This is a genomic window from Actinoplanes italicus, from assembly GCF_003001815.1.
In the GTDB taxonomy this organism is placed as follows: Bacteria; Actinomycetota; Actinomycetes; order Mycobacteriales; family Micromonosporaceae; genus Actinoplanes; species Actinoplanes italicus.
Genome location: NZ_PVMZ01000029.1, coordinates 1 through 103240 on the forward strand (window position 1 = coordinate 1; position 103240 = coordinate 103240).

The following is a 103240-nucleotide window of genomic DNA, read 5'->3' on the forward strand; positions in this document are numbered from 1 at the left end:
GCGCGAACGCCAGAAACGGAACTTCCTGGCTACGCTGCTGCTGAGCCAGGGCGTGCCGATGATCGCCCACGGTGACGAACTGGGCCGCACCCAGCGGGGCAACAACAACGTCTACTGCCAGGACAGCGAGATCGCCTGGGTCGACTGGGAGGGAGCGCGCCTCGAGGACGTGCTCACCGGTTTCACCCGTAAACTGCTGGCGCTACGGGCCAACCACCCGATCTTCCGGCGGCGGCGGTTCTTCACCGGCGAACCCGCCGGCGACTCGAAACTGCCGGACATCGCCTGGCTGCGCCGCGACGGCGAGGTGATGACCGAGGCCGACTGGAACACCCGCAGCGGCATGACCATGACGGTGTTCCTCAACGGCCACGGCATCCCGGAACGCGACGCCCTCGGCGAGGAGATCGTCGACGCGTCGTTCCTGCTGCTGTTCAACCCGCTCGACGAGGACGTGGCGTTCACCCTGCCGGACCGGGAGTACGGCCGGACCTGGGAGGTCGCCGCGAACACCGCCGACCCGCTGCTCGCCGCCAAGCGCAAGACCGCCCGTGCCGGGACCCAGTTCAAGGTCACCCGGCACAGTCTGGTCCTGCTGCGCTGCCGGTACTGAGGGCAGACCCCGGCGGTCAGTCCTCGACGCAGAAGACGTTGCCCTCCGGGTCCTCCATGACCGTCAGGTCCGGACCCGGGCTGACCACCGTGGCACCGAGCTTCTCCAGCCGCGCCACCTCGGCCTGCACGTCCCCGTTCGGGGCGCGCAGGTCGAAGTGGAGGCGGTTCTTCGCGGTCTTCGGCTCCGGCACCCGCTGGAACCACAGGTTGGGGCCGCCCCAGCCGGGCGCCTCCACGTACGCCTTGGCGCTAGTGCCGTCGGAGTCCAGCTCGCCGCCCAGGGCCGCGGCCCAGAACCGGGCCACCACCAGCGCGTCGGCGCAGTCGAAGGTCAGGCTCTTCACCCACGCGACGGTCATTGCGTCACCGACCTGTACCAGGCGATCTTCTCGCGTACCCGCCGCTGTTCCACCCGCAGCTGCTCCACCTTCGCGTCGATCTCGCGGTCGTGCTCCTCGAGCAGCGCGGTCCGCTGCTCGGCGCCCTCGTCGCCCTGCTGCAGCAGCTCGGCGAAGCGCCGCAGCCGCGCGATCGGCATTCCGGAGTCGCGCAGGCAGCGCAGCAGCCCGAGCCGGGACAGATCGTCGTCGGAGAAGACGCGACGGCCCGCCGATGTCCGCTGAATGCCGTTCAGCAGTCCGATCTTCTCGTAGTAGCGGATCGTGTCGATGCTGACGCCGAGCCGCTCGGCGGTTTCCCCCGGTGTGTATGGCACCGGGTCAGGTTAACCGCTCTCTCTCCGGCACGCGTTCCCACTGGTGCCGGATGCCGGTCGATGCCACGCTGAGGCATGGAACGCGAACCGCGGCCCCGGGTGCACTTCACCCCGCGTGCCGGCCACGTGGGCGAGCTGTTCGGCGTGCTCACCTCCGGCGGGACCTACCAGGTGTTCTACGAGTACCTGTCCGGACACGACCCGGCCTGGGGCTGCGCGGTCTCCGACGACCTGATCATCTGGACCGAGCAGGCGGCCGGCTCGCCACCCGTCGACGGCTCGGCCCGCTGCGGCACCGTCGTGGCCGGCCCGGACGGTCCCGTGCTGTTCCACACCCTCGACGGCGGCGGGGTCGGCCGGGCGGTCGCCCCCGCGGGTACGGCCACCGCGGTCTGGCACGCCGAACCCTCGGGCCCGCTGCTCGGCGGCCCGCCGTCCGGGTCCACCGAGATCCGCGACCCGTTCGTGTTCTGGGCCGGCAGCAACTGGCGGATGCTGCTCGGCGCGAGCCTGCACGGCGGCGGTGCCGGCGTGCTGCAGTACCACTCCGCCGACCTGCTGAACTGGTCCTACGACGGGGTGATCGTCTCCCGTGACGGGGCGTCGTGGGGCTGTCCCCGGCTGTTCCCGCTCAACGGCTCCTGGGTGCTGCTGCTCTCGAGTGGCTCGTCCGCCGAGCTGATCTACGGGATCGGCAACTACGACGGCATGCACTTCACGGCCCGCGCCTGGGGCGCGTTCGGGCACGGCCACTTCGGACCGGCCGTCACGTTCGTCGACACGGCGGGGCGTCGCTGCGCGCTGGCCCGGCTCGGTGAGGACGAGGCGGCTGCGGGGCAGGCGGGTCCGGGCCAGGCGGGCGCGGGGTCGGCGTGGGCGGGGTCGCTCAGCCTTCCCTGGGTTCTGTCGGTACGCGACGACCGGCTGATCGCCACACCGCATCCCAATCTCGACCCCTACCTGATCAGCGGTGCGGCAGGGCTGACGGCCGCCGGGGGAGAGGTACGCGACCACGGCGACCTGATCCTGACGATGCCCGCCGGTGGCGAGACGGTCCTGTTCGCCGACGCCGACATCGTCGAGGTCACCGTCGAGGGCGTCAGCGGGCTGGGCGTCGCCCGGCGTACCGGGCCCACCGCGCCCGGTGTCCGGTTCGCGCGCTTCGGTGGCGCCGCGCCCGGGTTTGCCGCACCCCGCCCCGGGCAACCCTGAGGACATGCCCGGACGCGACGAACTCCCCGAGACCCTCAAGCGCTCCCCGAAGAAGGCACAGGACACCTTCATCAAGACCCACGACTCGGCCGTCGACCAGTACGGCGAGGGCGAGCGCGCCCACCGCACCGCGTTCTCCGCGGTCAAGCACTCCTTCGAGAAGGTCGGCGACCACTGGGAGCCCAAGAAGAAGAAGGGACCCAGCGACGCCAAGGCCGCGGGCGGCCGCGACACCAGGGCCGAGACCGCCGGCGGCGTCGACGCCAACGCCAGCAAGGAGCACCTGCTCGGCATCGCCCGCAAGCTGGACGTCTCCGGTCGTTCCCGGATGACGAAACCGCAGCTGGTCGAGGCCATCCAGAAGGCCAACGACCGGGAGACCCGCCGCGCCCGCAACAGCGGCTGATCATCCGATCGGGAGAGGCGGCATCGGAACGGGGCCGCCTCCCGCCGGGCCCGTGTGACACTTCGCGTCGTCCGATCCCGCTGCCGAGGACCGTCCGATGCGCTGTCTTCCCGCCCTGGCGGCACTTGTCGCCGGCACTCTGCTCGCCCTGCCGGACCCGGCCGTGGCGACCCCCGCCCGGACGGCGACCGCGGCGATCGCCCGGACCGCGCAGGTCCAGGCCGTTCAGGCCGAGCTGGACCGGATCCTCGACGATCCGCGGCTGGCCGGGGCTACCGTCGCCGCCGATGTGCGCGACGCGGCCACCGGAGCCGTCGTCTACCAGCGCAATCCGCTGTTGCGGGTGCTCCCGGCGTCGAACCAGAAGCTGCTCACCGCAGCCGCCGCCCTCGAAGTCCTCGGGCCGGGCCATCGGTTCCGCACCACGGCCGCGACCGCCGGGCGCAGCCTCCACCTTCACGGACAGGGCGATCCCACGCTGACGTACGACCGGATCGACCGGCTCGCTGAGGCAGTCGCGCGCACCGGCGGCACACGGTACGACAGGCTGATCGCGGACGCCTCCTGGTTCGACCGCGTTCCGCTCGGGCTGGACTGGTCGTGGCAGGACGAGTCGTCCACGGCGCCCGTGTCGGCGCTGACGTTCGCGGCGAACGCGCGGTTCGACAACGCGGCCGTGGAGATCCGCTACGCCGGTGTGGGCGGGCGGCGGCCGGTCGTGCGGGTATGGCCGCCGGACACGGGTGTCCGGGTCGTCAACCGGGCGGTCACCGGCGGCAGCGGCGACACGGTGAGCGCGGTGCGGGAGCACGGAACCGCTACGGTCACGCTGCGTGGCTCGGTCGCGGCCGGACGCTCCGGGACCGCCTTGGCCACCGTTCCCGACCCGGCGGCGGTGACCACCCGGCTGTTCCGGGCCGCGTTGCTGCGGCACGGGGTGACGGTCGGTGGTCGTACAGCCGAGGGGGCCGCCCCCGCAGAGGCCCGGGAGCTCGCCGCCCAGGTCTCGCCACCGCTCGCCGAGATTCTGCGGCCGCTCCTCAAGCTCTCCAACAACGGCATCGCGGAGATCCTGGTTAAGGCCATGTCGCGGGCCGCCGAACCGGGGCGGCCGGGAAGCTGGCCGACCGGCCTGCCCTCCGCGACCGCCGCCCTCGGCCGCCTCGGCGTCGACACCCGCCTGCTCACCATGGGTGACGGATCCGGTCTGAGCCGCCGCAACTGGGTGACCGTGTCGCAGATCGCCACGCTGCTGCAGAAGGCGCAGCGGTGCACCTGGTTCCCGGCCTTCCGGGCGGCCCTGCCGATCGCCGGAGACCCGGACCCGATGGTCGGCGGCACGCTGCGGGAGCGGATGCGCGGCACTCCGGCGGCCGGCAACGTGCGCGCCAAGACCGGAACGCTGACCGGGGTCAACACACTCTCCGGCTACGTCACCGCAGCCGACGGCCGCCGACTGGTCTTCGCGCTGATCGTCAACGGCTCGCTCACCAGTGCCGCCCCCGTCCTGGACGAGGTCGTGGTGACACTCGCGGCCGCGCGCGGCCTGGAATACGTGCCCGCGATCCGCTGAACGACGGTGGTATGTTGCCCGTCAGGTCATGAGTGTCAGCGTCAAGCCCCGGCTCGCTGGCCGGCAACCCTCCGCGTCACGGGCGGGGTGCCCCGGGTGATGACCGGGTCCGGCGCGTCGCGTGCCGGGCAAGCCGCGACCCGAGGGGACCCTCATGGATCATCCTGTTCTGCACGGCCGCCTCGTACGCCTCGAGCCGCTCGACCGGCGGCACGTCCCCGGCCTGGCCGCGGCTGCCGCCGAGGACAGGAGCCGGTACGCGTGGACCTGGGTGCCGGACCCCGGTACCGCCGCCGCGTACGTCGACGAGCAACTCGCCACCGCGAGGACGGGACGGCTTCTCCCGTACGCCCAAATCTGTCTTTCGTCCCATCGTGTGGTGGGGGTGACCGCCTACTGGGACCCGCGCCCGTTTCCCAGCGGTGACCGGCTCGCCCAGATCGATGTGGGTTTCACCTGGCTGGCCGCCTCGGCGCAGGGTTCCGGGCTGAACCTGGAGGCGAAGTATCTGCTGTTCCGGCACGCCTTCGAAGCGTGGGAGGTGGTACGGGTGGGCCTGAGCACCGACGCCCGCAACGCCCGCTCGCGGGCCGCGATAGCCGGAACCGGCGCGCGGTTCGAGGGCGTGCTGCGCAACTGGTCCCGGTCGTGGGCGCCGGGCGAGAGCGGCCTGCGTGACTCGGCGCTGTACTCGGTGGTCGCCGAGGAATGGCCGGAGTGCCGCGCGTACCTCGAGCACCGGTTGTCCGAAACGGAACAGGGCGCCGCCGCAGCGGCGCCCCGCACCGTCAGCTGGAGCAGGTGTTGAGCATCGTCTGCAGCGACGTCTTCTCCGACGACTGCAGCTTCAGCGCGTAGTAGTACTTCACGGCGATCCACATCTTGGCGTACGTGCACCGGTACGACGAGATCGACGGCTGCCAGGTCGACGGGTCCTGGTCGCCCTTCGACTGGTTCACGTTGTCGGTCACGGCGATGAGCTGCGGCCGGGTCAGATCGTTGGCAAAGCTCTGCCGCCTGCTCGTGGTCCAGGCGCTCGCGCCGGAACGCCACGCCTCGGCCAGCGGAACCACGTGGTCGATGTCGACATCGGACGCCGCGCTCCAGGTGGCGCCGTCGTAGGGGGAGTACCAGCTGCCGGAGGTGGCGGCGCACGCCGAGCTGGTCACGACGTTGCTGCCGTCCCGCTTCAGCACGGTCTCGCGGGTGTTGCAGGTGCCCGAGATCGTGATCCAGTGCGGGAACAGCTCGCGGTCGTAGGTGCCCGCGTTCGCCTCGGCGGCGACGGTCAGCGCGTTGAGGTAGGTCTGTGCCGTCGACTTCGACGGGACGCCGGTCGGGGCGGCCTGGGCGGGGGAACCCAGCAGGCCGAGAGCGATCAGTCCGGCGGCGGCGCCGGCGATCAGGTGACGGGGGAGGGGCATGACGGCTCCTTCGTGTCGTCCGATTCGGACGACTCAGGTCTACGGGAGCCGGACGTCACCAGATCATGATGCCCGTGAATTTCTCGTGTCCGAACAATCAAGTTCAAACCCCACCCCGGAAACAAGAACGTAATATTTCGTACGGCTACGAGGAGGCACCCTGGCTCCGGGCGCGACGTCCGCGATCCCCCGGTCCCAAGGCGACTCACGGGCGTATGCGGTGGTCACCGGAGACCGCCGGCCGTGGCCCGATCGGATGCCAGAATGCCGGTGTGGCCATCGACAGGCGGTACTGGAACACGACCGGAGCGGCGAAGACCTTCACCCACCCGGTCCACCGTGAATGGCTGGCCGGTGTGGACCGGGACGCCCGGATCCTCGACTACGGCTGCGGCTACGGCCGGACGATGGCGGAACTCGCCGATCACGGCTTCACCGATCTGACCGGCGCCGACATCTCGGCCGCCCTGATCGCCCGCGGACGCGACCAGCACCCCGGCCTGCGGCTCACCGTCATCGAATACCCGCCGGTACTCGGCCTGCCGGCCGCCGGTTTCGACGTCATCCTGCTGTTCGCGGTGCTCACCTGCGTGCCCGCCGACGCGGACCAGCGTGCACTGGTGACCGAGTTGGATCGCCTGCTGGCACCCGGTGGCCTGCTCTGCGTCAGTGACGTGCTGTTGCAGCCCGACGAGCGCAACCGGCGCCGTTACACCGGCGACCCGTACGGTGTCTTCACCACCGGCGACGGCGCGACCTGCCGCCACCATTCCGCCGGCCATCTGCGCGGCCTGTTCCCGGAATACGACCTGGAGGCGGAGCGGCACATCGCGGTGCCGTCGATGAACGGTCACCCGACCGGCGCACTCCAGCTCCTGCTACGGAAACAGTGGTGACCGGATGCGGACCGGCCCGGCGAGCGTCGAACGCCGGGAGGACTGGCGCGCCGCCTCGATCCTGGACAGCGCTCCCGGCCTGATCACCGTGGAGTTCCTGGACTCGCTCGGCCAGCCGGCGCGGAGCCGGACCGACATCACGCTCAGGGCTTTCGGCTGGGAGGTCGCCCCGACGCCCGACGGCCCCACCTTCCGTTCCACTCCCTGAAACCATTTGTGGCGGTGCCACAGTGCTGGGCATGCACGGGGCCGTGGTCGGCCCGGGCCGGCCGACGGATGCGTGTGGTGACCGGCGGCGTGGGGTGGGGCGGCGGGGAGCGCCGCGCCGGTCGCCCGGTGGGGAAGGATCCGGGGACCGGCGCGGACGGGCGAGTGGTGGTCAGCGGCGGCGGAACTCGTTCAGGTAGAGGTAGACGCTGGTCTTGGCGCCCACGACGGCTCCGGCGGTGTCGGCCGAGCGGAAGTGGATGCCGCCCCACACGCGGGCGTTGATCAGTTCCTCGAGGGCGCCCGAGAAGCTGGTGTAGTAGCGGGTCGTTCCGGTGGCCTCGCTGGTGGCGTGGAACGCGATGTCGTCGCGGCCGAAGAACAACCGCAGGATCGTCATGTTGGAGCCGGTCGCGCAGGCGTGGCCTGAGGTGTAGTCGGGGCTGCCCGGCGTGATGAGCAGCGGCATCCACGACGGGTCGGCGGTGGTGTCCGGGTTGCCGTCGGTGTCGGCGAGCTGGACCGCGGTGACCGGCCGCCAGAAGCCCCAGTGCCGCTTCTCGTTGAAGCAGGCGGTGTTGGCGTCCGACGCGGCGACGTTGACCATGGCGAGCAGGCGGGCCGACTGCAGGACGCTGAGCCGCTGTGTCTCGGCGAGCTGCCGGTTGATCTCCCACTGGCCGAGCTTGCGGTCGTGCCACCAGCGGGCCGCGTCGGTCTGGTCGGCGGTACGCAGCGTGCTGGTCGCGCCGCCGATCGCCTTGATCTCGTTGAGGTCGCGGGTGTAGGCGGCGCTGGTGAGGGCGGGCGGCCCGGCCGTGCGGAAGATGTCGTTGCGCGGCAGCACGAACGCCTTCAGATCGGCTGACCAGGCGCCGGAGTTGGCGAAGGTGGGCGGGGTGGGCCGCCACTGTCCGGGTGCGGTGCCGACCGGGAACTCCTCGACGCCGAAGGCGCCGTCGCCGGCGCGGGAGGCGAGCATGGCGGCGGCGGTCTGCTCACCGACCGTGACACCGCCGCGTTCGGCCCGGCCGTCCGGGATCCCGGCGAGGTATCCGTCGTACTGTGCCTTGAGCCGGTCGCTCTGCGCGGGGTACAGCGCGGTGAGGACCCGGTACGAGGCGGCGGCGACGGCGGCGTCGGTGGACTCGCGGCCGGTGGTCCTGGGGGCCGCGATGAACGGCTGGTACGGCTTGCCGGCGATGGCGTTGACGGCGTCGTAGACGGCGCCCTGCACCATGGCGAAGCTGCGACTCTGCACCCACGGGTTCTCGCGGGCGACGTCCCAGATCGCGGTCTGGGCGTTGAGGTTCCACGTTATGACGGAGTTGCCGGCCGGGGCGGCCGCGGCGGCGGCCGGGACCGCGAGCGGCGCCAGTACGGCGGCCATGATCAGTGCCAGTGCACGCTTCATGCGGCCCATCGCACCGGATCGATCTGGCAGAAACCTGTCACCGCATGTTGTACCAGTGGGATCTGTCGCGCCGGGCGGCCACACCGGCGGCCGCGAAGTGGGCGGCGACCCGGTCGCGGGCGACCTCGATGTCGAGGTCACCGGTCAGTTCGCCGGTGCGGACCAGCTCGCGGAGGTAGTGCACGAGGTCGTCCTCGAGATCGAGGCCCGGCGCCGGTGGCGGCCGCAACCCGGCCAGTGACGTGAAGTGGCCGACCAGATCGGGCAGCGCCGAGTGCTCCGTCGTGACCGAGTACGACCATTCGGCCCCGTCGTCGTCGCCGCGGGCGTAGTACTCGTGGTTCTCGAAGAACCGGATGCCCTGAGTGGGCCCGATCTCGATGTTCAGCGTGTAGTCACAGCCGGGGGCCGTGCGCCGGGCGTGCAGGATCTCGGCCTGGCGCAGCGGCCGGTACCGGCGGGACGGCACACCGCCGCCGATGACCAGGCCGGTGATCGCGCCCCAGTTCCCGAACCGGGGCATGTCCGGTTTCAATAGCCCGCGGCTGACCATCGTGGCGAAGGACCCGGCGATCCGCGGCTCGAGGAGTTCCCGCGTGATCACGGTCCCGAGGTGCTGTTCGAGGTGTTCGGCGAGGGCCGGCAGGTCGGCGAGGGCGATGTCGACGGTGGAGAAGGTGCTGCCCCATCCGCCGGACGGGCGGTAGTGCTCGCTGATGTGCAGCCCGGTTGCCCCGAAGCTGAGCGTGAGGGACAGCCGGTCGCTGTTCAAGAGGTCGTGGCGGGCCTTGCGGGGTGTCGACCGGTGGGGGACTCCCGCTTCGGCGCACCAGGCGACGATCCGGTCGCGGGCTTCGCCGGGTGCCAGGCCGGGGCCGATCTCACCGGCCGCGACCAGGCCGGTGAAGAACGCCTCGGCACGCCGGCACGGGTCGTCCGGCGGACGCGGGCCCGTCCGGGATTCGATCATGTCGGCGAGCACCGCGAACGCGGGGAGGCCGACCGTCACGTCGTGCGCCCGGAGGAGGTGCGGGCTGCCCGGGCACGCGAGACCCTCCACGAAGTGGACACCGCGGCCCGTCGGGCTCACACGTACCGATACGAGCCATTCCTCGCCCTGGTGGGTGGCCGTCCACAGTGGCACGTACGTCCGGGTGAGGTCCTGGCCCTTGTTGCCGATCCTGGTGAGGACGTGCCGTATCCCGGCCCGCCGGCAGTGTGTCGCCAGGCGTTCGGTGTTCTCCCAGTAGGCGGCCGCCGGCTCGCGCAGTTCGCCGCGTCCGATCAGGTTCGCGATCACGGCGGTGAGCCGTTCCTCGACGGTCGTCCCGGCGGCCGGTCCGTACCGTTCGTCGAAGTAGCCGGCGAGTCTCCGCAGGTCGTCGCGGGCCACCCGGACCGTCTCGGGCCGGCCGTGGAACTCGATCCGGCCGGAGAACACGGCGCCGTCGGCGGTGAACTGTGCCAGCATGCCGCCAACGTAACGATCGCGGGCAATCAGGCCGCGTCAGCCAGTTCGCCGGAGGCCGCAGGCGGTTCGAGGGACTCCTGCCAGATCGCCCAGCGGGTCTGGGGTCCGAGCGACTTCGCCTTGTCCATGGCCAGGCCGGCGCGGTGCACGATCCCGTCGTGGGTGAGCGTGCCGGGCGCGGCCACGGCCACGCCGATACCGGCGGCCAGCGTGACCAGGCGGCCGTCGATGAGGACCGGCCCGAGCGACGCGGCGATGCGACCGGCTGTCTCGTACGCCTCCCCGGGGTTCCTGATCTCCGGCAGCACCACCGCGAACTCGTCGCCGCCCAGCCGGGCCGGGAGCCCGGGGCCCTGCACGCAGCGCCGCAGCACTCCGGCGAACTCGACCAGCAGCCGGTCACCGGCTTCGTGGCCGAGGGTGTCGCTGATCTCCTTGAACCCGTTCATGCCGATCATCAGGACCGCCATGTGCCGGCCGGTACGCGCGCCGCGGTCGATCGCCCGGTGGGAGACCTGCCGGAACCGGCTGCGATTGCCGAGCCCGGTGAGCCTGTCGTGCTTGCGCAGCTGAGCCACCGCGATCGCGAGGAGCGGCAGCCGGCGCCCGATGCCGGGGGTGCGCCTTCGACCCGCAGTGTGCACGACGCCTCCTCCTTGTGGCTGGACGCCGCTGCAGATCGGTCCGGGTCGCGGTCACTTGAGGGTCGGCGGTTCATAGGATCTGGTGATGGCCGTACCCCAGACCCATGCCGAGGCGGTCACCACCGCCTGCCAGCTCGCCGAGTTCCTGATCCCGGGCGCGATCCAGCGCGACCGGGACGGCGCCGACACGGTCCCGCACGAGGCGGTCGCCGCCCTGGACTCCTCCGGTCTGCTCGGCATCACCGTGCCGGCCGCCGACGGCGGTCCCGGCCTCGGTCCGCGGACGCTCGCCGAGGTCACCCGGATCGTGGCGGCGGCCGACCCGTCGATCGCGCAGGTGCCGCAGGCGCACTTCCTGATGATCGACGTGCTGGCCGTGCACGCGGGCGCGGAGGCCCGCAAGCGGATCTACGGTGACGTGCTGGCCGGCCGGAGGCTCGGCAACGCGCTCGCCGAGCGGGGCGGCAAGCACGCCCAGGATCTCAAGACCCGGATCGCCGGCGGACGGCTCGACGGCGTCAAGTACTACACCACCGGTGCGCTGACCAGCGCCTGGATCGCGGTGAGCGCCCTCGACGAGAACGGCCGGCTGGTCCTGGCGCTGGTCCCGCGCGACGCCGGGGGCGTCACGGTCGACACCGACTGGGACATGATCGGCCAGCGGGCGACGATCAGCGGCACGGCCACGTTCCGGCAGGTCCCGGTCGAGCCGGGGCTGCGGATCGACTACGCGGGCGCCTACGAGGTGCCGCAGCAGCTCGGCGCGCGGGCCCAGCTCGTGCACGCGGCCATCGAGGTGGGCATCGCCGGTGCGGCGCTGCGCGACGCCCGTTCCTACCTGCGGGAGAAGGCGCGGCCGTCGACCGAGGCGGTCCGGCACGGTGCCACGGCCGCCACCGACGACCCGCACGTGCGGCACCGTTACGGGCGTCTGGCCGCCAGGGTCCGCGCCGCCGAGGCACTGCTGGAGTCGTCCGCCCGTACCCTCGAGGAAGTGGGTTTGATCCCGGCCGACGCCGAATCCGCGGCACGTGGCTCACTCGCGGTGGCGGCCGCGAAGGCGTTCGGCAGCGAGGTCGCGCTGGAGGCCGGCTCGGAGCTGTTCACCCTCTGCGGCACCAGCTCGGCCGCCGCGAAGTACGGTCTGGACCGGCACTGGCGCAACGCGCGCACCCACAGCGTCCATGACCCCCTGGACTGGAAGTACGCCCACATCGCCGCCTACGACCTCGCCGGCCAGCTGCCCCCCAACCACGGCCAGCTGTAAAGCCGGCTGGGTCACACCGCTGTCTCAGCTGGGCCGAGACAGCGGTGAGCCACAGCCGGTTCAGACCTTACGGAACGCCGCGAAGACGACGTCGGCGCTGTGGGTGAAGCCGAGGCGGCCGTACAGCCGGATCGCGTTCTCGTTGTCGTGCACGGCATGCAGGAACGGCAGCTCACCGCGGGCCAGGATGCCGGCCGCGACGGCGAGGGTGAGCCGCGCGCCCAGGCCCTTGCCGCGGAACGCGGGGTCCGTGCAGACGGCGCTGACCTCCGTCCAGCCGGGCATCCGGAAACGCTCGCCGCCCATCGCGATCAGCCGGCCGCCGTCGTCGCGGATGCCGAGGTAGCGGCCCAGGTCGATGGTCCGTTTCAGGAACGGGCCGGGCTGGGCGCGGGCGACCAGGTCGAGCATCTCGGGCACGTCCTTCTCGGTGAGGACGACCGCTTCGGGGTCCTCGACGCCGGACATGCTCTGGCCGATCATCTGGACGCCGGACGTCACCTCGACCTGCTCCCACCCCGCGTGCGGGGTGATCGAGCGGCCGACGAGTACGGCGTAGTCGGTGATCGTGGCCAGGTCGCGCCAGGCGGACGGGTCGGAGGTGTCGCTCAGCGCGGCGAACGGGGCGATCTCGGGCAGGAATCGGGCGGCGTTGCCCGCGGCCTCGGCGAAACACGCCTGCGGCCCGGTGAGGGCGGCCCACACGGGGTTGTCAATCACAACCCTGACCCTGCCCTCTACCGGGCCGCAGCGCCAGCAGATATCCGTCTAACCACCCATCAGACACGCTGCATGGCGGGGTGTTCCTGGTACTCGGCGGCCAGTCCGGGGATGTCGCCCGGCCACAGCGGCCTGGCGAAGTGGTAACCCTGGCCGTACTGGCAGCCCATGGCGTCCAGCGCGGCACGCTGGCCGGCCTCCTCGATTCCCTCGGCGACGACGGCGAGGTCGAGGTTGTGCGACAGGGTGACGATCGCGTCGACGAGCGCGTGCTGCTGACGGCTGTGCAGGATGTCGTCGATGAACGACTTGTCCAGCTTCAGCACATCCACCGGCATCTGACGCAGGTAGCTCAGCGACGAGTAACCCGTACCGAAATCGTCGATCGCGACGCGCACGCCCAGGGCCCGCAGCGCCTTGAGGTCGGCGATGACCTTGTCGGCGTCCTTGAGCACCAGGCTCTCGGTGATCTCCAGTAGCAGCCACTCGGGGCGTGCGCCGGTCTCCGCGAGGGCCTCGCGCACCCGGTCGGCGAAGTCCGCGGTACGGAACTGGCGCGCCGACACGTTCACGCTCACGTACCGCAGCGTGGTGTCCGGGTTCTCGTTCTTCCACTGCGAGAACTGCCGCAGCGCCTCCCGCAGCACCCAGGTGCCGATGCCGACGATCGCGCCGCTCTCCTCGGCCGCCTCCACGAAGTGGTACGGCCCGAGCAGCCCCTTCGCCGGATGCTGCCAGCGCACCAGCGCCTCCACGCCGCTGATCTTCTGGTCGACCAGCTCGACGATCGGCTGGAACTGGAGCACGAACTGCTCCTCCTCGATCGCCTCGTGCAGGGCCGTACGCATCTCGAGCCGCTGCATCATCGCGGTGTGCAGGTCGTTCTGGTACCGCTGCCAGCCGCCCTTGCCGTTGCCCTTGGCCAGGTACAGCGCCAGGTCGGCGTGCCGGAGCAGCTCGGTGGCGGTCTCGGCGTCCCGGTTGGTGGCGACGCCGACACTGCACTGGGCGCTGACCACGTGCGTGCCGCCGTTGTTGTCGGTCACCTCGACCGGGGTCGCCAGCGCCTCCAGCAGCTTCGCCGCCATCTGCTCGGCGGCGTCCACCGAGTCGCTCTGCTCGACCAGGACCGCGAACTCGTCGCCGCCCATCCGGGCCGCCGTGCTGCCGGTCCCGATGCTCGCCGAGATCCGCTCCGCCACGGCCAGCAGCAGCTGGTCGCCGGCCGCGTGCCCGAGGGTGTCGTTGACCTCCTTGAAGTCGTCGAGGTCGACGAAGAGCACGCCGAGGGTCGCGCCGTCGCGCTCGGCCACACAGAACGCCTGCTCCAGCCGGTCCCGGAACAGCACCCGGTTGGCGAGCCCGGTCAGGGCGTCGTGGAACGCCTGGTGGGTGAGGTCCTTCTCCAGGCCACGCCGCTCGGTCACGTCCCGCAGGGTCACCACGAGCCCGGCCACGGTCGGGTCGTTACGCAGGTCGCGCAGGTCGCACTCGATCTCCATGGGGCGGCCGCCCGCGCGTACCGCGGTCAGTTCGATGTCGTCGAGGTCGCCGACGCCGGACCGTACCCGGAACATGATCTCCCGCAGCGTGCCCTGCGAGTTCTCGGCGATCAGGCCGGACAGCGGGTCGCCGGTCGGGTCCTCGCCGAACAGCGCCTCGGCCGACGGGGTCGCGTACCGGATGGTGCCGTTGGCGTCCAGGATCAGGATGACGTCGGCCGCGCTCTGGATCAGCGTCCGGAACCAGGCCTCGCCCTCCCGGCGGCTCACCTCGGCGGTCAGCGAGATCCGTTCGAGCACCACGGCGATCTGCGAGCCGAGCGTCTCGAACGCCGGCAGCAGCAGGTGCAGCACCGGGTCGGACGCGCCGATGACCATCCGGCCGGTCCGGTGGCCGGACAGCGGCTGCGTCGCGTGCACGAGGTGCTTGAATCCGCCGGAGGAGAAGCCTTCGGGCAGGTCGGAGGCGGGCAGCAGGCGGACCAGGGTCTCGCCGGCGACGCCCTCGGCCGGGGGCAGGAACTGCAGGTGGTACGGCTGGTCGGCGGGCATCAGCGTGGCGACGGCCTCGCGGACCGCCGTCGTGACGTCCTCCTCGCTCGCCGCGGCGAACAGCAGCGTCCCCGCCTCGCGCAGCGCCCGTTCCCGGGCGCCGGCCTGCCGCTGTGCCCGGGCCAGGTCCGCGACCCGGGCCAGGACCAGCAGGAACATCGCCGCCGCGGCGGCCGCGATGATCGGGGCGTCGACGACGCCGCCGCGGGCGATCTCCGCCTCGCGTCCCTGCAGGTACTCCAGTGCCAGCACCGCGGGGGCGATCAGCGCCGCCGTGCTCAGCCAGAACAGCCGGTGGCTGCCCATGCCCGGGTTGGGGCGCTCGATCGGCTCGGACAGCGACCGCATGGACGGGCGCAGCGCCGAGTAGCCGATGGCCGAGTAGAAGACGATCCAGCCCAGGTCGACCGGCCCGCCCAGAGCCCACGCGCTGCTCAGCTGCGACTGGCCGTAGAACACGTCCGAGACCAGCAGGCCGAGCATGGCGACGCCGATGGTGGCCACCGAGTCCATCCGCTTGCCGGAGCCGGTGAACATCCGCAGGATGACCGACAGCACCAGCACGTCACCGAGCGGGTAGCCGATCGAGACGAGCTTCTCCAGCAGCGACAGGTGATCGGCGCGGGTGAACGGCGCGATCCAGTAGACCCAGGCCAGCAGGCCCAGGCCGACCGTGGGCACCAGGGCGTCCAGCAGTGCCGCCCGGTTGGCGTCCCCGCCGTTGCGGGCCCGGATCAGCATCAGCAGCCCGGCCGTCAGCAGCGGGTAGAACACCAGATAGAAGAAGTCGGCCAGGCCCGGGAAGGACGGCTCGTGGCCGAGAGCGAGAATCAGGTTGTAGGTGCTGTCGCCGGTCGTGAAACAGGCGATCGACATGCTGATCAGGTACCACGGCAGCTTCCGCCGCGGCTGGTGCATCCGGACGCCCAGCAGCACCGCGATCGCGCACGAGTAACCGAGCGCCGCCCAGCTGTACAGGTGGGCGTCCGGGAAGGCGTAGTAGACGCCGGTGATCACCAACGTCCAGGCGCCGAAGCACGCACGAGCCATTCGCGACGACAATGCGTACTCCGTTTCGTCGGGTGGCGATTTGCCGACCCGCCGAATCGGAGCCGCGACGCCTGACCTGAGGGCCCGGCCCCGCCCGCACCCGGACGGCAACCGTCAACCGGCCAGAGCGTCCACCAGCCGCCGCGCCGACCCGGCCAGGTTCCACCGCTCGGCGAGCGCGAGCAGCGCGTCCGGGTGGCGGGGCGACGCCGGGAGCGCCGGGTCGAACTCCGGCAGCGGTACGTCGGTGGCGACCTTGCAGACCGGCAGCGCCTTCGCGAGGTAGTCGCGCGAGGCGGCCAGTTTCGTCCGCACGCCCGGCGCGAAACCGGCGTCCGGGTCGTCCAGCGCGGCCACGATCTGCTCGACCCCGCCGTACCGCTCGATCAGCCGGGCCGCCGTCTTCTCGCCGACGCCGGCCACACCGGGCAGCCCGTCGCTCGGGTCGCCGCGCATCGCCGCGAAATCCGCGTACCAGCGCGCCTCGACGCCGTACTTCGCCATGACCAGCGCCTCGTCGGCGTCCTCGAGTTTCGCCACGCCCCGCCCGCAGTAGAGCAGCCGCGTCCCGCGCGCGTCGTCGACGAGCTGGAACAGGTCACGGTCGCCGGAGACCACCTCGACCGGCGCGGGCTGCCCGTGGGCCAGCGTGCCGAGCACGTCGTCGGCCTCGTAGTCCTTCACCCCGAACGCCGGGATCCCGATGGCGGCGAGGGTCTCCAGCAGGATCGGCACCTGCTTCTCCAGCGACGACGGCACCTCCTCGACGTCGCCATGGGCGACCCGGTGCTTCTTGTACGACGGCACGAGCTCCACCCGCCACGCCGGGCGCCAGTCCGCGTCCAGCGCGCAGACCAGCCGGTCCGGCTTACGGGTGCGGATCAGCTGGGCCAGCATGTCGAGGAACCCGCGGATCGCGTTGACCGGCTCGCCGGCCGCGGTCTGCGCCGCCTTCTCCGGGATCCCGTGGAACGCGCGGAAGTAGAGGCTGGGGGCGTCAACGGCCAATAGTGGTCGGCTCACCGCACCACCCTAATCGTCCCGGCCCTCCAAGGCGGCCGCCGCGTCGTCGCGATAGGTGCGCTGGCCGCGGAGGACGATCAGACTGCCAACGACCAAGGGCAACAGCACGACGGTGTACGCCCAGCGCAGCGACCCGGTGGTGTCGGAGGCGAGCCCGATCAGCCACGGTCCGAGCGCACCGCCGAGGGTGACCAGCATCTGCAGCACCGCGAAACCGAGACCGCGCCGGTGTGCCGCGACCACGTCGGCGTTGGCGGCGGTCAGGTTCGCGATGGCCCCCGCGAACCCGGCGTTGGCGAGGGTGAAGCAGATCGCCTGCGGCACGAGCACGGGCACGCTGACCGCCCCGGCCAGGAAGACCGTGCCGAACAGCAGTGACCAGCCGCCGATCGCGACCCGGTCGTGGTGCCGCCGATCGCCGAGCCAGCTGCCGGTCAGGATGCCGGCGACGATCCCGACCAGGCCGGCACCGCCGCCGACGGCCGCCGCGGACGCCTCGGCCAGCCCGAACTCGCGGGCGTAGAACGACGGCATCCAGAAGAAGAGCCCGCCCAGCCCGAAGAACAGGATGCTCAGGCCGATGATCACCGAGCGGAGGGTGCGGATGCGCAGCAGCGCCGCCAGCTGTGCCCGCATCGGGACCGTCGCGGCGGTGGCCCGCGGCTCGGCCGCCGGGGTGTCGTCGTACCAGCGGGAGAGCCGGTCGCCGACGCCGCGGACCGGTTCCCGGACGGTCAGCACGAGCAACGCGATCACGATGCCGGGCACCGCGACCAGGAAGAAGCCGGTGCGCCAGCCGACGGTCTGCGCCAGCGCGCCACCGGCGATCACGCCGATCGGCAGGCCCGCGAAGTAGGCCATCCGCTCGTAGCCGTAGGCCCGGGCCCGCCCCGGCCCGGGGTAGAGGTCGCCGAGCAGGCTGGACGACGGCGGGTTGTAGAGCTGACCGGCCGCCCCGAGCAGCACCCGCACCGCGAACAGTGTCGCGTAGGTGCCGGCCAGGCCGGTGCCGACGGTCAGCAGCGCCCACACTGCCACGATCGCGGAGATGATCCAGGTGCGCTTGCCGGTGTCGGCTAGCTTGCCGGCCGGCAGCAGCAGCACGATGGCGGCGATCGCCCCGGCGGTGGCGATGGCGCCGCCCTGGCTGTCGCTGAACCCGAACTCCCGCTGGATCGTCGGCAACGCCCCGGCCAGCAGGTTGTACTCGATGCGGTCGATGGCGGCGACCAGGGCGATGCAGATCGCCGGCCACCATCCGAACGGCGCTCCCGCGCCGCGCCGGACGGTGACCGGCGGTCGTCCCTCGTACGCCGTGACCTGTTTGATCCGCTCGGACTCCTCGGCGATCATGCGGGCACCTTACCTACGAGAAACGCTGTTCCGCTAGTGGAGACAGGGCTACTCGTTGTGCAGCACCCGCGCGATGCTCAGCCGGGCCGCCGACCGAGCCGGCAGCAGCGCCCCCACGATCGCGATCAGCACCCCGCTGACCACCATCAGCAGCAGCGTCACCGGATCCCAGATCTCCATCACGTAGTCCGGGAAGGTGACCTTCGCGGCCTCCGCGGCGAGCGGCACCACCAGCCGGTGCGCGGCCATCCCGAACGGTATGCCGATCAGCCCGCCGATCACGCCGAGCGCCGCCATCGAGGTGATCAGCATGGCGATCACCTGCCGTGGGGTCATCCCGATCGACTTGAGCATGCCCAGGTCACGGCGGCGGTCCTGGACGTTCAGCGCGACCGTGTTGAGCACCCCCAGCGCGGCGACCATGGCCAGCAGCACGGCCAGCACCGTGGAGAAACCCGTCACCACCACCGCGACATCCGTGGTGTCGCTGTTGTCCCAGACCGTCAGCCCCGGATCGGCCGCCCGCACCGCCGCCATGTACCCCTCGAGGTCCGCGCCCTCGGCCAGCTCGACCTGGTAGTAGAACTCGAACGGGTCGCCCTCGCCGAGGTCACGCCAGGAAGCGAACAGCCCGGCCCCGGGACCGGGCAGGCCCTGCACGGTCTCGCCGACGATCGTCACCGTCGTCCGGACCTCGGCGATCTCCAGGGTGAGCGTGTCGCCGACCTTCAGCCCACGCTTGTTGAGCAGCTCGGCGGAAGCCACCACCTCGTCCGCCCCGTCCAGCCAGCGGCCCTCCAGCAGCTGCTTCTGATAACCCATGGCAGCCGTGTCACCGCGGATGAAGTTGACGTGCACCGGTTCGCTCTGGCCGAGCGCCGGCACGGTGCGGCCGCGGGAGGCGCCGACCTTCGCGGCGCCCGGCGTGCTCCGCAGCAGCGCCTCCACCTCCTGGTCGGTACGGGTGGAGCTGGTCCGGTCGCGGTTCGGGCCCTCGAACCGCTCCGGGCGGACGCCGACGTCTCCGCCGGCCTCCGCGTCGATCCGGGACACCTCGAGCAGCGAGTCGGTCAGACCGGCCGTGAACGTCACCGTGGTCACGCCGAGCAGCAGCGACGCCAGGGTCAGTGCGGTCCGGCCGGGCCGGGCGAACGGCAGGCCCAGCCCGAGGCTGACCGAGCGCGGAAGTCGCGTACCGCCGAGGGCTCTCTGAACGCGCAGACCACGACCGCGTCGCGGCGCGCTGCCCGCGCTGATCGCCGCGGCGGCGGAGAGGCGGTGGGCCCGCAGCGCCGGAAGCAGCGCGGCCAGCAGGACCAGCGCGGGCACGCCCAGCAGCCCGGCCACCCACACCCACGGCTGCACGCCGGTGTCCTGGCCGTATCCCATGCCCTGGAACGTCTCGTTCAGCAGCGGATTCGCCCCCGCCACACCGAGTGCCGTGCCGAGCACCGCGCCGGCGGACGCCGGGACGGTGACCATGGTCAGGTAGACGGCGACCACCTGGCGCGGGGTGAACCCGAGCGACTTGAGCACCCCGATGTGCCGGAACCCGGAGATCACCGCACCGCTCACCACGTTGCCGACGATGATCACCGCGACCAGCAGCCCGAGGATCCCGAACGTGCCGAGGAACGGCAGGTAGACCCCGGCCGTCTCGGCGGCCTCCTCCTTGACCACGTGGTACGGCTGGGCGGCGAGCAGTGCCCCGCCGGGGAGCCCCGTGGCCACCCCGGTCAGCCGCTGCTGGACCGCCTCCCTGGTCGACACGTCCCCGGTGAACCGGTAGAGCATCTGAACGGCGGACGGTTTCAGGGCCACCGCCTGCTCCGGAGTCACCCAGCCGTCGGCGGTCGCGCTCACGCTGTACGCCCACCCGACGACGGTCAGCGGCACACCGTCCGCGGTGACGGTCCTGACCTCACTCATCGGGCCCAGCCGGAACGACGTCTCGTCCTCCGGGATCGCGGCCAGCACGATCTCGCCCGGAGCCGACACCCACCGGCCGCGCCACAGGTCGAGCCGGTCCACCTCGCCGCCCGGATCCGCCCGGCCGGTCAGGGCCAGCGGCCCCTGGAACATCGGGCCGTCCGTGCCGGTCCCCTCCACGGTCGCCTGCGCGAACGGCCCGGCCACCGCGGCCACACCGTCGCGCGCCGCGGTGAGCTGCGCGTCCGTCACCTTCGCCGGGTCGTACGCGGCGACCGCGTGCGGGCCACGCTGCTGCGCGAAGGCCCGATCGAACGGTGCCGACATGGCGTCCAGCAGGGCCAGCGACACCACCACGGTGGCCGTGCAGAACAACGCCACCAGCCCGATCACGAACGTCTGCAGCTTCCGCCGGCGCACCGCGGCCCGGGCGGTCGCCCACACGGCACTCATACCCGGTCCAGGGTCGACTCGCGGGCGATCCGGCCGTCGGCCAGCTCCACGAGACGGCTGGCGCAGCGGTGCGCGAGCCGCTCGTCGTGGGTCACGATCAGCAGCGTCTGCCCGATCTGGTTGAGGTCGATGAGCAGGTCCATCACCTGCTCGCCGGCCTTGCTGTCGAGCGCGCCGGTCGGCTCGTCGGCCAGCAGCAGGGCGGGCCGGTTCATCAGCGCGCGGGCCACCGCGACCCGCTGGCGCTCGCCGCCGGAGAGCGCGGCCGGATAGACGTCCCGCCGCCCCGCGATGCCCAGCTCGTCGAAGAGCTCCAGGGCCCGGCGCCGCGCGGTGGCCGCCGACGAACCGGTCAGCTGGGCGGCGAGGGCCACGTTGTCCAGGGCGGACAGATCGTCGAGCAGGTTGAAGAACTGGAAGATCATGCCGAGGTGGTGCCGGCGGAACAGCGCCAGCTTCGTCTCGTTCATCAGGTCCAGGCGCTCGCCGTGCACGTGCACCTCGCCGGCGGTGGGCCGGTCCAGGCCGGCGATCATGTTGAGCAGCGTGGACTTGCCGCACCCGGACGGGCCCATCACGGCGACCGCCTCACCCCGGCGGATCGTCAGCGACACCCCGTCCAGTGCGGCCGTCTCGCCGTACTCCTTGCGCACCTCGTCGAGCCGGACCACCGTCTCTGTCGTCATGGGACGGGACGCTACGGACCACCACCCGGGCGGGTCATCCACCTCCGGATCCCATCTCACCGCGGGGTCATCCCCGGGATGTACGCGGGACCCCGCCCCGGGTTGATGCGGCCCGGTGCGCCGCCGTGACAGGGTGTCGGACATGGAGACGGTGGCGCTCGTGGTGGCGGTCGCGGTCGCCGTGCCGCTCGCGGTCGCCGTCGCGCTCGCCGTGGCGCTGCGGCGGGCCCGGCTGCGCCACGAACGCGCGCTGGGGGAGCGCGGCTGGCTGCTGGAACGCGAGCGGGAGGCCGCCGCGCACGCGGCAGTCGGCGAGGAACGCGCACGGATCGCCCGCGAGCTGCACGACATCGTCAGCCACAACGTCAGCGTCATGATCGTCCAGGCGGGCGCGGCACGGGAGGTCCTGGCCACGATGCCCGACGAGGCGGGCGCGGCGCTCGCCGCGGTCGAGCGGGCCGGGCGCGACACGATGACCGAGCTGCGGCACCTGCTGGGCCTGCTGGCCCCGGCCGCCGACGGCGCCGACGCCGACGACCCGGCCGATCTGGCGCCTCAGCCGACCCTGGCGCGGCTCAGCCCGCTGGTCGACCGGATCGCGTTCGCCGGGCTGCCGGTCGAGGTGCGGATCTCCGGCGATCCGCGGCCGCTGCCGACCGGCATCGACGTCACGGCGTACCGGATCGTGCAGGAGGCGCTCACCAACGCCCTCAAGCACGGCTCCGGCGGCAAGGCCGAGGTCACCATCCGCTACGCCGAGCACGCCCTGCGGGTGGAGGTACTGACCACCGGCCCGAGCGTGCTCACCGGTGACGCCGTCCCGTCATCGCAGGCCGGTGACGGCGCCGGCCGCGGACTGGCCGGTCTGCGCGAGCGGGTCACCGTCTACGGCGGGGACCTGGACGCCCGCCGGCGCCTCGGCGGCGGTTACCGGGTGCGGGCCCGCCTGCCGCTGGACGCCTCATGACCGGCCCGCGTGTCCTGATCGTCGACGACCAGGAGCTGATCCGGACCGGGTTCCGGCTGATCCTGACGGCCCGTGGCATCGAGGTCGCCGGGGAGGCCGCCGACGGCGCGGCGGCGGTCGAGGCGGAGCGGCGCCTGCGCCCGGACGTGATCCTGATGGACATCCGGATGCCCGGCATGGACGGCATCGAGGCGGCCAAGCGGATCCTGGCCCGCTCCGCGGACTGCCGGATCCTGATGCTGACCACCTTCGACCTGGACCGGTACGTCTACGCCGCGCTCGCCGCCGGGGCCAGCGGCTTCCTGCTCAAGGACGTGACCGCCGACCACCTGGCCGCCGCGGTCCGGCTGGTCGGCACCGGTGACGCCCTGCTCGCCCCGTCGATCACCCGCCGGCTGGTGCAGCGGTTCGCCGCCGACGGCGGGACTCCGGCCGTGCACCGCGACCTGTCCGTCCTGACGCCGCGCGAGCTGGAGGTGCTCACCCTGATGGGCCGCGGCCTGTCCAACGCCGAGCTGGCCGGGTCGCTCACCCTCAGCGAGGCGACCGTGAAGACGCACGTGGCCCGGATCTTCTCGAAACTCGATCTGCGCGACCGCGCCCAGGCGGTCGTCGTGGCCTACGAGACCGGCCTTGTCACCCCCAGCGGTTAACGGGCGTTAAGCTGCCGGTATGACCGTGGATCGCATGCTTCCCACCCCTGAAGCGCACGACCTGCTCGACCTCACCACCGAGATCGCCACCCGCGAACTCGCCGGCAAGGCCGACGACTTCGAGGCGCGCGGCGAGTTCCCCCGCGAGGTCCTGCGGACCCTGGGCCGCTCCGGGCTGCTCGGACTGCCCTACCCCGAGGCCGACGGTGGCGCGGCCCAGCCGTACGAGGTGTATGTCCAGGTCCTGGAGATCCTGGCGGGGACCTGGCTGGGCATCGCCGAGGCGGTCAGCGTGCACACCCTGTCCTGTTTCCCGGTCGCCGGGTTCGGCACCGAGAAGCAGCGGGCCATGCTCCCGGACATGCTGGGCGGGGAACTGCTCGGGGCGTACGCCCTCTCCGAACCGCAGGGCGGCAGTGACGCGGCCGCCCTGACGACCCGCGCGGTCGCCGAAGGCGAGGAATACGTGGTGACCGGCACGAAGGCCTGGATCACCCACAGCGGCCACGCCGACTTCTACAACATCTTCTGCCGCACCGGCGGCCCGGGCGCCCGCGGCATCTCCTGCCTGCTCGTCGACGCCGACACCGTCGGCCTGCTGCCGCAGACGCCGGAGAAGCTGATGGGCCTGCGCTCGTCGGCGCCCGCCGCGCTCGTGCTGGACGGCGCCCGCGTCCCGCGCGAACGCCTGGTCGGCACCGAGAACGAGGGTTTCGCCATCGCCATGAAGGCGCTCGACTCGGGGCGGCTCGGCATCGCCGCGTGCGCGGTCGGGCTGGCCCAGGCCGCCGTCGACTACGCGACCGGTTACGCGAAGGAGCGCGAGCAGTTCGGCAAGCCGATCGCCCAGTTCCAGGGCATCGGCTTCATGCTGGCCGACATGGCCACCCAGGTGTCCGCTGCCCGCGCGCTGCTGCTGCACGCGGCCCGCCTCAAGGACGCCGGACGGCCGTTCTCCATCGAGGCCGCCAAGGCGAAACTGTTCGCCACCGACGTGGCCATGAAGGTCACCACCGACGCGGTGCAGGTTCTCGGCGGCGCCGGGTACGTCTCCGACCACCCGGTGGAGCGCTGGTTCCGCGAGGCGAAGGTGCTGCAGATCGTCGAGGGCACCAACCAGATCCAGCGACTGGTGATCGCGCGTTCCATGACCGCCTGATCGATCCCTATGATCACTGCCGACACGGGGGAGTGGTCATGGGGCAGCGCGGTCGGGTCATCGGGCCCGCGGAGATCGTCGGCATCGCGGTGGTCGCCGTCCTGGTGCTGGTGGCCGTCGGTCACCGCACCGGATGGACGTGGCCGGGAACGACCGGTGAAGCCGCCACGGCCTCGGAACCGGTGACCGCGGCGGTCTGGCTGCGCGGCACGCCGGCCGAGGCCTATCCGCTGGGCGCGGCGGGCATCACCCTGCCCGCCGCGACGGCCGTTCCCGGTTTCAGCGCCGCCGAGGTGGGGTCCGCGCTCGGCAAGGTCCGCGCCGCGATGATCGCCGGCCGGCTGGACCAGCGGATGCTCACCGGCCACGACATGACGGGGTTCCTCGGACTGCTGGCCCCGGCCGCCCGCGACCAGACCGCGAAGCACTTCACCGCCCAGCAGCTCACGTCGATCGCCACCAGGATCGACCCGGCCGCGAAGCTCGATCCGGCCGAACAACCGCGGGTCAGCGGTCGGATGACCGTCGCGGGCACCCGCAGCGACGGGGTCGACCGGCTCCAGATCACCACGAACTTCGTCTGGGTGTACGCGTTCAACGCCGGCAACCCGCCGGTCGCGGCCGTGCACGACGAGATCCTCTGGGAGGTGCCGAAGGCCGCGAACCTGCGCCCGGACGACCAGGGCCTCTGGGTGCGCCAGGCCGAGTCGTACTCCGCGTGGATGGACTGCGACGCGTACCGCAAGGGCCTGCTCGCACCGGGTGGCGCGACACCGGTCGCCGGGACGGGCGCGGACGGGGACCCGGAGGACGTGCTGCGCGCCGATCACGGGTTCGACAAGGTACGCGGCACGTGCTGACCGGTCCGCCGCTGGCCCGTACGTGACCGATCGGTAATGTGACGCCGTGGAAGAGATCGACCGGGCGATCATCTCGGCCCTGACCGCGGACGGCCGCTTGTCGTACACCGATCTGGCCGAACGGGTGGGCCTCAGCGTCTCCGCCGTGCACCAGCGTGTCCGGCGGCTCGAACAGCGTGGTGTGATCAACGGGTACACGGCCAAGGTGTCCTACGAGGCGCTGGACCTGCCGCTGACGGCGTTCGTGGCGATCCGCCCGTTCGACCCGTCCCAGCCCGACGACGCCCCGGACCGTCTGGCCCACCTGTCCGAGATCGACTCCTGCTATTCGGTGGCGGGCGAGGACTTCTACATGCTTCTGGTACGGGTGAAGAGCCCCGCCGATCTGGAACGGCTCCTGCAGGACATCCGTACGGCCGCGAACGTCACCACCCGGACCACGGTGGTGCTGTCCACGCCGTACGAGAATCGCCCGCCCCGCATCGGCTGACTTCTCGTCGTGGAGAGCCTGACCAAGAACCGTCAGACGCCGGCCACCCTGCGGGCGATGATCGAGCGCGCCTACGGCCCCGATGAGGTCCCCGGCCCGGCCACCGACTGGTGCACCGAGCTGGGCCACGGCTGGTTCAACGTCGCCTACCGGATCCGGCTGCGCTCCGGCGCCCTCGTCGTGCTGAAGATCGCCCCGCCGCCCGGCGTCGAGGTGATGACGTACGAGCGCGGCGCGATGGCCACCGAGCTGGCCGCGCTGGAGCTGATCCGCGCGCACACGACGGTCCCGGTTCCCGCCGTCGACTTCGCCGACCGCAGCCGTGAGTTGTGCGACGCCGACTGGTTCGCCATGCCGTTCATCGACGGTGACAACCTCGGCATGCTCCGCGACACCCTCACGGCGGCCGAGCGCGACGCCTACCAGGAGCAGCTCGGCGCGGCGACGGCCGAGCTGAACACCATCCGCGGGACTGCGTTCGGCCCGCTGACCGGCCCCGGCTCGGACAGCTGGCGAACGGTCTTCACCGCGATGATCGGCAGCGTCCTCGACGACGGCGAACGCCGCGGCGTCGGCCTCGGCCACTCGTATGCCGGGCTGCGGGCCCTGATCGAGAGCCGCGCGGACAGTCTCGACGAGGTGACCGAGCCGCGTTTCGTCGAATGGGACCTGTGGGACAACAACGCCATGGTCCGCGACGGCCGGATCGTCGCGATCATCGACCACGAGCGGGCCTTCTGGGGCGACCCGCTGATCGAGGCCGGGTTCACCGCCAGTGAGCTGCCCGCCTTCGGCGATTCAAAGGCCTTCATGCGTGGGTACGGCCACGCGCCCCTCACCCCCGTCGAGCAGATCAGGCGCCGCCTCTACGGCCTCTACCTGGCCCTGATCATGGTGATCGAGACCGAGTATCGCGTCATGACCGACCCTGGCCACCTGGCCTGGGTCCGCGCCCGCCTCGACGAGGCCGTCGCTCTCGTCACCGCCACCTGACCCGGCCGCCGGTTCCGTCGGACCGGCCGGGCCCCGGGCTCACGTCCGGCTGACCTGGTGCCGGCGACCTGACCGCGATTCCGGGCGGGGACCATGGCGATCGAGGTATTGAAATACACTCCCGCCCATGATCCACTTTGTTGGACGGCGGGCATGTCTCGCCGTCGTGACGGCGTTGTCTCTGACCGCCGTGGCAGTTCCCTTTCCCGCTGACGCGTTCGCGGCGCGAACCACCGCGCTGAACCCACTCGCCACTTTCACGGACACCGATCCGGAGACGGTGGCATCTCGGGAGGCCCGCCGGACCGGCCGGCCCGTGGAGGTCGAGGCGCTCGGCTCCGAGACGACGCGGGTGGTCGCGAACCCGGATGGCAGCTTCACCGCCGATGTTCACGTCGGTCCGTCCCGGTTCCGGGACGAGTCGGGCAACTGGCGGACCGTGGATCTCCGCCTGGAGAAGCGTGCCGACGGAACGGTGGCTCCCAAGGCACACCCGCGTGGCCTGGTCCTGGCGGGTGCGGCGGGCGAGGGCACGCACGACCTGGCCCGTGTCGCCTCCGGTCCGGCCGCGCTGTCTCTCGGCTGGGAGGGCACGCTGCCCGACCCGGATCTCGAGGGCACCAAGGCGACCTACGAGGAGGTGCGTCCCGGCATCGACCTCGTGCTCGAGGTGACCCGTACCGGCTTCGAGCAGTTTCTCGTGGTCAAGAACCGGGATGCGGCCGCCGGGGTCAAGAGTCTGGCCATGCCGTGGCGTACGGAGAATCTGACGCCGCACGCCACCAGCGGTGGCGGCCTGGAACTGCGGGACGCGCAGGGCCGCTACGTCGGTCACGTGCCGGCCGCCGAGATGTGGGACGCGTCTACGGGCGTGAAGTCGGGCGAGAACCTCCGGCGCGCGCCGGTGGGAATGAGCGTCCGCAAAGCGGAGCGGACGTCCGCCCTCTCGCTGTCGCCTCAGGAGTCCTTCCTGAACGACCCGAGGACGAAGTACCCGGTGACGATCGACCCGGCTCCCACCCTCAAGCCGGGCTTCGACGCCTTCGTGCAGAACAGCTTCAACAGCGACCAGTCGGCGTCCAAGGAGCTGAAGCTGGGCTACGTCGAGGAGGGTGGCGTCTTCAAGGCACGCTCCTTCCTGCGCTGGTCGACGAGCGTCCTGCGCGGCAAGCAGGTCACCGCCGCCACGATGTACCTCTGGAACCACTGGTCGTACTCGTGTGACGCCGCGAAGTGGCAGGTGTGGATCACCGGGGGCGTCGGCACCAGCACGAATTGGGACAACCAGCCCGCGTGGGGCGGCACCGGGAAACCCGTCGTGGAATCGACCATGACGAAGGGCTACGGAGTCGGCAACTGTGGCGACGGATATGTCACGGCCAACGTCCGGAGCACCTTCCAGTGGGCCGCCGAGAACAACGCCTCCACGCTGACGACCGGCATCCGGGCGTCCCAGGCGGACGAGGACAACGGCAACCAGAAGACCTGGAAGCGGTTCTCCTCGTCCGAGGGCGAGAAGGACCCCTACATCTCGATCACGTACAACTCGAAGCCGAACGTGCCCACCGAGTTGAGCGTCGGCGGCAAGCGATGCGAATCGGGCCAGCCTCAGGTCTTCGTCTCGCGTACGCCGTACTTCCCGAACGTTCAGGCGAAGGTGACCGACCCGGACGGTACCGAGCGGACCCTGCGAGCCCAGTTCTACCTCGCGGAGAAGGGCAAGGCCCTCCCCACCGCCCCGACCATGCAGGACGACGCCACGAACGGCACCTACGCCATCAAGCCCATTCCGAGCGGGTTCCCCCTGACGGAGAACGTCACCTATGTCATGCGGGTCGCGAACACCGACGGCCTCGACACCTCGGATCTGTCGGCGACCTGTGAGTTCACCGTGGACAGCGCAGGCCCCGCCAAGCCGCCGACGGTGACCTCCACGATCTATCCCGAGTGTGTTCCGGCGGTCTGCAACACCGGTGGCAGCGCGGGAAGCAGCGGTGAGTTCCAGTTCGGCCCCAACGGCGTCACCGATGTGAAGAGGTATCGCTACTGGTTCGACGGGGGCGCGAAGGTGGAGGTGACCGCGGCGACCGGAGGAGCGGTCACCAGCGTTCAGGTCGCCCCGCCGCTGGCGCAGAGTGGTCTGCACATCGACGACCTCGCCATCGGCGGCCAGCGCGTCCTCCACGTGGAGAGCGTCGACCAGGCCGGGCGTTCGAGCGCCGAGTACCGCAACGAGACGCAGCCCGACGAGGCCGCCGGTTACAGCATGCTCGTCGGCACCGCTCAGCCGGAGTTCGCCCGATGGAAGCTCGACGAGCCGGCGGGTTCGACGACGCTCGCGGACTCGGCCGGTAACGGCAGGACGCTGTCGGTGAGCGCCACCGGCATGTCCAAGTCGGCCATGGGATCCGGCGACGGTGGTTCCGCCTTCACCTTCGACGGGGTCAACGGTGTGGCCGAAGGTGCGATGATCTTCAATCCGGCCCAGAACGTGACCGTCGGAGCCAACGTCCGCCTGACGGCGAAGTCGGCGGACCGAGTGGTCTTCCAGCAGGCACGACGGCAGGGAGGCTTCGGCGAATTCCTGCCTTATGCGTACTTCACGCTCTTCTACGACTCCGCAGTCGACCGCTGGTGCGTGCAGACCTCCGAGTCCGCCTCGAAGGTGGTGGTCGACCAACCGAAGACCTGGATCAACAAGCGGACCGTGTGTTCCGTCGTCTCGCCGCAGCTGTCGGTATGGACAAGCCTGTACGCCACCCTCGACGCGGGCACCAAGAAGCTCGACCTGTACGTCGACGGCGTCCGGGTGGGAGTGGACAACACCGCGGGATCAGCACCCCTCCCGCCCATCAACAGCCAATCGCTGCAGTACACCCGGCTCGGCGCCGGCGGCTACAACGTCGGTGCCTTCAAAGGTGAGATCGACGAGGTTCGCCTGTGGAACCGTATGCTGCACCCGGACGAGGTCGCCGCGGCGGCGGTGTTCGAGTCCGGCCGGTGGGATCTGGACGGCAACGGATTCGACTCGGCGCCGACGCCGAGCCCCCGCGACCTGGAGAACCCGGCCGTGAACGAGGAGTGGTGGCTGGAGGTCGGCCACCAGGAGGGTGATGCGGGCTCCGTCCGGCTCGCCGACAAGCGGTTCCTGACCACGTCGGGGCCGGTGATCCGTACCGACCAGTCCTTCACCGCCTCGGCATGGGTGAACCTGTCGTCACCGGAACTCGCCACCAAGGCCGCCGTTTCGCAGGACGGTACCTACAAGGGCGGTTTCTTCCTGGGAGCGCGCGAGTTCGGTACCGGTGTCCGGTGGGCCTTCACCATGGCGGGCGCGGACGCGACCACGTCGGACCCGGTACTCCACGCGGAGAGCGCGTCGCCTCTGGTGGACGAGGACACCGGCACCTGGGTGCACCTGGTCGGCGTCTACGACGCACCCGCGCAGCAGATGCGGTTGTACGTCGACGGTCAGCTGATCAAGTCGACGGCCCGGACACCGCGCTGGAACGCCGGTGGCCCACTCGCCGTCGGCCGTTACCGCTGGCACGGCTCGAATCTGGGCGTGTACGACGCGGACTTCTGGACCGGTGGCATCGACGCGGTCCGCGTCTTTGCCGGGACGTTGAGCCCCACCCTTGTCGCTCGCCTTCACGCCACCACGGACGGCCGACTCTGATGAAAATGATCCTCGTTCGCCGGGTGGCGGCCGGACTGGCCGTCCTGATGGCGTGCACGTTCACCCCCGAGATCCCCGCGTGGGCCGCCGAACCGGACCGGCCCGAGCAGCACGTCCAGGACGTGTTCTCGGTGCCGGGCAGCCCGGCCGAGCCCCGTACCACCAGGCCCGCACCGGTGAAGCAGTTCACCCCGCCGAAGCCGGTGTGGCCGGCCGCCGCCTCGGCGGTCGTCGACCTGGGCGGCTCGGCGACGGCCCGGGCGACGGCTGCGGGTCGGATGGCCAAGGCCGGATCCCTGCCGGTCTCGGTCGCTGCCGCCCCCGGCGCGGCCTCGACGAGCCGGGCGGTGGCCGCCCCGCCCGGCAAGGTACGGGTCGAGATGCTCGATCGCGCGCGGGCACAGTCCTCCGGAGCCGCTCTGGCGGTCCGTCTCTCCGCGGCCGACGGTGCACCGGCGGCCGGCTCGGTCCGGGTCCGGATCGACCATACGGCCGTCGCCTCGGCGTACGGTGCCGGCTGGGCGGATCGTGCCCGGCTGGTCCGGCTCGACTGCGACCCGGCCGGTGACTGCCGTGCCGAGCCGCTGCCCACCGCGAAGGACGCGTCGGGTGTGTCGGCCGAGGTTCGGCTCGCCGCCGCTGGCACCGTCGTCGCGATGGCGGCGGGTGCAACGGGCAACTCCGGTGACTTCGCCGCGACCTCGCTGTCGCCTTCGTCCACGTGGTCGCACGGTGGATCCAGCGGCGGGTTCGCGTGGTCGTACGACGTGCGCACACCGCCCTCCCTGGGCGGCCCGCAGCCGAAGGTCGGCCTGAGCTACTCGTCGCAGTCGACGGACGGGCGGACCGTCTCCACCAACAACCAGTCGTCCTGGTTCGGTGAGGGCTTCGACTGGGCTCCCGGATACATCGAGCGGCGGTACGCCTCGTGCAGCGAGGACATGTCCGGCGAGAACAACAACACCACCAAGGTGTGGGACCAGTGCTGGAAGACCGACAACGCGACGATGCTGCTCAACGGGCGGTCCGCCGAGTTGATCTACAACAGCACCGACAAGCGGTGGCACTCCCGTAGCGAGGACGGTGCCTACATCGAGCGCAAGATCGGGGCAGTCAACGGCGACGACGGTGAGGCCGGTGCCGACGGTGACAAGGGTGAGCACTGGATCGTCACCACGAGCGACGGCACGAAGTACCACTTCGGCCTGAACCGGCTTCAGGGCTGGACCACGGACAAGGCCGAGACCAACTCGGTGCTCACCGCGCCGGTCTACGGCAACCACCCGAACGAGCCGTGCCGGAAGACCGCCTTCGCCGACTCCTCCTGCATGCAGGCCTACCGGTGGAGCCTCGACTACGTCGTCGACCCGCACGGCAACACCATGTCGTACTGGTACGGCAAGGACGAGAGCAAGTACGGGCGCAACAAGTCCGAGACCGATCTGGCGACGTACGATCGGGACGGCTACCTCAAGCGCATCGAGTACGGCACCCACCAGCGCGACAAGGTCGCCGGTGTCGCCACGGACACGGTCTTCACCGCGACCAAGGCTCCGATGCAGGTCGTGTTCACCCCGGCGGACCGGTGCGTGACGAACTGCACCGACAAGGCCAACTGGCAGGACACCCCTGCCGACCTGGAGTGCACCACCGGGAAGAAGTGCCTGAACTGGAGCCCGACCTTCTGGTCGAACCGCCGCCTGCAGAGCATCACGACCAAGGTCTGGAACGCCGCGGCCGGTGACTACCGGGACGTGGAACGGTGGACCCTCACCCACAGCTTCCCGGACAACGGCGACGGCACGCCGGGCAGCCTCTGGTTGTCGGAGATCGCGCACGAGGGACTCCTCGGGACCCGGACGACGGTGCCGAACATCGTCTTCACACCGGTCGCCATGGACAACCGGGTCGACACCGCGCTCCAGAACGGTCTGCGGCCGATGCGGCGGCCCCGCATCGACACGATCGTGACCGAGACCGGCGGCAAGATCGACGTCAACTACAAGCCCGCGGAGTGTGTCGCCGGCTCGCTTCCGACGCCGGAGACCAACACCAAACGGTGCTACCCCGTCCGGTGGGCGCCCGAGGACCTCGGTCAGGAGGCCGGCAAGGAGATCACCGACTGGTTCCACAAGTACGTGGTCGACAACGTCATCGAGAACGACGCGACGTCCCGTCCGACCGGGAGCCCGCTCGCGACGACGACCACGTATGCGTATCTGGAGGGCGCGGCCTGGCGCTACTCCGAGCTCGACGCGTTCACCAAGGCCAACCGCCGTACCTGGAACCAGTTCCGTGGCTATGGCGTCGTGCGCACCACCATCGGTGAGGCCGGCGAGCAGTCTGTCAGCGAGACCCGCTACTTCCGCGGCATGCACGGAGACCGTCTCAACTCCGACGGCGGGGCCAAGGTCGTCAGGATCACGGACTCGAAGAACCAGGCCGAGCTGGACGACCTCGACGAGTTCGCCGGCATGCGCCGGGAGGAGATCACATACAACGGCCTCGGCACCCCGATCTCCGGCGCGATGGACGTTCCGTGGATGAGTGCCCCGACCGCCTCGCGTACCACCGGCACCCAGACGATCCACGCCCGGTTCGTCTCGGTCGGAGAGACCCGTACCTGGACGGCGCTGGACGGTGGCCGGCCGGACCGGTGGACCCGGACGCAGCACGAGTTCGACGCCCACGGGGCACCGGCCAGAACCACCGACCACGGCGACGTCGCACGGACCGGTGACGAGCGATGCACGCTCACCGACTTCGCACGCAACACCGTGAAGTGGCTCACCTCGTATCCCTCCCGTGTCCGCCAGATCGCACTGACCTGCACCGAGGCGACCAGGACCGGACGGATCCTGACCGAGCAGGACGTGGTCGGCGACGTCCGGACGTCCTACGACGGTGAGGACTGGGGCGTCGCCCCCGTTCAGGGCGAGCCGACGCGGATCGAGGAACTGAAGAGCTGGGCGAACAACACCCCGCAGTACCTCGAGACCAAGACCATGGCGTACGACGACTACGGCCGCATCACCGACATGTGGGACGTCGCCGACCGGCGCACCGGGACCGCCTACACACCGTCGGCGGGTGGCCCGGTCACCAAGGTGGTCGTCACGAACCCGGCGCTGTGGACGGACACGACCGAGGTCGACCCGATGGGTAACGCGACCGCGGTCATCGACGTCAACAAGCGGACCACCACGAAGAAGTACGACGGACTCGGCCGGCTGACCCACGTCTGGCTGCCCGGCCGCAGCCTGAGCGCGACACCCAACTACGAACACGCCTACGGGATCAACAACACCGAGGCGAGCTGGGTCGAGACCAAGACACTCAACCCGGCCGGCGCGCAGACCACAACGATCGAGTTCTATGACGCGCTCCTGCGGGTACGGCAGCGCCAGTACACCTCGGCGACCGCCGGGCGCATCGTCTCCGACACCTTCTACGACTCGGCCGGTCGTGCCTACCTCAGCTGGGGGCCGTACCACGAGACGACGAAGCCGGTGGAACGCGCGGTCTGGCTCCCCTCGGACGGGCACGACCGGATCGACATCTGGAACCGGACGTTCTTCGACGGGGCCGGACGCGCCACCGAGCAGGTGCAGTACAGCCGCCTCACCGAGACCTGGCGCACCTCGACGCGGCACACCGGTGACCGGACGACGGTGATCCCGCCCAGGGGCGGCACCGCGACCGCGACGGTCGTGGACGCCGCCGGGAACACCGTTGAGCGCCGGCAGTACCACAACCGCGACCTGACCGGCGGATACGACCGCACGACCTACGAATACGACCGCAAGGGCAAGCAGACGGCGGTCCGGGTCAAGGCCACGGAAACCGCCGAGACGGTCTGGACGTTCGGCTACGACCTCCGCGGCCGGCAGACCTCCGCCGACGACCCGGACAAGGGCCTGACGACGACCAGGTTCGACGACGAGGGCCGGGTCACCACGGTCACCGACGCCGAGCAGCGCAGTCTCACCTACGCCTACAGCGACCTGCTGGGGCGCCGGACGGGGCTGTTCGACGGCACCGAGGCGACTCCCGCCAGGCAACTGGCGGCCTGGGGCTACGACGAGGTGCTCGACACCGCGGGCAACAGCATCTCGCGGGGTGTCGAGACCTCCAGCACCCGGTATGCCGGCGGAGCAACCGGAGCCGCGTACAAGAAGGCCGTCACCGCGCTGGACAGTGCCGGGCGGCCGACGAAGAACACGATCACCATCCCGTCCACCGAGGCCGGGCTGGCCGGCACCTACGAGTACCAGACGTCGTACAAGGCCGACGGCTCGACGGCGACCACCCGGATGCCCGCCATCGGCGGTACCGGCGGTCTCGGCGTCGAGACGCTCACCAACGGATACCAGCACACGGGTCTGCCCACGACCCTGGCCACCACGCTCGGTTCCAGCTACGTGGTCTCGACCGACTACACCGCGTTCGGTGAGGTCGGGCTGATGTCGCTGCGCAACGCGAGCGGCCGGGTGACCCAGATCGGCAACTACTACGAGGAGAAGACCCGGCGACTCAATCGGATCTGGACCACGAGGGAGGTCAACCCGGCGACGGTCTCGGACGTCTATTTCGGGTACGACGAGGCCGGTAACGTCACCTCGGCCGCAGAGTCGTCGGCCACCGCCGGTGCGGAGCGTCAGTGTTTCCGCTACGACCACCTGGCGCGGCTGACCGAGGCGTGGACCCCGAACGCCACCGACTGCGCCGCCGATCCCACGGTCGCGAACCTCACCGGACCCGCGCCGTACTGGACCTCGTGGCGTTTCGACGCCGCGGGCAACCGTGACACCCAGATCGAACACCGGACTTCGGCGGGCGAGCGTACGACGAAGTACACCTACCCGGCGCCGTCGGCCGACCTGCCGCACGCTCTGAGCAGCGTCGCGGTCACCGACTCCGGCGGCACCAAGACGTCGTCCTACGCCTACGACGACAACGGCAACACTCTCAGCCGGCCGGCGGCCACGGGGACGCAGTCCCTGGAGTGGAACACCGAGGGCAAGCTGATCAAGAGCACGGACTCCACCGGCGTCACCACGTACCTGTACGACGGTGCCGGCAACCGGCTCATCCGCAAGGATCCGGGCGGTTCGACGCTCTACCTGCCGGGCCAGGAACTGCGCGTCAACACGAGCGGCCAGCGGCAGAGCTGCACCCGCTACTACCAGCACGCCGGTCGTACCGTCGCCATGCGGACCCTGACCGGTGTCACGTGGCTGTCCGGCGATCACCAGGGCACCGCGAAGGTCGCGATCGAGGCCGCCAGTCAGGCGTTCTCACTGCGTCGCCAGGACCCGTACGGCAATGCTCGTGGCGCCACCACGGGCACCGCTTGGCCGGCCGCCATGGACAAGGGCCTGGTCGGCGGCACGCTCGACAACTCCGGCCTCACCCATCTGGGGGCCCGCCAGTACGACCCGGTCATCGGCCGTTTCGTCTCGGTGGATCCGGTCGTCGACTTCAACGACCCGGTTCAGATGCACGGCTACGGTTACGCCAACCACTCCCCGGTGACGCTGAGCGACCCGACCGGTCTCAAGCCCATCGGTGCCTACGACGAGGAGCTGCCGCCGAACAACACCGGCGGACAGCTGGACAGGAACAAGGACGGCCACAAGAAGAACCCTTGGTCGTCCGACGCTGAGGAACGCCGGGCCACCGCCAACAATGCCGAGAGGGACCGCATCCGCCAGCTCCGCAAGCGGCAGATCATGGAGGGGCAGTTCGGAATTCGCGCCCGGCTGGAGGAGCTGGTGGACGTCGACAAGAGCATGCGGTCCAGTGGTCAACGAGGTAATGGACTGCTGAGACTTCTCGGTGAGGTGGTCGAGGACTGGACCGAGGACAAGATGGTCGAGTACCTGGTCGACAAGGCTCTCGAGAACATCGATGAGGGTCGGCACGAGCCGGGCGAGGAGGCCAAGGGCAATGTCGCCTTCAATGACGTCGAGTTCAAGATCGCCTTCGAGCTGGCGATGCGTGGAAGCACCGTCGAGTCCCGCGATGAGAAGCTCATGACGATCACGAACCCGAACAACAGGGCTTTCGACGCCTACGTCGACGACGTTCGCTCGGAGTTCAAATCGGTCGATGTCCATGATCGCGACAACTACATGGATCACATCAGATCCGCCAACAAGCAGCATGCGGTTCGGGTGTACTTCTGGACGGACGAGGACGACGATGCCGGCTTGATCCAGAGCGCTATGGCGGGGTATATGGGCAATGCCGACAAGCGGAAATACAAGCCGCTACGTGAGATTCAAGTAATGGGGGCGGTGGATGCTCCGCTGCAGGAGCTCAGTGACGATCTTGACTGCACCGGCTTCGACTGGTTTGAGAGTTGCTAGTGCCAGAGCCTGAAATCGATGCGCTCGGCTTGGCCGGCATGCGCGAGGCTGTGCTGCCCTCGGGCGTCCGGTTGCTGAGCGGGAAAATCCCGCCGGGACAGCACGACGCGGTCTGGCGGAGGCTTCTGGACCATCATCCGGCGACGGGTTGGTATCCGGTGCTGGGCCAGGACGTCGAATCGGCTGCCGTACGGGCGGCTCAATTTCCGGCTGACGTTCAGGGACCGGAGGCGCTGGTCGCGGCTCGTGCGGCCGACCCGGTCGAGCGAATGCGGATACTCCACCAATCGGCTCTTGAGGAGACGACGGAGGAGTGCGACGAGGAGGAGGCGTCCGAGTGGTACGCCGCCTACGATCCGGCGACCGTCGTGGCGAGATTCGATGCTGTGAGCCCACCGGCTCGAGGTGTGCATCGGGAGACGGACGGCCACCCCCCGACTCAGGTGCTTCTGGTGGAGGCCGCTCAGGGGTACGAGGTGCCGGTTCTCGTGCCGGGGCTGATCCACCCGAACTGGTACGGCGGCCCGTCCTATCCGTCGCTGATCCCGGAGGACCATCTGGCGGTTCTACGACTCTGGCATGAGCGGCACGGCGCGGAGCTGTACTACGCGGGTGGGACGTCCCTGGAGCTCTCCGTGGCACGGCCGCCGACGACGAAGGCCGAGGTGGCACGCTGTGCGGTCGAGCAATCGGTCTACTGCCACGACCTGCTGGGCATCTTCGGTAAGCCGGCAGACGTGGCCGTCAAGCAGGTGAGCAATCACCACTGGTCCTTCTGGTGGGACTGACGGTTCCGCCCCGCCGCACCGCGAGGTGCGGCGGGGCGGAACCCCTGCATGAGACCGGCGGACGCTACTGGCGGTAGTTGGCCAGGAAGGAGCGGAGCCGCCCGATCGCGTCGTTCAGCACGTCTACCGGAGCGAGGTACACCACCCGTACATGATCCGGGGTGTCGATGTTGAATCCGGTCCCGTGGGAGAGCAGCAGGTGCTTCTGCTCCAGCAGGTCGATGATCAGGCGCTCGTCGTCGCGGATCTTGTGGACGGCCGGGTCGAGGCGGGCGAAGAGGTAGAGCGCGCCCTCCGGCTTGACGCAGTCGACGCCGGGGATCGTGGTCAGCGCCCGCCAGGCGTGTTCGCGCTGCTCGTAGAGGCGGCCGCCGGGCACGATGAGCGCGTTGATGCTCTGGTAGCCGCCGAGCGCGGTCTGGATCGCGTGCTGGGCCGGCACGTTCGGGCACAGGCGCATGTTGGCCAGCAGCTGAAGGCCCTCGAGGTAGTCGGTGTCGCGCCCGCTGAAGCCGGTGATCGCCAGCCACCCGGAGCGGAACCCGGCCGCCCGGTGCGTCTTCGACAACCCACCCATGCTGATCATCGGTACGTCCGGGGCCAGCGCCGCCGCGGTGTGGTGCACGGCGCCGTCGAAGACGATCTGGTCGTAGATCTCGTCGGTGAACACCAGCAGCCCGTGCCGTCGGGCCAGGTCGAGCATGCCCTCCAGGATCTCCCGTGAGTACACGGCGCCGGTCGGGTTGTTCGGGTTGATGATCACCATGGCGCGGGTGTTCGGGCCGATGCTGGCGGCGAGATGCTCCAGGTCGGGCTGCCAGCCGTTGCTCTCGTCGCAGCGGTAGTGCACGGCCCGGCCGCCGCACAGCGACACCGCGCCGGTCCACAGCGGGTAGTCGGGGCTCGGCACCAGCACCTCGTCGCCTGTGTCGAGCAGCGCCTGCAGGCACATCACGATCAGCTCGGAGACGCCGTTGCCGAGCATCACGTCTTCCGGCTGCACATCGGTGGCACCCTGGATCTGATACTTCTGGGCGACCGCGACCCGCGCCGAGTAGATGCCGCGGGCGTCGCTGTAACCCTGCGCGTTGCCGAGATTGTGGACCACGTCGGCGATGATCGGCTCGGGCGTCGCCAGACCCCACGGCGCGGGGTTGCCGATGTTCAGTTTGATGATCTTGTGACCGGCGTCCTCGAGCGCCTGGGCGCGGCGCAGCACCGGCCCGCGAATGTCGTACCGGACAGCCTTGAGCCGTTGCGCCTGCTTCACCCGGTCACTCTCCCACGTCGCCGACGGACCCCGCGACAGAGAACCTACCCGCCGAAGATCAGATCGAGCTGCGCGTCGAGCGCCGCCCGCGCCTCGTCGGGGGTGTACTGCCCACCGAGCAGGTAGACCCCAAGCCCCTCCATCTGGGCGAGCAGGCCACGGGCCGCGATCTCCTCATGTCGTACGGGCAGCAGGCTCCCGATGAAGCCGGCCATCTGCGCTGTCTCCTCCCGCAGCACCGCCGAAGCCGTCGGCCGCACCGCCGTGTAGGCCAGGAACGCCAGCGCCACCCGGCCGTCGGCCCGGCTCTCGTCGTCCAGTGGCAGCAGCGTCGTGATGATCGTGCGCAGCAGCTCGCGGGGCGCCGGAGTGTCGCCCAGCGCGGCGACCGCCTCGGTGACCCGCACCTGGTTGCGTTCGCGGACGACCTCCATCGCGAACGTCATCATCTCGTCCTTGGTGCGGAAGTAGTGCTGCACCATCCCGGCCGACACCCCGGCCTCGGCGGCCACGTGCCGCAGACTCACCGCTTCCAGCCCCTGCTCGGCGGCGACCCGCATCAGCGCGTCGGCGATCCGCGTGCGGCGCTCCAGCCGGTCCACCTTCTTGGGCATGGAGTACATGATGAGGCACGTGACATCGATGAATGCGGACGACCTCGACACCGCGGTCGCGGAGATGCTGGAGCTGCTGCTGCCGCTTCGACATCACGATTGGGATGTACGGGCCGGCGAGCTGGACTGGACCTGCCGCGAGACGGCGGCACACGTGGCACACGACCTGACCGCCTACGCCACCCAGCTGACCTCGCGCGCCGACGACGCGTACCTGCCCCTGGACCTGGAGGTCCACCCCGGCACCGCCCCGGGTGGGGTGCTGCGGATCGTCGCCGCCTGCGCCGGCCTGCTGGGCGCCGCGTTGCGTACCGCCGCCCCCGGCACGCGGGCCTGGCACTGGGGTCCGACCGATCCGTCCGGGTTCGCGGCCCTCGGCGTCAACGAGACCCTGATCCACACGTGGGACATCGCCCAGGGTCTGGGCCTGACCTGGACCCCGCCGCCGGACCTGTGCACCGCCGTGCTGGACCGCCTGTTCCCGGACGCCCCACCCGGCGACCCGGTCCAGGCCCTCCTCTGGTCCACCGGCCGGATCGCCCTCCCCGGCCGTCCCCGCCTGACCGGCTGGAAGCTGAAGGCCGCCCTGTCCTGACGCCTCACCGCCCCGAGGCCACCCCGCCGCCCGCTCGTTCGCCGCCCGCTCGTTCGCCGCCGCTCGCCGCCGCCCGCCGCTCGCTCGCCGCTGCCCGCCAGCCGCCCGCCGCCGCGCGCTTCAAATGTGGCGATGTGTGGCTGGGGGGTGGGCGTGGGTCACCACGCTGCTGGTCTGGCTGGGTTGTGTGGTGGGGTGTGGCTCGCGGGTGGGCGTGGGTCACCACGCCGGCGGTCGCACCGGTGATTGTCGGCTGGGTGAGGTGGGCAGGGTGGTCCAGGCGCACTCGGTGACGTAGGGCAACGCGAAGGTGTCACGGCCGAGCAGTGCCGGGTGGGTGGCCAGCAACTGGCGGACCTGGGCGAGTACGGCCGCCCGCTCGTCGGCCGGGAGCAGGATCATCGCGCTGCGGGAGCCGGCGAGGCCGAGCAGGCCGGTGGCGGTGAGCGTCTGGCTCCAGCGGAACCAGGTACGTGTCAACGGCCCGAACGGCGGTCCGAGCCGGGGTCCGGCGTCGGGGCCGGCGCCGCCGAGGATCTCGCCGAGGCGGGCCACCCAGTCGGCGCTCTCGTCACGGATGTTGCGGATCAGGCCGAGCCGTCCGCCGGGGGTCAGGACCCGGGCGATCTCGGGAAGGGCGCGGTGCGGGTGGGGCCACTGCCAGGCCTCGGCGATCAGGACGACGTCGGCCGAGGCGTCCGGCAGCGGGATCCGGTCGGTGTCGCCGCGGTGCACGGGAACCTCGGGGTGAGCGCGGCGCAGTTCGGAGAGCATCGCGCCGGACGGGTCGACGGCCACCACGTCGAGTCCGCGGGCCCGTAGCTGCCGGGTCAGGCGGCCGGTCCCGGCGCCGAGGTCGAGGACCCGCGGCGCACCGTCGGGGAGGAGCCAGTCGAGGGCCTCGGCCGGGTAGGTCGCCTGCCCGCTGCCGGGTGCACCGCCGAGATCCCGCACGCGATGATCATAACCAGCATTGTCCTAGGACGCCTTAGCGGGTGTGACGTGTTTCAGATGCCCGTGCAGCGGGCATCAGTTGATCAACGGCAACGAAGACGGCCAGGAGGGTTGACGCATGAGCTTCACCGACAAGGTCAAGAACAAGGCCGAGGAACTGACCGGCAAGGCGAAGCAGGGCATCGGTGAGGCGACCGACAACGAGCGCCTCTATGCCGAGGGCCAGGCGCAGGAGACGGCGGCGCACGCCAAGCAGGCCGGCGAGCACGTCAAGGACGCCGGTCGGGACGTTCGCGACGCCATCCGCTGAGCCGCGGAGCAGAAACCGACCGTTAGGCCGCGGAGCAGACACCGCGGGTCAGAACGAAGCAGGGGAAGCGCACCAGCGCTTCCCCTGCTTCGTGTCGTCGACGGGTCAGTCCGAGGCCTGCTGCTTGCGCCACCAGGCCTGGCCCGAGGCCGGGAGCGTGTCGATCGGGTCGTAGTAGGCGTACAGCTTGGAGAGAGCCTCGCTGTCGCCGGCCTCGATGGACGTGCGGTAGTTCTTGGTCCAGTAGGAGATGCCGTGCTCGCGGTCGTAGTCGGCGATCATGTGCACCCAGCGCTTGCCGACGAACGGCACGTCGCAGACGATCCGCGGGGTCGCGTATCCGGGCAGGTAGCCCATCAGGTCGTGCTGCAGCTGCTGGGCCTCGTGGACGGCGACGCGCCAGTGCTCGGCGTTGGGGATCATGTCGCACATGTAGAAGTAGTACGGCAGGATCCCGGCCTCGCCCTGCAGCGCGAAGCACAGGTCGAGCAGGTCGGGGGCGGTGGCGTTGACGCCGCGCATCAGGACGCCCTGGTTGCGGACGTCACGGACACCGACTTCGAGGAGGGTACGCACAGCGCGCGCCACCAGCGGTGTCAGTGAGTTCACGTGGTTGACGTGGGTGTGCACGGCCAGGTTGACGCCGCGCCGTTCGGCGGTGACGGCGACCCGGTGCATGCCCTCGACCACGTCGTCCTGCAGCCAGTGCTGGGGGAGTCCCATGAGCGCCTTGGTGGCGAGCCGGATGTCACGGACGGTCGGGACCGACAACAGCCCCATGAGGTACGCCTCGAGCTGTTTCCACGGCACGTTGGCCACGTCGCCGCCGGAGACGACGACGTCGCGCACGCCTGGGTGCTCTTTCAAATACCGCAGGTGGGCCTCGTAGCGGTCGACCGGCTTCTGGAGGAGCTTGAGTTTGGCGACCGTGGGGGTGCTGTTGCCGACCAGGTCCATCCGGGTGCAGTGCCCGCAGTACTGGGGGCAGGTGGAGAGCAGCTCGGCGAGCACCTTGGTGGGGTAGCGGTGGGTGAGGCCCTCGGCGACCCACATGTCGTGTTCGTGCAGGGAGTCTCGGGTGGCGTGCGGGTGTGACGGCCAGGCCGGGTGGCGGTCGCTGGCGACCGGGATCATGTAGTTGCGGACCGGGTCGGCGAGGAACGACGCGGTGTCCGGTGTCCGGCCGGGGACCATCGTGTTGATCATCTGGGGCGGGATGAGCATGGACATCGTCGCGTGCTGCTTCTGGTCGGTCTCGAGGTCGGTGTAGAAGCTCTCGTCGACGAGGTCGCCGAGGACCGTACGCAGCTGCTTGATGTTCTTGACGCAGTTGACCCGCTGCCATTGCGCGGACTGCCACTGTGCCGCCGTCACGTCGCGCCAGCCGGGGAACCGGGTCCAGTCCGGCTCGATCAGCTCGCGCCGCTGGTACTCGTACGGCTGGCCGGCCTCGTTGTCGGTCACCGGTTCCTCCCTCTTTCGGTTCGGATCAAGCTACCGGAGAATCTCCGGTCTAGTAACCATGTATACGCAGGATTTACGGTGAAGGCAGCTCTGTGAGAGTGTTTTTAACGCGTGGAGATCGTGAGGAGCTTGAGCATGGTGGGGTTGCGGCGGGTACTCGAACCGGTCGGCGTGCTGCCGCAGGCGGCGTGGAAGCTTGATGCGTCGCCGGAGATCGGGCCCGATGAGACGCGGATCCGGGTGCAGCGGCTCAACCTCGACGCCGCCAGTTATCGGCAGCTGGCCGAGAAGCATGCGCACAACGGGGACGCGATCCGCGCCGAGGTGCTCGACATCGTCGGCACGCGCGGCAAGATGCACAATCCGGTCACCGGTTCGGGCGGGATGCTGATCGGGATCGTCGAGCAGGTCGGGCCGGAGTCGCCGCTGCCCGTCAAGCCGGGCGACCGGGTGGCCACGCTGGTGTCGCTGACGCTGACGCCGCTGCGGATCACCGACGGGCTGGCCGCGTGGGACGGGCTCAGCGAGCAGGTGCCGGCCGAGGGGACGGCGATTCTCTTCGGGCGTTCGATCGTCGGGGTGCTGCCGGACGATCTGCCGCCTGAGCTGGCGCTCGCGGTCTACGACGTGTGCGGGGCGCCGGCGCTGACCGACCGGGTGGTGCGCGGGCATCACAAGTGGCGCGGGCAGGCGAGCGCGGAGGCCGGTGAGGACGCCGGGCGGGTGACCGTGGCGGTGCTCGGGGGCGCCGGGAAGAGCGGGTCCCTGACTCTTGCCGCCGCGAGGCGCGCGGGTGCCCGTACCAAGGCGGTCGTCGTCAACGAGGCCGAGCGGGACGCGCTGATCAAAGCCGGGCTTGCCGACGAGGTCGCGATTGCCGACGCCCGCGACCCGGTAGCGGTGAGTGAGGCCGTGGGGGAACCGGCCGACGTGACCGTCGTCTGCGTGGACGTGCCCGGATGCGAGCACGGCGCGATCCTGGCGACCGCCGGGGGCGGCACCGTGATCTTCTTCTCGATGGCGACGAGCTTCCCGGCCGCCGCGCTCGGCGCCGAGGGGCTGGCCGCCGACGTGACGATGCTCATCGGTAACGGGTACGTGCCTGGTCACGCCGATTTCGCGGTGGATCTGCTGCGTCAGGTTCCCGCGGTCCGGGAGTTGTTCGAGGCCCGGCTGGCGGCAGACTGACGGTCATGACGAACACTCCCTCGGTCCGCTACGTCAACGGCCGCTTCTACTCGGCTGCGGAACCCCGCGCCACCGCCATGGTCACCAGCGGCGACACGATCGCCTGGCTGGGAGACTCCGCCGACGCCCCGTCCGCCGACGTGACCGTCGACCTGGACGGCGCTCTGGTCACGCCCGCTTTCGTGGACGCGCATCTGCACGCCACCGACACGGGTCTGGCGTTCGACGGCCTGGATCTGTCGGTGGTGCGGTCGCCGGGTGAGCTGCTGGAGCGGGTGGCGGCGTTCGCGGCGACGCGGCCGGCCGACGGGGTGGTGCACGGGCACGGCTGGGACGAGTCGACGTGGTCGGATCAGACGCCGCCGAGCGCGGCTGAGCTGGAGCGGGCGGCGGCGGGCCGGCGGGTGTATCTGTCGCAGGCGTCGGTGCATTCGGCGCTGGCGTCGTCGTCGCTGCTGCCGGCGGCGCTCGGGGTGGACGGCTACGACGAGTCCGGGTGGGTGAAGGAGGCGGCCCACCATGCGGTACGCGCGGTCGCGCTGGGCTCGCTGACGGCGGCGCAGCGGACCACGGCGCAGACGACGGCGCTGCGCCGGGCGGCCGAGATGGGGATCGCGGCGGTGCACGAGTGCGCCGGTCCGGGCACGTCGAGCGAGGCGGACTTCGCGTCGGTGCTGGCGCTGTCCGGGCAGGGCCTGCCGCGGGTGTTCGGGTACTGGGGTGAGCTGGGCGGCGCCGAGCGGGCGCGCGAGCTGGGGGCGCACGGTGCGGCCGGTGACCTGTACGCCGACGGTGCGCTGGGTTCGCGGACGGCGTCGGTGCGGCATCCGTATCTCGACGGCGACCACGGGTGCGGTGAGGCGTTCCTGACCGCCGAGCAGGCCGCCGCGCACCTGCTGGACTGCATCAGGGTCGGGTTCCAGGGTGGTTTCCACGCCATCGGTGACGCCGCGATCGAGACGGTGCTGGAGGGGTTCGCGATCGCCGCGAAGAGCGTCGGGGTGGACCGGCTGCGGGAGGGTCATCACCGGATCGAGCACGTCGAGCTGATCGACAAGGCGATGATCGCGCGGATGGTGGAGTTCGGGGTGATCGCCTCGGTGCAGCCGGTCTTCGACGCGCTGTGGGGTGGTTCGGACCGGATGTACGCGCAGCGGCTCGGTGTGGAGCGGGCGCTGGCCAGCAACCCGATCGGGGCGATGCACGCGACCGGGGTGGCGCTGGCGTTCGGGTCGGATTCGCCGGTGACGCCGCTGGACCCGTGGGCGATGGTGGTGGCGGCCGCGGCCCCGCGTAATCCGCGGTTCCGGATGACGGTGCGGTCGGCGTTCGCGGCGAGCAGCCGGGGTGGCTGGCGTGCCGCGGCGGTCGGCGGCGTGGGGGCGCTCAAGCCGGGTTCGTCGGCGACGTTCGCGGCTTGGGAGACGCCGTCGGGAGTGGTGGACGGGCTGCCGGCGGTGCTGCCGGACGTCGACGGCGTGGAGCCGGTCCGGCCGGTGTGTGTGCGCACGGTGCTGCACGGCGACACGATTTTCGAGAGGTAACAGGAGGCGTTTTCGTTGGCCGGGAAGCTGGATCTGGATGCGGCCGTGGTCGCGCGGGCAAGGGAGCTCGCCGCACGGGCGGGGCGGCCGGTGGTCGACCTGGCGCGGTCGCACACCACCGTGTCGGTGGAGCGTGCGGTGCTGCGGCTGGCGGGGGTGACCGGCGCTGACCCGGATGGCATCCCGTGGGTGAACCGGCTGGTCGACGCGGTGCGTGCGGACGTCGGGCTCGGTCACGGGGTGGCCGTCCCGGTGTTCCACGCGATGGAGACGACCGGTGTGGAGGACGTGACGGTCCTGGCGCAGAAGGCGGCGGCCGGGTCGGTGCGGTTCTCCATGCCCTCCCGTCCCGCGAAGGCGCGGCAGCGGGCCAGGCGGGCCACCGCGGCCGGGCTGAGGACGATCGACCGGCGGCGGGCCGAGCGGGACCGGCTGATCAAGCGGTTCGGCGATCCGAAGCAGCGGCCGTGGATCTACCTGATCGTCGCGACGGGGGACATCTACGAGGACATCCCGCAGGCGCAGGCGGCGGCGCGGGCCGGGGCGGACGTGATCGCGGTGATCCGGTCGACGGGGCAGTCGCTGCTGGACTACGTGCCGGAGGGCCCGACGCGGGAGGGGTTCGCCGGCACGTACGCCACGCAGGAGAACTTCCGGCTGATGCGGGCCGCGCTGGACGAGACGTCGAAGGAGGTGGGCCGTTACGTGCGGCTCACCAATTACGCGTCCGGGCTGTGCATGCCGGAGATGGCGACGATGGCCGGGCTGGAGCGTCTGGACATGATGCTCAACGACTCGATGTACGGGATCCTGTTCCGTGACATCAACCCGATCCGTACGTTCGTGGACCAGCGGTTCTCGCGGCAGATCCACGCCCGGGCCGGAATCATCATCAACACCGGCGAGGACAACTACCTGACCACCGCGGACGCGGTCGACGCGGCGCACACCGTCACCGTTTCGCAGTTGATGAACGAGTACTTCGCCCACGAGGCGGGCCTGCAGGACTGGCAGTTGGGCCTGGGGCACGCGTTCGAGATCAACCCGGAACTGCCGGAGTCGTTCCGCATGGAGCTGGCGCACGCGCTGCTCGCCCGGGAGCTCTTCCCCGACGCGCCCCTGAAGTGGATGCCGCCGACCAAGCACATGACCGGCGACGTGTTCCGCGGCAACCTGCTCGACGGCTTCTTCAACCTGGCCGGCGCACTGACCGGCCAGGGGATCCTTCTCGTCGGCATGATGACCGAGGCGGTCGTCACCCCGTGGCTCTCCGATCGGGACATCGCCCTGCAGAACGTCCGATACGTCCTGAACGGTGCCGGGAACCTGCACGAGGACTTCACACCCGGCGAGTTCATCCGCGGGCGCGCGAACCAGGTCCTGAGTGAGGCGATCGACCTGCTGGAACGGATCGTGGACGACGGCATGCTCAACGCGATCGCCGACGGGACGTTCGGGATCATGAAGCGGCCCGCCGACCGGGGCAAGGGCCTCGACGGCGTCTCCAAGATCGACGAGGACTACTACAACCCGGTGGTGGAGTCATGATCATTCGCCCCTATGGCGACACCACGGGTGACGGCATGGTGCAGCTGTCCTTCACGCTGCCGATCCCGCACGACAAGCGGGCCGAGGGTGCCGCGCTGCAGCTGGCGAACAAGATGGGCATGGACCCCGCCATGCTGGTCCACGCCAAGCAGATGAGTGACGATTTCACGTTCTTCGTCGTCTACGGGAAGGTCAACCATCTCGTCGACACCGACAGGGTGCAGGTCGTCGAGCGCGACTATCCGCTGCTGAGCGCCAAGGAGGTCAACGCGGCGATCAAGCGGGGCCTGCGGCGGCGGCTCAACGTGGTCGGCGCCTGCATCGGCACCGACGCGCACACCGTCGGCATCGACGCGATCCTCAACCTCAAGGGCATCGCGGGGGAGAAGGGCCTGGAGTACTACTCGGAGCTGTCGGTCACCAACATGGGCGCGCAGGTGTCGGTGCCCGACCTGGTGGAGACGGCCCGGGAGAAGAAGGCCGACGCGGTGCTGGTCTCCCAGGTGGTGACCCAGCGCGACGCGCACCTGCAGAACACGCGGGCCATGTCGGCGGCGTTCCGGGAGGCGCTGCCGGCCGGGAAACGGCCGCTGCTGATCGTCGGCGGGCCGCGGTTCGACGAGCTGATGACCGGTGAGCTGGGCGTCGACCGGATCTTCAGCCGTGGCACCACGCCCCGCGAGGTCGCCTCCTATCTCGTCCACGCCCTCGTCGGGAGCTCGAAATGATCACTGTGACGCATCGCCGGTACGTGCCCTACTCGCACGCCCACTACGCCGGGAACCTGGTCGACGGGGCGTACTCGCTCGCGGCGTTCGGGGACGTGGCCACCGAGATCTGCATCCGGCTCGACGGCGACGAGGGGCTGTTCGCGTCCTACGACGACGTGCAGTTCAAGGCGCCGGTGCGGGCCGGGGACGTGCTGGAGATCAGCGGGACCGTGACGAGGACAGGCACGAGGTCCCGCAAAATCGCGTTCGAGGTGCGGGTGGTGTGCCGGGGCACGTCGGGTTCGGCGGCCGAGGTCCTGGCTGAGCCGATCGTGGCGACCACCGCGGTGGGCACGGTCGTGGTGCCGCCGAAGCCGATCGGTGAGGCCGCCGCGGAAGACGCGGCCGGGGTGCCGCCGAAGCCGTGACGACCGCCGTCTGTGTGGACGTCGGGTCGACGTACACGAAAGCCGCCCTGATCGATCTGGACGGTGCGGAACTGGTCCGCCGGGCGGAAGTGCCGACCACGTCCTCCACGGACGTCCTGGAAGGTCTGGACGCCGCCGTCACGGCCGTGGGTGGCGGCGACGAGCTTTACGTCTGTTCCTCGGCCGGCGGCGGTCTGCGTCTGGCGGTGATCGGCTACGAGCGTCTGGTCACCGCCGAGGCCGGGCACCGGGTGGGGTTGTCGGCCGGGGCACAGGTGGTGCACGTGGCCGCCGGGCCGATGACCGGTCCCGATCTGACCCGGCTGCGCGCCGCCCGGCCGGACGTGCTACTGCTGGCCGGCGGCACCGACGGCGGCGACGCCGAAACCCTTCTGCACAACGCGCGGCGGCTGTCCGCGGCCCGGATCCGCATTCCGGTGGTTCTGGCGGGCAATTCGGCTGTACGGGAGGACGCGCTCACACTTCTGCGGGGCAGGGGAGTGCCGGTTACGGCCGCGGCGAACGTGCTGCCGCGCATCGGCGTGCTCGACCCGCTGCCGGCCCGCGCCGCGATCCGTGACGTGTTCCTGCGGCACGTGATCGGCGGCAAACGCCTGTCGCGGGGCACCCGGTTCACCCGGCTGGTGCGTGCCGCCACCCCGGACGCCGTGCTGGCCGGGGTGGAGACGCTCGCCGACGCGACCGGGTACGGGATCCTGGTCGTCGACGTGGGCGGCGCGACCACCGACGTGTACTCGGCGCTCGTGCCGGACGCGGAGGCGGAGACCGGGCCGCGCCGTGACGTGGCCGGCACCCTGTGGCGGTCGCGGACCGTGGAGGGTGACCTCGGGGTGGCCGTCGGCGCCGACGGCACCCGGGCGGCCGCCGTGGCCGAGAAACTGCCCGCCCCGGACGGCGATCGGGAACTCGCGTCGGCGGCCGCCGTCGTGGCGATGCGGCGGCACGCGCGCGGCCGTCCCGGGCTACGTGACGTACGTCTCGTCATCGGATCCGGCGGGGTGTTGCGCCACGGCGGCGGCGAGCGGGTCCTGCAGGCGGTGCTCTCCGATGTGGGCGGTGGCTGGGCGCCCCCTGAGCAGGCCCGCGCCGTGGTTGATCAGCAGTACGTCCTCGCCGCCGCGGGTCTGCTCGCGGCCGATCATCCGGGCGTCGCGGCCCGGCTGCTGGGTAACTCGATCAGGTACTGACGATGACACGCCGATGAATGAGACACGCCGGGACACGGGACGCCCGGTTGACAGACGGCCGGGGGCGGGACGTACCGTCTTCAGGTCCTGTTCCACGTGTCCTCACCCACTGGCCCGCAGTCCCCGCAGGGGTCGCGCGTTCTGCCAGGTCCAGGGGGCGGGCGACACAGACGGCACGAGGCGGGCCACGCACGGGTGGCCCCTCCGGAGGCCGGGTCCATGACCAGTAGACAACGGCACGACGCGGGCAGCCGGCACGCGGCGGGTCGGTCCGAAGGTCATGGCGAGTCCGCCGGATCACACCGGCCGTGAAGAGGGCGGAAGCACTCGAGGGGCGTGGTCGAAACTGTGACCGCGCCCCTCCGTCGTCCCTGCTCACCGGCGGGTAGCCTGCCTGGCGTGGAAATGACTATGCCTCCGCCGGCGCTGTCCGAGCCGGGTCCCGCGGCGCAGACGCCCGGGCCCCCGCTGCGGCTGCCGGTGGCGGTGGCCCTCGCCGTCGCCGCGGGTGCGGCCCTGCTGCTGGCCCTGCCGCCGTACGACCTGTGGTGGCTGTCCCCGGCCGGGGTGGCGCTGCTCGCCGCGGCCGTGCACCGGCGGCGTCTGCGGGCCGGTCTCGGTCTCGGCTTCCTCGCCGGGCTGGCGCTGTTCGTGCCCCTGCTCGACTGGACCGCGATCGCCGCCGGCTGGCTGCCCTGGATGATCCTGTCCTTGTCGCAGGCCTTCTACGTGGGTCTGGCCGGGCTGGCGGGATCGTGGCTGTCGCCGGTCGCCGACCGGTGGCGGGCGTCGTGGCCGCTGCTGACCGGCCTGATCTGGACCACGCAGGAGTTCCTGCGCGACCGGACCCCCTTCGGCGGCTTCCCGTGGGGCAGGCTCGCGTTCAGCCAGGGCGACGCGCCGGTGCTGCGGCTGGCCGCGTGGGGCGGCGCCCCGCTGGTCACGTTCGTCGTGGCCGTCACCGGCGGCGCCCTCGTCGCGCTGGCCTGGCGGCGCTGGACGAGGGCCGGTCTGCTCGGCGCCGCCGGATTCGCGGCCGTGGCGGTCGTGCTGACCCTCGCCCCCGCGGCCGTGCCGCTGACCGCACCGGCCGGTGCGTCCACCACCGTCGCGATCGTGCAGGGCAACGTGCCGCGGCTCGGCCTGGACTTCAACGCCCAGCGGCGGGCCGTGCTCGACAACCACGTCAACGCCACCCTCGGCCTGGCCGCCGACGTAGCCGCCGGAAAGCAGAAGCAGCCCGGCCTGGTCGTCTGGCCGGAGAACTCCAGCGACATCGACCCGCTGCGCAACGACGACGCGGCCGCCCTGATCCAGTCCGCCGCCGACGCGATCAACGCGCCGATCCTGGTCGGCACCCTGCAGCGCACCGACGTGGACGGCGACTTCTACAACGTGGGCATCCTGTGGCGCCCCGGCGGCGCCGGCCCGGACCTGGACCAGCAGTACGCCAAACGCCACCCGGTGCCGTTCGCCGAGTACATGCCGCTGCGCCCGATCGCCCGGCTCGTCAGCGACAAGGTCGACCTGGTCCGCAACATGCTCGCCGGCGACCGGCCGGGCGTCGTCGACACCGGCGCGGCCGTGCTCGGCGACGTGATCTGCTTCGAGGTCGCCTACGACGACATCGTCCGCGACACGGTCGTCGGCGGCGCGCAGATCCTCGCCGTACAGACCAACAACGCCACCTTCAACGAGGCCGAGGCGCGCCAGCAGCTGGCCATGGTCCGGCTGCGTGCCGTCGAGCACGGCCGGGAGGCGCTCATGGTCTCCACGGTCGGTGTGTCCGGCTTTGTGGATGCCCAAGGTGCTGTATACGGTTCGACCGGTTTCAACACCGCTGCGGTGGTGGTGCGTGACATGCGACTGGACGGACCCAGTACGCTGGCGACTCGTTCGGGCATCTGGCCCGAGGTGTCGATCGTCTTTGGTACGGTCGTCGCCCTCCTAGTCGCGCTGCCCCTGCGCCGCCGGCGGGCGATAATCGACAGTGGCGACGTGACGGGTTCGGAGGAACGGTGAGCGAGGCGGAAGGTTACCCGGGAGTGGGACGGGTCCTCGTGATCATCCCCACGTACAACGAGGCGGACAACGTCCGGGTGATCACCGAGCGGGTGCGCAAGGCCACCCCTACCGTCGACATCCTGATCGCCGACGACAACTCCCCGGACGGCACCGGCGCCATCGCCGACGAGCTCGCCGAGGCCGACGGTCAGATCTTCGTCATGCACCGGGCCGGCAAGGAGGGCCTCGGCGAGGCCTACAAGGCCGGCTTCCAGTGGGCCAAGGAGAAGGGCTACGACGCGGTCGTCGAGATGGACGCGGACGGCTCGCACGCTCCCGAGGAGCTGCACCGCCTGCTCGACGCGCTCGCCGACCACGACGCCGTCATCGGCACCCGCTACATCCCCGGCGGCACCGTGCACAACTGGCCGCTGCGGCGGCTGCTGCTGTCGCGGTGCGGCAACCTGTACATCCGGATGGCGCTGGGCATGCCGTTCAAGGACGCCACCGCCGGCTACCGCGCCTACCGCATCGCCGTCCTCGACAAGATCGACGTCGCGACGATCGCGTCCACCGGCTACTCGTTCCAGGTCGAGATGACCTGGCGCTCGTACCGGCAGGGTTTCCGCATGATCGAGGTGCCGATCACGTTCACCGAGCGCGAAATCGGTGTCAGCAAGATGAGCGGCAACATCTTCAAGGAACAGCTGCTGCGGGTCACGCTGTGGGGCGTGCAGTCGCGCAAGGAGAGCCTGCTCACGCTGGTCGGCCGCAAGCCCCGCTGAGTACGCCTTCCGGCACGCCTCCTGTGTGTCTGCTGGGAACGTCTCCGGCTCTGGCTGAGAAGGCCCTCAGTCAGAGGTGTCATGCTTGACCGAGCCCGTCGTGAGGCGGGCTCGGGACACCCTCGGAGGATCACCCATGCGGCGTAGCAGACTGGCCTATCTACCTCTCGCGTTCCCGCTGCTCGCCTTCGCGGAGTTCCTGGCCTTCGTGTCCGTCGCGCACGCCATCGGCTTCCTCTGGGCGGCCGTGCTGCTCGCCGCGTCCAGCGCCGCCGGCATCGTGCTGCTGCGCCGCGAGGGCGTCCGCGGCTTCCGCGCCTTCCAGGAAGCCGCCCGCGCCGGCCGGCCCCCGGCCACCGAGGTGACCAACTCGCTCATCGGCCTCACCGGCGGCCTGCTGCTGGCCCTGCCCGGCTTCATCACCGGCGTCGTCGGTCTGATCGCCCTGCTGCCCCCCAGCCGGGTCCTGATCCGCCGCGGCGTCGAGCGGGCCGCCGAGCGCCGCCTCGGCGGAGCGGCCACCGGAGACCTGTTCGGCCCCCGCCGCGTCCGGGTCCACCAGAGCGACCCGGTCACCGTCGTGGTCGTCGACGAGCCGCGCGCCACCACGCCGGCCGCCGCCATCGAGGGCGAGATCGTCCGCTAGCGCGGCGGCTTCCCGCCCCGGTAGACGCCCCGCCTCGGCCACCCTGCTCAGCACCGTCTCCGGCTGGCACCGTCTCCGGTTGGCACCGTCTCCGGCCAGTACTGTCTCCGGTTGGCACCGTCTCCGGCCAGTACTGTCTCCGGTTGGCACCGTCTCCGGCCAGTACTGTCTCCGGTTGGCACCGTCTCCGGCCAGTACTGTCTCCGGTTGGCACCGTCTCCGGCCAGTACTGTCTCCGGTTGGCACCGTCTCCGGCCAGTACTGTCTCCGGTTGGCACCGTCTCCGGCCAGTACTGTCTCCGGTTGGCACCGTCTCCGGCCAGTACTGTCTCCGGCTGGCACCGTCTCCGGCCAGTACTGTCTCCGGCCGGCACCGTCTCCGGCTGGCACCGCCTTCGGCCGACGCTGACAGGAGTCGGCACCGCCACCGGCCGTTTGCCGTCAGCCTGCACGGTTGCGTCGAGCGCCTATCCGTCTCGGCGCCGCCGTCTCGCCTCACCGCTTCCGCCCTACCGCTCCCGCCCTACCGTCTCGCCTCACCGCTCTCGCCTCACCGTTTCCATGCTGGCGATCTTGTGAGGTTGTGGTCGCTCGAGCGGCGTAGTCGCACAAGATCGCCCGACGCTTCGTCGCTTCGCCTTCTTGGCGGCAGATCTTGTGAGGTTCAGGTCGAGATGGCGGCTGAACCTCACAAGATCTGCGCATCTGAAGGGCGTCGCGGGCGTCGCGGGCGTCGCGGGCGTCGCGGGCGTCCGGGGCGGGGCCTGCTCGGGGTGGCTGAGCCCTGCCTACTTCTGGCGGCCGGGGACCTTGTGCAGTCGTTACGGTTCGGCGTGAACCTGTGCGGCGATTACTGCCCCGGCGATAAGAGTTGTTCAACATCGGTTGGTCGCTGTGGACCTTGGATGCCGGTTGCGCGTGGGAGCCGCGTGGGTGGTGAGGCGTGCACGGGGCCGCGGCGGGCAGCGATGGGTGCACAGGGTCGGAGGCGGGCGGTGGCGGGTGTCCAAGCCCGGCGCGAGCCGGCTGGCCGTAGCGTGGCGCGTGGGGATTTGTGGTCTGGGGGCGGGTTTCGGGGGCCGTGCGAGTGGGATTCGGTTGAGTGTGGTGATCGGTGGTCCGGTTTGCGCACGGGTGGCCACGCAAGGTGACACGGCCGGGGCAGCCGCGTCGGCCGTTGACCGGTGGCGAGGGCGGCCGCTGACAGCGAAAAGCCGCCCCGGCAGAACCGGGGCGGCTTTCTCGTTGTCGTGCGGGTTACCTCAACGGCCGCGGCGGGTGCGGACCTCCTGCAGCCGCTCGTTGAGGATGTCCTCCAGCTCGGCGATCGAGCGCCGCTCCAGAAGCATGTCCCAGTGGGTGCGCGGCGGCTTGGCCTTCTTCTGCTCCGGCTCGCTGCCGTCGACCAGACGGGCGACGCTGCCGTCGAACTTGCACTCCCAGGTGGTCGGCACCTCGGCATCGACGGCGAACGGCACCTCGAACTGGTGACCCTTCGCGCACAGGAACTCGCGGGTCTGTCGGGGCGCCAGCTCGGTGTTACGGTCGGACTCGTAGCTGACTGCGCCAAGACGGCTGCCGCGCAGCATGCGTTCGCCCATGATCGGCTTTCCCCTCGCTCGTGGTGCTGCTTCCGTTGGTGTAACGAAAGGGACGGCCGCGGGATTCCTCCGCCGGAACCCCCGACGGCCGTCAAAGTCTGTTCGCACCGCTGGTATCAACAGTGTTAACGCTATGAGCGTAACCGGCCACTCACCCCAGCTCGCAAACCGAACCGGCGTCCGAATGGACCTTGGTCCACTTTATGATTGTTTGACGCTTCTTCGGTTGGTGCGATGTCGGTCACTCGTTCGGATTCACTCGTAATTCACGGCACCTTCGGTCACTCGGAGCTGCCCACACCGTAGTGATCGGCTATGACAGCCTGCGCTGAAGGCTTCCGCACACTCGCGAACCCCCACCGAACGTGAGAATGTTCACCACTCGGTCCTCCTCCCTTGATGCCTACCCCGGATCTCGGCGCACACACCCGTCAGCTGTTGCCGGAGGCGGTGGGCTGAGCGGGGGCCGGAGCGGAGGCGGCGGGCTGGGCGGACGCGGTGAGCTGGGCCGGGGCGGAGGCGGCGGGCTGGGCGGACGCGGTGAGCTGGGCCGGGGCGGCAGGCTGCGCGAAGGCCGGTGCCGGACCGGGGCGGCCGCTGCCCAGAGCGGCCAACGCCGCCGCCAGGTCACTGACCTGCGACGTCAGCTGGGCGACCCGCTCGTGCGCGGCGTCGGCGTCGGCGCGGGCGGACGTGAGGCGCCGTTCCAGGTCGGCCTGCTCCCGCACGGCCCGTTCGAGAGACCTTTCAAGATCTTCGTGGGTACGCCGGAAGCCGTCCCGTTCGGCCGTGACCGCGACCAGGCTCTCCTGTGCGGCGGTCGCCTCCGCCCGTGCCCGGCGGGCCTGTTCGGCGGCGTCGTCACGGTCGCGTCCGGCGGTGTCGGCGCGCTGACGGTCCGCGACGGCCGAGGCCGAGACCTGTTCCAGCTGCTCCCGGACGGCTGTCAGTTCCTCCTGCGCGTGGCGTTGCGCTGCTTCGGCCGTACCGCGGAAGTCCTTGAAATCTTGAATCGCCGTCTTCAGGTCACGTTCGGCGGTGTCGCGCTGCCCGCGGACCTCCTGCAGTTCACGCCGGGCGCCGCCGAGCTCGTCGGCCGCCGTGTCCCGCTCGGCCTCGGCCCGTTCCCGCAGCGCCACCGCGGTCGTGGCGGCGCGTACCGCCTCGTCGCGCGCCGTCAGCGCCTCCTGCGCCCGCCTGTCGGCCTCCTCGGCGGTGCGCTGGGCGTCGGTGGCCTGCTGCCGTGCCTCGTCACGTTCGGCCGTCGCCGCCGCTGCCAGCTGCTGCGCGGCGGCCGCCGCGGTGGTCGCCTGGTCGGCGTCGCGGCGGGCGTCGTCACGTTCCGCGTGTGCGGCCGCCACCTGTCCGGACGTCTCCGCCCGCACCTCGGCGACCTGCCGCTCGACACCGGCCGGCGACATCTCCGAATGCAGCGCCTCGGTCAGTGAACCGACGAGCTGATCGAGACGGTCCACCACCTCCCACGTCCGGGCCACCTGCCCGGCGAGCCCCGGCGACTGACGGTGCCGCATCCGAACATTGCGGGAGGCACGCTGACATTCACCGTCGTTGTCGCGGCAGTAGCGGAACGGCCGCCCGGCGGACGCACGCTGCGGCACGGGGCGCCCGCAGTGGGCGCAGGGACGGGTCTCGGTTTCGGAATCCTGCACAGTCATAACACCGCCAACCCTATGCGCGCCGACCCCGGCGGCCCGGCAACCACACCGGTACCCACCTACATGATCAGCCATCCGTCTCTCCCGGACCACGCCGTGCCGGGCGGAGCACGGGGCAGCAGTGGAGAGCCATGAACACCGGGTGGCGCCGCACGGCGTCGCGGGTGGTGGTTGTGTGGGCGTACCCGAGAGGCTTTAAGGTTCTCCGATGGGACGCACTGCGCTGGTGACCGGGGCCTCGTCGGGGATCGGGAAGGCTACCGCCGCGGCGCTCGCCGCTCGTGGGTTTCGCGTGCTCGGGACCAGCCGTGACCCGGAGTCGCTGAAGCCGGAGCAGCGGGCCGACGGTGTCGAGTATCTGCCGCTCGACCTCGGCGACGACGCGTCGATCGAGAGTCTCGCGCCGGCGCTGGCCGGGGTGGACGTGCTGATCAACAACGCCGGGGAGAGTCAGTCCGGGCCGATCGAGGAGCTGCCCGGTGAGGCGCTGCGGCGGATCTTTCAGGTCAACGTCCTGGGGCCGGTACGCCTGACGCAGCTGGCGTTGCCGGGGATGCGTGAGCGTGGCTACGGGCGGGTCGTGATGGTCGGGTCGATGCTGGCGTCGTTCCCGCTGGCGTACCGGTCGTCCTATGTCGCGTCGAAGGCGGCGATCAAGGGGTTCAGCAACGGGGCACGGCACGAGCTGACGCCGTTCGGGGTCTGGCTGACGACCGTGGAGCCGGGGTCGATCGCGACCGGGATCAGTGAGCGGCGCACGAAGTACATCGGGGCCGGCTCGCCGTACCGGGAGGACTTCGGGCGGATGCTCGCGGCTCTGGACCGTAACGAGCGGGCCGGGATCACGGCGGAGAAGGTGGCGGCGACGATCGTGTCGGCGGTCGAGGCGGCGCGGCCGAAGGCACGGTACGCCGTGGGCAGCAACGCTCCGGCGGTGTTCGCGCTGCGGCGGCTGCTGCCGGGCGGTGTCGTCGAGAGGATCGTGCACCGCAGGCACGATCTCAGCCGCTGACGCGCTGCCGGTGACGTAGCTCGCGCAGGGTGCCGATCGCCCGGGTCGCGGCGAGGGCCCACAGCACCAGCAGCGGCTGGAAGAACAGGCGGACGAACCGCTTCGTGTCGGTGTCCAGGCCGAAGCCGTCCTTGTGCTCGAGCCACTGGGCGATGTTGCCCGGGAAGATCACCACGAAGAACAGCGCCGCGATCGCGCCGACGATGCCGCGTGCCGGCTGTTTCCACACGGTCAGCAGCGCCACGCCGAGGGTGATCTCGACGACGCCGGACGCCAGGACCACGAAGTCGGCGTCGATCGGGAACCAGTCCGGCACCTGAGCCTGGAACTCGCTGCGGGCCACGGTCAGGTGGGTGATGCCGGCGAACGTCAGGACCGTGCCGAGGAGGGCCTGCCCGAACGCTCTCACGATGTTCATGGATGGCATCATAACTGATGATCTCATCAATTATGAGGTGGCATAAACTGGCCGCCATGACGGGGCGACTCGAACGGCGCAAGGCACAGACCCGCGCCGCGCTCATCGACGCCGCTCGTACGCTGCTGACCAGCCGTGACCCCGCCGGCGTCAGCATCCAGGAGATCACCGACGCGGCCGACGTCGGATTCGGCAGCTTCTACAACCACTTCCCGTCCAAGCAGGAGCTGTTCGACCTGGCCGTCGCCTCGGTCGCCGACGAGCACCGTGCCCTGATCACGGCGGCCACCGGCGGGCTCACCGACCCGGCCGAGGCGCTCGCCGTGGCGGTGCGGCTCACCGCCCGCCTCCCGCGCACCCACCCGTCGCTCGCCCGGGTCATCGACCGCGCCGGGCTGAGCTACCCGGGTGCCTGGCCGATCGGCGACCTACGGCACGCGCACGCGGTCGGGCGGCTCTGCTTCGACGACGCCGAGGTGGCGTTCGCGTGCGTCAACGGCTCTCTGCTCGGCGTGCTGCGGCTCAACCTGGCGGCCGACGACCCGGGCCTGGTCGATCAGGCCGCGGACCGGCTCGCGGTCAGCCTGTTGCGGATGTTCGGGCTGGTCGAGGGGGACGCGCGGAAGGTGGTGGCCCGTCCGCTGCCGGCCGGCCGGCGGTGAACCACGACAGGTCGACGGCGTCGGCGATCGCCTGGAACCCGTCGGCGGACGGGTGCAGGTGATCGCCGGAGTCGTGACGCGGCAGGAAGCGGGTGGGACGGGCGGGATCACGGGTCGCGGCGTCCTGGTCCAGGACCGCGTCGCAACCGCTGTCCGCGGAGCGCACGAACGCGTTGACCTGGGCCCGGCCCCGCTCGGCCCGCTCGTTGAAGTAACCCGCGCCCTCGAACGGTGTCAGGGTCGAGCAGATCACCCGCAGGCCCGCGGCGTGCGCCCGGGAGATCAGCTCCCGCAGCGCGGCCACGATCCGGTCCGCGGACGGCGGATCGGCGGCCCCGAGATCGTTCAGTGGATCGTCGGAGATTATCGCCCATCGGGCGCCCGGCTGCCGGAGCACGTCCCGTTCGAACCGGCTCATGCCGCTCGGGCCGCGGTCGTCGGCGAGCAGGCGATTCCCGCTGATCCCGGCGTTGAGCACCGCCACCGGCAGACCCGCCGCGCGCAGCCGGTCCGACAGCAGGTCCGGCCAGCGGCGGTTCGCGCCGGACGCCGAACCCAGCCCGTCGGTGATCGACGCGCCGAACGCCACCACCGCCCCGGCGTCCGACCGCACGTCCAGGCCGGCCAGGAAGAACCAGCTCGACTCGTTCTTCGGTGCGGTCAGCCGCCCGGCCGACGTCTGATCGCCGGCGGCGACCTGGTTGTGGCGCACCGCGATGGCGTGGCGGGTGCTCGGGCCGGTCGGTGACGGCAGGTACATGCTGACGGTCACGTCGCCGCCGGCGGGGACGTCGAACGGCACCTCGTCGCTGGTGGCGGTGCCACCCGCGGGGATCGTGACCGAGGCTGTGCCGCCGAAGGTCACCGGGACGGATCCGCCCAGCCGCACGGCGCCGACCATCAGCGGCCGGTCGCCGAACTCGTTGGTCAACCGGAGGCGGGCGATGTCACCGCCGATGCTGGTGTGCACGCTCTGACGCAGCGTGTGGCCGTCGAACGGGCGGCCACCTCCCTCGACAGCCGTGGCCCAGGTGCCGACCCAGGGCAGCGGCGCGGACGGTGACGGTGACGGCGGTTGTCCCGGCGGTGGCACGGGGGCGGGAGCCGTGCAGCCCGCGGCGAGCAGCAGCAGAAACACCGCCGCTCGCCGCATGACCTCATCCTGTCATCGGAACGCGGCTCAGATGCCGAGCTCGCCCGTGCCGGCGCCGGCCGTGACGATCGACTTCACGTTGGCCGCGGTGTCGAGCGTGCAGGCGTACGAGATGGCCTTGACCGTGCCGTTGACCTGGGGACGGCGGAGCTCAGAGGACGGGGGCGGGGGTGCCGGCCTCGGTGGCGGCGGGCAGTGCGGTGCGGGGTGTGCAGGGCAGGGAGAGCACGAACATCGCGCCGCGCGGCTGGTTGGGTCGGTACTCGATGGTGCCGCCGGAGGCTTGGGCCAGGCGGGCCACGAGGTAGAGGCCGAGACCGGTGCCCGGTTTGGTGGTGGCCACACCGGTGTCGGCCCGGGTGAAGCGCTCGAACAGGTGCGGGACGAACGCGGCCGGTACGCCCTCGCCGTGGTCACCGACCTTGACGAGGACCCGGTCGCGGTCGGGACGGACCGTCACGTTGATCGGCGGGGCTCCGTACTTGACCGCGTTGGCCAGCAGGTTGCCCAGCAGCAGCGCGAGGTGGACCGGGTCAGCGGTGGCCATCGCCTGGTCCGGGGCGGTGACGGTGACGCCCTGGGCGGTGTCGTAGCCCTGGGCGGTGACGGCCTGCCGGGCGGCGTGCGCGACGTCGAGCCGGACCGGGCGGGCGGTGAGGGCCCCGGCGTCCAGCTGGGCGAGCGTGAGGATCTCGCTGACCAGCTGTTCGGCCCGGTGGCCACCGGTGGTCATGCGGCGCAGGTAGTGCCGGCGGGTCTCGTCCGGCATGTCGGTCCAGTCGTCGAGCAGCATCTCCCCGGCCGAGACGATGGTGGTGAGCGGCTGGCGTACGTCGTGACTGAGCATGGCCATGAAGTCGGCCATCTGCTCGTTGGCGTGCTCGAGGCGTTCGGCGTGGCGGGCCAGTTCGGCGGCGTCCTCGCGGCGGGCGCGTTCCAGCATGCGGCGTTCGGTCACGTCGATGATCTGCGTGGCGAAGTACTGGTTGCGGCCCTCCTCGTCGCGCAGCAGACCCGCCGTGATCACCACCTCGACCGGATGGCCGTCGTCGTGGACGTAGCGTTTCTCCATGTCGAAGCCGTCGATCCGGCCGGACAGGCAGTCGCGGATGCACCGCTGGCAGGATTCCAGGTCGTCGGGGTGGGTGATCTCGGCGAAGTTGACGCCCACCAGCCTGGCCTCGGAACGGCCGAGCATGTTGCACAGGGCCGGGTTGACCCGCAGGAACCGGCCGTCGAGGTCGGCCACGGCCATGCCGATGCGCGAGTTGTCGAACAATTTGCGGAACCGCTGCTCGGTGGAGTGCAGCTCACGGCGGTTGCGGCGGGCCCGGGCGGTGGCCGCGACGACGAGCAGGCCGACGCCGGAGGCAGTGAACAGCGCGGCCCGTCCGGCGGCGCGGCTACCGGCGGTGTTGGCGAACAGCACGTCCTCGGGCACGGCGGCCGACAACCGCCACGGGGTGCCCTGCACATGTAGCGAGGTGTATCGCCACCACTGGTCGCCCGCCCGGTACCGGCCCTCGTCGGCGCCGCGCAGGGCGGCTGACAGGGTGGGCTCCTCGTTGGCCAGCAGGGCGACGTTCTCGGCACGGTCCTGGTTGGTGGCGACGATGGCGTCCGAGGTGTCCACCAGCTGCACCCGCACCTGGTCCAGGGTGATGGCGTTCTTGAGGTAACCGGCGATCGGGCCCTTGCCGACGGCCACCGCGCCGGAGAAGACGCGCAGGCCGTACGGCGTCTCGAACGGCACGGCGAACGCGACGACCGGCAGCCCGCGCGCGGCCGAGGCCACCACCGGGGAGACCGCGGGCCGGAGGTCGTGCACCGCGGTCCACAGATGCGGGTAACGGTCGGCGAGGGGTTCGCCCAGCAGAGCCGGGTTCGACGGGATGACCCGCAGAAGCCGGCCCTCGCTGTCGAGCAGCACGGCCGCCGGGTAGCCGAAGCCGCCGACCGAGCGGGTGAAGTCACGCTGGCTGACGACCTCGTCGGTGAGGAACGCCATGGCCTGGGTGCGTTCCCGCTCGATCAGGTCCTTGACGGTGCTCTCGACCAGGTTGGCGGTCAGGCCGACGCGGTCGTGGTAGCGGTCGATGACCCCCTGCTTGGTGGTGAGCTCGACCCAGAGGAGCGCGCCCGCGCCGAGGCAGGTCAGTACCAGCCACACCGCGAACGGCGCGGCCAGGAACCGCAAACCCGTCCGCATATTTCCGACTATGGCACTGCTTTGCCTAGGACCAGGTCAGGACCGTCAAAGGCAGCGTGCCGCACGGCGTCAGATCGACCCCGCCGGGCAGGGTGAGCGGTGTGTGCTCCAGCAGTGCGGTACGGATCTCGGCGTCCCGGATCAGGGAACCGGCCAGGTGCTGGGCGGTCGTGCCGGCGACCACCCGGCCGTGCGTGTTGACCAGCGCCGCCGGGCTGCCGACCGCGCGCAGGGCGGGGCGTACCGCGCGTTCGAAGTCGGCCACGAACACGTCCGCGCCGGCGATCCCGGCGAACCGGCCGTCCTCGATGATCGGGACGGTGAAGGTGAGCGCGTACTGCTCGGCGCAGACGTAGTCCACGTACGGGCCGGTCACGTGGCGGCGGCCGGTGTCGCGGGGGACGGCGAACCACGGCTGGCGGCCCAGGTCGACGAAGGTGTCGCTGGCCGGGTCGAGGTCCAGGACGAGCTGGGTGCGCTGGGCCGGGTCGGCGCCCATCCACCACTCCAGCTCCTGCGGGCGGCCCGCGGTGATCACCCCGGCGCCGCTGATCAGGCCGCCGAGCGCGGCGATCACGTGTGGCCGCAGGCCGGCCAGATCACGGTTTCCCTGAAAGCGGCGGCGCAGTTCGTCGGCGGTGGCGAAGGCGTGCTCGGCGATCTGTTCGGTCAGGGCTGCGGCTGCTGTTTCATGGGTGGTCGTACGTCCCATGGGACCCGCCTTCACTGCTCGATCAGCGTCAGGTGCAGGGTGACCAGGCGCTCGACGGCCTTCTCGATGTGTTCCTCGGTGAGCTGCCGGGCCAGGTCGCCGTCGCCCGCCGCGATGGCGGCCGTGATCGCCCTGTGGTCGGCGTGCGGATCATATGCGCGGTCGTCGCTCGGGAGAACCGGCGACCACAGCAGTGTTCCCAATTCGGTAGCGAAGCGCACCTCCTCGCGGGCCAGTCGTGCGGACTGTGCGACAGCTGCCACCTCGAGGTGGTACGCCCGCTCCATCCGGTGCAGCGGACCGGCGACGTCGGCGTCGACCTCCTCGATGCGCAGGATGTCGTCGGCGTCGGCCCGCTGGGCGGCCAGCCGTGCGGCGGCGCCCGCGATCGCCGCGTAGTGGTCGGTGGTGTCGCGCAGGTTGGGCAGGCTCAGCTCGGCGACGCGGGTGCGCAGCCCGCCGCCGGACGGGGCACGCACGAAACTGCCGCCGCCACGCCCGCGGCGGGTCTCCACCAGGTTCTTGTGCCGCAGGGCGACCAGGGCTTCGCGGACGGTCACCCGGGAGACGCCGAACTGCGCGGCCAGGTCGGCCTCGCTGGGCAGCTGTTCGGCGTCGGTGAGCAGCCCGAACGTGATGGCGTCGGTGAGCCGCCGGACCACGGTCTCGGCGCGGCTGTGCGGATCCAGCGGTGCGAACACCACGGATCGCCCGCTGGCTCGGCCCGTCTCCATGTCCTTGATTCTTCCGCACGGCTGTTTACGCGCTGGTTACCGGGCTGTCTTGACCTTTAAAGTCTGACGCCATACGTTTTCGGCACCGCTCTCAGGGACTTCTCAGAAGGTGCTCTCCACGTGACCGATTCCTCTGACCCGGCGATCCGGCTCACCGGGCTCCGCAAGTCGTTCGGCGCCGTCGACGCGGTGGCCGGCATCGACCTCGACATCGCCGACGGCGAGTTCTTCTCGATGCTCGGCCCGTCCGGCTCCGGCAAGACGACCGTGCTGCGGATGATCGCCGGATTCGAGCTGCCCACCGCCGGGACCGTCCATCTCGGAGGCCGGGACGTCACCCGGCTGGCGCCGTTCGAGCGCGACGTCAACACGGTCTTCCAGGACTACGCGCTGTTCCCGCACATGAGCGTGCTGGAGAACGTCGAGTACGGGCTGAAGGTTCGCGGCGTCAAACGGGCCGAACGCCGCAGGCGGGCCGAGGAGGCGCTGGCCGGCGTGCGGCTCGAGGGCTTCGGCGCACGCCGTCCGGCGGCGATGTCCGGCGGGCAGCGGCAACGCGTGGCCCTGGCCCGGGCGCTGGTCAACCGGCCCAAGGTGCTGCTGCTCGACGAACCGCTCGGCGCGCTCGACCTGAAACTGCGCGAGCAGATGCAGGTGGAGCTCAAGGCCATCCAGCGGGAGGTCGGCATCACCTTCGTCTTCGTCACCCACGACCAGGACGAGGCCCTCACCATGAGCGACCGGGTCGCGGTCTTCGAAACGGGGCGCATCGCGCAGGTCGGAACACCCGAGGAGGTGTACGAGCGTCCGGCGAGCTCCTTCGTCGCGGGCTTCGTCGGCACGTCCAACGTGTTCACCGGTGCCGCCGCCGCGGCACTCGTCGGACGGCAGGGCACTTTCTCCGTACGCCCGGAGAAGATCTTGATCTCTGACGACTCCGGTCCGGAAGGCACCGTCGCCGAGGTCGTCTACGCGGGACCCGTCACCAGGTACGTCGTCGACCTCGACGCGGGCAGTCGTGTCGTGGTCGTCGCCCAGAACCGCCACAGCGGCGCGCCGCTGGTCGCCCGTGGTCATCGCGTCCGCCTGTCCTGGCACGACGAGCACATCGTCGAGATCCCCTCTGCAACGAAGGAGACCGCGCATGCGTAGCGGAAGAATAGTCATGGCGGCGCTGGCCGCCGGGGTGCTCACCCTGGCCGGATGCGGCGATGGCGGATCGAGTGGGTCCACCGGCTCCGGTCCCGGCGGGCTGTCCGTCCCGAAGATCGACAAGCTGGCGTCGCTCGGTGCCGGTGAGGGCACCGTCAACGTCGTCTCCTGGGCCGGATACGTCGAGGACGGCAGCACCGACAAGGCCGTCGACTGGGTGACCGGCTTCGAGTCCGAGACCGGCTGCCAGGTCAACAACAAGATCGCCGGTACGTCCGACGAGATGGTCGCGCTCATGAAGACCGGCGAGTACGACGTGGTGTCGGCCTCCGGTGACGCGTCGCTGCGGCTGATCTACGGCGGTGACGTCGCGCCGGTCAACACCGACCTGATCAGCAACTACAAGGACGTCTTCGAGGGGCTCAAGAACCAGCGGTGGAACTCGGTCGACGGCGCCTCCTACGGCGTCCCGCACGGCCGCGGCGCCAACCTGCTGATGTACCGCACCGACCAGGTGCAGCCGGCGCCCACCTCGTGGAGCGCGGTCTTCGACCCGGCCTCGCCGTTCAAGGGCAAGATCACCGCGTACGACTCGCCGATCTACATCGCCGACGCGGCGCTCTACCTCATGAAGACCAAACCCGACCTCAAGATCACCAATCCGTACGCCCTGGACGACACCCAGTTCCAGGCGGCCGTCGACCTGCTCAAGCAGCAGAACGAGCTGATCGGTGAGTACTGGTCCGACTACACCAAGGAGGTCCAGGCGTTCAAAGCCGGCAACTCGGTGCTCGGCACCACCTGGCAGGTCATCGTCAACCTGACCAAGGCCGACGGCGCGCCCGTCGAGGCGATCCTGCCCAGCGAGGGCGCCACCGGCTGGTCCGACACCTGGATGATCTCGGCCAAGGCCGCGCACCCGAACTGCGCGTACCTCTGGATGAACCACATCATCTCGCCGAAGGCCAACGCCGGCGTCGCCGAGTGGTTCGGTGAGGCCCCCTCCAACAAGCTGTCCTGCGCGCAGACCGCGGACAAGAACCACTGCGCCACCTTCCACGCCGAGGACGAGGAGTACTTCGAGCAGGTCTGGTACTGGACCACCCCGTTGGCGCAGTGCCTCGACGGGCGCACCGACGTGACCTGCAAGGACTACTCGGCCTGGACCCAGGCCTGGACGACGATCAAGGGATAGCGTGACCAGTCTCGGTTCGTACCTGCACCGGCACCCGCGCCTGCGCCTGGCCGGCCTGCTCTCCGCGCCCCTGCTCTGGCTGGTCGTCGCCTATCTCGGCGCGCTCGCGGTGCTCCTGGTGTCGGCGTTCTGGACCGTGAACGGCTTCACCGGGGAGGTGGTCCGGGAGTTCTCGCTCGCGAACTTCCGGACCATCCTCACCGAGGAGGTCTACCGGAACGTCTCGCTGCGCAGTCTCGGGGTGGCCGTCTCGGTCACCGTCATCTGCGCGGTGATCGCGATCCCGATGGCGTTCTACATGGCTAAAGTTTCCAAGTACAAAAATGCACTGGTCATAGCCATTCTTACGCCCCTGTGGGCCAGTTACCTGGTCAAGGCGTACGCGTGGCGGATCCTGCTGGCCAACGGCGGGCCGATGGACTCGATCTTCGGTGGACCCGGGTACGGGATCGGCGCGACCATCCTCGTGCTGTCGTACCTGTGGCTGCCGTACATGATCCTGCCGATCTACGCCGGGCTGGAACGGTTGCCGGACTCGCTGCTCGAGGCCTCCGCCGACCTCGGGGCGCGCGCCGGGCGTACCTTCCGGTCCGTGGTCCTGCCGGTGTTGATCCCGTCGGTCCTCGCCGGGTCGATCTTCACCTTCTCGCTGTCGCTCGGCGACTACATCACCGTCCAGATTGTCGGCGGGAAGACCCAGCTCATCGGCAACGTCGTCTACGCCAACATCGGCGCCGCGAACAATCTGCCGTTCGCCGCCGCGATCGCCTGCGTCCCCGTCCTGATCATGGTGATCTACCTGGTCGCGGTCCGCCGTTCCGGCGCCCTGGAGGAGCTGTGACCCTCTCCGCATCCGCCCGCTGGGCGCTGCGTGCCGTGATGGCCGCCGGCCTCGTCTTCATCTACGTGCCGCTGCTGCTCGTGCTGGTCAACTCGTTCAACGGCGACCGGACCTTCGCCTGGCCGCCCCGCGACCTGACCACCCGCTGGTGGTCGGCGGCCTGGGAGAACGAGGGCGCCCGGCAGGCGCTGCTCACCTCGGTCCAGGCCGGGCTCGCCGCCACCGCGATCGCGCTGGTGCTCGGCACGATGATCGCCTTCGCCGTGCAGCGGTTCGAGTTCTTCGGCCGCGACACCGTGTCGCTGCTGGTGGTGCTGCCGATCGCGCTGCCCGGCATCGTCACGGGCATCGCCCTGGACAGCGCCTGGCGGTCGGTCATGGGCGACCTCGGCATCGGCAAGGGCCTGTTCTCGGTGGTCGTCGGGCACGCCACGTTCTGCGTCGTCACCGTTTACAACAACGTCCTCGCCCGGCTGCGGCGTACCGGCGTCAACCTGGAAGAGGCGTCGGCCGACCTCGGCGCCTCCGGCTTCCAGACCTTCCGGTACGTGACGTTTCCGCTGATCCGGTCGGCGCTGCTCGCGGGTGGGCTGCTGGCGTTCGCGCTCTCCTTCGACGAGATCATCGTGACCACGTTCACGGCCGGGCCCGGAGTCACCACACTGCCGATCTGGATCTTCAACAACCTGTTCCGGCCCAACCAGGCGCCGATCGTCAACGTCGTCGCGGCGGTGCTGATCGTGCTGTCCGTGGTGCCGGTGTGGCTGGCGCAGCGCATCGCCGGGCCTTCATCCGGAGTTCTCCGTGGTAGCACTGATGCTTAGAGGCAGGGTCGCGGCAGACGATCGGTTCAACCACCACCGAGGGGGAACCGATGACATTCGCCAGGCTCCAGACCACCGCCACCCGGCCCGAGGGTGACGACCTCGTACCCGAGCTCACCGCGATGATCTCCGGCCATCCCGGTTTCGCCGGCCTGCTCCTGCTCGAAGGGGAGGAACGGGCCGGTGCCCTGCTCACCCTCTGGCAGACCTTCCCGGACGCCGAGAAGGCCTCCGAACGCAGCCGTGCCGACGGCGGGCAACCGCCCGTCACGATCACCTCCGACGAGATCTACGAGGTCGACGACGACGAGGCCGCCGTCGCCGCCGGGCGGCCGGTGGGTGCCGCGCTTCTCGGTGTCTTCGACGGGCCGCTCAGCGCCGAGCGCGAGACCCTGGCCCGGCGACGCGGCCGGGAGAGCATCGGCCCGGTGGTGCGGCAGGTGCCCGGCATGGTCCGTACGCTCGTGCTCTGGCACCCCGGCAAGCGCGGCTTCGTCATCGTGCACCTCGCCGAGTCGGCCGCGGTGCTCGACGCGGTCGGCGCCGCCGTGCGATCGGTGCCGCTGCGCGACGGTGACGACCCCGCCCTGCTGACCGGCCCCGACCGGGTGTCGGTGCACCGGGTCGTGGCGTACGAGCCGGTGGCCGGACAGGTTCTGGCCCTTCGCGGCCGCCGCGTACCGGATCTCTGGTCGAGGTAGTGCTGGCGTTACCTCCAGGACTCCACTCTGGACGACTGTTTCGGGCGGCACGGTCCGGTTGGCTGTACGACATGACGACGTTCGGACCCGCCATCAGGATCGCCGCGACCACTGCTGCGCTCGCCTCCGCTCTGCCGTTTCTGCCGGCCACACCAGCCTTCGCGTCGCCTGCCGTGTCGCCCTTCTCATCGCCGGCTCTCGCGTCTCTCTCCCCATCGCAGGCGTTCGTCTCGCCGTTCGCTCTGCCACGACCGTCGGGGCCGTTCGCCGTCGGCCGGGAGGTGCTGCACCTGACCGACCGGTCCCGGCCCGACCCCTGGGTGCCGGACAGCCCTCGTGAGCTGATGGTCTCGATGTTCTATCCAGCCGTTGCGCTGCCGGGCCGCCCAGCGTCCTACCTCTCGGTTGCCGAGGCCCGGCTGCTCATCGACGACCGCAAAGTCACCGGCATCATCGAGCCCGAGGAGCTCAGCTCCACCCGCACGACCGCCGTGGCCTCCGCACCACCGCGCCACGGCCGGTTCCCGCTCGTCGTGCTGTCGCCCGGCTTCACCCTGCACCGGCACACCCTCACCCACCTGGCCGAGGAGCTGGCCAGTCGCGGTCATGTGGTGGCCGTCGCCGACCACGCGCACGAGTCCGCGGGCACCGACTTCCCCCGTGGCCGCACACTGAACTGCACCGCCTGCACTGTGGTCGAGGGCCAGGGCACATCGGGCTATGCCCGTGTCGCCTCCGGCCGGTCACGGGATCTGTCGTTCCTGCTCGACCGCCTGACCGGCGACCGTCCGGTGTGGCGCCACGCACGCATGATCGACCGCACCCGGATCGGTGTGGCCGGCCATTCGATCGGTGGCAACGCCGCCGCGGTCACCATGGCGGCCGATCCGCGGGTGCGCGCCGGGATCAACATGGACGGCAGCCTGTTCGAGCCGGTCCCGGCCGGAGGATTCGGCGGGCGGCCGTTCATGCTGCTCGGCGCGCCGTCCCCGGCCCCCGATGGCGCCCCGGACAAGACCTGGGTGCGTGACTGGCCGGTCATGGACGGCTGGAAACGCTGGCTCACCGTCACCGGCAGCGGGCACCTCGACTTCACCGACATCCCGGTGATCGGGGAACAGGCGGGTATCCCCGACCCCGGATTCCCACTGCCCGGGAGCCGGGCCGCGCAGATCACGCGCGACTACGTGGGTGCGTTCTTCGACCTGCATCTGCGCGGGATCCCGCAGCCGTTGCTCGACGGCCCGGCACCTAGCCATCCGGAGGTGCTGTTCCAGCAGCCCTGAGACGGCCTCACCCGGCCGGGGCGTCCTGCCGACGGTCTCCGTGAGGTGGCGTATGCCCTCAACCGGGCAGTCGTCGGTGTCGGGCCTGTGGGGCTTGGCCCGGCCGGGGGTGTCCTGTCCATGGTTTCCGTGAGGTGGCGTATGTCCCCGATCGGCCAGTCGTCGGTGTTCGGGCCTGTATCGAAGTGGGAGACGGGCTGCGGCGTGCGGCCCGACGACATCTGGACTCCGCCTCGCTCCGGCCCGCACCGCGATACATGCCTCGTGCCTGCTGCGGAGGAGTCTCGAAGGTCTTGGGCCCGGGGCGGGGGTCTCGGCAGGCCCTCTCGGGGCTGATGTGGAGGAGCCGAGTTCCGTGGCTCCTCCACATACGGCGGGGCGGGATCGGGTGGTCAGAGGAGCACACCGGTCGAGGACTGCTCGGCGACCCGGGCCGGGTGCGCCGACCGGCGCCGGGAGGCCAGCCACAGGATGACCGCGGTGTAGGCGGCCAGCACCGTCAGCCCTGCCCACCACGGCAGCGGGAAGTATCCGGTGGACGGCGAATAGTAGGAGGTGATCTGCGGATACTCCACCGCTGTCTGCTTGACCGCGAAGGCAGCGGCCGGAGTGACGCGCAACAGCCACTCCGCGACCGTGTCCGGCAACAGCGGGATCACGCTGACCGCGAAGGGGACGGCGACCAGCGCCACCGCCAGACTGCTGCCGGCCCAGCGTCGCCGCGTCAGTGCGCCGAGTCCGTATGCCAGCATCGCCGACAGGGCGAGTGCCACGGCCAGGCCGACGACCACCCGCAGGCCGGTCGGCAGGGTCAGGGCCTGCACCGGCATGTTCTTGCTCCGGGCGATGGCGGCGCCGATCGGTACGACCGCGCCGGCCGCCACCAGCCCGACCGCGAAGGCGGCCGCGCCGACGGTGGTGACGCGGCGCCGGTGCATCCCCGTGGAGGCGCCGTACCGTGCCGCGACCACCAGCACTATGACCAGCGCCGCCAGGAACCCGGCCAAGGACTGATCGGTGGTCCAGGCGAACTCCTCGCGGGCGGGACTGATGTCGCCGGTGCCGCTGATCCGGATCACGCTGCCGTTCTGGACCACTCCGGACGGGTTGGATAGCTTCTCCCAGTCTGTCTGGTTCATCTGCCCGACCGGCTCACTGACCCATTCGCCGTCGCCTCCCTCGACGGTGACGCTGTCGAAGACACCGACGGCCTGGGTGAACCGGCACGCCTGGGTGTTGCCGCCCAGAGCGGTCTCGCGCAGTGTCAGGTCGCACGGCGAGGTGGCGAACAGGCCGACCCGCACGGTGTCCGGAAGGCCGGCGAGGCGTGCCGTGCCCACGGTGTGCCACTGGACGCCGTCGGCGGACTCGGCGCCGGTGACCGTGTCGCCGGAACGGGTCAGCCGCAGCCAGCGTGGGGAGTCGGCGGAGACACCGCCCGGCCGACCGGCGTCGTCGTGCCGATAGCCGTGCTGGAAGTGGACACCGTGACGGCCGGTCATGGCCAGAGCCGCATAACGCGAACCCTGCCGCGTGCCGTCCTTGACGATGACACCGGATTTGGCCCAGGGCACCAGGCCGGGAACGATCTCGTCGTGATCGGGTGGAGGATAGGTGATCGTGCCGGTCATCGAGGTCATCCGGGCCGTGATCGTGCCGCCGGTGCCGAGTTCCTGATGCAGGAACCAGAACCGGTCGCCGACGACCGATCCGTCCTCGGCCACCGGGGCGACCGGGCAGGGCCCGTCGCAGGTCACCCGGAGGCCGGCGGCGGACAGCCCGCCGACCGCGACGACGGCCACGGCGGCGACGGTCAGGGCCACGACCCGGGCCGGGCGGAGGAAATCCGAAGCGAACATGCCGTCGGTTCTACGGATCGGTGCCTAACATCGGCCGAACACGTTCTGTCATGCCGTTGTTAGGCCGGCCCGGTCATGCTGTAGCGATGTTGAGTCGGCGTCGAGGTGCTCCGGGTGCACGGACGGGCGGCGTCGCTGCCCGGAGAGGCACCGTCGGTACCCGGATCACCCTGCTCTACGTCAGCGCGTTCTTCGTGTCCGGGGTGATTCTGCTGCTGGTCGCCTTCGCCTTCTCGAGCGGCAGCCGGACATCGGTCGCCCGGCCCCCGGGCCCCGCCCCGACGGCCGGCCCCGCCGATGCCCAGCAGCAGCTCGCCGCGCTGCAGGAGCAGATGGCCGCCGAGAACGCCGATCAGGCCAGGCGGTTCGTCTGGGGCTGGGTCATCGCCCTGATCGTGATGGTGCTCCTGTCCCTGCTGATCGGCCGGTTGATGGCGGGGCACGCGATCGCGCCGCTTCGGCTGATCACCGAGGTGACCCGGCGGATCTCCGCCGACAGCCTGAACGAGCGGATCGGGATCCGCTGGCCGAACGACGAGGTGAAGGATCTCGCCGACACGATCGACGGTCTGCTGGAGCGCCTCGAGGCGTCGTTCACGGCCCAACGCCGTTTCGTCGCCAACGCCTCCCACGAGCTGCGCACGCCCCTGGCCACGATCCGGGCCAGCCTCGACGTCGCGGTGGCCAAGCCCGATCCGGCCGCCTCGACAGTGGCGCTGGCGGCGCGTCTGCGTACCCAATTGGATCGGGTTGATCATCTTCTCGACGGCCTGCTGATGCTGGCCCGCGCCCAGCACAGCCGGAGCGAGCAGACCGTGCCGGTCGACCTCGGTGAACTGGTCGACGCGGCCCTGCGCGACCGGTCCGCCGACGTCGTCGCCAAGAGCCTGACGGTGACCGTCGGCGTCGCGCCCCGGACGATGGTGCGGGGCCATCGGCCGCTGCTTTCCAGGCTGGTGGCGAACCTCGTCGACAACGCGGTGACCCACAACGAGAACACCGGCTGGGTACGGATCACCGGCGCTTCGGCCGGCGACTCGGCGGAGCTGATCGTCGAGACCGGCGGCCGTGTCTTCGACCAGGCCGAGGTCGATCGCCTGACCCAGCCTTTCGAGCGGCTCGGCGACGAACGGGTCGGCTCCTCCGGGCTGGGACTGTCCATCGTGTCCGCTGTCGTCACCGCGCACTGCGGGCGGCTCCGGCTCACCGCCCGCCCGGACGGCGGCCTGCGGGTCGCGATCGCGCTGCCGGCCCCGAGTGCGCCGGCCCCGAGTGCGCCGGCTTCGGGCCCGCCGGCCGGGACGGGGCGGGAATGAGGATCCTGGTCGTGGAGGACGACCACGCACTGTCCGAGGTGGTCGTGGAAGGGCTGACCGACGCCGGGATGGCCGTCGACGCCGCACACAGCGGGCTGACGGCCGCGGAGAAGATCGATCTCACGGATTACGACGTCGTGGTGCTCGACCGGGACCTGCCCGGCCTGCACGGGGACGTCCTCTGCCAGATGATCACCGATCGGGAGCGGCGGCCGATGGTGCTGATGCTGACCGCGGCCGGTGAACCCGGCGACCGGGTCAGCGGCCTGATCCTGGGCGCCGACGACTACCTCGCCAAACCGTTCCACTTCCCGGAGCTCATTCTCCGCGTCAGGGCGCTGGCACGGCGCAAGCCCGCCGCCCGGCCCCGCATCCTGCGCGTCGCCGGGATCGAACTCGACCCGCTGCGCCGCACGGCCCGGCGCGACGGTCGCGACCTCGGCCTGACTCTCAAGGAGTTCGCCGTGCTCGAGGCGTTGCTGCGGGCCAGTCCGGGGTTCCTCAGCGCGGAGTCGCTGCTCGACGGCGTCTGGGACGAGAACGCCGACCGGTTCACCAACACGGTGACGGTCACGGTGGGCCGGCTGCGCCGCAAACTCGGCGAGCCACCGGTCATCACCACCGCTGTCGGTGTCGGCTACCGGATCGGTTGACGCACCGAAAACCATCGACGAGGATCTGATCGACGCGCCTCGATTATGGACGTTCGGCCCATCCCGCGATCATGCGTTTGTGCGATCGGATGCGAGGAGACCGGTAACGACCGTCCATAAAGGAGGTTCCGTGCGCACACCATCCCGTGCGATGGCGGGCACCACCACAGCATTAGTCGCAGCCGTGCTGATTCTCGCCCCCTCAACCGGCGGCAGCGCGGCACCAACCAGCCCGGCCCAGGCGGCCGGAACCCCGGAAGTGCATGGCGACAGCGACCACGCCGACACCATCGACAACCGTAAGGGCCAGGTGGCGCCGACCTCGGCACAGCGCACCCGTGCCGCCAAGTCGAGCGCCTCCGCCCGGTGGAACGTCTTCGGCACCCCGGCAAGCCTCACCGCCAGCAACGCCAAGCCGCTGGCCACCGGGCTGCCGGCCGACCCCGTTGCCGCCGCCCGCGCCTACGTCGCCGGGAACCTCGAAGTCCTCGGCATCACCACGGCCGCCGCCGAGTCGCTCGAGGTGCTCACCACGCAGAAACTCGGTGAGGGCAGCATCGTCCTGCTCCGCCAGAAGTTCGGCGACCTCGAAGCCGGCCGCGACGGCCTGCTCTCGGTCGGCATCCGCGACGGCAAGGTGTGGTATGTGAGCTCCTCGCTCGCCCGCGACGCCGCCGCCCCGCAGCCCGCGACCCTGACCGCCGCCGACGCCGAGCGCATCGCGGCCGAGAACGCGGGCCTGACCAACACCACCTCACTCGGCACCAAACTCGTCGCCGTCCCGACGCCCGACCAGGGTGCCCGTGCCGCCTACCAGGTCGCCTTCGGGGCCGGCCTGACCAGCGCCGAGCCGGAGGCGTACACCACCTGGGTGGACGCCCGCGACGGCAGCGTCCTCGTCCGCGAGGACATCGTCGACCACGACTCCGACAACCCGGAGTGGGACGTCTTCCCGAACTCGCCGCGCACCGACTACTCCTCGCGCGACACCCGCAAGACGTTCTGCTGGACCTGGCAGCGCGGCTGTGACGAGGTCGTCTCCGGTCCCGCCTCCCCGCAGGCGTGGGACGTCGACCCGGCCACCGGCGCGTCCACCAACACGACCAGCGGCAACAACTCGTTCGCGGTGCACAACTGGCTGTCCAACGACCCGTTCACGGTCGGCACCGAACTGGCCACGCCCAGCCCGACCCGCGAATACACCTACCCGTGGACCAACCAGTGGTACACGTCGAAGTGCTCGCCGACCGTCTTCGACTCGCCGGCCCGCAACGACATCGACGCGGCCCGGGCCAACCTGTTCGTGCAGCACAACCGGATGCACGACTGGTCGTACCTCCTCGGCTTCACCGAGGCGACCTGGAACATGGAGAAGGACGGCAACGACCCGGAGCAGGGCAACGCGCAGGCCGGTGGCATCACCGGCGGCCCGCCGGACTTCGCGGCCCGCAACAACGCCAACCAGATCACCCCGCCCGACGGCGAGGCTCCGATCACCAACATGTACCTGTGGCAGCCGGTCGCCGGTGCTTTCTACGGCGCCTGCGCCGACGGTGACTACGACATGTCAGTCATCGGCCACGAGTACACCCACGCCATCACCAACCGCATGATCGCCGGCCCGAACGCGGGCCTCAGCTCGCCGCAGGGCATGAGCGAGAGCTGGTCCGACCTGCTGGCCGTCGAGTACCTGGCGGAGCACGGCTACGCCCCCAAGGGCGAGCGGGGCTTCACCGTCGGCGAGTACGTGACGAGCGACCCGGTCGCCGGCATCCGTAACTACAACATGAGCAACAACCGGCTCAACTACAGCTCGGTCGACTACGACTTCGTCGGGCTGCAGGTCCACGCCTCCGGTGAGGTGTGGAGCGCCACCAACTACGACATCCGTTCCGCGTTCATCAAGCGTTACGGGTACGGCTCGTCCGCGCTGCAGAAGGCCTGCGCCACCGGTAAGAAGGCGGTCACGTCGTGCCCCGGCAACCGGCGGTGGATCCAGCTGGTCTTCGACTCGTTCCTGCTGATGGCCAACAGCGCCAACAGCCAGGTCGACGCCCGTGACGCGCTGATCGGCGCCGACCTGGTCCGCTTCGGCGGCGCCAACCAGGACATCCTGTGGAACGCGTTCGCCAAGCGCGGTCTCGGCGAGGGCGCGGTCAGCAACGGGGCCGGCGACGCGAACCCGACGCCGAGCTTCAGTTCGGCGTACGCGAAGGAGGCCGCGGTCACCTTCCGCCCGGTCGACGAGAACGGCAAGGCCGTCGCCGGCGCGAAGCTGTACGTGGGTGACTACCAGGCCCGGGCCGTCGCGGTCGCCGACACCGACCCGGCAACCGCCCTGCCCGACACCGTCAACCTGGTGCCCGGCGTCTACACCTTCGTGGCGCAGGCGCCCGGACACGGACACTCCCGGGTGTCCCCGTCGTACTTCAAGTCCGGAACCAAGACGCTGACCGTCAAGCTGCCGCGCAACGTCGCCTCCGCGACCAGCGGCGCGACCGCCACCGGCGACGGCGTCAACCAGGCCCGGCTCCTCGACGACGACGAGGCCACCAACTGGGCGTCGCTGGGCAGCGCCGTCACCGGCAAGGGCGTCACGGTCGATCTGGCCGGCGACGCGCAGCGGGTCCGGCGGGTGCAGGTGAGCGCCCTGCTGCGCCCGGCCATCACGGGTGACGTGGACGCGGGCACGCAGAGCCGCTACTCGGCCCTGCGACAGTTCCGGGTCCTGGCCTGCAAGGCCACGGCGACCGTCACGTGCTCGGCCCCGGCCGACTTCAAGGCGGTCTACACCAGCCGGCCGGACGCCTTCCCGGCGGGCTCGCCGCGGCCGCGGGCGCCGCAGATGCTCGTGAAGTCCTTCGACATCCCGGACGTCACGGCCACGCACCTGCGGATCGAGGCGGTCACCAACCAGTGCACCGGCGCGCCGGACTACGCCGGTGAGCAGGATCTGGACCCGCGTGCCAACACCGACTGCACCACGGCCAGCCCGCAGGCGCTGAACGTGCGCATCGCGGAGTTCCAGGCCTTCACCCGATAGATCCACAGCGGGTGGGCGAGCCATGCGGCCCGCCCACCCGCTCTTTCGGCGGCGGCCACCAGGCCGTCCGCGTCCTTGCCGGCCGTCGCGCCGGCCTTTCGGCGGTGACGGGCTTCAGGCGGTTGGTGTTCCGCCCCGCTGCCTCGCCGGCCTTTCGGTGGTGATGGGCTTCAGGCGGTTGGTGTTCCGCCCCGCTGCCTCGCCGGCCTTTCGGTGGTGACGGTCCTCAACTGGCCGGCATCTGTTTCGCGGTTCTCGGTGAGGGTGCGTGACAACCGGGCCGCTTCGGTGACGAGGCGGCTCCGGCCGGGCCGGGCGGCGGCCGAGGTCAACTCGGGAACGTCGTCGCAGGCGCCCGATGCCGCTGCCGCCGCCTCGGCGACCAGTAGCAGGTCGGGCAGGCCCGCTGCGGCCTTCGGCGCACTGAGCAGGGCCGGCAGCATCTCCCGCAGCGTGGTCCAGACGTCGGTGGCCGCGCCCGCCGGCAACGCATGTCCGAACGCGTCGGCGACGCGTTTCAGGAACAGGGAGCCGGCCTCGAACAGCCCGGTCAGCTCACGGCCGACCAGGCAACCGTCGAGGTCACCGCGGACGGCCAGATCGACGAAGGCGTCCGCGGCTACGAGGCGGCCCTCCGGCAGGGCGTTGTTGAGCCCGTAGGCCAGGCACAGCGCCATCGCCGGGCCGAACGGACCGTCGCAGGCAGCCAGGGCCGGCAGTACGGCCAATTCCGCGGCGGAGCCCCTGACCTCGGTCCCCCCGACGAAATACGGCTGGAGGTGGGCGGCGGCGATCTCCCGGTGACTCGGCACGATCATCGGCCAGCCGGCGATCGGGCCGTACGGGAGTTCGTCGTCGACCCGCTCGCGCGCAGACTCGGCAGGCAGGTGGAGCAGCCCGGGCGGAACGGTCAGGTCGTGCTCGATCGGCTCGAACGCAACGGCACGCCGGCTGGGTCGCTCATGACAGAGGCAGGCGGTGAGGCCGTGCCGGCACCGCCCCACCATCGTGAACGTGACGATGACCGGGTCGGGGAGCCCGCCACCGTTCAGGAACGCGGCGAACGCCTTGCCTGCCGGTGAGGCGAGCCGTCCGGCCGCCGCACGCGTGGCCGGCTCGATCTCGCGCGGCAGGCGCAACAGTGCCTGCGAAAGGTCGAACGGCTCCGGCTCCCACCCCTCGCCGAGCAGCCGCAGCATGCGCGCCGGGTCGACGTGACCGTCCACCGTGGCCGGTGTGGCCAGCAGCGCCGGCGGCGGCGTCCGGCACATCTGCCGGGACAACTCGGCCATCCGCTCGACCAGCATCCAGAACGGCGGTCGTTCCCTCTGCTCCCACTTCGACGGGAACCAGGCGACGAACTCGCCGGTGACGACGGCATGCAGCAGGTTCGGGAACGGCTCCACCCTCCAGGAAAGGAGGGGTTCGAGAGCTTGCGCCAGGGCGGGCCGGTCGGCGGCCGTGAAACGGACCAGTGCGTCGAGGACCAGCTCGACACGGACCGGATCCTGCTGATCGCGTAATAGATGCCGAGCTTCGGCGACCAGCTCCGGAATGGACGCGATCGGCGCGGGCATCGGTGCGGCCGGGACGACCGCGGGCAGAACCGGCGGCGAACTCGTGCCCGCGCCGGCCGTGCCGGCCGTGTCAGCCGTGCCGGCCGTGTCAGCCGTGCCGGCCGTGTCAGCCGTGCCGGCCGTGTCAGCCGTGCCGGCCGTGTCAGCCGCGCCGGCCGCGGCGGCCTCAGTGCGGCCGAGCAGGGCGAGAACCTGGCGGCGCAGATCGCCCTGGAGGCCGTCGGTGGCCGAGGCCAGCAGCGCGGTTCCCGCCTCACCGAACGACGGCAGATACCGGGCGATCAATCCGAGGGCCCGCTCCGCCAGATCGCCGGCCGGGTTGGCCAGGCCACTCACCAGCGCCTCGAAAAGCGATGGATCGGGATCGGCGGCCAGCGTCGCGCCGAGCCAGTCGAGCTGGGCGCGGACCAGCTTCTTCTCCTTGCGGGACAGGACCGTCAGGGCCGCCTCGGCCACCGTCGGAGTTTCGAGCAGCTCGGCGTCGGCGGCGCGGCGCAGCGCCAGGAGTGCGAGCCCGGCCACCGTCGAGTCCGGACTCGACAGCATGCCGCAATACTCCCCATGGCGGGCCGCGACCTCCTCCGCCGAAGGGCTGAGCAGCCGATGCAGCACCACGAACCGGCGCAGCGGGCCAGTCCGGTCACCGGCGCGCAGGCGTAGCGCACAACCGTCGAGCAGCGCCTGCCGGTCGAGGAGCCCGTCGGCGGCGAGCCTGGCCAGCGCCTTGGTCCATTCCTCGTCGAGCTCCTGGCCGACGAGCGGGATGGTGAACACGTGCGGCAGCATCTGTTCCAGGCGCGGGTCGGCGCGCAGCAGGTCGGCGAGATCCTCGCGGTATCTGGCTTCGCCGACCGCACGCATCCAGCCGCGCACCGTCGCCTCGGTGATCGGCAGTGGCAGCTCGGCCTCGTCGAGCAGGCGGATGACCAGCGGCCACTGGGTGTCGACCTGGGCCGGCCGCAACCTGTCGGCCAGCGGACGCGCGATCGCCGGAAGCGACGGCCGGCCCGCTGCCCGCAACACCCGGACGACGCCGTCGACGGATTTCGGCAACGGTTGCAGCGGGAACCGGTCCGATCGCAGCCAGGAGACGATGTCGGCCGCGCGGGGCAGGCACGCGGCTCCGGCGATCCGCAGGGCGGCCTCGGACCTCTCCGAGAGAGCCCACTGCTGCGGGAGCATGTCCCTGCGGCCGGCGGGAAAATCCATCAGACCCATGACGACATCGGGGTTCGGCCAGCTCAGCCTGATGCCTTTGAGGTCGGTGGCCAGGGCACGGCGGGCCGGCTCGTCGGCATCCAGCAACGCGGTGACGACACGGTCGATGTCACCCGCGCGGATCCATGACTCCAACTGTGTGAAGGTCACCATGGCGGACAACCTAGCGGGGCCCTCCGACAAGAACAGGCCGCGTCTCCGGTCTCCCCGCCCGGACCGGGCGTGAATCGGCGAGCCTTTCCGGCTGGTCCGCTGAGGCCGGGAGCGCGTGTATCGCCGAGCCGTCCGGAGCCGCCTCCGGGAACGGCAATGGGGCACAGACGGCGCACGGGTGTAGAGGCCGGTTCCTTCTACCGCCGGCCGTCGTGACGTAGGTCGGTGGGCGCCGGCTGGGGTGGCGGTGAGGTAGGTCGGTGGGCGCCGGCTGGGGTGGCGGTGAGGTAGGCCGGTGGACGGCGGTGAGGTAGGTCGGTGGGCGCCGGCTGGGGCGGCGGTGAGGTAGGCCGGTGGGGGCGGGCCGTGGCGGCCGTGAGGAAGGCCGGTGGGAGCGGATCGCGGCCTACTCCGGGCGGGCCCGGTTCTCGGTCAGGGTGCGGGAGAGGCGGGCCGCTTCGGTGATAAGGCGGCTTCGGCCGGGCCGTGAGGCGACCCCGGTCAACTCCGGGATGTCGTCGGTGGCCCTGGCCGCGGCGGCTGCCGACTCGGCGACCAGCAGCAGGTCGGGTAGGCCGGTGGCGGGCTTCGAGCCGGTGAGGACGGTCGGCAGGAACTCCCGCATCGTCGCCCAGGTCTCAGCGGCCGCACCCGCCTGCGATGCCTGGCTCAGCGCGTCGGCGACGCGTTTCAGAACCAGGGAGTTGCCCCTGAACAGCGCGGCCAGCTCACGGCCCACCAGCGAACCGTCGAGAACCCCGCGGGCGGCCAGGTCGACGAAGGCGTCACTGGCGGCGAGGCGGCTCTCGGGCCGGGTGGCGGTCAGGCCGTAGGCCAGGCACAGCGCCATCGCGGGGCCGAACGGGCCGTCGCAGGCGGCCAGCGCGGGCAGCACGGCCATCTCGGCGGCGCCGCTCCTGCTCTCGGCGGCCTCGATGAGGCGCGGCTGGATGTGGGCGGCGGCAATCTCGCGATGACTGGGCAGAATCATCGGCCATCCGGCGATCGAACGCCCCAGCTGGTGGCCGTCGACGCGGTCGCGGGCGAACTCGGCGGGCTGATACAGCAGGTAGGGCTGGACGGTCAGGTTGTGCTTGATCGGCTCGAACGCGACGGTTCGCCGCCGGGGACGCTCCCGGCAGTTGCAGCCCGCCTTGACGACGTGCGGGCAGGGCCGCACGGGCGTGATCGCGACGACGTCCGGATCGGGCAGCCCTCCGCCCGCCAGGAAATCGGCGAACGCCTTCCCGGCCGGTGACTCGAGCCGGGCGGCGGAGGCCCGGATGTCCGGAGCCACCTCGCGCGGCAGACGCAGCAGAGCCTGGGACAGGTCGAACGGCTCCGGCTCCCAGTCCTCACCGAGCAGTCGCAGCACCCGGGCCGGGTCGACGTGACCGTCCACCGTGGCGGGAGTGGCCAGCAGAGCAGGCGGCGGGGTCTGGCACATCTGCCGTGCCAGCTCGGCCATCCGTTTGACCGGCATCCAGAACGGCGGGCCGGCCGTCCGCTCCCACGCCGACGGCGCCCAGGCGACGAACTCGCGGCTGACGACGGCATGCAGCAGCCCGGAGAACGGATTGCGCCAGGCCGGGACGATCGGTTCCAGAGCCCGCGCGAGAGCGGGCCGGTCGGCGGCCGTGAACCGGACCAGAGCGTCGAGGATCAACTCCACCCGGATCGGATCCTCCGCCTGATACAGCAGATGCTTGGCCTCGGCGACCAGCTCGGGGATCGAAGCGATCGGCGGCGGCATCGGCGCGGCCGGAACGACAGCCGGCAGCACGACGATCCCGGCCACCGGCGACCCGACGAACCCGGCCGCTGGCGACCCGGCCACCGGCGACCCGACGAACCCGGCCGCTGGCGACCCGGCCACCGGCGACGCGGCGGGCCCGGACGGCGGTGGCGTGGCGATCCCGGCCGTCGGCGCGGCGGAACCGGGGTCGGCGCGGGCGAGCAGCGCGGTGGCCTGCCGGCGCAGGTCGCCCTGCAGGTCGGCGGTCGCGGTGGTCAGTTGCTCGTGCCCGGTCTCACCGAACGACGACAGGTGCGCGGCGGCCAGCTTGAGGACCCGCTCGGCCAGGTCGGCGGCCGGATTGGCCAGACCGCTCAGCAGCGCCTCGAACAGCACCGGTTCGGGCTTGCGGGCCAGCGCCGCCGCGAGCCAGTCGAGCTGGGCCCGGACCAGTTTCTTCTCCTTGCGCAGCAGCAACGCCCACGCCGCCTCGGCCACGGCGTCGGCGTCCAGCAGCCCGGCGTCGTCGGCGAGACGCAGGGCCCGCAGCGCCGCGTCGGCCACCGCCGAGTCCGGAGCGGACAGCATGCCGCAATACTCCGCGCGGCGGGCCGCGGCCTCCTCAGCCGACGGGTCGAGCAGCCGGTGCAGCACCACCATCCGGCGCAGCGCGGCGGTGCGGTCACCGGCGCGCAGCCGCAGCACGCACCCGTCGAGCAGCGCCTGCCGGTCGAGCACCCCGTCGGCGGCGAGCCTGGCCAGCGCCCTGGTCCACTCGTCGTCGAGCTCCTGACCGAGCAGCGGGACGGTGAACACGTGCGGCAGCATGTGCTCCAGATGCGGGTCGGCACGCAGCAGCTCGGCGAGGTCCTTGTGATGCCGGTCGGCGCCGATGCGGCGCATCCAGCCGCGCAGTGCGGCCTCGGTGACCGGCGGTGGCAGCTCGGCCTCGGCGAGCAGCCGCTCGATCAGCGCCCACTGGTTGTCGACCTGGGTGGGCCGCATCTTCTCGGCCAGGGAGCGTGCGATCGCCGGCAGCGACGGCCGGCCCGGCGCCCGCAGCACCAAGGCGACGGCGTCGATGGCCTGCGGCATCGGTGGCCGCCAGAACCGGTCGGATCGCACCCAGGAGACGACATCGGCGGCCCGTGGCAGGCAGGCCGCGCCGGCGACGAGCCAGGCACCCTCGCGCCGCAGCACGCGACGCAGGTGTGCCGAGTAGGTGTGCATCAGGCCCGGGACGGCGTCGGGGTCGACGCTGAGAGAGTCGGCCTCCGGGTCGGACCAGTGCAGCTGGACGCTCTTGACCTGCGCCGCCAGGGCACGTCGCGACGCCTCGTCGAGACTCAGCAGACCGGTGACGACACTGTCGATGTCACCGGCGCGGATCCACGACTCCAGCTGCGGGAAGCTCACCATGGCGGACAACCTAGCGGCACCCTCCGACAAAAACTCAGGCCGCGTTCCAGGCCTTCTCGAACTCGGCGGCGCTGATCTCGTACCGCCGAAGATCGGGGTTGTAGAGGTCCCTCGGCGGGTTGAAGGGCCAGTCGTCCGGCCCGGTGCGGATCATGGTCCCGTCCGCCTCGACCGTGACCTGCCGGAGCCGGCGGCCGTCCGGCCCGAGTTCCTCGAAGTAGATCTCGTCCTCGTAGGAGGTGTCCCGGATCCAGACCCGCTCCCGCCCGGCGAGCTCGCCGAATCCGGGCAGGTCACGCTGGGCGTCGCGTTCCTCGCGGGCCTCGGCGAGCCCGGGCGGCATCACCGGGTCGTCGATGTTGACCTCATCGAGGTTCCCGTCGGCGAAACGGGCCAGGTTCTTGGGGTCGTCGACCACCTCCACCTCGGCGAACGTCTCCATGATCTCCCGCTCGGAGCGGGCGTGGATCCACCACCACAGGCCACCCATGCCGTAGTCGTGCAACACCAGAAACCGCTGGAGAGTCAAGATCAGGACCTTTCGTGGGTACGCGGAGAGCCCGAACCCTAACCGCAGACCGCGAGCCGTACCTGAGGCGAATCCGGCCGAGCCGTCTGATGGCAGCGGGCTTCTCAGGCCGGGTTGCGGGCTGTTCCGGTGCCGGGGTGCGGTGTGGCGGAGGGCTGGTGCTGCGGCTCGCGGCCCGATACCGCCACCCTCCGGTGCTGGACGATCGACTACTGCCGTTTCTCGGGTCGGGCTCCGGGATATGGCTGCCTCCGGCGCCGGGAAGGGTTCGCCGGCCACGGCCAGGCGATCAACAGCTACCCGGCGCCGCGGCTGGCGGGGCTGGGCCCTAACCACGAAGGCTCCAGCCGGGTCCGAGGCATGTCGTCCGAGCGTCCCGAGGCCCGCTTCAGGTACGACTGAGAGCGCCGGCCGTGCCTGAGGCAGGGAATACGGGCGCTCGAGGTCGCGAATGCGGTCTGGCTACGGCCGGCGGGCTTCGGTTGCCTAGTATCGCCGGTCGTGGATGATCGCCGGTTCAGATGGGCGCTGGGTGTGTTCGGCGGGCTGCTGGCCGTGACCTGGTGGCGGCCGCCGTTCCCGGCCGAGCAGGCCATGCACCACTCGCTCACGGTGGCCGGCCTCGTGGTGCTCATCCTGGTGCACCGGCGCCGGCGGCTGCCGTTCTCCTCGTACGCGCTGATCCTGATCTTTCTGGGGTTGCACTCGGTGGCGGCCCGGTGGATGTACTCGTTCGTGCCCTACGACGACTGGACGCGGGCGCTGTTCGGGACGTCGCTGTCGGAGGCCGCCGGATGGGAGCGGAACCACTTCGATCGGCTGGTCCACCTTGCCTACGGGTTGTGTTTCGGACCGGTCGTCCTGGGGTTCCTGCGTGGCCGATGGGCGCCGTTGATCGCCGTCGAGGTGGTGCTGTCGACCAGCGCGCTCTACGAACTGTTCGAGTGGGGGATTGCTCTGACGCTCGCTCCCGCGGACGCTGAGGCCTACAACGGCCAGCAGGGCGACATGTGGGATGCGCACAAGGACATGGCGCTGGCCACCGCCGGTGCCGTGCTGGGCGTGCTGGTCACCCGGTGGTGGCAACGCCGAGCGGATCTTGCATCGGTCTGCTCCGATGAGGCGAGTAGCAAACCTGCGGGATAGCTGTCACCGTATCGGGGGGAACGTGACGGATCGTCGTACTTTGATGCGAGCCGGAGGCCTGCTGGCCACCGGTATGGCGGTGGCGACGGCCACCGCGGGCCCGGCCCGGGCCGCCTCGCCCACCGCCGGCATGCCGCTGCTCAGCTGGCATGCGGCCCTGGCCAACCGCCGCTGGGCACCGGCCGTCGTGGCCGTCCTGGGTTCGTCGAGCAGCGAGGGCGTGGGCGCCACCGGCCCGGGCCGGGGCTACGTGCCGGTGCTTGCCGAGAACCTCCGTGACGGATTCCCGGTCTCCGGAGCGGGAGCCGGTGGCGGGGACAACTACGTCGCGGCGTGGGGCACCCCCCGCTGGTGGCCGGTGACGATGCGCGGCGACGGGGTCCGGTCGAAGACGGCGGGCTGGGGCCTGAAGGCGGTCGACCTGGTCGCGGCCGGGCAGAGTCTCACCCTCACCTTCACCGGCACCAGCGTGCGCGTCTGGTACTCGGCCGTCCCGGCCGGCGGCACGTTCTCGGTGGCCATCGACGGGGCGCCGGCGGGAGCCGCGGTCGACACGGCGGGCGCGGGTGACGCCGCGACGTGGCGGTCCGGTCTGCTGGCGCCCGGACGGCACACGATCGTGGTCACCGGCGAGGGCGGCGGGACGGTGCGGGTGCACGGGTTCGCCGTGTTCGACGGCGACGAGGAGCGCGGTGTCCAGGTCTACAACGGCGGGCACGGCGGCCGGACCAGCGGTGACTTCGTCAAGGGCGCCACGGCCTGGGCGCCGAGACTGCGCTCGATGCAGCCGCACCTGGTGATCCTGCAGCTGGGCGTCAACGACTGGCGGATCGGCGTGCCGGCCGCGGCGCTGAAAAAGAACCTTCAGAAGATCATTGCGACGGTACGGGCGAGCACGGCCACCGAGCCGTCGTTCGTGGTCTACGGTCCGCCCCGGGTCGGCGCGGACCGCCGGGTGCAGGACTTCGCGCACTACACCGAGGCGTGGCGGGAGGTCGCGGCCGAGGACACCGGCGGGCCGGGCGGCGGCAGCGGGGTGGCCTGGTTCGACCTGGCGGCACGTCAGCTGTCTCCGTCGTCGGACAACCGGCTCGGCCTGTACTGCGACGACCTGGTGCACATGACGGACCGGGGCGCGGCCTTCACCGCCGACGCCCTCACGGCGCTGATCCGTCCGTAGTCAGAGCATGGGCAGCGGGCCGTTCGGGCGGACCCGGGCGTTCTGGTCGTCGATGACGACCGCCTGGGCAAGGTCGCGGCTCGACCGGCTGCTGCCCGACGTGGACGTCGAGCGCTCGCGGCCGGCGTCCGGCTCAGGTGTCGAGACCCAGCTCGCTGAGGATCTGGGTGACCCGGCCGTCCTGCCGGCGGAGGAAGGCGCCGAAGTCCGTGCCGGGCAGGTAGGCGTCGGACCAGCGGAAACCGGCCATGGCCTGCTGCCACGTCGCTGACGCGCGCAGCCCGGCGACGGTGTCGTCGAGAGCCCGCAGCTGAGTCTCGTCGAGACCGGGCGGGGCGACCAGCCCCCGCCAGTTCGCGAACACCACGTCGAGGCCCGCCTCCCGCAGGGTGGGGGCCTCGACGCCGCGGCTGCGCTCGCTGCCGGTCGTCGCCAGCACGCGCAGCTGGCCCGAGTCGATCTGGCCGGCGAACTCGCCCAGACTGGACACCGCGGCGGCGACCCGCTTGGAGAGCACGGCGGCCAGCAGCACACCGCCGCCGTCGAACTCGGCGTAACGGGCCGACCGGGGCGTCACCCCGGCCGCCTCGGCGATCAGCATGGCGGCCAGGTGGTCCGGCCCGCCCGGTGCCGAGCCGCCGCCGACGGCCAGCCCGTCCGGGTCGGCCCGCCACGCCCGGACCAGGTCGTCCAGGTCCCGCAGCGGCGAGTCGCCGGTGACGACCAGAACCTCCGGCTCCTCGATGAGGCGGGCGACCGGGGTGACGGCGTCGAGCGTCACCGGGACCGGCGAGGTGTGCTGCGCCCCGACCAGGCCGAGGCCCATGAGCATCATGAGGTCGCCGTTGCCGCGTTCGTAGACCAGCCGCCGGAGCCCGACCGTGCCGCCGCCACCGGCCAGGTTGAACACCTCCACCCCGGAACGGACGTGGTCGACGTCCAGAGCGGTGGCGACGGTCCGGGCCGTGATGTCATAGCCACTGCCCGGCGCGTTCGGCACCATGAGCCGCAGCGCCGGGTCGGTGCGGGCCGAACAACCGCCGGCCGAACAGCCGCCGGCCAGGACGGCCAGCGGGGCGGCGAGCAGCGTACGGCGGCGCACCCGACCAAGATAGCGTCGGAGACGGTCGACCGGACGCGGGCAGGAGGGCAGATGCGCTGGAAGTTCTCGCTCGCCGGGCAGTTCCTCGTGCTCCAGTTCGGCATCGTGCTGCTGGTCGTCGGCGCGGTCGCCGCGGTGTCACTCGCCGAGGCCGACGCCGCCTTCCGCCGCGACCAGGGCGCCAAGCTGCGCTCCAGCGCGGAGAACCTGGCGGCCACCGACGTGATCCGGGCCGGGATGAGCGGTGTTCCCTGGTTCGACGCGCTCGCCGCGCGGGCCGAGACCGCCCGCAGCGTGTCCGGGGCGTCGTTCGTCGAGCTCACCGACGAGGGCGGGGTGCTGCTGACCGGGCCCGAGCGGGGCCGCCCGGCGGCGCTGGCCGACAGCGGCGCGCTGACCGGACGGGCCTGGCTCGGCGTGGTCGAGCACAACGGGCGGGCGCTCGTGGCGCACGCGCCCGTGCTCGACCCGGAGAACGGCGGCGTGCTGGGCCTGGTCATGGTCGGCAAGACCTATCCGACCTTGCCCGAGTCGCTGGCCAGCGCCACCGCCGACCTGCTGACCTATCTGCTGCTCGGTTCCGTGCTCGGCGGCGTGGGGTCGATCCTGCTGTCCCGGCGGATCAAACGGCAGACCCTCGGGCTGGAACCGGTCGAGATCGCCGGGCTGGTCGAGCATCGGGAGGCGATGCTGCACGGCATCAAGGAGGGACTGATCGGCGTCGACCCGGCCGGTCACGTGACCCTCGCCAACGACGAGGCGCGCCGGCTTCTCGGGCTGTCGGGTGAGGTCAACGGGCGGACGTTGCGGTCGCTGGGCGTACCCGAAGAGTTGTTGACCGGAGGTTCCGACGAGCCCGACCGGGTGGTGGTGCACGATTCCCGGGTGCTGGTTCTCAACCGGATGCCGGTGGTGGTCCGCGGGCGCGCTGCGGGTTCGGTCACCACCCTGCGCGACCGCACCGAGCTGACCTCGCTCGAACGTGAGCTGGATCTGAGCCGGCACACCACCGACACGCTGCGGGCACAGGCGCACGAGTTCACCAACCGGCTGCACACCATCTCCGGCCTGGTGCAGCTCGGGCAGTACGACGAAGCGGTCAACTTCATCATCACGGCCGGTGAGCTGCACAACGCGCTCAACCACGAGGTGCAGTCGAGGATCGCCGACCCGGCCCTGGCCGCCCTGATCATCGCGAAGGCCAGCGTCGCGTCCGAGCAGCACGTCGAGCTGCGTGTCGCCGAGGAGACCAGCATGCCCGCCCCCGTCGGCGACCGGCTCGCCGCCGACCTGGTCACGGTCGTCGGCAACCTGATCGACAACGCCCTCGACGCGGTCGGCCCGGACGGCTGGGTCAGCGTGGCCGTCCGTGATCTGGGCGACGAGATCGAGGTGATCGTGACCGACTCGGGTGCCGGGGTGGCCCAGGAGCACGCCGACAAGGTGTTCAGCAGCGGGTTCACCACCAAGTCCGGCGACGGGCACCGTGGGCTCGGCCTCGCACTGATCAGCCGGGTCTGCACGGCCCGCGGCGGCGGCATCACGGTGGACGGGTCGGCGTTCACGGCCCGCCTCCCGGTGGACGCGGAGGAGCCGGAGTGACCCGGGTGCTGGTCGTCGACGACGACTTCATGGTGGCCCGGATCCATCAGGGATTCGTGCAGAAGGTGCCCGGCTTCACCGTCGCCGGCACCGCGCACACCGGAGCGGCGGCGCTGGAGGCCGTCGAACGGCTGCGGCCCGACCTGGTGCTGCTCGACATCTACCTGCCCGACATCTCCGGGCTGGAGATCCTGCGCCGGCTGCGTCAGGAGTCCAGTGCCGTCGACGTCATCGCGATCACCGCGGCCCAGGACGCCGAGACCGTGCGGGCCGCGCTGCGCGGTGGCGTCATGCACTACATCATCAAGCCGTTCACCTTCGACACGCTGCGCGAACGGCTGGAGCGATACACCGAGGCGGTGTCCCGGCTGACCGGGGCGCCGGCCGCGGTTCAGGCCGACGTCGACCGGTTCTTCGGCGGCACCCCGGACGGCGAGGCGGCCCTGCCGAAAGGGCTGGCCGGACGGACCGCCGACCTGGTGATCGCCGTGCTGCGCGAGAGCGACACCGACCTGTCGGCGGCCGAGTGCGCCGAACGGGCCGGCCTGTCCCGCGTCAGCACCCGCCGCTACCTCGAACACCTCGTCCGGCTGGGGAGGGCCCAGGTACGGCTGCGCTACGGCGGGGCCGGCCGGCCCGAGCATCGCTACCTGTGGAAACGCTAGTCAGTCCTCGTCGCTGAAGGCCAGGCGCTCGGTGCTCTCCCGTCCCTTGATCCGGGCGATCAGCTTCGGCAGGTGGGGCAGGCCGAGCGCCGCCACGGCGAGCAGCAGCAGGACCAGGGTGAGCGGGCGGCGTACGAAGATGGTCAGGTCGTTGTCGGCCAGCAGCAACGCCCGCCGGAACTGGATCTCCATCATCGGCCCCAGGATGACGCCGAGGATCACCGGCGCGATCGGGAACTCGAACCGCCGCATGAACACCGCGATCACCCCGATCGTGAACGCGATGAAGACGTCCACGATGCTGCCCGACACCGCGTACACACCGAGCGTCGCGAACACCAGGATGCCGGTGTACAGCAGCGGCCGCGGGATCCGCAGCACCTTCACCCAGATCCGGATCATCGGCAGGTTCAGGGCCAGCAGCATCACGTTGCCGATGAACAGCGACGCGATCAGGCCCCATACCAGGTCCGGCGACTTCTCGAACAGCTGCGGGCCGGGCGCCAGGTCGAAGTAGCCGAACGCCGCGAGCATCACGGCGGCTGTCGCCGACGTCGGGATACCGAGCGTGAGCAGCGGCACCAGCACACCGGAGAACGACGCGTTGTTGGCGGCCTCCGGACCGGCGACGCCCTCGATCGCCCCGTTGCCCCACTCCTCGGGGTGCTTCGAACGGCGTTTCTCCAGCGTGTAGGACACGAAGGTGGGGATCTCGGCGCCACCGGACGGCAGCGCCCCGAACGGGAAGCCGAGTGCGGTGCCGCGCAGCCACGGCCGCCACGAGCGTGACCAGTCCGAGCGGCTCAGCCAGGCGAAACCCTTCCCGGGCGGCTCCAGCGGGGTGACGTGGGCCGGCAGGTCGCGCAGCCGCAGCGCGATGAACAGCGTCTCGCCGATCGCGAACAGGCCCACGATGATCGTCACGATGTCGACGCCGTCCAGCAGCTCGGGCACACCGAAGGTGAACCGCGCCTGCCCGGTCAGGGAGTCGATCCCGATCAGGCCCAGGAACAGACCGAAGGTCAAGGACATGAGGCCGCGTACGAGTGACGCGCCCACCATCGCTGTGACGGTCACCATCGCCAGCACCGCCAGCGCGAAGTAGTCCGACGCACGGAACGTCACCGCGACCCGCGCCATCGGGGCCGCCACGAACGCCAGCAGGATCGTCGAGATCGTGCCGGCCACGAACGAGCCGATCGCCGCCGTTGCCAGAGCGCTGCGGGCCCGGCCGTTGCGGGCCATCTGATAGCCCTCGATCGACGTCGCCACCGACGCCGACTCACCGGGGGTGTTCAGCAGGATCGAGGTGGTCGAGCCGCCGTACATGGCGCCCGCGTAGATCCCGGCGAACATGATGAGCGTGCCGGTCGGGTCGTCGAGCTGTAGCGCCACCGGCAGCAGCAGCGCGATGGTCAGCGCCGGCCCGATGCCCGGCAGCACACCCACCAGCGTGCCGATCGTGACGCCGATCGCCGCGTAGAGCAGGTTCTCCCAGGTGAGGACCGTGCCGAAGCCGGAGAGGAGGTCCATGAACGAACTCACAGCGGCAGCACTCCCGCGGGCAGGACGATCCCGAGCAGCCGGGTGAAGAGCAGATAGATGCCGACCGACAGCCCGACCGCGGTGGCCAGGTCCCGGACGATCACCTCACGCCACGGGCGGGTGCTCAGCAGCCGCGCCGAGACCAGCACGAACGCCACGGTGGCCAGTACGTAACCGAGGACCGTGTACTTCAGCACCACGGAATAGACGATCAACGCGACGAGCAGCAGCACCGGAGTCCGCCACGCTCCTCGCTCGAGGCGGTCCGGGGCGGAGACCCGCTTGCGTACGGCCTCGAGCAGATACCACGCGGCGACGACGACCCACAGGCCCGTCACCACGAGCGGCGCGAGTGTCGGACCGCCGAGGGTGACACCGTTGTCGGCCGCGGCGCTGACGGCCTGCCACAGCAGGGTGAAGCCGGTGAGCAGCAGGACGGCGCCGACGGCCAGCGGGCCGGAGGCGGACGGTTCCGCCTCCGACGCGGCCGGGGCACCTGGGGGGAGTGCCGGATCCATGTCGGTCAGCCCAGGCCGATCTCGGTCAGGACCGTCTTGATACGGGTGCTCTCCGACTCGTAGAAGGCGACCGCCTCGTCGCCGGACTTGTAGAAGTCCTGCCAGTTCTTGGCGGTCAGTTCGGCCTTCCACTGCTCGGAGTTGTGCAGGTCGTCGACGAGCTTGAGCACCGCCGTCCGCTCATCGGCGCTGAGGCCGGGCGGGGCGACCACGCCGCGCCAGTTCATCAGCTCGAGGTCGTACCCCTGCTCCTTGATGCTCTGCGTCGGCGTGCCGGCGCCCGCGTCCTGGCCGGTGGCCGAGGAGACCGCCAGCGCGCGGACGTCACCGGACTTGACCAGGTCGGCGAACTCGCTCGTGCCGGAGACGGCCACGCTGACGTCCCCGGACAGCAGCGCCGCCTTGGTCTCGCCGCCGCCGGAGTAGGCGACGTACTGCTTGGCGACCGCCTTCGCGTCCGCGCCGGCCGCCTTGGCGAACAGGCCGACCAGGATCTGGTCGGTGCCGCCGGCCGAGCCGCCGCCCCACTTCACCGACGTCGGATTGGCCTTGATGTCGTCGGCGAGCTGCTTGAGCGTCGTGTACTTGGAGTCCTTGCGGACCACCACGACCTCCGACTCGGCGGTGAGGGTGGCGATCGGGGTGGTCTTGCTCAGGTCGATCGGGGACTTGTTGGTGACCACGCCGCCGACCATCACGAGGCCGGTCACCATCAGCTGGTGTGCGTCCTTCTGGTGACTGGTGACGAGCTCGGCCAGGCCGATGGTGCCGGCCGCGCCGGTGACGTTGCGGACCTCGGCGGTCTGGTTCTTGAGCAGGCCGGCGTCCTGGAAGACCTTCTGCATCGAGCGGGCCGTGGTGTCCCAGCCCCCACCGGCTCCGGCCGGCGCCATGATCTGCAGGGTCTTGCTCGGGTAGTCCGCCGCCGCGGATCCCGCCGAACCGGGCTTCTCGCCGACGCTCTGGTCAGCGCAACCACCGGCAAGCAACAACGCGGCCGGCAGAGCGACCACGAGAGTCCTTCTGAACATCAGGATCGTGCTCCTGTCACAGGGGGAAGACGAACGTGTTACGCACCCTTGCAGGAGTCAGTGACGCCGGTCACTGTTGTGAAATCTGCGAGCATATTGGTCTTTCTGGTCGCTACGCCCCTCGGTCGGCGGGTTCGGCGTTCAGCGTCCGGGCATAGAGATGCGCCAGCTCGGAGACCAGGCCCAGATCGGCCAGGACGGCCATACCCGGCTCGGCGAGCAGCCGTAACGCGTCGCGGGCCGCCGGGTCGAGGGTCGCATAGCGGCGGCCGACCGACAGGTCGCCGGCGCTCAGGGCCGACAGCCGCCGATCAGCGGGAGCGAGCCGCCGGGCCAGGTCCGCCATCGTCCAGCCCGGACGGGTCGCCAGCCGGTTCCCGGCGGTCCGCAACGCCAGTGGCAGGTGCCCGCAGTACCCCGCGACCGCCCGCGCGTGCCGGCACTCCGGGAGCCCGGTGATGGCGGTCAGCAACCGCACCGACTCGTCGGCGGCCAGCGGTGCCAGCCGGATCTGCTCGGTCGCCGGACTCAGTCGCCGGGCGGTGATCAGAATCGCCCGCCCCGCCGTCGCCGGGACCACCGAGGGATCGGCGACATCATCGAGAACCACCAGGTCACCGGCCTCCCCGGCACGGGCCAGCCGGTCGGCCACCTCGTCCGGCGACGCCGGTCGGGAGCCGTTGCCCCGGCAGTCCACGAAGCGCACTCTTCCCGCGAACCGGGTGGCGGCGTGCACCGCGAGGGCCGTCTTGCCGACACCGGGTGGCCCGGACACGACCGTCACCGTGTCCGGCCGGCAGGCTTCGGACAGGTGGGCCAGCTCGGCGCGGCGGCCGGTGAAGTCGGGCAGGTCGCGGGGGAGCGCACACACGCCGGAGCCGGTGTTGCGGGCGGCCCGCGCGGCGGTGGTCAGCGCGTGGCGGTGCATGGCGCCGAGACCGAGGGCGGTGGCGAGGGCGTCGATCGTACGGCGCTGAGGCGCCCGGCTGAGCCCGCGTTCCATGTCGCCGATCGCCCGCACACTGATGCCCGACCTGACGCTCAGCTCGTGCTGGGTCATCCGGGCCGCGCGCCGGTGGTCACGGAGCAGTGTGGCGAACAGCGGTGCGGTCATGCCGCCAAGCCTCCGGCGCGGTCGTGTCCCGGGGCTTGAGTAGAACGACTGCGCATGTCGGAAGCGGTAGGCCCCGATGGCAGGATGCGGGGATGCGCGCGGGGGAAGCACTGTTCGGCCGGGACGGCGAGCTGGCGTTGCTCGACCGGTTGCTGGCCGGGGCGGCCGCCGAGCGCGGTGCGGCCCTGGTGATCCGCGGCGAGCCGGGGATCGGCAAGACGGCGCTGCTGACATGGCTGGCCCGGACGGCCGGGGAACGCGGCATGCGGGTGCTGACGTCCTCCGGGGTGGAGAGCGAGTCGCGCCTGCCGTACGCCGCCCTGCATCAGTTGCTGTATCCGCTCGCCTCCGCGATCGACGCCCTGCCACCGGTGCACCGGGCCGCGCTGCGTGCCGCCTTCGGTCAGCAGGAGGGGACCCCCGACCTGTACGCCGTGGCGCTGGCCGCCCTCGAGGTCGTCGTCGACACCGCCGTGGACCGGCCGGTCGTGCTGGTTCTGGACGACCTGCACTGGCTGGACAAGGCCAGCGCGGACGTGCTGGCCTTCGTCGGCCGGCGGATCGGCAGCGACGCGGTCCTGGCCGTGGGCGGCACCCGGACCGTCGCGCTCGACGACCCCCAGCGCCGGGCCGACCTGCCCGACCTGGAACTCGGGCGGCTCACCGCGGCCGACTCCGCGGCACTGCTCGACTCGCACGCCCCGCGACTGTCCCCGGCGGTGCGGGACCGGTTCCTGGCCGAGGCCGCCGGGAACCCGCTCGCGCTGGTGGAGCTGCCCCGCAGCGCGGCGGTGAACGCCGTGGCCGGCTCGCCGAGCGCGGCGCTGCCGCTCAACAACAGACTGGAGGCGGCGTTCGCGGCACGGGTGAACGATCTGGGCGTACGAGAAGGTGCCCTGCTCCTGACCCTTGCCGCAGACGCGGCCTGCAATGTGCGCCGGCTGCTCGCTGCGGCGAGTGAGACGGCCGGCGAGCCGGTGACCTTGAGTGACGCTCAGCGGGCGATGGACGCCGGCCTGATCGAGGTGGCCGGATCGTCGCTGCGGTTCCGGCATCCGCTCATGCGGTCGGCCGTCTACCAGCGGGCACCGCTGCTTACCCGTCTGGCCGTACACCGCGCACTGGCCGGTCAGCTCGCGGACTTCCCCGACCGCCGGTTGTGGCACCTGGCGTCGGCGACCATGGGCCCCGACCCGGAGCTCGCCGCCGAACTGGAACGGTACGCCGAGCGGGCCGGGCGCCGCGGTGCCACGATGTCGGCGGTGTCCGCCCTGCATCGGGCCGGTGAGCTGACCGAGCAGCCGGCCGCTGCGACGTCGCTGGTGCTCCGGGCCGCCGAACTGGCCAGTGAGATCGGCGCCCGTCACGAGGTCGAGCGGCTGATCACCGAGAGCGATCCGTCGGCACTCGGCCCGGTCGAGCGGGCCCGGCTCGCCAACATCCTCGAGGTGGTGCGATATCCGGCCTACCGGGATCCGGCCGCCCGGGTCCGGGAGCTGACCGACCTGGCCGTGGCGGCCCGTGACGCGGGTAGCCCGTACGTGTTCACGCAGCTTCTGTGGCGAGCCGCGTCGCGCTGTTTCTTCCAGGACACCGGGCCCGACCCGGCCGCGGCACGGGGCCGGGTCGCCGCGCTGGCCGACCCGGACGGCGACGATCCGCTGACCCTGGCGCTCCTGGCCTACACCGTTCCCGAGGAACGCGGCGCCGAGGTGCTCGGCCGGCTCGATCGGGCCGCGGAGACCGATCAGGGGCCGGAGGCGATGCGGTTCCTCGGCAGCGCCGCGCTGGTGCTGGGTGACTTCGCCCGGAGCACGGCGTGGCTCGACCGCGCGGTCGCGGACGCTCGCGCGCAGGGCCGCCTCGCCGTGCTGGCCCGTCTGCTGAGCAGTACCAACTGGGGCCGGCTCTGGCTCGGCGAATGGGATCGCGCGATCGCCGAGCTGACCGAGGCCAGGACCCTGGCCCGGGAGACCGGCGAGGCGTTCTACGCGGTCGCCGCGCAGACCAGCATCGGTGCGATCAGCGCGCTGCGTGGCGATCTCGACTCGGCGCAGCGGCTGCTCGACGAGGTCGCGGCCAGCCCGCTGGCCGCGGGCATGAGTTACATCCAGGTGGCGATGGCCCAGGCACGCGGTCTGGTCCATCTCTTCCGCGGCGACGCACATCGGGCGTACGCCGTACTGGCGGCCACCTTCGACCCGGTGTCGCCGGTCTTCCACCGGTACATGCGATGGTGGCTCGTGCCGGACCTGATCGACGCGGCGGCCGCCGCCCAGCGGCCGGACGACGCGCGTGACCTGATCATCGGGTTGCCCGAACTGGCCGCCGCCGTGCGCGCCCCGATCGTGGTGGTTGCCGCCGAGTATGCGGCCGTCGTGCTGGACGGCGGCGAGGACCTGACCGGTGAGATCGGACGGTGGCCGCTCTACCGGGCCCGCCTGCAACTGCATCTGGGCCGCCGGGAACGCCGCCGATATCGCACCACCGAGGCTCGTGACCTGCTGCGATCGGCCCGGGAGACATTCGACGCTCTCGGCGCGCAGCCGTGGGCCGAGGCGGCGCGTGCCGAGTTGCGGGCGGCCGGCGAGAACAGCGGGACCCGCGTGTCGGCGGCCCGGGAGAGCCTGTCACCGCAGGAGCTCCAGATCGCCACGCTGGCAGCCGATGGGCTGACGAACCGGCAGATCGCCGAACGGCTGTTCCTGTCGCATCGTACGGTCGGGTCTCATCTGTACCGCATCTACCCGAAGCTCGGCGTGACCCGGCGCGCCCAGCTCGCCGGCGCGCTGGCGAACTCCGTATGACGGTTTTGGTATGAGACCCCTGGGGGCCAGGTAGCTCACACTGAAGGCTGTCTATACAGCCTGGCGAACGGAGCCCCCCATGCCCGGTCCCACACGACATCGGCGCATAGTCGCGCTGCTCGTACCCGCCCTCGCCGGTATGCTCGTCGCCACCCTCACGGTGTTCGGGTTCCCCCAGCCCGCCGCCGCGGCGACCCTGACCGTCGCGCAGGCGATCAGCTCCCAGACCGGCGCCGGTGCCACGGTCGCCGGCTACATCGTCGGCGAGCCCACCGCCACCAACACGGTCCGGTTCAGCGGCTTCACCGGCGACACCGCGCTGGCCATCGCCGACAGCGCGTCCACGACCAGCACGGGCAGCATGCTGTACGTCCAGATCACCAGCTCCTACCGGTCGTCGTTCGGACTGCTCAGCAACCCCTCGCTGATCGGCAAGAGGCTCACCGTCACCGGGACGCTCACGGCGTACTTCACCCACGCCGGCCTCAAATCGCCGACCGCCATGACGCTCGGCACCGGCTCCACCACCAGCCCGACGGCCACCGTCTCCCCGACGGCGTCGAGCGGCACCGACGCCTACTACGCCGCGGCGCTCGGCAAGACCGGCCCCAGCCTCAGGTCGTCGCTGCACACGATCATCTCGACCGGCGTGACCAGGCTGTCCTACGACGGCGTCTGGGAGGCCCTCAAGGTCACCGACCAGGACCCCTCGAACCCGTCGAACGTGCGCCTGTTCTACTCGAACGTCAGCCGTTCCAAGTCGCTCAACGGCGGCGCCTCCGGCAACTGGAACCGGGAACACGTGTGGGCCCAGTCCCACGGCGACTTCGGCACCACCGCCGGACCCGGCACCGACCTGCACCACCTGCGTCCCGAGGACGTGGCGGTCAACGCGCTGCGCGGCAACCTCGACTTCGACAACGGCGGCAGCGCGGCCTCGGGCGCCAGCGGCAACTACTACGATTCCGACTCGTGGGAGCCCCGCTCCGCCGTCAAGGGCGACGTGGCCCGGATGCTGTTCTACATGGCGGTCCGCTACGAGGGCGACGACGCGTTCGCCAACCTCGAGCTCAACAACGTGACCGGCAACGGCGGCGTGCGCTTCCACGGCAAGCTGTCGACCCTGATGGCCTGGCACAACGCCGACCCGCCGGACAGCGCCGAGCGGGCCCGCAACCAGACGATCTACGCCAGCTACCAGCGCAACCGAAACCCCTTCATCGACCACCCGGAGTGGGTCGCGTCGATCTTCGGCTGAACCCGGCCCCCCCCGAAGCGGCCACCGTCACCCCCGCGGCGGTGGCCGCCGCCGTCCCTCCCGCCGGCTGTGTCGTACTGCCGTCTCCACCCCTGGTGATGCAGCGGTACGACACGGCCGGGTCCGACGGTGACCAGACGCCCTCAGCCCCGGCGGTCGCGTTGGGGCCTTGCGCCGCGCATCGCGCGCGTTCGCGATGGCGGTGCGGCCCTGATTGCGGTTGGTCACGACTCCGTGCGTACCCCATCGTGAATGTCGGCAGCGGAACCCGGGAGCCTGCGGTGAGTGACCGGATCGCTCGGCGCCGTTTAGGCGCGTACCAGCGTGGTATGTGGCCGTCGAGCGAAAGGAGCAGGCATGAGTCGCACCGGGAAGGTGTTGTTGATCGCCGGGCCGTTCGTGGCGGGCGCCGCGGCCGTCGCCGTCGGACGCAGGGCGAAGCGGAGGACGCCGGCCCGGCACCGGCATGTGGTGACGGTGTACCGGCCGCTGGTCGAACTGGAGGTCACCCAGCTGCCAGGCTCTCTCAGCGAGATCGTCGACCGGGTCGAGGTCAGCCTCGCGGCCGCGCCCGGTGGACGCGGGACCGAGATCGCGATCCGGATCCCGGACGGCTCCCCGATCACCGACGGTGAGGTGCGGCGGGCGCTGCGGGAGACCCGGTCGCTGCTGGAGGCCGGTGACGTTCTGTTGCCGTCCGGGCCGCCCACGACCGTCTCGACACCACTGAACCGGCCGTTGCAGAAGGTTACCGCGCACGGTCGTGAAGGAGGTCTGCTGTGAAGGCGTTGCAGTGGCAGGGCATCAACAAGCTCGCGGTCGGAACCGTCCCTGACCCCGAGCTGCGCAACCCGGGCGACATCATCGTCAAGGTCACCAGGACGGTGACGTGCGGCTCCGACCTGCACCTGATCGGCGGCTACATCCCGTTCATGGAGAAGGGTGACGTGCTCGGGCACGAATTCCTCGGCGAGGTCGTCGAGGTCGGCCCGGACGTGCGCAACCACCGGGCCGGTGACCGTGTCGTGGTGTCGTCGTTCATCTCGTGCGGCAGCTGCTGGTACTGCGACCAGAGACTGTTCTCGCTGTGCGACAACGGCAACACGAACCCGGCGATCACGGAGACGATGTGGGGTCAGGCGCCCAGCGGCTGCTTCGGCTATTCGCACGCCATGGGTGGCAACGCCGGCAGTCACGCCGAGTACATCCGGGTGCCGTTCGCTGACGTCGGCGCGTTCACCGTGCCGGACACCGTCAGTGATGAGCGGGCCGTCTTCGCCTCCGACTCCGCCTCGACCGGCTGGATGGGCGCCGATCTCGGCGGGGTGGGGCCCGGAGACGTCGTCGCGGTCTGGGGCGCCGGGGCGGTCGGGCAGATGGCGGCCCGCGCCGCCGTGCTGCTCGGCGCCGATCGGGTGATCGTCATCGACCGTCTGGAGAACCGCCTCGACCAGGTGCGGCGGCACGTCGGCGCCGAGACGCTCAACTACGAGAGTGACGACATCGCCGGTGAGCTGCGTGAACGCAGCGGCGGCCGCGGGCCGGACGTGTGCATCGAAGCGGTCGGCATGGAGGCGCACTCGCCGGGTCCGCAGTTCGCCTACGACCAGCTCAAACAGCAGCTCCGGCTGCAGACCGACCGTCCTGTGGCGGTCCGCGACGCGATCCACGCCTGCCGTAAAGGCGGCTCCGTCTTCGTCCTCGGCGTCTACGCCGGGTTCGTCGACAAGTTTCCGCTCGGCGCGCTGATGAACAAGGGTCTGACGGTACGCGGAGCGCAGATGCACGGGCAGCGTTACATCCCCATGCTGCTCGAGCGGATGGCGAAGAACGAACTGGTCACGGAGTATCTGGCGACGCACGTGATGCCGCTCGGCGAGGCGCCGGAGGGCTACCGCATCTTCAAGGAGAAGAAGGACGACTGCGTACGCGCGGTGTTCGTACCCTGACGACGCGGACGCCATCGTGTGACGAGGGCGGCGGCGAGGAGAAGCTCGGCGATGTCTCCGCCGTAGTACATCAACTCGGCGCCGCCCTCGCGCTCGGCCCGCGGTGTCGCCGGATCGCCGACGACCCCGGCGAACATGAGTTGCGAGAAGACCGCGTGAAAGGCGATCGCCACCCCCAGGACCATCAGCCGTACGGGAACCGACGGCCGTCGTGGCGCCGGGTCCGGTCCGGCCACCACCCACGCGAACAGGTACCCGGCCAGCAGGAAGTGCACCTGAACCACCTGGATGCCGATTCCCAGCACCACCCCCGGCAGGGTGATGCCGCGGCGCCGGAGCGACGCGGCAATCCGATGCGCATGGCGAGGTTCCCGCACGTGCCGTTCGACTTCCGGGCCACCGGCATGATCACAGCCGAGGACGAGGTCCGGCACATCTGCTCATGCTGTGTCGCCACGATCGGCGGCCGCCGCGGTGAGCGCTCGTGGACCCGTACCGCACCCCGCCCTTGATCTGGTCGTTAGGCTGCCGCCCATGTCGTTCCGCGCCGGTGACGTGCTGGTTGTCTCCTGCCCCTTCGCGCCGACCGTCGTGACCGGCCTGGACAGGTACCACGTCAGCATCCGATGGCCCTGGTGGGAGATCGATCCGGAGTCCGAGGACGTCCGGTGGAGCGGTGACGCCGCGCTGGGCCTGGACGATCCGGACGAGCTCTACGTGACCGAGCCGCCGACCGGCAGCCTCACCGTCGGTGACACGTGCCGGGTCGGCATGCCGCCGCGGATCGTGCACGTCCTCGAGGCCGACGAGTTCGACGAACCGCAGCTGACCGGCTGGCTGCCCCGGCCCACGAAAGTCCTGCTCGTGCTGCGGGCGGGGGAGGAGCCGAACCCGGAGTACGAGTTCCAGGGCACCACCGTGGAGGTCGACGGCGGTGTGCCGATCACCTTCGAGACGATCTTCCGGCCGTACGCGTTCCTCGAGCTCGGTGACGACGTGGCTGACGCCGCGGGGCGGGCCTGGCGCTTCGGCGGGGCTCTCGGATGGACGGCCTACGACGACGGGGAGGGTGTGCCGGCCTGGCCGTTGACGCTGCTCAGCGGCTGCGCGGATCCGGCCGCCGTCACCGCCGCGACCGCTTCCGGGTCCCACGACGACGAGGTCGCCCGCTGGCGTGCGGCGGCCGGTCTCGAACCGCGGAACGCCGTCCGGTAGGCGTGCGGGCTCGCGCCGACGATGCGCTTGAACCGGTCACGGAACGCGGTCGGTGATCCGAAACCGACATGACCGGCGATGGTCTCGACCGGCTGGTCGGTGGTCTCCAGCAGGTGCTGGGCCTGCCGGACCCGGGCCCGCAGCAGCCACTGCAGCGGCGTCGTGCCGGTCTGCTCACGGAAGCGGCGGTTCAGGGTGCGGATGCTCATGCCGGACCGGGCGGCCAGATCGCCCAGGGTCAGGTCGATGTCGGTGTTCTCCTGCATCCAGCGCAGCAGCGGTTCGAGGCCCTCGCCGCGGGGCACGGGCGGCTGCTCGGGGATGATGAATTGGGCCTGGCCACCCTCGCGCTCCAGCGGCATGACCGACAGCCGAGCGGCGTCCGCGGCCACCGCCGAACCGTGGTCCCGCCTGATCAGATGCAGACACAGATCGAGGCCCGCGGCGGCTCCGGCCGAGGTCAGGAACTGGCCGTTGTCGACGTAGAGGACGTCCGGGTCGACGTCGATCTCCGGGTACCGGGCGGCGAGCGCTCCGGCGGCCAGCCAGTGCGTGGTGGCGCGCAGCCCGTCGAGCAGGCCGGTGGCGGCCAGGACGAAGGCTCCGGAACAGATGGAGGCGATCCGGGCACCGTCCGCCGCGGCTTTCCGCAGGTGATCAACAACCTCCTGCGGTACGGCCACGCCGGGATCCGCACACCCCGGCAGGATGATCGTGTCGGCGTCGAGGAGCGCGTCGAGTCCCCACGGCGCCCGCAGACTGAACGCGCCGGCGTCGACGGACGGCGTGGCCGCGCAGATCCGCACCTCGTACGCGGTGCCGCCCTCGGCGAGCCGCACCCGGCTGAACACCTCGATCGGCGTCGACAGGTCGAACGGGATGACCCCGTCCAGGGCGAGAACCACGACCGTGTGCATGCCGCCACCCTACGGCCACCGTTGGCCGGAATCCGTTGCAGGTGGGCAATCCTGCCAGTTCCGGCGCGCTCACCGGATGCCTAGCGTTCCCCGCGTGACGAAGTTGCTCCTCTCCCTGCACGTGCTCGCCGCCATCATCGCGATCGGCCCGGTCACCGTGGCGGCCAGCATGTTCCCGGCCGTGGCGCGGCGCTCCGACCGGTCCCGGCTCACGCTGCTGCACCGCATCTGCCGCGTCTACAGCCTGGTCGGCGTTGCCGTACCGGTCTTCGGCCTGGCCACCGCGAGCAGCCTCGGCGTGCTCGGCGACGCCTGGCTGATCACCTCGATCGGCCTTACGGGGGCCGCCGCCCTGATCCTGGCGCTGGTGATCCTTCCCGGTCAGGAGCGGGTTCTGGCAGGAGAGGCGGTGACACGGCTGGGCATGGTCACCGGGATCTTCAACCTGCTCTGGGCCACGGTCACCGTGCTGATGATCGTCCGCCCCGGCTCGACGACCGGGGCCTGACCGTGCGCGCCGCCTCGTGGGCCGAGCTGATCTCGCTCGCCGTTCTCCTGCTCAACCTGGCCACCGTGCACCTGGACCCGGTCACGTCACTGGGCGGGCCGGTGCACGGATGCGCGTACCTGGTCGTCGTGATCCTCACCCTGCGTCGTCCGGGCCTGTCCGCCGGCACCCGGATGCTGGGCCTGATCCCCGGCGTCGGCGGGCTCCTCGTGCTGCGCCGTCTCAGCTGACGTCGATCAGAACCACGGTCGCGTTGTCGTCGCCGCCCGCCGTCAGGGTCGACTCCAGCAGCTCGTGGACGGTTGCCCGCCCGGTCAGAGCGGCGGCCAGGAACCGGTCGTCGAGCTGGTCGGAGACGCCGTCCGTACAGAGTAGGAATCGGTCACCCGGGCGCAGGCTGACGTTGAGCAGATCGGGTTCCGGCATGCCGGGATGGCCCGCATAGCGGGTCAGCCGATGCCGGTCGATCCAGGCCTCCCGGGAGTTCGGCGCGTACCACCCGTTGAGGATGCCCAGCCAGGCCGCGGTGTGATCGGAGGTGAGCAGCTCCAGGACGCCGTCGCGCACCCGGTAGGCCCGCGAGTCGCCCAGCTGCACGATCCAGACGCTGCCTTCCTCGCCCGGACCGTCAGCGTCTTGAACGAAAGCGGTCAGGGTGCATCCGGTCAGCCCGTCGATGCGGCGCCCCGCGTCCCTGACCGCCCTCTGCACCCCGGCCACGGCGGCACGCAAGGCCGCCGGTCCGGTCACCGCCGCCGTCTCACGGACGAAGACCTCCACCGATGTACGCCCGGCGGCCGTGCTGCCGGGACCGTCGCCCATCCCGTCCGCGACCACCGCGAGCGGACGTACCGTGTCGAGGTGCAGCACGTCGAAGTTGTCCCGGTAACGGTTGCCGACGACGCTGCCGGCCGTCGCGGTGACCAGGCGGCCCGCCACCGTCCACTCGGCCGTCGTGATTTCCATGCCCGAAGGTTACGGCCGTCCGGGAACCCGCGGCCGCGACGGCCCGTCGTACCGGCCATGAGCCTACGATCGGTGATCGCCGTGCTGGCCGTGCTGATGCTCCCGGCGTGGGCGTCGCCGGAGGTGGCCGGGCTCCCCTCACCGGCCCCCTCGCGGTCGGACACGGCTGCCGAGCTGCCGCCCGGATGGCGGTGGGAGTCCTACGGAGGCGTCCAGGTCGGCGTGCCCGGCGAATGGGGCTGGGACGACCGTGCCCTCCGCCTCGACGCGTGGTGCATCGAGACGGACTCGGAACGAAAGCCGATCGTGGCCCGGCCCGGCGCCCCGGTCCCGGCGATCGGCTGCCCCGACGGCGGAAACCTGATCAAGAACACCGGCTGGGTGGTCGGATTCGGTCAGGCGATGCCCGGTGAACCGGAGGGCGTCCTGAACTCCGGTGACCGCACGACGATCCGTACGGCGGTTGTCGACGTGATCGTCCAGACCCCCGCCGAGCGGCGGGAACGCATCGTCGCCACGATCCACCGGGTCGACGTCGACGCGTACCGATGCCCGGCCACCCATCCGATCAGCACGACGACGCAGTGGCGGCCTCCGGCGGGGCCGGACATCGCCGCGCTTCGTGACGTCACGTCGCTCTCCGCCTGCCGCTACGAGCTCGACCCGCGCGGCGCGATCATCTCCAGCCTGCGGCTGGACGCCGGTCCGGCCCAGCGGGCGTTGCAGGGCGTCGTCCGGGCGCCGAGAGGCGGCGGGCCCGACCGTCCACAGGACTGCTCACCCGAGGTGGCCTGGGGCCGTGAGGCGATCGTTCTGCGGGTTGAGTCGGCGGCCGGGCTTACCGAGATCACCGTGCGGTACTCCTCCTGCGTTGGCCACGGATTCGACGACGGCGGCACCGTCCGCGGGCTCACGCCCGCCGCGATGGCGCCGTTCACCAGTGGGGCGAACACCGTGCCGGGGCTCTCGGCCCAGATCGCCGAGGCACTGTCCCCACGGCCGAGTGCCAGCGGCTCCTAGAGGCCCTTGTATCGAAGCGGGAGGCGGGCTGCGGCGTGGCCCAGCCGCCGGCCGGGGTTGTGGGTGGCCGAGGCGCGGGGTTGTGGGTGGCCGAGGCGCGGGGTTGTGGGTGGCCGAGCCGCTGGGTTGTGGGTGGCCGAGGCGCGGGGTTGTGGGTGGCCGAGCCGCTGGGTTGTGGGTGGCCGAGCCGCCGGGCTGCGGCGTGGCCCAGCCGCCGCCCGGCCGGACGCCGCGAACGCCCGGATGCAACCCCGGTGTCCGGGCGCCCACGGCGCCCCACCCGGAGGACACCTGAACCTCGCCTCGCTCCGGTCCCACTCCGATACAGGCCCTGGCCGCAACGGTTCCCGGCTCCCGCCGCAGCCGGGTGTCCCACTCTGCGGTTGTGACATCCCACCGATCGGCTGGCGGACATCCAGGCCGAGCCGTCTGCCGGCGGTCAACCGAGTCCGCCAGTGCGGCGGGTCGCCCCTCCCGCCGCGTGGTGACCCGTGGCGCATATACGGGCGCGGGTCACCACGAAGCCGGGCACGGCGGAGTGTGGTGATTTGTGGCGCGCCCATGGGCGTGGGTGACCACGTAGGTGGGCCTGCCCCGTTTTGACGGACATCCAAGATCAGGGGACCTGGGGTCTCCGGGAGGATGTCCAGCATCATGGAGAGCGTGGGAAAGAAGCGAT

Annotated in this window: 85 protein-coding genes, 1 pseudogene and 1 riboswitch; of the genes and pseudogenes, 51 read left to right on the forward strand and 35 right to left on the reverse strand. The window is 71.1% G+C overall.

Annotated elements, in window-relative coordinates:
• A pseudogene (locus CLV67_RS44215) lies at positions 1 to 613 on the forward strand (glycogen debranching enzyme); the annotation flags it as partial.
• 16 nt (positions 614 to 629) lie between these two features.
• Here CLV67_RS44215 and CLV67_RS44220 read toward each other — a convergent pair.
• Positions 630 to 974: a VOC family protein gene (locus tag CLV67_RS44220; RefSeq protein ID WP_106329784.1), complete on the reverse strand. Its 345-nt coding sequence runs from the start codon at positions 972 to 974 to the stop codon at positions 630 to 632.
• Positions 971 to 1330 (reverse strand): MerR family transcriptional regulator, encoded by a 360-nt coding sequence (locus tag CLV67_RS44225; protein ID WP_106329786.1) that lies wholly within the window; start codon positions 1328 to 1330, stop codon positions 971 to 973. Before CLV67_RS44225 ends, CLV67_RS44220 begins: the two co-directional genes overlap by 4 nt.
• A gap of 75 nt (positions 1331 to 1405) precedes the next feature.
• Between CLV67_RS44225 and CLV67_RS44230 the strand changes: the two genes are divergently transcribed.
• From CLV67_RS44230 to CLV67_RS44245, 4 genes are all read left to right on the forward strand, one after another.
• Entirely contained in the window at positions 1406 to 2542 is a 1137-nt protein-coding gene (locus tag CLV67_RS44230) for a glycoside hydrolase family 32 protein (RefSeq protein ID WP_106329788.1), read from the forward strand.
• Positions 2543 to 2546: 4 nt separating this feature from the next.
• Entirely contained in the window at positions 2547 to 2948 is a 402-nt protein-coding gene (locus tag CLV67_RS44235) for a ChaB family protein (RefSeq protein ID WP_106329790.1), read from the forward strand.
• Positions 2949 to 3045: 97 nt separating this feature from the next.
• Positions 3046 to 4521, forward strand: coding sequence for a D-alanyl-D-alanine carboxypeptidase/D-alanyl-D-alanine endopeptidase (gene dacB / locus CLV67_RS44240; protein WP_106329792.1), 1476 nt, complete (start codon positions 3046 to 3048; stop codon positions 4519 to 4521).
• A 24-nt stretch (positions 4522 to 4545) separates the two neighbouring features.
• Positions 4546 to 4662, forward strand: a riboswitch (SAM riboswitch).
• Positions 4663 to 4675: 13 nt separating this feature from the next.
• The gene (locus CLV67_RS44245) at positions 4676 to 5329 is read left to right on the forward strand and encodes a GNAT family N-acetyltransferase (protein WP_106329794.1); all 654 of its coding nucleotides are present in this window, start codon (positions 4676 to 4678) and stop codon (positions 5327 to 5329) included.
• Here the strand turns inward: CLV67_RS44245 and CLV67_RS44250 are convergent.
• Positions 5310 to 5945, reverse strand: a complete 636-nt coding sequence (locus CLV67_RS44250; protein ID WP_106329796.1) for a GmrSD restriction endonuclease domain-containing protein — start codon at positions 5943 to 5945, stop codon at positions 5310 to 5312. The two genes, CLV67_RS44245 and CLV67_RS44250, sit on opposite strands and share 20 nt — an antisense overlap.
• A 272-nt stretch (positions 5946 to 6217) precedes the next feature.
• Between CLV67_RS44250 and CLV67_RS44255 the strand changes: the two genes are divergently transcribed.
• Positions 6218 to 6841 (forward strand): class I SAM-dependent methyltransferase, encoded by a 624-nt coding sequence (locus CLV67_RS44255; protein WP_239166867.1) that lies wholly within the window; start codon positions 6218 to 6220, stop codon positions 6839 to 6841.
• Positions 6842 to 6845: 4 nt separating this feature from the next.
• Positions 6846 to 7049, forward strand: a complete 204-nt coding sequence (locus tag CLV67_RS44260) for a hypothetical protein (RefSeq protein WP_106329800.1) — start codon at positions 6846 to 6848, stop codon at positions 7047 to 7049.
• Positions 7050 to 7220: 171 nt separating this feature from the next.
• Here the strand turns inward: CLV67_RS44260 and CLV67_RS44265 are convergent, their stop codons facing one another.
• Genes CLV67_RS44265 through CLV67_RS44275 form a run of 3 tightly spaced genes read right to left on the reverse strand, consistent with a single transcriptional unit; the run spans position 7221 to position 10577 of the window.
• Positions 7221 to 8462, reverse strand: a complete 1242-nt coding sequence (locus CLV67_RS44265; RefSeq protein WP_239166868.1) for a vanadium-dependent haloperoxidase — start codon at positions 8460 to 8462, stop codon at positions 7221 to 7223.
• 37 nt (positions 8463 to 8499) lie between these two features.
• The gene (locus tag CLV67_RS44270) at positions 8500 to 9933 is read right to left on the reverse strand and encodes a hypothetical protein (RefSeq protein ID WP_106329804.1); all 1434 of its coding nucleotides are present in this window, start codon (positions 9931 to 9933) and stop codon (positions 8500 to 8502) included.
• Positions 9934 to 9959: 26 nt separating this feature from the next.
• Positions 9960 to 10577, reverse strand: a complete 618-nt coding sequence (locus CLV67_RS44275; RefSeq protein WP_239166869.1) for a GGDEF domain-containing protein — start codon at positions 10575 to 10577, stop codon at positions 9960 to 9962.
• A gap of 85 nt (positions 10578 to 10662) precedes the next feature.
• On the opposite strand from CLV67_RS44275, the gene CLV67_RS44280 reads away from it, so the two are divergent.
• Positions 10663 to 11844 carry an acyl-CoA dehydrogenase family protein gene (locus tag CLV67_RS44280; protein ID WP_106329808.1) on the forward strand — a complete coding sequence of 394 codons (1182 nt, stop codon included), beginning with the start codon at positions 10663 to 10665 and terminating at the stop codon, positions 11842 to 11844.
• A gap of 60 nt (positions 11845 to 11904) precedes the next feature.
• On the opposite strand, the gene CLV67_RS44285 is transcribed toward CLV67_RS44280, so the two are convergent.
• The 6 genes from CLV67_RS44285 to CLV67_RS44310 all read right to left on the reverse strand — a co-directional run bounded on the left by CLV67_RS44285 (position 11905) and on the right by CLV67_RS44310 (position 21112).
• Positions 11905 to 12564: a GNAT family N-acetyltransferase gene (locus tag CLV67_RS44285; RefSeq protein ID WP_106329810.1), complete on the reverse strand. Its 660-nt coding sequence runs from the start codon at positions 12562 to 12564 to the stop codon at positions 11905 to 11907.
• Positions 12565 to 12623: 59 nt separating this feature from the next.
• Positions 12624 to 15668, reverse strand: coding sequence for a putative bifunctional diguanylate cyclase/phosphodiesterase (locus CLV67_RS44290; RefSeq protein WP_106329812.1), 3045 nt, complete (start codon positions 15666 to 15668; stop codon positions 12624 to 12626).
• Positions 15669 to 15782: 114 nt separating this feature from the next.
• Positions 15783 to 16691: a 5'-3' exonuclease gene (locus CLV67_RS44295; RefSeq protein WP_106329814.1), complete on the reverse strand. Its 909-nt coding sequence runs from the start codon at positions 16689 to 16691 to the stop codon at positions 15783 to 15785.
• Positions 16692 to 16700: 9 nt separating this feature from the next.
• Positions 16701 to 18044, reverse strand: a complete 1344-nt coding sequence (locus CLV67_RS44300) for an MFS transporter (RefSeq protein ID WP_106329816.1) — start codon at positions 18042 to 18044, stop codon at positions 16701 to 16703.
• A 48-nt stretch (positions 18045 to 18092) separates the two neighbouring features.
• Positions 18093 to 20426, reverse strand: coding sequence for an ABC transporter permease (locus CLV67_RS44305; protein WP_106329818.1), 2334 nt, complete (start codon positions 20424 to 20426; stop codon positions 18093 to 18095).
• Positions 20423 to 21112, reverse strand: coding sequence for an ABC transporter ATP-binding protein (locus tag CLV67_RS44310; RefSeq protein ID WP_106329820.1), 690 nt, complete (start codon positions 21110 to 21112; stop codon positions 20423 to 20425). The genes CLV67_RS44305 and CLV67_RS44310 overlap by 4 nt, the downstream gene beginning before the upstream one ends.
• Positions 21113 to 21254: 142 nt before the next feature.
• Here CLV67_RS44310 and CLV67_RS44315 point away from each other — a divergent pair, with 142 nt between their 5' ends.
• From CLV67_RS44315 to CLV67_RS44355, 9 genes are all read left to right on the forward strand, one after another.
• Entirely contained in the window at positions 21255 to 22079 is an 825-nt protein-coding gene (locus CLV67_RS44315; protein WP_106329822.1) for a sensor histidine kinase, read from the forward strand.
• Entirely contained in the window at positions 22076 to 22732 is a 657-nt protein-coding gene (locus tag CLV67_RS44320; RefSeq protein ID WP_106329824.1) for a response regulator, read from the forward strand. Before CLV67_RS44315 ends, CLV67_RS44320 begins: the two co-directional genes overlap by 4 nt.
• Before the next feature lie 19 nt (positions 22733 to 22751).
• The gene (locus CLV67_RS44325) at positions 22752 to 23891 is read left to right on the forward strand and encodes an acyl-CoA dehydrogenase family protein (RefSeq protein WP_106329825.1); all 1140 of its coding nucleotides are present in this window, start codon (positions 22752 to 22754) and stop codon (positions 23889 to 23891) included.
• A 38-nt stretch (positions 23892 to 23929) separates the two neighbouring features.
• The gene (locus tag CLV67_RS44330) at positions 23930 to 24751 is read left to right on the forward strand and encodes a hypothetical protein (RefSeq protein ID WP_106329827.1); all 822 of its coding nucleotides are present in this window, start codon (positions 23930 to 23932) and stop codon (positions 24749 to 24751) included.
• 46 nt (positions 24752 to 24797) lie between these two features.
• Positions 24798 to 25241, forward strand: coding sequence for an Lrp/AsnC family transcriptional regulator (locus tag CLV67_RS44335; protein ID WP_106329829.1), 444 nt, complete (start codon positions 24798 to 24800; stop codon positions 25239 to 25241).
• Positions 25242 to 25250: 9 nt separating this feature from the next.
• Positions 25251 to 26234, forward strand: a complete 984-nt coding sequence (locus tag CLV67_RS44340) for a phosphotransferase family protein (protein ID WP_106329831.1) — start codon at positions 25251 to 25253, stop codon at positions 26232 to 26234.
• Between the two features lie 127 nt (positions 26235 to 26361).
• Positions 26362 to 29913 (forward strand): LamG-like jellyroll fold domain-containing protein, encoded by a 3552-nt coding sequence (locus tag CLV67_RS44345; RefSeq protein WP_146169543.1) that lies wholly within the window; start codon positions 26362 to 26364, stop codon positions 29911 to 29913.
• Between the two features lie 5 nt (positions 29914 to 29918).
• A complete protein-coding gene (locus tag CLV67_RS44350; RefSeq protein WP_106329835.1) occupies positions 29919 to 36284 on the forward strand; it encodes an RHS repeat-associated core domain-containing protein in 6366 nt (2121 codons plus the stop codon).
• Positions 36285 to 36322: 38 nt separating this feature from the next.
• Positions 36323 to 37072, forward strand: a complete 750-nt coding sequence (locus tag CLV67_RS44355) for a DUF4253 domain-containing protein (RefSeq protein WP_106329837.1) — start codon at positions 36323 to 36325, stop codon at positions 37070 to 37072.
• Between the two features lie 64 nt (positions 37073 to 37136).
• Here CLV67_RS44355 and CLV67_RS44360 read toward each other — a convergent pair whose 3' ends face one another.
• The gene (locus CLV67_RS44360) at positions 37137 to 38342 is read right to left on the reverse strand and encodes a pyridoxal phosphate-dependent aminotransferase (protein ID WP_106329839.1); all 1206 of its coding nucleotides are present in this window, start codon (positions 38340 to 38342) and stop codon (positions 37137 to 37139) included.
• Positions 38343 to 38386: 44 nt separating this feature from the next.
• Positions 38387 to 38956 carry a TetR/AcrR family transcriptional regulator gene (locus CLV67_RS44365; RefSeq protein ID WP_106329934.1) on the reverse strand — a complete coding sequence of 190 codons (570 nt, stop codon included), beginning with the start codon at positions 38954 to 38956 and terminating at the stop codon, positions 38387 to 38389.
• Between the two features lie 28 nt (positions 38957 to 38984).
• Here CLV67_RS44365 and CLV67_RS44370 point away from each other — a divergent pair, with 28 nt between their 5' ends.
• Positions 38985 to 39551 (forward strand): maleylpyruvate isomerase N-terminal domain-containing protein, encoded by a 567-nt coding sequence (locus CLV67_RS44370; protein ID WP_106329936.1) that lies wholly within the window; start codon positions 38985 to 38987, stop codon positions 39549 to 39551.
• Positions 39552 to 39770: 219 nt separating this feature from the next.
• Here CLV67_RS44370 and CLV67_RS44375 read toward each other — a convergent pair whose 3' ends face one another.
• Complete coding sequence (locus CLV67_RS44375) at positions 39771 to 40505, reverse strand: class I SAM-dependent methyltransferase (RefSeq protein ID WP_106329841.1); 735 nt, start codon at positions 40503 to 40505, stop codon at positions 39771 to 39773.
• A 118-nt stretch (positions 40506 to 40623) separates the two neighbouring features.
• Between CLV67_RS44375 and CLV67_RS44380 the strand changes: the two genes are divergently transcribed.
• Positions 40624 to 40815 carry a CsbD family protein gene (locus tag CLV67_RS44380; protein ID WP_106329843.1) on the forward strand — a complete coding sequence of 64 codons (192 nt, stop codon included), beginning with the start codon at positions 40624 to 40626 and terminating at the stop codon, positions 40813 to 40815.
• A 105-nt stretch (positions 40816 to 40920) separates the two neighbouring features.
• Here CLV67_RS44380 and CLV67_RS44385 read toward each other — a convergent pair whose 3' ends face one another.
• Entirely contained in the window at positions 40921 to 42279 is a 1359-nt protein-coding gene (locus tag CLV67_RS44385; protein ID WP_106329845.1) for a KamA family radical SAM protein, read from the reverse strand.
• 129 nt (positions 42280 to 42408) lie between these two features.
• On the opposite strand from CLV67_RS44385, the gene kdd reads away from it, so the two are divergent.
• The 9 genes from kdd to CLV67_RS44430 all read left to right on the forward strand — a co-directional run bounded on the left by kdd (position 42409) and on the right by CLV67_RS44430 (position 52340).
• Positions 42409 to 43467, forward strand: coding sequence for an L-erythro-3,5-diaminohexanoate dehydrogenase (gene kdd / locus CLV67_RS44390; protein WP_487246606.1), 1059 nt, complete (start codon positions 42409 to 42411; stop codon positions 43465 to 43467).
• Positions 43468 to 43472: 5 nt separating this feature from the next.
• Entirely contained in the window at positions 43473 to 45011 is a 1539-nt protein-coding gene (locus CLV67_RS44395; protein ID WP_106329847.1) for an amidohydrolase, read from the forward strand.
• A gap of 15 nt (positions 45012 to 45026) precedes the next feature.
• Positions 45027 to 46559 carry a lysine 5,6-aminomutase subunit alpha gene (kamD, locus tag CLV67_RS44400; protein WP_106329849.1) on the forward strand — a complete coding sequence of 511 codons (1533 nt, stop codon included), beginning with the start codon at positions 45027 to 45029 and terminating at the stop codon, positions 46557 to 46559.
• Positions 46556 to 47287 carry a lysine 5,6-aminomutase subunit beta gene (gene kamE / locus CLV67_RS44405; RefSeq protein ID WP_106329851.1) on the forward strand — a complete coding sequence of 244 codons (732 nt, stop codon included), beginning with the start codon at positions 46556 to 46558 and terminating at the stop codon, positions 47285 to 47287. Before kamD ends, kamE begins: the two co-directional genes overlap by 4 nt.
• Complete coding sequence (gene kal / locus CLV67_RS44410) at positions 47284 to 47697, forward strand: 3-aminobutyryl-CoA ammonia lyase (RefSeq protein WP_106329853.1); 414 nt, start codon at positions 47284 to 47286, stop codon at positions 47695 to 47697. Before kamE ends, kal begins: the two co-directional genes overlap by 4 nt.
• The gene (locus CLV67_RS44415; RefSeq protein ID WP_106329855.1) at positions 47694 to 48905 is read left to right on the forward strand and encodes a glutamate mutase L; all 1212 of its coding nucleotides are present in this window, start codon (positions 47694 to 47696) and stop codon (positions 48903 to 48905) included. Before kal ends, CLV67_RS44415 begins: the two co-directional genes overlap by 4 nt.
• Before the next feature lie 405 nt (positions 48906 to 49310).
• A complete protein-coding gene (gene lnt / locus CLV67_RS44420) occupies positions 49311 to 50927 on the forward strand; it encodes an apolipoprotein N-acyltransferase (protein ID WP_106329857.1) in 1617 nt (538 codons plus the stop codon).
• On the forward strand, positions 50924 to 51694 hold the full coding sequence (locus tag CLV67_RS44425; RefSeq protein ID WP_106329859.1) for a polyprenol monophosphomannose synthase: 771 nt from the start codon (positions 50924 to 50926) through the stop codon (positions 51692 to 51694). Before lnt ends, CLV67_RS44425 begins: the two co-directional genes overlap by 4 nt.
• 136 nt (positions 51695 to 51830) lie before the next feature.
• On the forward strand, positions 51831 to 52340 hold the full coding sequence (locus CLV67_RS44430) for an FxsA family protein (RefSeq protein ID WP_106329860.1): 510 nt from the start codon (positions 51831 to 51833) through the stop codon (positions 52338 to 52340).
• A gap of 1262 nt (positions 52341 to 53602) precedes the next feature.
• Here the strand turns inward: CLV67_RS44430 and CLV67_RS44435 are convergent.
• Both CLV67_RS44435 and CLV67_RS44445 read right to left on the reverse strand, forming a co-directional pair.
• Positions 53603 to 53941: an RNA polymerase-binding protein RbpA gene (locus CLV67_RS44435; RefSeq protein WP_045741810.1), complete on the reverse strand. Its 339-nt coding sequence runs from the start codon at positions 53939 to 53941 to the stop codon at positions 53603 to 53605.
• A gap of 431 nt (positions 53942 to 54372) precedes the next feature.
• A complete protein-coding gene (locus CLV67_RS44445) occupies positions 54373 to 55473 on the reverse strand; it encodes a coiled-coil domain-containing protein (RefSeq protein ID WP_307833904.1) in 1101 nt (366 codons plus the stop codon).
• A 352-nt stretch (positions 55474 to 55825) separates the two neighbouring features.
• Here CLV67_RS44445 and CLV67_RS44450 point away from each other — a divergent pair, with 352 nt between their 5' ends.
• Complete coding sequence (locus CLV67_RS44450) at positions 55826 to 56629, forward strand: SDR family oxidoreductase (RefSeq protein ID WP_106329864.1); 804 nt, start codon at positions 55826 to 55828, stop codon at positions 56627 to 56629.
• Here CLV67_RS44450 and CLV67_RS44455 read toward each other — a convergent pair.
• Complete coding sequence (locus tag CLV67_RS44455; protein WP_106329867.1) at positions 56619 to 57047, reverse strand: DoxX family protein; 429 nt, start codon at positions 57045 to 57047, stop codon at positions 56619 to 56621. The two genes, CLV67_RS44450 and CLV67_RS44455, sit on opposite strands and share 11 nt — an antisense overlap.
• Positions 57048 to 57103: 56 nt before the next feature.
• Here CLV67_RS44455 and CLV67_RS44460 point away from each other — a divergent pair, with 56 nt between their 5' ends.
• Positions 57104 to 57709 (forward strand): TetR/AcrR family transcriptional regulator, encoded by a 606-nt coding sequence (locus CLV67_RS44460; protein ID WP_203737745.1) that lies wholly within the window; start codon positions 57104 to 57106, stop codon positions 57707 to 57709.
• On the opposite strand, the gene CLV67_RS44465 is transcribed toward CLV67_RS44460, so the two are convergent.
• The 4 genes from CLV67_RS44465 to CLV67_RS44480 form a co-directional block, all read right to left on the reverse strand.
• Entirely contained in the window at positions 57627 to 58862 is a 1236-nt protein-coding gene (locus CLV67_RS44465; protein WP_203737746.1) for an SGNH/GDSL hydrolase family protein, read from the reverse strand. The two genes, CLV67_RS44460 and CLV67_RS44465, sit on opposite strands and share 83 nt — an antisense overlap.
• A 151-nt stretch (positions 58863 to 59013) precedes the next feature.
• The gene (locus CLV67_RS44470) at positions 59014 to 61071 is read right to left on the reverse strand and encodes a sensor histidine kinase (protein ID WP_106329871.1); all 2058 of its coding nucleotides are present in this window, start codon (positions 61069 to 61071) and stop codon (positions 59014 to 59016) included.
• A 25-nt stretch (positions 61072 to 61096) separates the two neighbouring features.
• Positions 61097 to 61783, reverse strand: coding sequence for a cache domain-containing protein (locus CLV67_RS44475; RefSeq protein WP_106329873.1), 687 nt, complete (start codon positions 61781 to 61783; stop codon positions 61097 to 61099).
• Between the two features lie 11 nt (positions 61784 to 61794).
• Positions 61795 to 62517, reverse strand: a complete 723-nt coding sequence (locus tag CLV67_RS44480) for a FadR/GntR family transcriptional regulator (RefSeq protein WP_106329875.1) — start codon at positions 62515 to 62517, stop codon at positions 61795 to 61797.
• A gap of 120 nt (positions 62518 to 62637) precedes the next feature.
• On the opposite strand from CLV67_RS44480, the gene CLV67_RS44485 reads away from it, so the two are divergent.
• The 6 genes from CLV67_RS44485 (at position 62638) to CLV67_RS44510 (ending at position 68516) form a co-directional block, all read left to right on the forward strand.
• Positions 62638 to 63669: an ABC transporter ATP-binding protein gene (locus tag CLV67_RS44485; protein WP_106329877.1), complete on the forward strand. Its 1032-nt coding sequence runs from the start codon at positions 62638 to 62640 to the stop codon at positions 63667 to 63669.
• Positions 63662 to 64864: an ABC transporter substrate-binding protein gene (locus CLV67_RS44490; RefSeq protein ID WP_106329879.1), complete on the forward strand. Its 1203-nt coding sequence runs from the start codon at positions 63662 to 63664 to the stop codon at positions 64862 to 64864. Before CLV67_RS44485 ends, CLV67_RS44490 begins: the two co-directional genes overlap by 8 nt.
• A 1-nt stretch (position 64865) precedes the next feature.
• Positions 64866 to 65705 carry an ABC transporter permease gene (locus tag CLV67_RS44495; RefSeq protein ID WP_106329881.1) on the forward strand — a complete coding sequence of 280 codons (840 nt, stop codon included), beginning with the start codon at positions 64866 to 64868 and terminating at the stop codon, positions 65703 to 65705.
• Complete coding sequence (locus CLV67_RS44500) at positions 65702 to 66529, forward strand: ABC transporter permease (protein ID WP_106329883.1); 828 nt, start codon at positions 65702 to 65704, stop codon at positions 66527 to 66529. The genes CLV67_RS44495 and CLV67_RS44500 overlap by 4 nt, the downstream gene beginning before the upstream one ends.
• Positions 66530 to 66579: 50 nt before the next feature.
• Positions 66580 to 67230 (forward strand): hypothetical protein, encoded by a 651-nt coding sequence (locus CLV67_RS44505; protein ID WP_106329885.1) that lies wholly within the window; start codon positions 66580 to 66582, stop codon positions 67228 to 67230.
• Between the two features lie 71 nt (positions 67231 to 67301).
• Positions 67302 to 68516 carry an alpha/beta hydrolase family protein gene (locus tag CLV67_RS44510; RefSeq protein WP_106329887.1) on the forward strand — a complete coding sequence of 405 codons (1215 nt, stop codon included), beginning with the start codon at positions 67302 to 67304 and terminating at the stop codon, positions 68514 to 68516.
• Positions 68517 to 68908: 392 nt separating this feature from the next.
• On the opposite strand, the gene CLV67_RS44515 is transcribed toward CLV67_RS44510, so the two are convergent.
• Positions 68909 to 70375 (reverse strand): hypothetical protein, encoded by a 1467-nt coding sequence (locus CLV67_RS44515; RefSeq protein ID WP_106329889.1) that lies wholly within the window; start codon positions 70373 to 70375, stop codon positions 68909 to 68911.
• A gap of 86 nt (positions 70376 to 70461) precedes the next feature.
• Between CLV67_RS44515 and CLV67_RS44520 the strand changes: the two genes are divergently transcribed.
• The 3 genes from CLV67_RS44520 to CLV67_RS44530 all read left to right on the forward strand — a co-directional run bounded on the left by CLV67_RS44520 (position 70462) and on the right by CLV67_RS44530 (position 75387).
• Positions 70462 to 71691, forward strand: a complete 1230-nt coding sequence (locus CLV67_RS44520) for a sensor histidine kinase (RefSeq protein WP_106329891.1) — start codon at positions 70462 to 70464, stop codon at positions 71689 to 71691.
• Positions 71688 to 72344 (forward strand): response regulator transcription factor, encoded by a 657-nt coding sequence (locus tag CLV67_RS44525; protein WP_106329893.1) that lies wholly within the window; start codon positions 71688 to 71690, stop codon positions 72342 to 72344. Before CLV67_RS44520 ends, CLV67_RS44525 begins: the two co-directional genes overlap by 4 nt.
• A gap of 130 nt (positions 72345 to 72474) precedes the next feature.
• A complete protein-coding gene (locus CLV67_RS44530) occupies positions 72475 to 75387 on the forward strand; it encodes a M36 family metallopeptidase (RefSeq protein ID WP_106329894.1) in 2913 nt (970 codons plus the stop codon).
• 170 nt (positions 75388 to 75557) lie between these two features.
• On the opposite strand, the gene CLV67_RS44535 is transcribed toward CLV67_RS44530, so the two are convergent.
• From CLV67_RS44535 to CLV67_RS44545, 3 genes are all read right to left on the reverse strand, one after another.
• Positions 75558 to 78335: a DUF6493 family protein gene (locus CLV67_RS44535; RefSeq protein ID WP_106329896.1), complete on the reverse strand. Its 2778-nt coding sequence runs from the start codon at positions 78333 to 78335 to the stop codon at positions 75558 to 75560.
• Between the two features lie 406 nt (positions 78336 to 78741).
• Positions 78742 to 81489 carry a DUF7825 domain-containing protein gene (locus CLV67_RS44540; protein WP_106329898.1) on the reverse strand — a complete coding sequence of 916 codons (2748 nt, stop codon included), beginning with the start codon at positions 81487 to 81489 and terminating at the stop codon, positions 78742 to 78744.
• Between the two features lie 34 nt (positions 81490 to 81523).
• On the reverse strand, positions 81524 to 82018 hold the full coding sequence (locus tag CLV67_RS44545; RefSeq protein WP_239166872.1) for a hypothetical protein: 495 nt from the start codon (positions 82016 to 82018) through the stop codon (positions 81524 to 81526).
• A 501-nt stretch (positions 82019 to 82519) separates the two neighbouring features.
• On the opposite strand from CLV67_RS44545, the gene CLV67_RS44550 reads away from it, so the two are divergent.
• Together CLV67_RS44550 and CLV67_RS44555 are read left to right on the forward strand one after the other, a co-directional pair.
• Positions 82520 to 83164 carry a DUF2238 domain-containing protein gene (locus tag CLV67_RS44550; protein ID WP_239166873.1) on the forward strand — a complete coding sequence of 215 codons (645 nt, stop codon included), beginning with the start codon at positions 82520 to 82522 and terminating at the stop codon, positions 83162 to 83164.
• 43 nt (positions 83165 to 83207) lie between these two features.
• Positions 83208 to 84344 (forward strand): SGNH/GDSL hydrolase family protein, encoded by a 1137-nt coding sequence (locus tag CLV67_RS44555; RefSeq protein ID WP_170154239.1) that lies wholly within the window; start codon positions 83208 to 83210, stop codon positions 84342 to 84344.
• A gap of 133 nt (positions 84345 to 84477) precedes the next feature.
• On the opposite strand, the gene CLV67_RS44560 is transcribed toward CLV67_RS44555, so the two are convergent.
• Positions 84478 to 85446, reverse strand: a complete 969-nt coding sequence (locus CLV67_RS44560) for a Bug family tripartite tricarboxylate transporter substrate binding protein (RefSeq protein ID WP_106329902.1) — start codon at positions 85444 to 85446, stop codon at positions 84478 to 84480.
• Between the two features lie 51 nt (positions 85447 to 85497).
• Between CLV67_RS44560 and CLV67_RS44565 the strand changes: the two genes are divergently transcribed.
• Together CLV67_RS44565 and CLV67_RS44570 are read left to right on the forward strand one after the other, a co-directional pair.
• Positions 85498 to 87048 (forward strand): sensor histidine kinase, encoded by a 1551-nt coding sequence (locus CLV67_RS44565; protein WP_106329904.1) that lies wholly within the window; start codon positions 85498 to 85500, stop codon positions 87046 to 87048.
• The gene (locus tag CLV67_RS44570) at positions 87045 to 87713 is read left to right on the forward strand and encodes a response regulator (RefSeq protein ID WP_106329906.1); all 669 of its coding nucleotides are present in this window, start codon (positions 87045 to 87047) and stop codon (positions 87711 to 87713) included. The genes CLV67_RS44565 and CLV67_RS44570 overlap by 4 nt, the downstream gene beginning before the upstream one ends.
• Here the strand turns inward: CLV67_RS44570 and CLV67_RS44575 are convergent, their stop codons facing one another.
• The 4 genes from CLV67_RS44575 to CLV67_RS44590 form a co-directional block, all read right to left on the reverse strand.
• Entirely contained in the window at positions 87714 to 89246 is a 1533-nt protein-coding gene (locus CLV67_RS44575) for a tripartite tricarboxylate transporter permease (RefSeq protein WP_106329946.1), read from the reverse strand.
• An 8-nt stretch (positions 89247 to 89254) separates the two neighbouring features.
• Positions 89255 to 89776, reverse strand: a complete 522-nt coding sequence (locus tag CLV67_RS44580; protein ID WP_106329908.1) for a tripartite tricarboxylate transporter TctB family protein — start codon at positions 89774 to 89776, stop codon at positions 89255 to 89257.
• A gap of 5 nt (positions 89777 to 89781) precedes the next feature.
• Positions 89782 to 90807 carry a Bug family tripartite tricarboxylate transporter substrate binding protein gene (locus tag CLV67_RS44585; protein ID WP_106329910.1) on the reverse strand — a complete coding sequence of 342 codons (1026 nt, stop codon included), beginning with the start codon at positions 90805 to 90807 and terminating at the stop codon, positions 89782 to 89784.
• A gap of 112 nt (positions 90808 to 90919) precedes the next feature.
• The gene (locus CLV67_RS44590; protein WP_106329912.1) at positions 90920 to 91921 is read right to left on the reverse strand and encodes a helix-turn-helix domain-containing protein; all 1002 of its coding nucleotides are present in this window, start codon (positions 91919 to 91921) and stop codon (positions 90920 to 90922) included.
• 92 nt (positions 91922 to 92013) lie between these two features.
• On the opposite strand from CLV67_RS44590, the gene CLV67_RS44595 reads away from it, so the two are divergent.
• From CLV67_RS44595 to CLV67_RS44610, 4 genes are all read left to right on the forward strand, one after another.
• Positions 92014 to 94728 (forward strand): ATP-binding protein, encoded by a 2715-nt coding sequence (locus tag CLV67_RS44595; protein ID WP_106329914.1) that lies wholly within the window; start codon positions 92014 to 92016, stop codon positions 94726 to 94728.
• 79 nt (positions 94729 to 94807) lie between these two features.
• A complete protein-coding gene (locus CLV67_RS44600; RefSeq protein WP_106329916.1) occupies positions 94808 to 95986 on the forward strand; it encodes an endonuclease in 1179 nt (392 codons plus the stop codon).
• 357 nt (positions 95987 to 96343) lie between these two features.
• Entirely contained in the window at positions 96344 to 96769 is a 426-nt protein-coding gene (locus CLV67_RS44605; RefSeq protein ID WP_106329918.1) for a hypothetical protein, read from the forward strand.
• Complete coding sequence (locus CLV67_RS44610; RefSeq protein WP_106329920.1) at positions 96766 to 97935, forward strand: zinc-dependent alcohol dehydrogenase; 1170 nt, start codon at positions 96766 to 96768, stop codon at positions 97933 to 97935. Before CLV67_RS44605 ends, CLV67_RS44610 begins: the two co-directional genes overlap by 4 nt.
• On the opposite strand, the gene CLV67_RS44615 is transcribed toward CLV67_RS44610, so the two are convergent.
• Positions 97878 to 98243: a cytochrome c oxidase assembly protein gene (locus CLV67_RS44615; RefSeq protein WP_203737750.1), complete on the reverse strand. Its 366-nt coding sequence runs from the start codon at positions 98241 to 98243 to the stop codon at positions 97878 to 97880. The two genes, CLV67_RS44610 and CLV67_RS44615, sit on opposite strands and share 58 nt — an antisense overlap.
• Before the next feature lie 51 nt (positions 98244 to 98294).
• Between CLV67_RS44615 and CLV67_RS52405 the strand changes: the two genes are divergently transcribed.
• A complete protein-coding gene (locus CLV67_RS52405; protein ID WP_170154238.1) occupies positions 98295 to 98447 on the forward strand; it encodes a hypothetical protein in 153 nt (50 codons plus the stop codon).
• Between the two features lie 540 nt (positions 98448 to 98987).
• On the opposite strand, the gene CLV67_RS44620 is transcribed toward CLV67_RS52405, so the two are convergent.
• A complete protein-coding gene (locus CLV67_RS44620; RefSeq protein ID WP_106329924.1) occupies positions 98988 to 100067 on the reverse strand; it encodes a GlxA family transcriptional regulator in 1080 nt (359 codons plus the stop codon).
• A 94-nt stretch (positions 100068 to 100161) separates the two neighbouring features.
• On the opposite strand from CLV67_RS44620, the gene CLV67_RS44625 reads away from it, so the two are divergent.
• Positions 100162 to 100575 (forward strand): hypothetical protein, encoded by a 414-nt coding sequence (locus CLV67_RS44625; protein WP_106329926.1) that lies wholly within the window; start codon positions 100162 to 100164, stop codon positions 100573 to 100575.
• 2 nt (positions 100576 to 100577) lie between these two features.
• Positions 100578 to 100805: a DUF3817 domain-containing protein gene (locus tag CLV67_RS44630; protein WP_203737752.1), complete on the forward strand. Its 228-nt coding sequence runs from the start codon at positions 100578 to 100580 to the stop codon at positions 100803 to 100805.
• On the opposite strand, the gene CLV67_RS44635 is transcribed toward CLV67_RS44630, so the two are convergent.
• Positions 100798 to 101541 carry a PP2C family protein-serine/threonine phosphatase gene (locus CLV67_RS44635; RefSeq protein ID WP_106329930.1) on the reverse strand — a complete coding sequence of 248 codons (744 nt, stop codon included), beginning with the start codon at positions 101539 to 101541 and terminating at the stop codon, positions 100798 to 100800. The two genes, CLV67_RS44630 and CLV67_RS44635, sit on opposite strands and share 8 nt — an antisense overlap.
• 57 nt (positions 101542 to 101598) lie before the next feature.
• On the opposite strand from CLV67_RS44635, the gene CLV67_RS44640 reads away from it, so the two are divergent.
• Positions 101599 to 102561, forward strand: a complete 963-nt coding sequence (locus CLV67_RS44640) for a hypothetical protein (RefSeq protein WP_106329932.1) — start codon at positions 101599 to 101601, stop codon at positions 102559 to 102561.
• Positions 102562 to 103240: the final 679 nt, after the last annotated feature.

Excerpts from the sequence above, each read along its gene's own strand:
- CLV67_RS44220 (WP_106329784.1), bottom strand. The coding sequence starts at position 974 with ATGACCGTCGCGTGGGTGAAGAGCCTGACCTTCGACTGCGCCGACGCG.
- CLV67_RS44230 (WP_106329788.1), top strand. The coding sequence starts at position 1,406 with ATGGAACGCGAACCGCGGCCCCGGGTGCACTTCACCCCGCGTGCCGGC.
- CLV67_RS44235 (WP_106329790.1), top strand. The coding sequence starts at position 2,547 with ATGCCCGGACGCGACGAACTCCCCGAGACCCTCAAGCGCTCCCCGAAG.
- dacB (WP_106329792.1), top strand. The coding sequence starts at position 3,046 with ATGCGCTGTCTTCCCGCCCTGGCGGCACTTGTCGCCGGCACTCTGCTC.
- CLV67_RS44245 (WP_106329794.1), top strand. The coding sequence starts at position 4,676 with ATGGATCATCCTGTTCTGCACGGCCGCCTCGTACGCCTCGAGCCGCTC.
- CLV67_RS44250 (WP_106329796.1), bottom strand. The coding sequence starts at position 5,945 with ATGCCCCTCCCCCGTCACCTGATCGCCGGCGCCGCCGCCGGACTGATC.
- CLV67_RS44260 (WP_106329800.1), top strand. The coding sequence starts at position 6,846 with ATGCGGACCGGCCCGGCGAGCGTCGAACGCCGGGAGGACTGGCGCGCC.
- CLV67_RS44265 (WP_239166868.1), bottom strand. The coding sequence starts at position 8,462 with ATGAAGCGTGCACTGGCACTGATCATGGCCGCCGTACTGGCGCCGCTC.
- CLV67_RS44270 (WP_106329804.1), bottom strand. The coding sequence starts at position 9,933 with ATGCTGGCACAGTTCACCGCCGACGGCGCCGTGTTCTCCGGCCGGATC.
- CLV67_RS44280 (WP_106329808.1), top strand. The coding sequence starts at position 10,663 with ATGGCCGTACCCCAGACCCATGCCGAGGCGGTCACCACCGCCTGCCAG.
- CLV67_RS44290 (WP_106329812.1), bottom strand. The coding sequence starts at position 15,668 with ATGGCTCGTGCGTGCTTCGGCGCCTGGACGTTGGTGATCACCGGCGTC.
- CLV67_RS44300 (WP_106329816.1), bottom strand. The coding sequence starts at position 18,044 with ATGATCGCCGAGGAGTCCGAGCGGATCAAACAGGTCACGGCGTACGAG.
- CLV67_RS44305 (WP_106329818.1), bottom strand. The coding sequence starts at position 20,426 with ATGAGTGCCGTGTGGGCGACCGCCCGGGCCGCGGTGCGCCGGCGGAAG.
- CLV67_RS44310 (WP_106329820.1), bottom strand. The coding sequence starts at position 21,112 with ATGACGACAGAGACGGTGGTCCGGCTCGACGAGGTGCGCAAGGAGTAC.
- CLV67_RS44315 (WP_106329822.1), top strand. The coding sequence starts at position 21,255 with ATGGAGACGGTGGCGCTCGTGGTGGCGGTCGCGGTCGCCGTGCCGCTC.
- CLV67_RS44320 (WP_106329824.1), top strand. The coding sequence starts at position 22,076 with ATGACCGGCCCGCGTGTCCTGATCGTCGACGACCAGGAGCTGATCCGG.
- CLV67_RS44325 (WP_106329825.1), top strand. The coding sequence starts at position 22,752 with ATGACCGTGGATCGCATGCTTCCCACCCCTGAAGCGCACGACCTGCTC.
- CLV67_RS44330 (WP_106329827.1), top strand. The coding sequence starts at position 23,930 with ATGGGGCAGCGCGGTCGGGTCATCGGGCCCGCGGAGATCGTCGGCATC.
- CLV67_RS44345 (WP_146169543.1), top strand. The coding sequence starts at position 26,362 with ATGATCCACTTTGTTGGACGGCGGGCATGTCTCGCCGTCGTGACGGCG.
- CLV67_RS44350 (WP_106329835.1), top strand. The coding sequence starts at position 29,919 with ATGATCCTCGTTCGCCGGGTGGCGGCCGGACTGGCCGTCCTGATGGCG.
- CLV67_RS44355 (WP_106329837.1), top strand. The coding sequence starts at position 36,323 with ATGCGCGAGGCTGTGCTGCCCTCGGGCGTCCGGTTGCTGAGCGGGAAA.
- CLV67_RS44365 (WP_106329934.1), bottom strand. The coding sequence starts at position 38,956 with ATGCCCAAGAAGGTGGACCGGCTGGAGCGCCGCACGCGGATCGCCGAC.
- CLV67_RS44370 (WP_106329936.1), top strand. The coding sequence starts at position 38,985 with ATGAATGCGGACGACCTCGACACCGCGGTCGCGGAGATGCTGGAGCTG.
- CLV67_RS44380 (WP_106329843.1), top strand. The coding sequence starts at position 40,624 with ATGAGCTTCACCGACAAGGTCAAGAACAAGGCCGAGGAACTGACCGGC.
- CLV67_RS44395 (WP_106329847.1), top strand. The coding sequence starts at position 43,473 with ATGACGAACACTCCCTCGGTCCGCTACGTCAACGGCCGCTTCTACTCG.
- kamE (WP_106329851.1), top strand. The coding sequence starts at position 46,556 with ATGATCATTCGCCCCTATGGCGACACCACGGGTGACGGCATGGTGCAG.
- kal (WP_106329853.1), top strand. The coding sequence starts at position 47,284 with ATGATCACTGTGACGCATCGCCGGTACGTGCCCTACTCGCACGCCCAC.
- lnt (WP_106329857.1), top strand. The coding sequence starts at position 49,311 with ATGACTATGCCTCCGCCGGCGCTGTCCGAGCCGGGTCCCGCGGCGCAG.
- CLV67_RS44430 (WP_106329860.1), top strand. The coding sequence starts at position 51,831 with ATGCGGCGTAGCAGACTGGCCTATCTACCTCTCGCGTTCCCGCTGCTC.
- CLV67_RS44435 (WP_045741810.1), bottom strand. The coding sequence starts at position 53,941 with ATGGGCGAACGCATGCTGCGCGGCAGCCGTCTTGGCGCAGTCAGCTAC.
- CLV67_RS44445 (WP_307833904.1), bottom strand. The coding sequence starts at position 55,473 with ATGCGGCACCGTCAGTCGCCGGGGCTCGCCGGGCAGGTGGCCCGGACG.
- CLV67_RS44450 (WP_106329864.1), top strand. The coding sequence starts at position 55,826 with ATGGGACGCACTGCGCTGGTGACCGGGGCCTCGTCGGGGATCGGGAAG.
- CLV67_RS44455 (WP_106329867.1), bottom strand. The coding sequence starts at position 57,047 with ATGAACATCGTGAGAGCGTTCGGGCAGGCCCTCCTCGGCACGGTCCTG.
- CLV67_RS44460 (WP_203737745.1), top strand. The coding sequence starts at position 57,104 with ATGACGGGGCGACTCGAACGGCGCAAGGCACAGACCCGCGCCGCGCTC.
- CLV67_RS44465 (WP_203737746.1), bottom strand. The coding sequence starts at position 58,862 with ATGCGGCGAGCGGCGGTGTTTCTGCTGCTGCTCGCCGCGGGCTGCACG.
- CLV67_RS44470 (WP_106329871.1), bottom strand. The coding sequence starts at position 61,071 with ATGCGGACGGGTTTGCGGTTCCTGGCCGCGCCGTTCGCGGTGTGGCTG.
- CLV67_RS44475 (WP_106329873.1), bottom strand. The coding sequence starts at position 61,783 with ATGGGACGTACGACCACCCATGAAACAGCAGCCGCAGCCCTGACCGAA.
- CLV67_RS44480 (WP_106329875.1), bottom strand. The coding sequence starts at position 62,517 with ATGGAGACGGGCCGAGCCAGCGGGCGATCCGTGGTGTTCGCACCGCTG.
- CLV67_RS44490 (WP_106329879.1), top strand. The coding sequence starts at position 63,662 with ATGCGTAGCGGAAGAATAGTCATGGCGGCGCTGGCCGCCGGGGTGCTC.
- CLV67_RS44505 (WP_106329885.1), top strand. The coding sequence starts at position 66,580 with ATGACATTCGCCAGGCTCCAGACCACCGCCACCCGGCCCGAGGGTGAC.
- CLV67_RS44510 (WP_106329887.1), top strand. The coding sequence starts at position 67,302 with ATGACGACGTTCGGACCCGCCATCAGGATCGCCGCGACCACTGCTGCG.
- CLV67_RS44515 (WP_106329889.1), bottom strand. The coding sequence starts at position 70,375 with ATGTTCGCTTCGGATTTCCTCCGCCCGGCCCGGGTCGTGGCCCTGACC.
- CLV67_RS44520 (WP_106329891.1), top strand. The coding sequence starts at position 70,462 with ATGTTGAGTCGGCGTCGAGGTGCTCCGGGTGCACGGACGGGCGGCGTC.
- CLV67_RS44525 (WP_106329893.1), top strand. The coding sequence starts at position 71,688 with ATGAGGATCCTGGTCGTGGAGGACGACCACGCACTGTCCGAGGTGGTC.
- CLV67_RS44535 (WP_106329896.1), bottom strand. The coding sequence starts at position 78,335 with ATGGTGACCTTCACACAGTTGGAGTCATGGATCCGCGCGGGTGACATC.
- CLV67_RS44540 (WP_106329898.1), bottom strand. The coding sequence starts at position 81,489 with ATGGTGAGCTTCCCGCAGCTGGAGTCGTGGATCCGCGCCGGTGACATC.
- CLV67_RS44555 (WP_170154239.1), top strand. The coding sequence starts at position 83,208 with ATGCGAGCCGGAGGCCTGCTGGCCACCGGTATGGCGGTGGCGACGGCC.
- CLV67_RS44565 (WP_106329904.1), top strand. The coding sequence starts at position 85,498 with ATGCGCTGGAAGTTCTCGCTCGCCGGGCAGTTCCTCGTGCTCCAGTTC.
- CLV67_RS44575 (WP_106329946.1), bottom strand. The coding sequence starts at position 89,246 with ATGGACCTCCTCTCCGGCTTCGGCACGGTCCTCACCTGGGAGAACCTG.
- CLV67_RS44580 (WP_106329908.1), bottom strand. The coding sequence starts at position 89,776 with ATGGATCCGGCACTCCCCCCAGGTGCCCCGGCCGCGTCGGAGGCGGAA.
- CLV67_RS44585 (WP_106329910.1), bottom strand. The coding sequence starts at position 90,807 with ATGTTCAGAAGGACTCTCGTGGTCGCTCTGCCGGCCGCGTTGTTGCTT.
- CLV67_RS44590 (WP_106329912.1), bottom strand. The coding sequence starts at position 91,921 with ATGACCGCACCGCTGTTCGCCACACTGCTCCGTGACCACCGGCGCGCG.
- CLV67_RS44595 (WP_106329914.1), top strand. The coding sequence starts at position 92,014 with ATGCGCGCGGGGGAAGCACTGTTCGGCCGGGACGGCGAGCTGGCGTTG.
- CLV67_RS44600 (WP_106329916.1), top strand. The coding sequence starts at position 94,808 with ATGCCCGGTCCCACACGACATCGGCGCATAGTCGCGCTGCTCGTACCC.
- CLV67_RS44605 (WP_106329918.1), top strand. The coding sequence starts at position 96,344 with ATGAGTCGCACCGGGAAGGTGTTGTTGATCGCCGGGCCGTTCGTGGCG.
- CLV67_RS52405 (WP_170154238.1), top strand. The coding sequence starts at position 98,295 with ATGGCGAGGTTCCCGCACGTGCCGTTCGACTTCCGGGCCACCGGCATG.
- CLV67_RS44620 (WP_106329924.1), bottom strand. The coding sequence starts at position 100,067 with ATGCACACGGTCGTGGTTCTCGCCCTGGACGGGGTCATCCCGTTCGAC.
- CLV67_RS44635 (WP_106329930.1), bottom strand. The coding sequence starts at position 101,541 with ATGGAAATCACGACGGCCGAGTGGACGGTGGCGGGCCGCCTGGTCACC.
- CLV67_RS44640 (WP_106329932.1), top strand. The coding sequence starts at position 101,599 with ATGAGCCTACGATCGGTGATCGCCGTGCTGGCCGTGCTGATGCTCCCG.